Origin of the sequence: Jiangella mangrovi (genome assembly GCF_014204975.1) — a bacterium.
Taxonomy (GTDB): domain Bacteria; phylum Actinomycetota; class Actinomycetes; order Jiangellales; family Jiangellaceae; genus Jiangella; species Jiangella mangrovi.
Genome location: NZ_JACHMM010000001.1, coordinates 1262829 through 1374725, shown reverse-complemented (window position 1 = coordinate 1374725; position 111897 = coordinate 1262829). Strand labels below are relative to the sequence as shown.

At 73.1% G+C, this 111897-nt stretch carries 112 protein-coding genes and 1 tRNA gene (2 of these 113 running past the window's edge); 73 read left to right on the top strand and 40 right to left on the bottom strand.

Features of this window, described 5'->3' with window-relative positions; all coding sequences use genetic code 11:
- Nucleotides 1–154: the beginning of a TetR/AcrR family transcriptional regulator gene (locus tag HD601_RS06375; RefSeq protein WP_184820312.1), read on the bottom strand. It extends 455 nt beyond the left edge of the window; only the first 154 of its 609 coding nucleotides appear in the window; its start codon is at nt 152–154; the stop codon falls past the left edge of the window.
- 84 nt (nt 155–238) lie between these two features.
- Here HD601_RS06375 and HD601_RS06370 point away from each other — a divergent pair, with 84 nt between their 5' ends.
- Together HD601_RS06370 and HD601_RS06365 are read left to right on the top strand one after the other, a co-directional pair.
- Nucleotides 239–2344: an MMPL family transporter gene (locus HD601_RS06370; protein WP_184820310.1), complete on the top strand. Its 2106-nt coding sequence runs from the start codon at nt 239–241 to the stop codon at nt 2342–2344.
- A 14-nt stretch (nt 2345–2358) separates the two neighbouring features.
- Nucleotides 2359–2943 carry a GNAT family N-acetyltransferase gene (locus HD601_RS06365; protein ID WP_184820307.1) on the top strand — a complete coding sequence of 195 codons (585 nt, stop codon included), beginning with the start codon at nt 2359–2361 and terminating at the stop codon, nt 2941–2943.
- On the opposite strand, the gene HD601_RS06360 is transcribed toward HD601_RS06365, so the two are convergent.
- Entirely contained in the window at nt 2923–3711 is a 789-nt protein-coding gene (locus tag HD601_RS06360) for a tyrosine-protein phosphatase (RefSeq protein WP_184820306.1), read from the bottom strand. The genes HD601_RS06365 and HD601_RS06360 overlap by 21 nt on opposite strands.
- 54 nt (nt 3712–3765) lie before the next feature.
- On the opposite strand from HD601_RS06360, the gene purD reads away from it, so the two are divergent.
- From purD to HD601_RS06335, 5 genes are all read left to right on the top strand, one after another.
- Nucleotides 3766–5007: a phosphoribosylamine--glycine ligase gene (purD, locus tag HD601_RS06355; RefSeq protein WP_184820304.1), complete on the top strand. Its 1242-nt coding sequence runs from the start codon at nt 3766–3768 to the stop codon at nt 5005–5007.
- Entirely contained in the window at nt 5004–5882 is an 879-nt protein-coding gene (gene folP / locus HD601_RS06350; RefSeq protein ID WP_221440612.1) for a dihydropteroate synthase, read from the top strand. The genes purD and folP overlap by 4 nt, the downstream gene beginning before the upstream one ends.
- Nucleotides 5883–5962: 80 nt before the next feature.
- A complete protein-coding gene (folB, locus tag HD601_RS06345) occupies nt 5963–6325 on the top strand; it encodes a dihydroneopterin aldolase (RefSeq protein ID WP_184820302.1) in 363 nt (120 codons plus the stop codon).
- Complete coding sequence (gene folK, locus HD601_RS06340) at nt 6322–6888, top strand: 2-amino-4-hydroxy-6-hydroxymethyldihydropteridine diphosphokinase (protein ID WP_184820300.1); 567 nt, start codon at nt 6322–6324, stop codon at nt 6886–6888. Before folB ends, folK begins: the two co-directional genes overlap by 4 nt.
- 18 nt (nt 6889–6906) lie before the next feature.
- The gene (locus HD601_RS06335; protein WP_184820298.1) at nt 6907–7383 is read left to right on the top strand and encodes a DUF3180 family protein; all 477 of its coding nucleotides are present in this window, start codon (nt 6907–6909) and stop codon (nt 7381–7383) included.
- Here HD601_RS06335 and HD601_RS06330 read toward each other — a convergent pair.
- Nucleotides 7371–8234: an alpha/beta fold hydrolase gene (locus HD601_RS06330; protein ID WP_184820296.1), complete on the bottom strand. Its 864-nt coding sequence runs from the start codon at nt 8232–8234 to the stop codon at nt 7371–7373. The genes HD601_RS06335 and HD601_RS06330 overlap by 13 nt on opposite strands.
- Nucleotides 8235–8371: 137 nt before the next feature.
- On the opposite strand from HD601_RS06330, the gene HD601_RS06325 reads away from it, so the two are divergent.
- The gene (locus HD601_RS06325) at nt 8372–8956 is read left to right on the top strand and encodes a hypothetical protein (protein ID WP_184820294.1); all 585 of its coding nucleotides are present in this window, start codon (nt 8372–8374) and stop codon (nt 8954–8956) included.
- A 30-nt stretch (nt 8957–8986) separates the two neighbouring features.
- Here the strand turns inward: HD601_RS06325 and HD601_RS06320 are convergent, their stop codons facing one another.
- Nucleotides 8987–10141, bottom strand: a complete 1155-nt coding sequence (locus tag HD601_RS06320; protein ID WP_184820292.1) for an ABC transporter ATP-binding protein — start codon at nt 10139–10141, stop codon at nt 8987–8989.
- Between the two features lie 24 nt (nt 10142–10165).
- Between HD601_RS06320 and HD601_RS06315 the strand changes: the two genes are divergently transcribed.
- From HD601_RS06315 to HD601_RS06260, 12 genes are all read left to right on the top strand, one after another.
- The gene (locus HD601_RS06315) at nt 10166–10870 is read left to right on the top strand and encodes an ABC transporter permease (protein ID WP_184820290.1); all 705 of its coding nucleotides are present in this window, start codon (nt 10166–10168) and stop codon (nt 10868–10870) included.
- A complete protein-coding gene (locus HD601_RS06310; protein WP_184820287.1) occupies nt 10867–11604 on the top strand; it encodes an ABC transporter permease in 738 nt (245 codons plus the stop codon). Before HD601_RS06315 ends, HD601_RS06310 begins: the two co-directional genes overlap by 4 nt.
- 104 nt (nt 11605–11708) lie before the next feature.
- The gene (locus tag HD601_RS06305; RefSeq protein WP_221440611.1) at nt 11709–12695 is read left to right on the top strand and encodes an ABC transporter substrate-binding protein; all 987 of its coding nucleotides are present in this window, start codon (nt 11709–11711) and stop codon (nt 12693–12695) included.
- Between the two features lie 62 nt (nt 12696–12757).
- Nucleotides 12758–13321 (top strand): DUF1684 domain-containing protein, encoded by a 564-nt coding sequence (locus tag HD601_RS06300; RefSeq protein WP_221440609.1) that lies wholly within the window; start codon nt 12758–12760, stop codon nt 13319–13321.
- 62 nt (nt 13322–13383) lie between these two features.
- Nucleotides 13384–14007, top strand: coding sequence for a hypothetical protein (locus HD601_RS06295; protein ID WP_184820285.1), 624 nt, complete (start codon nt 13384–13386; stop codon nt 14005–14007).
- A gap of 75 nt (nt 14008–14082) precedes the next feature.
- On the top strand, nt 14083–15126 hold the full coding sequence (locus HD601_RS06290) for a hypothetical protein (protein WP_184820283.1): 1044 nt from the start codon (nt 14083–14085) through the stop codon (nt 15124–15126).
- A 42-nt stretch (nt 15127–15168) separates the two neighbouring features.
- Nucleotides 15169–15663: a PH domain-containing protein gene (locus HD601_RS35465; protein ID WP_184820281.1), complete on the top strand. Its 495-nt coding sequence runs from the start codon at nt 15169–15171 to the stop codon at nt 15661–15663.
- The gene (locus HD601_RS06280) at nt 15660–17105 is read left to right on the top strand and encodes a PH domain-containing protein (RefSeq protein WP_184820278.1); all 1446 of its coding nucleotides are present in this window, start codon (nt 15660–15662) and stop codon (nt 17103–17105) included. Before HD601_RS35465 ends, HD601_RS06280 begins: the two co-directional genes overlap by 4 nt.
- Nucleotides 17106–17109: 4 nt before the next feature.
- Entirely contained in the window at nt 17110–17529 is a 420-nt protein-coding gene (panD, locus tag HD601_RS06275; RefSeq protein WP_184820276.1) for an aspartate 1-decarboxylase, read from the top strand.
- A 7-nt stretch (nt 17530–17536) separates the two neighbouring features.
- Nucleotides 17537–19222: a DUF885 family protein gene (locus tag HD601_RS06270; protein WP_184820274.1), complete on the top strand. Its 1686-nt coding sequence runs from the start codon at nt 17537–17539 to the stop codon at nt 19220–19222.
- Between the two features lie 11 nt (nt 19223–19233).
- The gene (locus HD601_RS06265; RefSeq protein WP_184820272.1) at nt 19234–19599 is read left to right on the top strand and encodes a hypothetical protein; all 366 of its coding nucleotides are present in this window, start codon (nt 19234–19236) and stop codon (nt 19597–19599) included.
- Nucleotides 19596–20015, top strand: coding sequence for a hypothetical protein (locus HD601_RS06260; protein WP_184820270.1), 420 nt, complete (start codon nt 19596–19598; stop codon nt 20013–20015). Before HD601_RS06265 ends, HD601_RS06260 begins: the two co-directional genes overlap by 4 nt.
- Here HD601_RS06260 and HD601_RS06255 read toward each other — a convergent pair.
- Nucleotides 19999–20679 carry an NADPH-dependent F420 reductase gene (locus HD601_RS06255; protein WP_184820268.1) on the bottom strand — a complete coding sequence of 227 codons (681 nt, stop codon included), beginning with the start codon at nt 20677–20679 and terminating at the stop codon, nt 19999–20001. The genes HD601_RS06260 and HD601_RS06255 overlap by 17 nt on opposite strands.
- Before the next feature lie 78 nt (nt 20680–20757).
- Here HD601_RS06255 and HD601_RS35460 point away from each other — a divergent pair, with 78 nt between their 5' ends.
- Genes HD601_RS35460 through HD601_RS06240 form a run of 3 tightly spaced genes read left to right on the top strand, consistent with a single transcriptional unit; the run spans nt 20758 to nt 23049 of the window.
- Nucleotides 20758–21939: a DUF7134 domain-containing protein gene (locus HD601_RS35460; RefSeq protein ID WP_221440607.1), complete on the top strand. Its 1182-nt coding sequence runs from the start codon at nt 20758–20760 to the stop codon at nt 21937–21939.
- Nucleotides 21940–21941: 2 nt separating this feature from the next.
- Nucleotides 21942–22610, top strand: coding sequence for a response regulator (locus HD601_RS06245; protein ID WP_184829520.1), 669 nt, complete (start codon nt 21942–21944; stop codon nt 22608–22610).
- A 31-nt stretch (nt 22611–22641) separates the two neighbouring features.
- On the top strand, nt 22642–23049 hold the full coding sequence (locus HD601_RS06240; protein ID WP_184820266.1) for a VOC family protein: 408 nt from the start codon (nt 22642–22644) through the stop codon (nt 23047–23049).
- On the opposite strand, the gene HD601_RS35455 is transcribed toward HD601_RS06240, so the two are convergent.
- A complete protein-coding gene (locus HD601_RS35455; protein WP_221440604.1) occupies nt 23039–24262 on the bottom strand; it encodes an MFS transporter in 1224 nt (407 codons plus the stop codon). The genes HD601_RS06240 and HD601_RS35455 overlap by 11 nt on opposite strands.
- A gap of 124 nt (nt 24263–24386) precedes the next feature.
- Here HD601_RS35455 and HD601_RS06230 point away from each other — a divergent pair, with 124 nt between their 5' ends.
- Nucleotides 24387–25442, top strand: coding sequence for a substrate-binding domain-containing protein (locus HD601_RS06230; RefSeq protein ID WP_184820264.1), 1056 nt, complete (start codon nt 24387–24389; stop codon nt 25440–25442).
- Here the strand turns inward: HD601_RS06230 and add are convergent.
- Nucleotides 25432–26412, bottom strand: a complete 981-nt coding sequence (gene add, locus HD601_RS06225; RefSeq protein WP_221440602.1) for an adenosine deaminase — start codon at nt 26410–26412, stop codon at nt 25432–25434. The genes HD601_RS06230 and add overlap by 11 nt on opposite strands.
- A gap of 103 nt (nt 26413–26515) precedes the next feature.
- Between add and HD601_RS06220 the strand changes: the two genes are divergently transcribed.
- The 3 genes from HD601_RS06220 to HD601_RS06210 are packed head-to-tail and all read left to right on the top strand — an operon-like array spanning nt 26516 to nt 30352.
- Complete coding sequence (locus tag HD601_RS06220) at nt 26516–27283, top strand: ATP-binding cassette domain-containing protein (RefSeq protein ID WP_184820262.1); 768 nt, start codon at nt 26516–26518, stop codon at nt 27281–27283.
- A gap of 3 nt (nt 27284–27286) precedes the next feature.
- On the top strand, nt 27287–29434 hold the full coding sequence (locus HD601_RS06215) for an FtsX-like permease family protein (protein ID WP_184820260.1): 2148 nt from the start codon (nt 27287–27289) through the stop codon (nt 29432–29434).
- Between the two features lie 27 nt (nt 29435–29461).
- Nucleotides 29462–30352 carry a DUF2520 domain-containing protein gene (locus tag HD601_RS06210; RefSeq protein ID WP_221440599.1) on the top strand — a complete coding sequence of 297 codons (891 nt, stop codon included), beginning with the start codon at nt 29462–29464 and terminating at the stop codon, nt 30350–30352.
- On the opposite strand, the gene HD601_RS06205 is transcribed toward HD601_RS06210, so the two are convergent.
- Nucleotides 30353–30868 (bottom strand): winged helix-turn-helix transcriptional regulator, encoded by a 516-nt coding sequence (locus HD601_RS06205; RefSeq protein WP_184820258.1) that lies wholly within the window; start codon nt 30866–30868, stop codon nt 30353–30355.
- Between the two features lie 88 nt (nt 30869–30956).
- Here HD601_RS06205 and HD601_RS06200 point away from each other — a divergent pair, with 88 nt between their 5' ends.
- Entirely contained in the window at nt 30957–32339 is a 1383-nt protein-coding gene (locus HD601_RS06200; RefSeq protein WP_184820256.1) for an MFS transporter, read from the top strand.
- Here HD601_RS06200 and HD601_RS06195 read toward each other — a convergent pair.
- The 3 genes from HD601_RS06195 to HD601_RS34620 are packed head-to-tail and all read right to left on the bottom strand — an operon-like array spanning nt 32308 to nt 34893.
- A complete protein-coding gene (locus HD601_RS06195; RefSeq protein WP_184820254.1) occupies nt 32308–33306 on the bottom strand; it encodes an ABC transporter ATP-binding protein in 999 nt (332 codons plus the stop codon). The genes HD601_RS06200 and HD601_RS06195 overlap by 32 nt on opposite strands.
- Nucleotides 33303–34106: an ABC-2 family transporter protein gene (locus HD601_RS06190; protein ID WP_221440597.1), complete on the bottom strand. Its 804-nt coding sequence runs from the start codon at nt 34104–34106 to the stop codon at nt 33303–33305. The genes HD601_RS06195 and HD601_RS06190 overlap by 4 nt, the downstream gene beginning before the upstream one ends.
- Nucleotides 34099–34893: an ABC-2 family transporter protein gene (locus tag HD601_RS34620; protein ID WP_221440596.1), complete on the bottom strand. Its 795-nt coding sequence runs from the start codon at nt 34891–34893 to the stop codon at nt 34099–34101. The genes HD601_RS06190 and HD601_RS34620 overlap by 8 nt, the downstream gene beginning before the upstream one ends.
- 75 nt (nt 34894–34968) lie before the next feature.
- Between HD601_RS34620 and panC the strand changes: the two genes are divergently transcribed.
- The 4 genes from panC to HD601_RS06170 all read left to right on the top strand — a co-directional run bounded on the left by panC (nt 34969) and on the right by HD601_RS06170 (nt 39234).
- Nucleotides 34969–35817: a pantoate--beta-alanine ligase gene (gene panC / locus HD601_RS06180; RefSeq protein ID WP_184820250.1), complete on the top strand. Its 849-nt coding sequence runs from the start codon at nt 34969–34971 to the stop codon at nt 35815–35817.
- A gap of 52 nt (nt 35818–35869) precedes the next feature.
- Nucleotides 35870–37492 (top strand): L-aspartate oxidase, encoded by a 1623-nt coding sequence (locus tag HD601_RS32995; RefSeq protein ID WP_246400716.1) that lies wholly within the window; start codon nt 35870–35872, stop codon nt 37490–37492.
- 9 nt (nt 37493–37501) lie between these two features.
- On the top strand, nt 37502–38392 hold the full coding sequence (gene nadC, locus HD601_RS32990; RefSeq protein WP_221440593.1) for a carboxylating nicotinate-nucleotide diphosphorylase: 891 nt from the start codon (nt 37502–37504) through the stop codon (nt 38390–38392).
- A 62-nt stretch (nt 38393–38454) separates the two neighbouring features.
- A complete protein-coding gene (locus tag HD601_RS06170) occupies nt 38455–39234 on the top strand; it encodes a type III pantothenate kinase (protein ID WP_184820248.1) in 780 nt (259 codons plus the stop codon).
- 45 nt (nt 39235–39279) lie between these two features.
- Here HD601_RS06170 and HD601_RS06165 read toward each other — a convergent pair whose 3' ends face one another.
- Nucleotides 39280–40194 carry an RNA polymerase sigma-70 factor gene (locus HD601_RS06165; RefSeq protein WP_221440591.1) on the bottom strand — a complete coding sequence of 305 codons (915 nt, stop codon included), beginning with the start codon at nt 40192–40194 and terminating at the stop codon, nt 39280–39282.
- Nucleotides 40195–40267: 73 nt separating this feature from the next.
- Here HD601_RS06165 and HD601_RS06160 point away from each other — a divergent pair, with 73 nt between their 5' ends.
- Both HD601_RS06160 and HD601_RS06155 read left to right on the top strand, forming a co-directional pair.
- A complete protein-coding gene (locus HD601_RS06160; protein ID WP_184820246.1) occupies nt 40268–41203 on the top strand; it encodes an NAD-dependent epimerase/dehydratase family protein in 936 nt (311 codons plus the stop codon).
- A gap of 2 nt (nt 41204–41205) precedes the next feature.
- Nucleotides 41206–42120 carry an acetylxylan esterase gene (locus HD601_RS06155; RefSeq protein WP_221440590.1) on the top strand — a complete coding sequence of 305 codons (915 nt, stop codon included), beginning with the start codon at nt 41206–41208 and terminating at the stop codon, nt 42118–42120.
- A gap of 3 nt (nt 42121–42123) precedes the next feature.
- On the opposite strand, the gene HD601_RS06150 is transcribed toward HD601_RS06155, so the two are convergent.
- Nucleotides 42124–42459: an STAS domain-containing protein gene (locus HD601_RS06150; RefSeq protein ID WP_184820244.1), complete on the bottom strand. Its 336-nt coding sequence runs from the start codon at nt 42457–42459 to the stop codon at nt 42124–42126.
- 105 nt (nt 42460–42564) lie between these two features.
- Between HD601_RS06150 and lysS the strand changes: the two genes are divergently transcribed.
- The 3 genes from lysS (at nt 42565) to HD601_RS06135 (ending at nt 45057) form a co-directional block, all read left to right on the top strand.
- Nucleotides 42565–44061, top strand: coding sequence for a lysine--tRNA ligase (gene lysS / locus HD601_RS06145; protein ID WP_221440589.1), 1497 nt, complete (start codon nt 42565–42567; stop codon nt 44059–44061).
- Complete coding sequence (locus HD601_RS06140; RefSeq protein WP_184820242.1) at nt 44058–44645, top strand: amino-acid N-acetyltransferase; 588 nt, start codon at nt 44058–44060, stop codon at nt 44643–44645. The genes lysS and HD601_RS06140 overlap by 4 nt, the downstream gene beginning before the upstream one ends.
- Before the next feature lie 76 nt (nt 44646–44721).
- Nucleotides 44722–45057 (top strand): histone-like nucleoid-structuring protein Lsr2, encoded by a 336-nt coding sequence (locus tag HD601_RS06135; RefSeq protein WP_111253699.1) that lies wholly within the window; start codon nt 44722–44724, stop codon nt 45055–45057.
- A 122-nt stretch (nt 45058–45179) separates the two neighbouring features.
- Here the strand turns inward: HD601_RS06135 and HD601_RS33495 are convergent, their stop codons facing one another.
- Together HD601_RS33495 and HD601_RS06125 are read right to left on the bottom strand one after the other, a co-directional pair.
- Complete coding sequence (locus tag HD601_RS33495) at nt 45180–46034, bottom strand: fumarylacetoacetate hydrolase family protein (protein WP_184820240.1); 855 nt, start codon at nt 46032–46034, stop codon at nt 45180–45182.
- A 30-nt stretch (nt 46035–46064) separates the two neighbouring features.
- The gene (locus tag HD601_RS06125; RefSeq protein ID WP_184820238.1) at nt 46065–47276 is read right to left on the bottom strand and encodes an alpha-hydroxy acid oxidase; all 1212 of its coding nucleotides are present in this window, start codon (nt 47274–47276) and stop codon (nt 46065–46067) included.
- A gap of 72 nt (nt 47277–47348) precedes the next feature.
- Here HD601_RS06125 and HD601_RS06120 point away from each other — a divergent pair, with 72 nt between their 5' ends.
- A complete protein-coding gene (locus tag HD601_RS06120) occupies nt 47349–48038 on the top strand; it encodes an FCD domain-containing protein (protein ID WP_184820236.1) in 690 nt (229 codons plus the stop codon).
- Nucleotides 48039–48042: 4 nt separating this feature from the next.
- Here the strand turns inward: HD601_RS06120 and HD601_RS06115 are convergent, their stop codons facing one another.
- On the bottom strand, nt 48043–48414 hold the full coding sequence (locus tag HD601_RS06115) for a hypothetical protein (RefSeq protein ID WP_184820234.1): 372 nt from the start codon (nt 48412–48414) through the stop codon (nt 48043–48045).
- A 223-nt stretch (nt 48415–48637) separates the two neighbouring features.
- Between HD601_RS06115 and HD601_RS06110 the strand changes: the two genes are divergently transcribed.
- Nucleotides 48638–49927, top strand: coding sequence for an apurinic/apyrimidinic endonuclease family protein (locus tag HD601_RS06110; protein WP_184820233.1), 1290 nt, complete (start codon nt 48638–48640; stop codon nt 49925–49927).
- Between the two features lie 219 nt (nt 49928–50146).
- Here HD601_RS06110 and HD601_RS06105 read toward each other — a convergent pair whose 3' ends face one another.
- Entirely contained in the window at nt 50147–53884 is a 3738-nt protein-coding gene (locus HD601_RS06105; protein WP_184820231.1) for an ABC transporter transmembrane domain-containing protein, read from the bottom strand.
- Between the two features lie 84 nt (nt 53885–53968).
- Entirely contained in the window at nt 53969–54550 is a 582-nt protein-coding gene (locus HD601_RS06100; protein WP_184820229.1) for a Uma2 family endonuclease, read from the bottom strand.
- 200 nt (nt 54551–54750) lie between these two features.
- Here HD601_RS06100 and HD601_RS06095 point away from each other — a divergent pair, with 200 nt between their 5' ends.
- A complete protein-coding gene (locus HD601_RS06095; RefSeq protein WP_184820227.1) occupies nt 54751–56340 on the top strand; it encodes a molybdopterin-dependent oxidoreductase in 1590 nt (529 codons plus the stop codon).
- 62 nt (nt 56341–56402) lie between these two features.
- Entirely contained in the window at nt 56403–57104 is a 702-nt protein-coding gene (locus HD601_RS06090; RefSeq protein WP_184820225.1) for a fasciclin domain-containing protein, read from the top strand.
- Here HD601_RS06090 and HD601_RS06085 read toward each other — a convergent pair.
- The gene (locus tag HD601_RS06085) at nt 57073–57453 is read right to left on the bottom strand and encodes a hypothetical protein (protein WP_184820223.1); all 381 of its coding nucleotides are present in this window, start codon (nt 57451–57453) and stop codon (nt 57073–57075) included. The two genes, HD601_RS06090 and HD601_RS06085, sit on opposite strands and share 32 nt — an antisense overlap.
- Before the next feature lie 63 nt (nt 57454–57516).
- Here HD601_RS06085 and HD601_RS06080 point away from each other — a divergent pair, with 63 nt between their 5' ends.
- Both HD601_RS06080 and HD601_RS06075 read left to right on the top strand, forming a co-directional pair.
- The gene (locus tag HD601_RS06080) at nt 57517–58017 is read left to right on the top strand and encodes a MarR family transcriptional regulator (RefSeq protein ID WP_184820221.1); all 501 of its coding nucleotides are present in this window, start codon (nt 57517–57519) and stop codon (nt 58015–58017) included.
- A 46-nt stretch (nt 58018–58063) separates the two neighbouring features.
- The gene (locus HD601_RS06075) at nt 58064–60124 is read left to right on the top strand and encodes an MMPL family transporter (protein ID WP_184820219.1); all 2061 of its coding nucleotides are present in this window, start codon (nt 58064–58066) and stop codon (nt 60122–60124) included.
- Between the two features lie 113 nt (nt 60125–60237).
- Here HD601_RS06075 and HD601_RS06070 read toward each other — a convergent pair whose 3' ends face one another.
- Nucleotides 60238–61686 (bottom strand): SDR family oxidoreductase, encoded by a 1449-nt coding sequence (locus HD601_RS06070; RefSeq protein ID WP_184820217.1) that lies wholly within the window; start codon nt 61684–61686, stop codon nt 60238–60240.
- Between the two features lie 41 nt (nt 61687–61727).
- On the opposite strand from HD601_RS06070, the gene HD601_RS06065 reads away from it, so the two are divergent.
- A complete protein-coding gene (locus HD601_RS06065) occupies nt 61728–63065 on the top strand; it encodes an FAD-binding domain-containing protein (RefSeq protein WP_184820216.1) in 1338 nt (445 codons plus the stop codon).
- Here HD601_RS06065 and HD601_RS06060 read toward each other — a convergent pair.
- Genes HD601_RS06060 through HD601_RS06040 form a run of 5 tightly spaced genes read right to left on the bottom strand, consistent with a single transcriptional unit; the run spans nt 63038 to nt 68352 of the window.
- Nucleotides 63038–63859, bottom strand: coding sequence for a DUF1295 domain-containing protein (locus HD601_RS06060; RefSeq protein WP_184820214.1), 822 nt, complete (start codon nt 63857–63859; stop codon nt 63038–63040). The two genes, HD601_RS06065 and HD601_RS06060, sit on opposite strands and share 28 nt — an antisense overlap.
- Nucleotides 63859–65076, bottom strand: coding sequence for an SAM-dependent methyltransferase (locus tag HD601_RS06055; protein WP_184820212.1), 1218 nt, complete (start codon nt 65074–65076; stop codon nt 63859–63861). The genes HD601_RS06060 and HD601_RS06055 overlap by 1 nt, the downstream gene beginning before the upstream one ends.
- A complete protein-coding gene (locus HD601_RS06050; RefSeq protein ID WP_184820210.1) occupies nt 65073–66320 on the bottom strand; it encodes an SAM-dependent methyltransferase in 1248 nt (415 codons plus the stop codon). Before HD601_RS06050 ends, HD601_RS06055 begins: the two co-directional genes overlap by 4 nt.
- On the bottom strand, nt 66317–67045 hold the full coding sequence (locus HD601_RS06045; RefSeq protein ID WP_221440586.1) for a DUF1365 domain-containing protein: 729 nt from the start codon (nt 67043–67045) through the stop codon (nt 66317–66319). The genes HD601_RS06050 and HD601_RS06045 overlap by 4 nt, the downstream gene beginning before the upstream one ends.
- Nucleotides 67042–68352, bottom strand: a complete 1311-nt coding sequence (locus HD601_RS06040) for an NAD(P)/FAD-dependent oxidoreductase (RefSeq protein ID WP_184820206.1) — start codon at nt 68350–68352, stop codon at nt 67042–67044. Before HD601_RS06040 ends, HD601_RS06045 begins: the two co-directional genes overlap by 4 nt.
- Nucleotides 68353–68468: 116 nt before the next feature.
- On the opposite strand from HD601_RS06040, the gene sigK reads away from it, so the two are divergent.
- The 5 genes from sigK to HD601_RS06015 all read left to right on the top strand — a co-directional run bounded on the left by sigK (nt 68469) and on the right by HD601_RS06015 (nt 73413).
- The gene (gene sigK / locus HD601_RS06035; protein ID WP_184820204.1) at nt 68469–69062 is read left to right on the top strand and encodes an ECF RNA polymerase sigma factor SigK; all 594 of its coding nucleotides are present in this window, start codon (nt 68469–68471) and stop codon (nt 69060–69062) included.
- The gene (locus HD601_RS06030; protein WP_184820202.1) at nt 69059–69799 is read left to right on the top strand and encodes an anti-sigma factor; all 741 of its coding nucleotides are present in this window, start codon (nt 69059–69061) and stop codon (nt 69797–69799) included. The genes sigK and HD601_RS06030 overlap by 4 nt, the downstream gene beginning before the upstream one ends.
- A 208-nt stretch (nt 69800–70007) precedes the next feature.
- Entirely contained in the window at nt 70008–71960 is a 1953-nt protein-coding gene (locus HD601_RS06025; RefSeq protein ID WP_184820200.1) for a hypothetical protein, read from the top strand.
- Nucleotides 71957–72790, top strand: a complete 834-nt coding sequence (locus tag HD601_RS06020) for a DUF4397 domain-containing protein (RefSeq protein ID WP_184820198.1) — start codon at nt 71957–71959, stop codon at nt 72788–72790. Before HD601_RS06025 ends, HD601_RS06020 begins: the two co-directional genes overlap by 4 nt.
- Complete coding sequence (locus HD601_RS06015) at nt 72787–73413, top strand: class F sortase (protein ID WP_184820196.1); 627 nt, start codon at nt 72787–72789, stop codon at nt 73411–73413. Before HD601_RS06020 ends, HD601_RS06015 begins: the two co-directional genes overlap by 4 nt.
- Here HD601_RS06015 and HD601_RS06010 read toward each other — a convergent pair.
- Nucleotides 73401–74543 (bottom strand): peptidoglycan-binding protein, encoded by a 1143-nt coding sequence (locus tag HD601_RS06010; protein WP_221440585.1) that lies wholly within the window; start codon nt 74541–74543, stop codon nt 73401–73403. The genes HD601_RS06015 and HD601_RS06010 overlap by 13 nt on opposite strands.
- 263 nt (nt 74544–74806) lie before the next feature.
- On the opposite strand from HD601_RS06010, the gene mshA reads away from it, so the two are divergent.
- From mshA to HD601_RS05975, 7 genes are all read left to right on the top strand, one after another.
- Nucleotides 74807–76045, top strand: coding sequence for a D-inositol-3-phosphate glycosyltransferase (gene mshA / locus HD601_RS06005; protein WP_246400711.1), 1239 nt, complete (start codon nt 74807–74809; stop codon nt 76043–76045).
- The gene (locus HD601_RS06000) at nt 76042–76536 is read left to right on the top strand and encodes a type III secretion system chaperone family protein (protein ID WP_184820192.1); all 495 of its coding nucleotides are present in this window, start codon (nt 76042–76044) and stop codon (nt 76534–76536) included. The genes mshA and HD601_RS06000 overlap by 4 nt, the downstream gene beginning before the upstream one ends.
- Before the next feature lie 10 nt (nt 76537–76546).
- Nucleotides 76547–77293 carry a phosphoglyceromutase gene (locus HD601_RS05995; RefSeq protein ID WP_184820190.1) on the top strand — a complete coding sequence of 249 codons (747 nt, stop codon included), beginning with the start codon at nt 76547–76549 and terminating at the stop codon, nt 77291–77293.
- A 210-nt stretch (nt 77294–77503) separates the two neighbouring features.
- Nucleotides 77504–78583, top strand: a complete 1080-nt coding sequence (locus HD601_RS05990) for a sugar ABC transporter substrate-binding protein (RefSeq protein ID WP_184820188.1) — start codon at nt 77504–77506, stop codon at nt 78581–78583.
- Nucleotides 78580–80085, top strand: coding sequence for a sugar ABC transporter ATP-binding protein (locus HD601_RS05985; RefSeq protein ID WP_184820186.1), 1506 nt, complete (start codon nt 78580–78582; stop codon nt 80083–80085). The genes HD601_RS05990 and HD601_RS05985 overlap by 4 nt, the downstream gene beginning before the upstream one ends.
- Nucleotides 80082–81110 carry an ABC transporter permease gene (locus HD601_RS05980; protein ID WP_221440582.1) on the top strand — a complete coding sequence of 343 codons (1029 nt, stop codon included), beginning with the start codon at nt 80082–80084 and terminating at the stop codon, nt 81108–81110. The genes HD601_RS05985 and HD601_RS05980 overlap by 4 nt, the downstream gene beginning before the upstream one ends.
- A gap of 49 nt (nt 81111–81159) precedes the next feature.
- Complete coding sequence (locus tag HD601_RS05975; RefSeq protein WP_184820184.1) at nt 81160–81837, top strand: FadR/GntR family transcriptional regulator; 678 nt, start codon at nt 81160–81162, stop codon at nt 81835–81837.
- A gap of 1 nt (nt 81838) precedes the next feature.
- On the opposite strand, the gene phoU is transcribed toward HD601_RS05975, so the two are convergent.
- On the bottom strand, nt 81839–82516 hold the full coding sequence (gene phoU, locus HD601_RS05970) for a phosphate signaling complex protein PhoU (protein ID WP_246400311.1): 678 nt from the start codon (nt 82514–82516) through the stop codon (nt 81839–81841).
- Between the two features lie 173 nt (nt 82517–82689).
- On the opposite strand from phoU, the gene HD601_RS35450 reads away from it, so the two are divergent.
- Nucleotides 82690–83871 carry an ATP-binding protein gene (locus HD601_RS35450; RefSeq protein ID WP_184820182.1) on the top strand — a complete coding sequence of 394 codons (1182 nt, stop codon included), beginning with the start codon at nt 82690–82692 and terminating at the stop codon, nt 83869–83871.
- Entirely contained in the window at nt 83868–84548 is a 681-nt protein-coding gene (locus HD601_RS35445) for a response regulator transcription factor (RefSeq protein WP_131987962.1), read from the top strand. Before HD601_RS35450 ends, HD601_RS35445 begins: the two co-directional genes overlap by 4 nt.
- A 7-nt stretch (nt 84549–84555) precedes the next feature.
- Here HD601_RS35445 and HD601_RS05955 read toward each other — a convergent pair whose 3' ends face one another.
- On the bottom strand, nt 84556–85113 hold the full coding sequence (locus HD601_RS05955) for a hypothetical protein (RefSeq protein WP_184820180.1): 558 nt from the start codon (nt 85111–85113) through the stop codon (nt 84556–84558).
- Between the two features lie 305 nt (nt 85114–85418).
- Between HD601_RS05955 and HD601_RS05950 the strand changes: the two genes are divergently transcribed.
- From HD601_RS05950 to ispF, 3 genes are read left to right on the top strand one after another with little or no spacing between them, the layout of a single operon-like run.
- Nucleotides 85419–85901 carry a CarD family transcriptional regulator gene (locus HD601_RS05950; RefSeq protein ID WP_026877634.1) on the top strand — a complete coding sequence of 161 codons (483 nt, stop codon included), beginning with the start codon at nt 85419–85421 and terminating at the stop codon, nt 85899–85901.
- A 32-nt stretch (nt 85902–85933) separates the two neighbouring features.
- Nucleotides 85934–86614: a 2-C-methyl-D-erythritol 4-phosphate cytidylyltransferase gene (gene ispD / locus HD601_RS05945; RefSeq protein ID WP_184820178.1), complete on the top strand. Its 681-nt coding sequence runs from the start codon at nt 85934–85936 to the stop codon at nt 86612–86614.
- Complete coding sequence (ispF, locus tag HD601_RS05940; RefSeq protein ID WP_184820176.1) at nt 86611–87099, top strand: 2-C-methyl-D-erythritol 2,4-cyclodiphosphate synthase; 489 nt, start codon at nt 86611–86613, stop codon at nt 87097–87099. Before ispD ends, ispF begins: the two co-directional genes overlap by 4 nt.
- Here ispF and HD601_RS05935 read toward each other — a convergent pair.
- A complete protein-coding gene (locus HD601_RS05935) occupies nt 87035–88264 on the bottom strand; it encodes a cation:proton antiporter domain-containing protein (RefSeq protein ID WP_221440579.1) in 1230 nt (409 codons plus the stop codon). The two genes, ispF and HD601_RS05935, sit on opposite strands and share 65 nt — an antisense overlap.
- A gap of 72 nt (nt 88265–88336) precedes the next feature.
- On the bottom strand, nt 88337–89083 hold the full coding sequence (locus HD601_RS05930; RefSeq protein ID WP_184829494.1) for an SDR family oxidoreductase: 747 nt from the start codon (nt 89081–89083) through the stop codon (nt 88337–88339).
- A 145-nt stretch (nt 89084–89228) separates the two neighbouring features.
- Between HD601_RS05930 and HD601_RS05925 the strand changes: the two genes are divergently transcribed.
- Nucleotides 89229–90524, top strand: coding sequence for an L-fuconate dehydratase (locus HD601_RS05925; RefSeq protein WP_184820175.1), 1296 nt, complete (start codon nt 89229–89231; stop codon nt 90522–90524).
- Complete coding sequence (locus tag HD601_RS05920; protein ID WP_184820173.1) at nt 90515–91507, top strand: aldo/keto reductase; 993 nt, start codon at nt 90515–90517, stop codon at nt 91505–91507. Before HD601_RS05925 ends, HD601_RS05920 begins: the two co-directional genes overlap by 10 nt.
- Here the strand turns inward: HD601_RS05920 and HD601_RS05915 are convergent.
- Complete coding sequence (locus HD601_RS05915) at nt 91446–92153, bottom strand: phosphatase PAP2 family protein (protein WP_184820171.1); 708 nt, start codon at nt 92151–92153, stop codon at nt 91446–91448. The genes HD601_RS05920 and HD601_RS05915 overlap by 62 nt on opposite strands.
- Before the next feature lie 97 nt (nt 92154–92250).
- Here HD601_RS05915 and cysS point away from each other — a divergent pair, with 97 nt between their 5' ends.
- The 4 genes from cysS to HD601_RS05895 all read left to right on the top strand — a co-directional run bounded on the left by cysS (nt 92251) and on the right by HD601_RS05895 (nt 96726).
- Nucleotides 92251–93699 carry a cysteine--tRNA ligase gene (cysS, locus tag HD601_RS05910; protein ID WP_184820169.1) on the top strand — a complete coding sequence of 483 codons (1449 nt, stop codon included), beginning with the start codon at nt 92251–92253 and terminating at the stop codon, nt 93697–93699.
- Nucleotides 93699–94679: a 23S rRNA (guanosine(2251)-2'-O)-methyltransferase RlmB gene (gene rlmB / locus HD601_RS05905; protein ID WP_184820167.1), complete on the top strand. Its 981-nt coding sequence runs from the start codon at nt 93699–93701 to the stop codon at nt 94677–94679. Before cysS ends, rlmB begins: the two co-directional genes overlap by 1 nt.
- A 72-nt stretch (nt 94680–94751) precedes the next feature.
- Complete coding sequence (locus tag HD601_RS05900) at nt 94752–95906, top strand: acyl-CoA dehydrogenase family protein (RefSeq protein ID WP_184820165.1); 1155 nt, start codon at nt 94752–94754, stop codon at nt 95904–95906.
- A 4-nt stretch (nt 95907–95910) separates the two neighbouring features.
- Complete coding sequence (locus tag HD601_RS05895) at nt 95911–96726, top strand: TrmH family RNA methyltransferase (protein ID WP_184820163.1); 816 nt, start codon at nt 95911–95913, stop codon at nt 96724–96726.
- Here HD601_RS05895 and HD601_RS05890 read toward each other — a convergent pair.
- Nucleotides 96708–97463, bottom strand: a complete 756-nt coding sequence (locus tag HD601_RS05890; protein WP_184820161.1) for a hypothetical protein — start codon at nt 97461–97463, stop codon at nt 96708–96710. The genes HD601_RS05895 and HD601_RS05890 overlap by 19 nt on opposite strands.
- Before the next feature lie 62 nt (nt 97464–97525).
- Between HD601_RS05890 and HD601_RS05885 the strand changes: the two genes are divergently transcribed.
- Together HD601_RS05885 and HD601_RS32985 are read left to right on the top strand one after the other, a co-directional pair.
- Nucleotides 97526–97915, top strand: coding sequence for a Fic family protein (locus HD601_RS05885; protein WP_221440576.1), 390 nt, complete (start codon nt 97526–97528; stop codon nt 97913–97915).
- Entirely contained in the window at nt 97912–98070 is a 159-nt protein-coding gene (locus HD601_RS32985) for a hypothetical protein (RefSeq protein ID WP_221440575.1), read from the top strand. Before HD601_RS05885 ends, HD601_RS32985 begins: the two co-directional genes overlap by 4 nt.
- A gap of 61 nt (nt 98071–98131) precedes the next feature.
- Here HD601_RS32985 and HD601_RS05880 read toward each other — a convergent pair whose 3' ends face one another.
- Entirely contained in the window at nt 98132–99730 is a 1599-nt protein-coding gene (locus HD601_RS05880; protein ID WP_221440573.1) for an MFS transporter, read from the bottom strand.
- Nucleotides 99731–99872: 142 nt separating this feature from the next.
- On the opposite strand from HD601_RS05880, the gene HD601_RS05875 reads away from it, so the two are divergent.
- On the top strand, nt 99873–100244 hold the full coding sequence (locus tag HD601_RS05875) for a YciI family protein (protein ID WP_184829490.1): 372 nt from the start codon (nt 99873–99875) through the stop codon (nt 100242–100244).
- 69 nt (nt 100245–100313) lie between these two features.
- Here the strand turns inward: HD601_RS05875 and HD601_RS05870 are convergent, their stop codons facing one another.
- The 3 genes from HD601_RS05870 to HD601_RS05860 all read right to left on the bottom strand — a co-directional run bounded on the left by HD601_RS05870 (nt 100314) and on the right by HD601_RS05860 (nt 104207).
- A complete protein-coding gene (locus HD601_RS05870; protein WP_184820159.1) occupies nt 100314–101666 on the bottom strand; it encodes an LPXTG cell wall anchor domain-containing protein in 1353 nt (450 codons plus the stop codon).
- Between the two features lie 80 nt (nt 101667–101746).
- Nucleotides 101747–103015 carry a DUF4032 domain-containing protein gene (locus HD601_RS05865; protein ID WP_184820157.1) on the bottom strand — a complete coding sequence of 423 codons (1269 nt, stop codon included), beginning with the start codon at nt 103013–103015 and terminating at the stop codon, nt 101747–101749.
- A 70-nt stretch (nt 103016–103085) separates the two neighbouring features.
- Nucleotides 103086–104207: an ABC transporter ATP-binding protein gene (locus HD601_RS05860; RefSeq protein WP_184820155.1), complete on the bottom strand. Its 1122-nt coding sequence runs from the start codon at nt 104205–104207 to the stop codon at nt 103086–103088.
- A gap of 180 nt (nt 104208–104387) precedes the next feature.
- On the opposite strand from HD601_RS05860, the gene HD601_RS05855 reads away from it, so the two are divergent.
- From HD601_RS05855 to HD601_RS05845, 3 genes are all read left to right on the top strand, one after another.
- Nucleotides 104388–105425 carry a LacI family DNA-binding transcriptional regulator gene (locus tag HD601_RS05855; RefSeq protein ID WP_184820153.1) on the top strand — a complete coding sequence of 346 codons (1038 nt, stop codon included), beginning with the start codon at nt 104388–104390 and terminating at the stop codon, nt 105423–105425.
- A 96-nt stretch (nt 105426–105521) separates the two neighbouring features.
- Nucleotides 105522–105962, top strand: coding sequence for a CBS domain-containing protein (locus HD601_RS05850; RefSeq protein WP_184820151.1), 441 nt, complete (start codon nt 105522–105524; stop codon nt 105960–105962).
- Between the two features lie 354 nt (nt 105963–106316).
- Nucleotides 106317–107630, top strand: a complete 1314-nt coding sequence (locus HD601_RS05845) for an MFS transporter (RefSeq protein ID WP_184820149.1) — start codon at nt 106317–106319, stop codon at nt 107628–107630.
- Here the strand turns inward: HD601_RS05845 and HD601_RS35440 are convergent.
- The 4 genes from HD601_RS35440 to secD form a co-directional block, all read right to left on the bottom strand.
- The gene (locus HD601_RS35440; protein WP_221440569.1) at nt 107590–108261 is read right to left on the bottom strand and encodes a phosphotransferase; all 672 of its coding nucleotides are present in this window, start codon (nt 108259–108261) and stop codon (nt 107590–107592) included. The genes HD601_RS05845 and HD601_RS35440 overlap by 41 nt on opposite strands.
- 32 nt (nt 108262–108293) lie before the next feature.
- Complete coding sequence (locus HD601_RS05835; RefSeq protein WP_184820145.1) at nt 108294–109097, bottom strand: class I SAM-dependent methyltransferase; 804 nt, start codon at nt 109095–109097, stop codon at nt 108294–108296.
- Nucleotides 109098–109348: 251 nt separating this feature from the next.
- Nucleotides 109349–109422: transfer RNA gene (locus tag HD601_RS05830), tRNA-Thr, on the bottom strand.
- Nucleotides 109423–109483: 61 nt separating this feature from the next.
- A protein-coding gene (secD, locus tag HD601_RS05825) for a protein translocase subunit SecD (protein WP_184820143.1) crosses the window boundary here: on the bottom strand, nt 109484–111897 show its 3' portion. Its footprint extends 196 nt past the window's final position; only the last 2414 of its 2610 coding nucleotides appear in the window; the start codon falls outside the window, past its right edge — the gene reads right to left on this strand; it ends in the stop codon at nt 109484–109486.

Sequence of the window (111897 nt, the reverse complement as noted above, 5' to 3'; positions counted from 1 at the left end):
AGGCCGCGGTGGGACTGACCCCGACGATGCGCGACGCCGCCCGGACCCCGACGGCGTCGGGCCCGCCCTCCTCGGCCAGCTGGGCGCCGGCCGTCAGGAGCGCGTTGCGGAGGTCGCCGTGGTGGTAGGACGACCGCGCCGTCGGCTCAGGCATCAGCAGATGTTGACACCCACCCACATGCGATGGCAAGTTGACACCCGTCAAGTTTACGCCTGTCCACATCAGTGAGGAACGCGCATGCTGGACCATCTCGCCGCCTTCGTCGTGCGTCATGCCCGGGCCGTCCTGGCCGTCGCCGTCGTCGTGCTCGTCGGCGCCGGCGTCGTCGGGGCCGGCGCGTTCGGGCAGCTGCAGTCCGAGGGCTTCACCGACCCCGGCGCCGAGTCCGTCGCGGCGGCCGAACTGATCGAGGCGGCCGGTGGCCAGGCCGACCTGGTGCTGCTGGCGACGGCGGCCGGCGGCGGCTCCGTCGACGACGCCGCGGCCGGCGGCACCGCGTTGACCGAGCGGATCGCCGCCGACCCCGCGGTCACCGGCGCGCGGTCGTACTGGACCACGGACGCGCCGTCGTTGCGCTCCGCGGACGGCAGCCGGGCGCTGATCCTGGTGACGCTGGCCGACCCGGACTCCGAGGACGGAGCCGCGGTCGCCGAACGGTTCCGCGGCGAACAGGACGGCCTGAGGGTGGTCGCGGGTGGTCCGGCGGTGGTCCAGGACGAGGTCGTGGAGCAGGTGGCCGCCGACCTGCTGGTGGCCGAGGCGATCGCCGTCCCGCTCATCCTCGTGCTGCTGGTGTTCGCGTTCGGCAGCCTCGTGGCGGCGCTGCTGCCGCTGGCCATCGGCCTGGTCGCGATCGTCGGCACGTTCGCCGAGCTGGCGGTGCTGGCCGCGAACACCGACGTCTCGGTCTTCTCGATCAACCTGACGACGGCGCTCGGCCTGGGCCTGGCCATCGACTACGCGCTGCTGGTGGTGGGCCGGTTCCGGGAGGAGCTGGCGCGCGACGCGGACGGTGACGTGCCGGCCGCTGTCGTGCGTACCATCCGCACGGCGGGGCGGGCGGTCGTGTTCAGCGGCCTGGCGGTCGCGGCGGCACTGGCCGCGCTGCTCGTCTTCCCGCTGTACTTCCTCCGCTCGTTCGCCTACGCGGGCATCGGCGTCGTCGTCATCTCCGTGGTCGCCGTGCTGACGGTGCTCCCGGCCCTGCTCACCGTGCTCGGCCACCGGGTCGACGCCGGGCGGGTGCCGTGGACGCGGGCGGCCCGCAGTGTCGAGGCGCCGTTCTGGGGCCGGCTCGCCCGGTGGGTCATGCGCCGGCCCGCGCTCGCGGTGCTGCCCGTGGTCGGAGTGCTGCTGGCGCTGGCCGCGCCGGTCCTCGGCATCACGTTCGGCATGCCCGACGATCGGGTCCTGCCGACGTCGGCCGAGAGCCGCCAGGTCGGCGACGCGCTGCGCGACGACTTCCCGGCCGGCGAGGCCAACGCGCTGGACGTCGTCACGACGGGGCCGGTCGACCAGGCCGCGTTGGCCGACTACGCGACCCGGCTGTCCGAGCTGCCCGGCGTCGAGCGGGTCGACACCGGCCTGGCGGCGCCGGAGGCCGGAGCCGAGCTGCTCGCCGTCGTGACTGCGGCCGACCCGACCTCCGGAGCCGCCCGCGACCTCGTCCGCGACGTCCGCGCGGTGCCGCCGCCGGACGGGGCGGACGCGCTGGTCGGCGGCTCGAGCGCCCAGCTCGTCGACACCCTGGACGCCGTCGGCGCCGGATTGCCGGTGGCGGCCGGGATGATCGCCCTGACGACCTTCGTGATCCTGTTCCTCTTCACCGGCAGCGTCGTGCAGCCGCTGCGGGCGCTGCTGTCGAACGTGCTGGTGCTCGCCGCGACGTTCGGTGTGCTGGTGATGGTCTTCCAGGACGGCGCGCTGTCGGGTGTGCTCGGCTTCACGCCGGCTCCGTTGAACACCGCGATGATCCTGCTGCTGTTCTGCATCGTGTTCGGGCTCTCGATGGACTACGAGGTGTTCGTCATGAGCCGCATCCGCGAGCAGGTCGACGCCGGCGCGAGCATCCACGACGCGACCGTCACCGGGCTGGCCCGCACCGGCCGCATCGTCACGACGGCGGCGGCGCTGCTCGCGGTCTCGTTCTTCGCCTTCCTCACCGGTCAGGTCAGCTTCCTGCAGCTGTTCGGCCTCGGCTGCGGGCTGGCGATCCTCCTCGACGCGACGGTGGTCCGCGGCGTCCTCGTGCCGGCGTCGATGCGACTGCTCGGCCGGCATGCCTGGTACGCCCCGCGCGTGCTGCGCCGGCTGCACGCCCGGGTCGGCCTCAGCGAGGCATAGGACAAGATGGACGAGTGATTGCCGCTGTCCCGCTGGTGAACCCCTGGATCGAGCTGGAGCCGCTGACGGCTGCGCATATCGGCGACCTCGAGGCCGCCGTCTCCGCGCCCGAAGAGCTGTTCCGCTGGGTGTTCACCTGGCGCCCGGACCCGGACGGCGGGCTGGCGGGTGCGCTGCGGCAATCCTTGGACAAGGCCGGGCGCGGTGAGGTCGCTGCCTGGGCGATCCGCCGCCGGGCCGACGGCCGCGTCGTCGGGTCGACGTCCTACCTGGACATCGACGCGGCGAACCGGCGGGTCGAGGTGGGCTCGACCTGGATCGGCCCGGCGTGGTGGCGCACCGAGGTCAACACCGCGACGAAGCTGCTGGTCATCGGGCACGCGTTCGAGACGCTGGGGCTCGAGCGGGTCGCGCTGAAGACCGATCACCGCAACGAGCGGTCGCAGCGGGCCATCGAGCGGCTCGGGGCGCAGCGCGAGGGCGTGCTGCGCCACCACATGCGCCGCCCCGACGGCAGCTGGCGCGACACCGTCTACTACTCGATCCTCAGCGCCGAGTGGCCGGCCGTGCGGGACCGCCTACGCGGGGCGCTCGGCTGAGTCGACCAGGTGGGTGCGCAGGGCGGCGGAGTCGTCGGCCGTCCAGCCGTGCAGCCCCAGCCAGCCCTCGGCACCGCCGAACTGGGTCTCGACGAAGTCGAGGAACGTGTGCATCGACTCCGCCCGCGGCAGATTCTCCTCGTTCGGACGGCCCTCGAGGTCGGCGGCGTAGGTGGGCGTCGCCTTGAGCCGGCTCATGATGGCGTCGATGCGCTCGCCGGTCTGGACGTAGTCGTCGACGACGGCCTGGCGCTCGACGCCGGCCACCGTCAGCGCCAGCGCGCACACGACGCCCGTGCGGTCCTTGCCGGCCGCGCAGTGCACCAGCGTGGCCCCGTCGGACGCCGTCATGGTGCGCAGTGCCGCCACCACGTTGCCGGGCCGGTTGCGCAGGTAGTTGGTGTAGTAGACGCCGGTGTCCACCCAGATGGCGTCGTTGCCGCCGGTCCACGGCAGCACGCCGTCGGCCTCGACGTCGGTGGTCCGGCCGACCTCGGGATAGAGCGACAGGTGGTGGACGGTGACCTCGGGGACCCGGTGCAGCGGACCGGGGCCCTCGGACGTGACCTCGAAGGTCGTACGCAGGTCGACGACGTCGCGCAGTCCGTGCTCGCCGGTGAGCACACGGATGTCGTCGTCGAGGAGGTCCTGCAGGTTGTCGGAGCGCAGGACCCGGCCGAACCGGGTGGCGCCGCCGTCGGTGGTGGGCAGCCCGCCGAGGTCGCGGACGTTGACCGCGCCGACGAGGTCGATCCATCGTTCGCTCATCACCGTCCAGCGTAATGATGGTGTCGCCCGGCCCGCCCGATAGGGTCGGCGTCCGTGAAGGTACTCGTCATCGGCTCCGGCGCGCGCGAGCACGCCCTGGTCCGCTGCCTGCTGCGCGACCCCGAGGTCTCCGAGCTGCACGCCGCCCCGGGCAACGCGGGCATCGCCGCCGACGTCCCGGTGCACTCCGTCGTGGCCGACCAGCCCGAGGCGGTCGCCGACCTCGCCGCCCGGCTCGGCGCCGACCTCGTCGTCGTCGGGCCCGAGGGCCCGCTGGTCGCGGGCGTCACCGACGCCGTCAAGGCGCGCGGCATCGCCTGCTTCGGGCCGACGGCGCGCGCGGCGAAGCTCGAGGGGTCGAAGGCCTTCGCGAAGGAGATCATGGCCGCGGCCGGGGTGCCGACGGCCATGGCGGTGGTCTGCGAGACCCGCGCCGAGGTCGAGGCCGCTCTGGACCGCTTCGGCGCCCCGTACGTCGTGAAGGACGACGGGCTGGCCGCGGGCAAGGGCGTCGTCGTCACCGACGACCGCGACGCCGCCGTCGCGCACGCCGAGGCCTGTGGCCGCGTGGTCATCGAGGAGTACCTCGACGGCCCCGAGGTCTCGCTGTTCTGCGTCACCGACGGCCGCGTGGCGGTGCCGCTCACGCCGGCCCAGGACTTCAAGCGCGCCTACGACGGCGACGACGGCCCCAACACCGGCGGCATGGGCGCCTACACGCCGCTGCCGTGGGCGCCCGAGGACCTCGTCGCCGACGTCATGGAGCGCGTCGTCCAGCCGACCATCGACGAGATGCTGCGTCGCGGCACCCCGTTCGCCGGCCTGCTGTACGTGGGCCTGGCGCTGACGTCGCGGGGCACGCGCGTCGTCGAGTTCAACGCCCGGTTCGGCGACCCCGAGACGCAGGCCGTGCTGATGCGGCTGCGGTCCGGGCTCGCCGGGCTGCTGCGCGCCGCCGCGACCGGGACGCTCGCCCAGCACCCGGAGCCGGTGTGGCAGGACGGCGCCGCCGTCACCGTCGTCGTCGCCGCCCACGGCTACCCGGCGGCGCCGCGCACCGGCGACCGCATCGAGGGCCTGGCCGAGGCGGCCGCCGTCAAGGGCGTCGAGGTGCTGCACGCCGGCACCCGGCTCGACGCCGACGGCGTCGTGGTGTCCAGCGGCGGCCGCGTGCTCTCGGTCACCGGGGTGGGCGAGGACATCGACGAGGCCCGGGCCCGCGCGTACGAGGCCGTAGGGCACATCGCGCTCGACGGCAGCCACCACCGCACCGACATCGCGCTGCGGCACGGATGAACGCTGCGGCGCCGATGACCGCCGGCCGGCCGGTGCGCTACGTCGCGGGGCTCCCGCAGCCGCCGCGCGCGCTCGTCATGGGCGTGGTGAACGTGACGCCGGACTCCTTCTCCGACGGCGGGTTCTGGTACGAGCCGGGCGACGCGATCGAGCACGGGCTGCAGCTGGTTGCGCAGGGGGCGGATCTCGTCGACGTGGGGGGCGAGTCCACCCGCCCCGGCGCCGAGCGGCCGTCGCCCGACGAGGAACGACGGCGGGTGCTGCCGGTCATCCGCGAACTGGCCGCGGCCGGCGCCGTCGTCTCCGTCGACACCATGCGGGCCGAGGTCGCCGCACCCGCGCTCGAGGCCGGTGCCCGGCTGGTCAACGACGTCTCCGGCGGGCTGGCCGACCCGGACATGCTGCGCGTCGTGGCCGAGGCCGGCGTGCCCATCGTGCTGATGCACTGGCGCGGGCACTCCGACCACATGCAGGAGCAGGCGGTCTACGGTGACGTCGTCGCCGACGTGTTGGCCGAGCTGCGCCCGCGGGTCGACGCCGCGCTGGCCGCCGGCATCCGGCCCGACCACATCGCCGTCGACCCCGGGCTCGGGTTCGCCAAGACCTGGGACCACAACTGGACGCTGCTGGCCCGGCTCGGTGAGCTGCACGCGCTCGACCTGCCGCTGCTGATGGCGGCGTCGCGGAAGACCTTCCTGGGCGAGCTGCTCGCCGACCCGGACACCGGCGAGCGGCGGTCCCCGGCCGGTCGCGACGCCGCCACCGACGCGCTGTCGACGACGATCGCGCTGGCCGGGGCGTGGTGCGTCCGGGTGCACACCGTCCCCGCGACGCTCGACGCCGTCCGGGTCGCGGCCCGCCTGGCGCAGGGCTGACACCGTCGTGGATCCGGTCGTGGGGAATCCCACCCTGGACGGGGGCGCGGCGACCGGCGCCGGGCGACTAGGGTCGTGGCGTGCCTGACCGCATCGAACTGCGTGGCCTGACCGCCCGCGGACGCCATGGCTGGTTCGACCACGAACGGGAGAACGGCCAGACCTTCATCGTCGACGTCGCACTCGACGTCGACGTCCGTACGGCGGCTGAAAGCGACGACCTGACCGACACCGTGGACTATGGCACTCTTGCTGAGCGGGTGGTCGGCCTCGTCTCGGGGGAGCCGGTCCGACTGGTCGAGACGCTCGCCCAGCGCATCGCTGACCTCTGCCTGGACGATCCCAGGGTCGAGGCTGCGGAAGTGACCGTGCACAAGCCGGAGGCGCCGATGACGGTGCCGTTCGGCGACGTGACCGTGACGATTCGAAGGGCCAGAACGTGACCAATGTCCCCAACCCCAACGTCGTCGACGCCGACACCCTGACCGGTGATCTGCGTCCCCTGCGGCGTACGGCGTTCGCCCTGGGCAGCAACCTGGGCGACCGCATCGAGTTCCTGCAGGCGGCCGTCGACACGCTGACCGACTCCTCGGAGATCGTGCCCGTGGCGGTGTCGCCCGTGTACGAGTCCGACCCGGTGGACACCCCTGAGGGTTCGCCGAAGTTCCTCAACGCCGTCCTGGTCGTCGACACCACCCTGTCGCCGCGGTCGCTGCTCGAGCGGGCCCAGTCCACCGAGGTCGCCTACGGCCGTACGCGCGACGTCCCGAACGGCCCGCGCACCCTCGACATCGACGTGCTCGCCGTCGGCGACGTGACCTCCGACGACGACGACCTGCGCGTGCCGCACCCGCGGCTGGCCGAGCGCGCGTTCGTGCTCATCCCCTGGGCCGACATCGACCCCGAGTTCAGCGTTCCCGGCCTCGGCCGCGTCGTCGAGCTCAGCTCCGCCGTCGACGCCACCGGCGTGCGCCGGCTCGAGGACGCCCTCGAGATCCCGGCCTGACGCCCAGGCCGCGACCCCGTGCAAAGGACGAAGATCGGCTCGCTGATCTGGGTCGCCCTCGTGGCGGTCCCGATCGGCTGGTCGATCGGCCGGGTGGTCGACGCCATGTCCGGCGCGCTCCCGCCCGTGCCCTGGGTGCTGCCACTGCTGCTGATCTTCCTCGCGATCGCGATGTTCGCCGGCGCGCGTGCGGTGCGCGGCTGGATCACCGAGCGCCGCTTCGACCGGCGCATCGACGCCCTTCGGGTGGCCCGCTCGGTCGCCCTCGCCAAGGCGTCGGAGTACTTCGGAGCCGTCCTCGTGGGCATCTACACCGGGCTCGGGCTGCTGGCCCTCGACGCCCTCGACTCCCCGATGGGCCGCAACCGCGCCGTCCTGTCCGCCACCGTCGTGGTGGCCGCCGTGGTCCTGACGGTGGCAGCGGTGCGGCTGGAACGGGCCGGCGAGGTCCCGCCGCCGTCGGACGAGGAGAACGGCGGCGCTCACCCGGCCTGAGATGGCCCTGCCAGGAAGCCCGTCAGCAGGGCCGTCACCTCGACCGGCCGCTCGATCGACGGCAGGTGGCCGGTGTCGTCCAGGTCGACCCGCTTCGCGCCCGGGATGCCCGCGCTGAGCAGGCCGGACACGTCCTGGATGTACGACAGGTCGGCCCGCCCGTTGATCACCAGCGTGGGTGCGGCGACCTCGTGCAGACGGCCCTTCGCCGGTGACCGCGGGCCCAGCTCGGTGCTCGCCGGCCCGCTCCACTCGCGGTCGAACACGAGCCGGCACATCGTCATGGCGTGCTCCCACACCTCCGGGCCGAGGTCCCCCGGTTCCCGGCCGGGTCCCACGGCCATGAGCCGCAACTGCGCCTCGGCCATCGCGGCGACGTCGGCCGGGTCGACGTGTGTGGCGGTGCGGTCGCGGTAGGCCTGCAGGCGCTCGGCCGGGACGGCGGCGAGGATCCGCTCGCGGGCGAGTTGCAGCATCTCCGGCGGCCACTCGTGCCCGGACAGCCCGGAGGCGACGAGCACCAGCGCCGTTACCCGCTCCGGCGCCGCCAGCGCGACGTCGAGGGAGTGGGCGCCGCCGTAGGAGTTGCCGGCCAGCGCTGCCCGCTCGATGCCCAGGGCGTCCATCAGCCCCAGCAGGTCGGCGTGGTGGGCGAACTCCCCGGCGGCGTCGCCGGACTCGCCGTGGCCGCGCCAGTCGTAGCGGACGACGCGGTGGCGGTCGGCTAGGGCGGCGAACTGGTGGTCCCACATGCGGCGGTCGCCGAGCGCCCCGTGCACGAGGATCACCGCCGGGCCGGACCCGGCATCGTCGTAGGCGAGATCGACTCCGTTGACATGAGTGCTCGGCATGGCGAGCACCGTAGCCGGGCCGCCTTCCGAGCACCGGCGCCGGCGCCGGAACGGTGGTGAAAGCGGGACGGAAGTTCCCGGTGTGGCGCGGCGTGTGAAGTCCGATTCGCGCCTTCCCAGAAGGTACGGTGACGCCCATGGCCTCCGTCCGTCACCGCCGCCGCCTCACTGCTGTCCGTCTGCTCGCCGTCGCCGCTCCGGTGACAGCCATCGGGCTGACGGCCGCCGCCCTGGTCCTCGAGGGGCCCTGGCCTCGCATCGCGGCCGCCGCGGGCGCCGTCGCGGCGGCGGTCCTGGGCGCGTTCGTGCTGCGCCTCGAGCGCAAGCTGCGCGTCGAGGTCGCGTCGGTCCGCGCCGAGCAGGCCGCCGAGTACTCCGAGGCGCACGCCCGCTACTCCGAGGAGCACCGCGAGTTCACCGACCACATGGTCGGCCTGCTCGACGTCGCCTCTGAGCGCATCGACGTCATGCGGGGCAAGCTCGACCTGCTCGAGGCCGAGATCGCGGCCGCCCGCAGCGCCCGTCCCGGCGCCTCGACGCCCAGTGTCGAGCTGGCCCGGCTGGCCGAGGGCGCGGAGTGGAACGACCTCTGGCCCGACCTCTCCGAGGCGCCGACCGTGGTCGACCTCATCAAGTGGGAGGACAAGAACACCGAGCTGCTCCCCGAGGTGGACCGCAAGAAGAAGTCCGCTCCGGTCGAGCGCCAGGAGCGCAGCGCCTGACGGTCGCAGCATCCGCCTGACGGAGGCCCCTCAGGCGTTCTGCACCGACTCGAGCACGACCTCGGCCCGTGCGACGTCGTTCGCCTCGGCCTCGACCGACCGGCGCAGCGCCGCATGCAGTGTCGACGGCGTCAGCACCCCCACGTAGCGGTCGTCGTCGTCCAGAACGGCGATCCAGCCGGCGTTCCACTGCAGCATCTCGGCGAACGCCACCTTGAGGGTGTCGTCGAGCTGCACCCAGGCCTCCATGCGCCGGGCCCGCTCGCGCACCGACCCGGTGCCGGTGAGCATGTCGTGGCCCACCCAGCCGGCCAGGCCGCCGGCAGTGTCGAGGACCACCGCCCACCGCTCGGTGCCCAGCGTGGCGCCGGCCGTCCGGACGTCGTCGGTCTCGTGGACGACCGGCGGGTGCTCGAGGTCGGCGGGGGTGATGGACGTGACGGAGAGCCGCTTGAGTCCGCGGTCGGCGCCCACGAAGTCGGCCACGAACTCCGTGGCCGGCGCGCCGAGGATGGCCGCCGGGGTGTCGAACTGCTCGAGCCGGCCGCCCTGCTTGAACACCGCGATGCGATCGCCCAGCCGGACCGCCTCTTCGATGTCGTGCGTGACGAAGAGGATGGTCTTGCGGACGTCGTCCTGCAGGCGCAGGAACTCGTCCTGCAGCTGCGACCGGACGACGGGGTCGACGGCGCTGAACGGCTCGTCCATGAGCAGCACGGGCGGGTCGACGGCGAGCGCGCGGGCCACGCCGACGCGCTGGCGCTGGCCGCCGGAGAGCTCGTGCGGGTACCGCTTGCCGTGCACCGCGGGGTCGAGGCCGACCAGCTCCATGAGCTCGCGGGCCCGCTCGGCGCGGCGCGCCTTGGGCCAGCCGGTCAGCTCCGGGACGACGGCGATGTTCTGTTCGATGGTCCGGTGCGGGAAGAGCCCGACGTTCTGGATGACGTAGCCGATGCCGCGGCGCAGGGCGACGGGGTCGGCGTCGGTGACGTCGGTGCCGTCGACGATGATGCGCCCGCCCGTCGGCTCGACCAGGCGGTTGACCATCTTCATGGTGGTGGTCTTGCCACAGCCCGAGGGCCCGACCAGGACGACCAGCTCGCCGCGGCGTACTTCGAGGGTGAGTTCCTGCACCGCGACGGTGCCGTCGGGGTACCTCTTGGAGACGCCGTCGAGACGAATCATCGGTTGTTCGGTAGCGTCACTGGAATGGCGCTCTTCGGGCCCGCTCATGACGCAACCCTCGCCGACAACTGCCTCGTGCGCAACGACTGGGTGTGCGGCGAGTACATCCGCACCCGCCGCGAGGACATCACCGAGGCCCTCGGCCAGCACGTCACCATCACCGTGATCTCGATCGTCATCGGCTTCGCGGTGGCGCTGGTGCTGGCCGTCGTCGCGCGGCGCGTCGGCTGGCTGCGCGGCGCGATCCTCGGCACGTCGACGGCGCTCTACACGCTGCCGTCGCTGGCGATGTTCTCGATCCTGCTGCCGTTCACCGGCATCACGGCCACCACGGTCGTCGTCGGCCTGGTGCTGTACTCGCTGACCATCCTGGTCCGCGGCATCCTGGCCGGACTCGACGCCGTCCCCGACGACGTGCGCGAGGCCGCGGTCGGCATGGGCTACGACGGCTTCCGGCTGCTGCGCAAGGTCGAACTGCCGCTGGCCATGCCGACGATCTTCGCGGCGTTGCGGGTCGCGACCGTGTCGACCGTGGCGCTGACGACGGTCGGCATGATCGTCAACCACGGCGGCCTGGGCAACCTCATCAACCGCGGGCTGAGCAGCAACTTCCACGCCGAGGTGCTGACGGCGTCGGTGCTCTGCGTGGTGCTGGCGCTGATCGCCGACGCGCTGCTGCTCGGCCTGCAACGATGGCTCACGCCCTGGCGACGGACGGTGAGCGCATGAACGGGCTGCTCGACGGCCTCGGCTGGCTGTTCGACCCGGCGAACTGGTCCGGCCCCACGGGCGTGGCCACCCGGCTGGTCGAGCACGTGTGGATCAGCGGCGTGGCCGTCCTGCTGGCCTGTGCGGTCGCGCTGCCCATCGGCCTGTGGCTCGGGCACCTGGGCCGGGGCGGCACGCTGGCCATCAACATCAGCAACGTCGGCCGGGCGGTGCCCACGTTCGCGATCCTGGCCCTGCTGTACATGACCGTGCTGGGGCTGTCGAACTGGACGACCATCATCGCGCTGGTGCTGTTCGGCATCCCGCCCATCCTCACCAACACCTATGTGGGCATGCGCGAGGTCGACCGCGACGCCGTCGAGGCCGCCCGCGGCATGGGGATGAGCGGGACCCAGCTGCTGCGCCGCGTCGAGCTGCCGCTGGCCACGCCGCTGATCATGGGTGGCATCCGGCTGGCGACGGTGCAGATCGTGGCCACGGCGACGCTGGCGGCGGTCATCTCCGGGCCCGGCCTGGGTCGCATCATCACCAGCGGCTTCGGCCGCCAGGACGTGCCGCAGATCATCGGCGGCGCGATCATCGTCTGCCTGCTCGCGCTCGTGGTCGAGGGCCTGATGGCCTGGCTGCAGCGAGCCGTCGACCCCATGCGCGGGGCCCGGCGCCGCCGCCGTTCGAGATCCGATCGTGACCAAGGAATGCCGCTGATGGCCGACGAGGTTGTCAGTGCCGGGTAGTTGACTATCCAACGCGGGCGCTGTCCAGGTGCTCGCCGGACACGCGTGCGGGGCAAGGCGCCCGGCACGGGACACAGAAGGTGACACCGGTGAATGTCATGACCATGAGCAGACGAGCGGCCGTGCTGGCGGCCGCGGCCGGCCTGGCGCTGTCGCTGACGGCGTGCGGCGGCGACGACGACCCGTTCGAGGAGGGTGACGGCGACGCCACCGCCACCGGGGGCAGCGAGACCACCGGCAGCGGTGGCGGCGGCGAGCTCACCGTCGGCGGCGCCAACTTCACCGAGATGGTGATCATGCAGGAGATGTACGCGGCGCTGCTCCAGAACGCCGGGTACACCGTCGACATCCAGTCCGTCGACGCGCGCGAGATCTACGAGCCGGCCCTCGAGAGCGGCGAGATCGACGTCGTCCCCGAGTACCTCGCCACGTTCGCCGAGTTCCTCAACGGCGCCATCAACGGCCCCGACGCGCCGTCCAGCGCGCCCATCGCCACCTCCGACGCGCAGGAGACGGTCGACGCCGCCCGTCCGCTGGCCGAGGAGCGCGGGCTCACCATCCTCGACCCCGCCGAGGCGGCCAGCCAGAACGCGTTCGCCGTCACCCAGCAGTTCGCCGACGAGAACGGCCTCACCACGCTGTCCGACCTCGCGGCGCTGGGCCAGCCCATCACGCTGGCCGCGGTCGAGGAGTGCCCCGACCGCCCGTTCTGCGAGCCGGGCCTCGAGTCGGTCTACGGCCTCGACATCGTCGACCCGCCGCTGGCCACGGGGTTCAGCACCAGCGAGACCAAGCAGGCGGTCCAGCGCGGCGACGCGCAGCTCGGCCTGGTCGGCACCACCGACGGCACGCTCGGCCAGTTCGACCTCGTGACCCTCGAGGACGACAAGGGCCTGCAGGCCGCCGACAACCTCGTGCCGGTCGTCAACACCGAGAGCGCGGGCGACCCCGCCATCGCCGACGTGCTGAACCAGCTCGCCGAGGTGCTCACCACTGAGGACCTCGCGACCATGAACGCCCAGGTCGACGCCGAGCGGCAGCAGGCCGCCGACGTCGCGCAGGCGTACCTCGAGGAGAAGGGCCTGCTCTGACCTCGATCAGCGCACTCGACGTCCTCGACTGGCGGCGCCGGGTCCACGAGCTCTACGCCCAGGTGCGGGCCGAGAGCGCGACGGACCCGGCGCAAGCCCACCAGGGGTGGGTCGCCGGCCGCGACGAGCTGGTCCGCAGCCATCCCGCCTCACCCGTCCCGCCCGAGCGGCGCGACGGGTGGGCGGGGCTGCGACACGCGCCCTACGACCCCGGCCTGCGGTTCGAGCTGCCGGTCGACCCCGACGTCGAGCCGCAGCGGCTCGAGGTCCCCACGGCCACCGACGGCATCGTCCCGTTCGAGCTGGCCGGGCGGCTGCACCTGCCGCTGGGCGACCTCGACGTGTGGTGGCTCGACTCCTACGGCGGGGGGGTCTTCGTGCCGATCAAGGACGCCTCCGCCGGCCGGGCCACGTACGGCGGCGGGCGTTACCTGCTCGACACCGTCAAGGGCGCCGACCTCGGCGGCTCGGTGCACGACGCCCTGGTCGTCGACCTCAACTTCTCCTACAACCCGTCCTGCGCCTACGACCCCGCCTGGACCTGCCCACTCGCGCCGCCCGGCAACACGCTGGGCCTCGAGGTGGTGGCCGGCGAGTTCGTGCCGCCCGGGTATTCCGGGGACTGACCGGGACCGGCCCGGTACGCTCGCCGTCGCGGGCGCAAGGGTTCGTTGGCGAGGTGGGCGGAATGCGGGTGCGAGCACTCGCCGCCGGTGTGGCGGTGACGGTCGTGGTGCTGTCGGGTTGCGAGGCGGGCGGCGGCGACGAGCCCGCCGGACTCGACGACCCGGCGGACTCGTCCACGGACACCTCGACCGGCACGGCGCCGGCCGACGATGCCTCCGGCACGCCGGAGCCGTCCGACTTGCCGGCCGGCGAGGACTGGTCCGTCGAGGTCGGCGGCGAGCCGCCCGAGGCCCCGGCCGACCTCGACGTCTACGAGGCCTACCTCGGCTACTGGCGGGCCGACCTCGAGGCGCTGAGCATCCCCGACCCCGCCCACCAGCCGTTCCTCGACGCCGCCGTCGACCCGCAGCGCGAGCGCGTGGTGTCGGTGGCCGAGCAGCTGCTCGCTCAGGACCACCGCACCATCGGCACCCTGCGGGTCGAGCCGTTCGTGGTCTCGGTCAGCGGCCCCACCGCCGCCGTCCAGGACTGCATGGACGGCCGCGACACCTATGACGTCGACGCCGCGGGCGCCGAGGTGCCCGACAGCCGTGGCGACCTGATCCCGGTGCTGGTGCAACTGGCACAGGCCGGTGACCGGTGGGTGGTTGCCGACGTCCAGCGGGCCGACCACGACTGTGGTTGACAGGGGCGCTTCGACCGGTCACGGTAGACTCGACTCAGCAACGGGCACACGAGCGATTCACCTCAGGAGACGACGGTGCGACGCGTACGTATGCCCCTGCTCACCGGCCTGGCCGCCGGTTCCCTGACCGTTCTGGTCACCCTTCCCGCGCACGCCGGTGTCGGCGACGACCAGGTGGGTGGCGACGCCGGCGACGGCCAGCTGACCGCGGTGGCGGTCTCCCTCAGCGGCAACGGCCTGGGCGGCGGCGACGGCTCCGACGGCGGCGGGGGCGGCGTCTCGGTCAGTGTCCAGGTGCCGTCGCCCTGTTACTGGGACGTGCACGAGAACATCACCGGCGAGTGGGCCTACGAGAACTGGGCGCTGAACTACGACGACCTCGACGACCCGGTCGGGCCGGGCTACGACCAGACCTTCGTGTATCCGCCGCTGGAAGAGATCGAGGCGCACCGCGACGAGCCAGGCGCCTGGGCGTTCGGCACGCTGCTCAACGTCGACGGCGGCTTCGACGCCGCCAGCGCCTGCTTCGACCAACTGGTCGCGGCCAACGGTGGTGCCCACACCATCTGGGTGGCCGAGGGCACCACGCCGCCGCAGCCGCCGCCCCCGCCGGTGCCGCCGGAGATGCTGGCCGAGGTCGCCTACGAGCACCTCGACATCCCGGCGCCCGACACCGCCCGCAGCCCGGTCGCCGACTCCTACGTCAATCTGCCCACCTGGTTCTGGGTGGCGCCGGGCGACGGCCCCCGCGACGGCTTCGTCCGGCTCGAGGTCACGGCCACGGCGGGCGAGAACTCCGCCACCGTCGTCGCCGACCCGGACCGCCTGTCGGTGCGCTCGTCCGGCGGCCCGTCGGTGGGCTGCTCGGCCGAGCAGGCGCGCACGTCCTACGCCTCCGGGACGCCCGAGTCCGCCGGCTGCAGCCTCACGCACCCGCGCTCGTCGGCCCGGGCGCCGGGACTCGCCTACACCGTCACGGCTACCGGCGCGTACGTCGCGTCCTGGTCCGGCCAGGAGGGCGGCACCCCGGTCCCCGGCGGCGGCCTGGGCACCGTCGTCTCGCCGGCGACGTCCGTCGACCTGCCGGTCGCCGAGGTCCAGACCGTCGTCATCCGCTGAGCCTCGCGGCCGGGCGACCGGCCGCGGGGTAGCCTCGACGCCGTGGACCAGGACCAGCTCTTCGCGCCGCCCGGCGAGGCCTGGCAGCAGGTGTCGCACAAGCTCGTCGACCTGCGCCGGCTGGTGCTGCTGGTCTCGGTGGTGCTGTGCACCGCGGCGGTCGCCGTCGTGCTCGGGCTGGTCGCCGGTCCGGTGGCGGTGTTCATCACCGTCGGCGCCGGGCTGGTCGTGCTGGTGTGGGGACTCTGGCTCATCCCGCGCAACTGGCGGGCCTGGGGTTACGCCGAGCGGCTCGACGACCTCCTGGTCACCCACGGCGTCATGTACCGGCGGCTGACGGTGGTGCCGTACGGCCGCATGCAGTTCGTTGACGTCGCCTCCGGGCCGCTCGAGCGGCGGTACGGGCTGGCGACCGTCCAGCTGCACACGGCCTCGCCGGCCACCGACGCGAAGATCCCCGGCCTGCCGGCCGCCGAGGCCGCGCGGCTGCGCGACCGCCTGTCGGCGCTGGGTGAGGCTCAGGCGGCCGGTCTGTGACCAGCGCGCCCGGCAGCGAGGCGGGTGACGCCAAGGCCACCCGGGTCGATCCCACCCCGGAGCACTTCCGCCGGCTGCATCCGCTGACTCCGCTGCTGCGGGGCTGGACGGTGCTGGCCGCGCTCATCGCCTTCGGCGGCCAGGACGCGCTGCGTTCCGGCGAGATGGGCCGGCTCGGGATCACCGTGCTGGTGGTTGCGGTCATCGGCATGCTCGCCGGGCTGCTGTCGTGGTGGACCACCCGCTACGGCTTCGACGGCGACGCCCTGCGCATCGACTCCGGCCTGCTGAACCGGCGGTCCCGGCGGGTCCGGCTGGACCGCCTGCAGGCCGTCGACATCAACCGCCCGCTGGCCGGCCGGCTGCTCGGCCTCTCGGAGCTGCGGCTCGAGGTGGCCGGCGGGGGCAAGGCCGAGGCGCCGTTGCAGTACCTTGCCGTCGACGACGCGGTCCGGCTGCGGGCCGAGCTGCTGGCCCGCGCCGCCGGCATCGACGCCGACACACCCGAGGCGCCGGAGCGGCTGGTCCACGAGGTGCCGCTGGACCGGCTGGTGTGGTCGACGGTGCTGTCCGGCACGTTCATCGTCGGCCTGGTCTTCATCGTCGGCATCGGCATCGCGTTCGCCTTCTTCCGCGACAGCGACGTCACCATCGGGGTGCTGTCGTCGATGGTGCCCGGCATCATCGCCATCGGCGCCGCGCTCTGGGCCCAGCTCGGCCGCAACTTCGCCTTCGTCCTGGCGGAGTCGCCCGACGGCTACCGCATCCGCAAGGGCCTGCTCGAGACCCAGCACCAGACCGTCCCGCCCGGCCGCGTGCAGGGAGTAGCCATGCGCCAGCCGTTGTTGTGGAGGGGGAAGGGCTGGGTGCGACTGGACGTGGACGTGGCAGGCTACAGCGGCGAGTCGGGCGACGACAGCCAGCGCACGTCGACGCTGCTGCCGGTGGCGACGTACGACGAGGCGGCCGAGGTGCTGCGGCAGGTGCTGCCGGGCTCCGACCCGCTGTCGGTGCCGCTGAGCTACGCCCCGCGGCCGGCCCGCTGGCTGCGTCCGTTCGGCTGGAAGCGGCTGGCGTACGGCACCGACGAGCATGTGGTCGTCGTGCGCGAGGGGGTGCTGAGCCGCGCCGTCACCACCGTCCCGCACGCGAAGACCCAGAGTGTGCGGGTGGTGCAGGGACCGCTGCAGCGCCGGCTCGGGCTGGCCTCGGTGCATGTCGACACCACGCCCGGCCCGGTCGACGCCGTCATCCGGCACCGGTTCGCCGCCGAGGCCCGCACCATCGTCGAAGAGCAGGCCGAACGGGCTCGACTGGCACGCAAGGCCGATGTTCCAGAACAATGGATGGCGAGGTACCGGCAGCAGTCGGCACCCCCACCCGCAGGCGACGCCGACGGTGACGGCCCACCGGCCGCATCGAGCGAGCGAGACCAGGAGTAGACGCGTGTTCCGCACCATGATGAAGGGCAAGATCCACCGCGCCACCGTGACGCAGGCCGACCTGCACTACGTGGGATCGGTCACGGTCGACGAGGACCTCCTCGACGCCGCCGACCTCCTCCCCGGCGAGCAGGTCGACATCGTCGACATCACCAACGGCGCCCGGCTCACCACCTACGCCATCGCCGGCCCGCGCGGGTCCGGCGTCATCGGCATCAACGGCGCCGCCGCCCGGCTGGTCCAGCCCGGCGACCTCGTCATCCTCATCAGCTACGCGCTGGTCGGCGACGCCGAGGCGCGTGACCTGAAGCCGCGGGTGGTGCACGTCGACGCCGCCAACCGCATCGTCGGCGCCGGCCACGACGCCGCCGAGCCGGTGCCCGGCGACACCGCCCTGCTGCGTGGGGACACCGTCAGGGCATGATGGGCCGGTGCCCGACAACGACGCCGCCACCCCTCGTGCCATCGCCGACCGCTACGTCGAGACCATCGCCGACCTGAACCCGCTCGTCGGCACGGCGCTGGGCATCAGACCCGGCGTCGACGCGATGCCCGACCTGTCGCCCGAGGGCCAGGAGGCCGAGGCGGCGGCCGCCCGCGCCACGCTGGCCGAGCTCGACGCCGCCGAGGCGGCCGCCGCGGGCAACGGCGGGCTGCCGGACCAGGAGCGGCGCGCGGCCCGGCTGCTGCGCGAGCGGCTGACGGCGTCGCTCGCGGTGCACGACGCCGGCGAGGGGCTGCGCGAGATCAGCAACCTGTTCTCGCCGGTGCAGTCGCTGCGCTCGGTGTTCCTCATCATGCCGTCGGAGTCCGACGACGACTGGGCCGTCATCGGCCGGCGGCTGCGCAACATCCCCGGCGCCGCCCGCGGGTTCCGGGCCTCGCTCGAAGAGGGCGACCGCCGCGGCCTGTACGCCGCGCCGCGCCAGGTCGACACCGTCGTCGAGCAGCTCGACACCTGGCTGGAGTCGGACTGGTACACGACCTTCGTCGGCAAGGGCCCCGAGGCGCAGCGCGCCGAGCTGACCGCCGCGGCCGCCGAGGCCGGCGCCGGCCTGGCCGAGCTGCGCGACTACCTCGCCACCACCTACCGCCCGGCCAGCGAGGGCACGCCGGACGGCGTCGGGCGCGACCGGTACACCATCTGGGCCCGCCGCTGGACCGGCGCCGACCTCGACCTCGAGGACGCCTACGCCTACGGGTGGTCGGAGTTCCACCGCATCGGCGCGGAGATGAAGGAGGCCGCCGACGCCGTCCTGCCCGGCCACACGCCGCTGGCCGTCATGCGCCACCTCGACGAGCACGGCGCCGCCATCGAGGGCGTCGACGCGATCCGCGACTGGCTGCAGAACCTCATGAACGAGGCGATGTCCGACCTCGACGGCACCCATGTCGACCTCGCCGAGCCGATCAGGCACGTCGAGGCGATGATCGCGCCGCCGGGCAGCGCCGCCGCGCCGTACTACACCCGCCCGTCGCTCGACTTCAGCCGCCCGGGCCGCACCTGGCTGCCGACGCTGGGCGAGACCCGGTTCCCGTTGTGGGGCCTGGTCAGCACCTGGTACCACGAAGGCGTCCCGGGCCACCACCTGCAGCTCGCGCAGTGGGTGCACGTGGCCGACCAGCTCTCGCGCTACCAGGTCAGCCTCGGCTCGGTCAGCGCCATGACCGAGGGCTGGGCGCTCTACGCCGAGCGGCTCATGGACGAGCTCGGCTACCTCACCGACCCGGCCTACCGCCTCGGCTACCTGGACGCGCAGATCATGCGGGCCATCCGGGTCATCGTCGACATCGGCATGCACCTGCGGCTGCGCATCCCCGGCGACGAGACGTTCCACCCCGGCGAGGTGTGGACGCCGGAACTGGCGCGCGAGTTCTTCGGTGCCTTCAACGGCCGCGACCCCGCCTTCCTCGACTCCGAGATCGTCCGCTACCTCGGCATGCCGGCGCAGGCCATCGGCTACAAGCTGGGCGAGCGGGCCTGGCTGGCCGGCCGCGACGCCGCGCAGGCGGCGCAGGGCGCGGACTTCGACCTCAAGGCCTGGCACATGGCCGCGCTCTCGATGGGGTCGCTCGGTCTCGACGACCTCGCCGCCGAGCTCGCCCGGCTGCCGTGACGGGCTGACGCATGGTTGCCGTCGTCGACTGGGCCGTCATCGTCGCCTCGCTGGCCTACGCCGCGTGGGCGCTGGTGGCGGTCGTCCGCAACCAGGCGCCGCGCGAGCCGTACGTCATCGGCGCCGGCGTGGTCGAGCTGCTGATCCTCATCCAGGTGGTCGTCGCGATCGTCCTGATGATCGTCGACGGCACGCCCGACGAGACCGCGACCTTCATCGGCTACCTGCTGATGAACCTGCTCATCGTGCCGCTCGGGCTGTTCTGGGCGCTGGCCGAGAAGTCGCGCTGGGGCACGTCGGTGCTCGTGGTCGCGGCGCTGGTGGTGCCGGTGCTGGTGGTGCGCATGCAGCAGATCTGGGACGCGGGCGCGGCATGAGCGACACGCCCCGCCGGTCCAGCGGGCCGGGCCGGCTGCTCATCGCGGTCTACGCGGTGTTCGCGCTCTCGGCGTCGGCCCGGGCCGGCGTGCAGATCGCGACCAGCTTCGACGAGGCGCCGCTGGCGTACCTGCTGTCGGCGTTCGCCGCCCTGGTGTACGTGGTCGCGACGGTCGCGCTGGCCCGGCCCGGCCCCAAGGCGCGCCGGGTCGCACTGACCGCCGTCACCGTCGAGCTGATCGGCGTGCTGACCGTCGGCACCATCACGGCGTTCGACCCGGGCGACTTCCCCGACGACACCGTGTGGTCGCTGTACGGCCGCGGCTACGGGTTCGTGCCGCTGGTGCTCCCGGTGCTCGGCCTGCTCTGGCTGCGCCGGACCCGCGACACCGAGGGCGCTAGCGGACGACCTTGATGCTGAACCTGGACGTGCCCAGCGCGCCCATGAGCCGCAGCCAGACCGGCAGGTACATCTCGACCCCGCGCGAGGCGCCGATATCGCCGAGGTCGATGACGTCGGTGTGACCGAAGCTGGTCAGGACCTCGGTGACCTGCGCCTTCGCCGCCGCGTCGTCGCCGCACACGAAGATCGAGTGGTCGCCGCCGGCCAGCAGGGCGGGGTGCGCCATGAGCGTGGCGTTGACGGTGTTCAGGGCCTTGACCACGCGGGCGCCCGGGAACGCGCGCTGGATCTGCTCGCCGAGGGAGTCGTCGTCCTTGACGAACAGCGTGGGCGGGCCGCCGGGCGTGAAGACCAGCGGGTTGGAGATGTCCATCAGCACCTTGCCGTCGAGGTGCTCCGCGCCGGCGGCCTCGAGCACCTGCAGGGACACCGCACCGGGCGTGGCGTTGACCACGAGCTCGGCGGCGGCCGCGGCGTCGGCGTACGTGGCGAGCCGCGCCTCGGGGTGCTGCTCGTGCCAGGCCGGGAAGGGCGGGTTGCCGAGGTGGTCGGGCTCGGTGCGGATCATCGTGGCGACGGGGTCCCTGGTGCCGACGTACACCTGGTGGCCCAGCTCGTCGAACCGGCCCGCGATCGCCTGGCCGACCATGCCGGTGCCGAGTACCGCGACAAGCATCGTGGAACGTCCTCTCTTCGGGTCTCTCCCTGCTCGACGACGCAACGCGGTCCCGGGTTCCGGGCTAGCCTGCTCACCGTGAGGCGCAGGGACCGGCTGTACGCGTGGGTGCGCCGGCATCCCGTCGTGCCGGACGCCGTCATCGCGCTCGGACTGCTGCTCACCGTCGTGGTGTTCAGCGCGGCGGCCTACGACCCGACCTGGGCACACCTGACCCTGGGCGCCGTCATGTGCCTGGCGCTGGTCCTCCGGCGCCTGCGGCCGGTCGAGTCGTTCGCGGTGCTGGTGGCCTGCGGACTCGTGCAGTGGGCGACCGGCCTGCCGCTGACCCCGGCCGACGTGATCCTGCTGATCGGGTTGTACGCCGTCAGCGCCTACGGCTCGCGCTGGGCCAGCCGGGCCGGGCTCGCGGCCGGCCTGCTGGGCGTCGTCCTGGCCGTCACGCGCGAGTTCTCGCCCGCCACCGACGGGACGCAGGCGTTCATCGCCAGCCTGCTGTCGCTGTCCGCCGTGGTGGTCGGCGCGTGGGCCATGGGCGACGTGCGCCGCGTTCGGCAGGCCTACGTGGCCGAGCTTGTCGAGCGGGCGCACCAGGCCGAGCGCGAGCGCGACCAGCGGGCCCAGCTGGCCGCCGCCGAGGAGCGCGCCCGTATCGCCCGCGAGATGCACGACGTCGTGGCGCACAACCTCTCGGTCATCGTCGTGCAGGCCGACGGCGGCCGCTACGCCGGCGACCAGGACCCGCAGGCGGCGCTCGACGCGCTGAAGACCATCGGCGACACCGGCAGGGGAGCGCTGTCCGAGATGCGCCGGCTGCTCGGGGTGCTGCGCGCCACGGACGACGGCGACGGCGGCACCATCCGCCCGCAGCCGGGTCTGGGCAGCCTGCCGGAGCTGGTCACGTCGGTGCGCCAGGCCGGGCTGCCGGTCGAGCTCGACGTCACCGGGCCGCCGCGGCCGCTGCAGCCGGGGCCGTCGCTGGCGGTGTACCGGGTGATCCAGGAGGCGCTGACCAACGCGCTCAAGCACGCCGGGCCGGCCGCCCGGGCGCGCGTGGCGCTGGTGTTCGCCACCGACCGGCTCATGGCGCGGGTGAGCGACGACGGCAGGGGAGCCGGCGCCGTCGACGACGGCCTGGGACAGGGACTGGCGGGCATGCGGGAGCGGATGACGATGTACGGCGGCACGGTGACGGCGGGACCGGCGGCCGGTGGTGGCTGGCGGGTCGAGCTCGACCTGCCGTACGGCGAAGGGGCGTGAGGGTGCAGCCGGTCAAGGTCTTCCTGGTGGACGACCAGCAGCTGGTCCGGGCCGGGTTCCGGATGGTCATCGACTCCCAGCCCGACCTCGAGGTGGTCGGCGAGGCGGGTGACGGCGACGCCGCGCTGCAGGCCCTGACGGTCACCGCGGCCGACGTCGTGCTCATGGACGTCCGGATGCCGGTGCTCGACGGCGTCGAGGCCACCCGGCGGCTGCGCTCCCGCGAGGACGCGCCGAAGGTGATCGTGCTGACCACGTTCGACCTCGACGAGTACGCCTTCGCCGCCATCAAGGCCGGCGCCAGCGGGTTCCTGCTCAAGGACGCCCCGCCGCCGACGCTGCTCGACGCCGTCCGCTCCGTGCACTCCGGGGACGCGGTGGTCGCTCCGAGCACGACGAAGCGGCTGCTCGATCGGTTCGCCGGGCACCTGCCCGAGGACGCGACCCCGCCCGGCGCCGTCTGGACCGGGCTGACCCAGCGCGAGCACGAGATCGTCCGCGAGGTGGTCCGCGGCCGCTCGAACGCCGAGATCGCCGCGGCCCTCTTCGTCACCGAGGCGACGGTGAAGACGCACATCGGCCGCGTGCTGGCCAAGGTCGGCCTGCGCGACCGTGTGCAACTGGTCGTGCTCGCCTACGAGACCGGGCTGGTGCGGCCGGGCGCGTCCTGAGCCGGTGCCGCCGGCCGCTAGCCTGCCGGGCATGCGCATGCTCCACCTCGGCCTGCGGGTCACCGACCTGGACCGTTCGCTCGCCTTCTACACCGCCGTCGGCTACACGGTGGCCGGCCGGGTGCCGGAGACCGGGTTCGGCAGCCTCACCATGCTCCAGCTGCCCGGCGACCCGTTCATCAGCCTCGAGCTCGTCCACGACCCGGATCGCCCGGTCACCGACACCGGCGCCGTCAACCACCTCGTCGTGCAGACCGACGACCTGGCCGCGACGGTCGCGGACCTCGCGGCCCGGGGCATTGCGGCCGAGCCGCCGCACGACCACGGCGAGGGCATGTGGACGTCCTGGCTGACCGACCCCGACGGCTACCGGATCGAGCTGGTGCAGTGGCCGCCCGGCCACCCCGCGGGCATGACGGCCGCCGACTTCATCGCGTGACGGAGGTCTCGGCCGGCTTCTGCTCGCGGGCCGCGGGCGAGACCAGGCCGAGCACGACGGCGGCCGCGGCGACGACGAGCAGGGCGTTGAGGACGCCCTCGTGGTCGCCGAGGTAGCCGAGGATGGGCGGGCCGGCGAGGAACGCGGTGTAGCCGATGGAGGCGACCACGCTGACCCGGGCGGCGGCCCGGCGTGGGTCGTCGGAGGCGGCGCTCATGCCGAGCGGGAAGCCCAGCGCCGCGCCGAGGCCCCAGATGACGGTGCCCACCAGTGCGACCGCCAGCGACCCGCCGAACACCACCAGCAGCACGCCCGCCGCGGCAAGGACGGCGCTGGTGCGCAGCACCGGGAGCCGGCCGAACCGGTCGACCAGCTGCGTGCCGGCGGTCCGCCCGGCGGTCATGGCGGCCAGGAAGATCGCGAAGCCGACGGCGCCGGTGGCGTTGCCGACCTCGTAGCCGTCGACCAGGCCGAGCGCCAGCCAGTCGTTGGCGATGCCCTCGATGAGCGCGGCGCACATGACCATGAGGCCGATGATCAGCGTGCGCGGCTCGCGCCAGGCGGTCCAGACCGAGATGCGCTGCGCGGGCTCGCCGTCGTCGCCGACCTCGACGGTGCGCGGCAGGAAGCTGCGGGTGGCCGTGATGGTGACGACGACCGCGACGACGCTGATGACCCCGAGGTGGACGACCACCGGGACGCCGGCCGCCGTGGCGCCGGCGCCGATGCCCGCGCCGGCCACGGTGCCGAGGCTGAACGCCGCGTGAAAGCGCGGCATGATCGTGCGACCGAGCAGCCGCTCGACCGCCGCGCCCTCGACGTTCATGGCGACGTCCCACGACCCGGACCCGTAGCCGACGAACGCCAGGCCGAGGGCGGCGACGGCCACGACGGAGAGCGTGTCGCTGCCCAGGCCCGCGAGCGCGAGCCCGACGGCGACGAGCACCGAGCCGCCGGCCACCGTCCGGGCCGCCCCGAGCCTGCTCACCACCAGGCCCGACGTCGGCAGCGCGATGAGCGAGCCGGCCGCGAGGGCCAGCAGCACGCGGCCGATCTCGCTGGGGGTCAGGCCGAGCAGGTCGCGGACCTCGGGGATCCGCGCCATCCAGCTCGCGACGGCCAGCCCGTTCAGCGCGAACACCGTGGCGACGGCGTTGCGCGCGCGAACGACCCGGGCGAGGTCGGGCGACTGGACCGGTGCGGAGTGGCTCACGGGGTTCCTCGGGTGCTAGGAAAGTGTCACGATCTGAGCGGTCGAATCGATTCGATCGAATCGATTCGATATTCTGCTACGACCGGAGAACGGACGCAAGTGCGATATCGACGAGGGGCGTGACGTGGGCGAGCATCGGGCGACGCTGGCGGCTGTGGCCGCGCGGGCCGGGGTGTCGCCGTCCACGGCGTCCCTGGCGTTCAGCGGCTCCGGGCCGGTGGCCGAGGCCACCCGCGAGCGAGTGCTGGCCGCCGCCCAGGAGCTCGGGTACGCCGGGCCCGACCCGCTGGCCCGGTCGCTGCGCCGCGGCCGGTCCGGCATCGTCGGCGCCGTCATCGGCGAGCGGCTGCTCTACGCGTTCCGCGACCCCGTCGCCGTCGCGCTGCTCGACGGCATCGCCGAGGCGCTCAGCCCGTCGGGCACCGGCCTGCTGCTGCTCTCGGGCGACGCCCAGCACGGCAGCCCGACCACCGAGCAGGTCGGCCGGATGCCGGTCGACGCCGTCGTCTTCGCCACCTGCGGCCGCGACGACGACCCCCTGCTCGACCTGTTCCTCCGCCGGGGCGTGCCGGTGGTCGCCGTCGACGGGCCGGACCGCCCAGACGTCACGCTGGTCGACATCGACGACTACGGAGGCGCCGCCGAGCTGGCCCGGCACGTCGCGTCGCTCGGCCACCACCGGGTCGCCGTCGTCGCGCTGCCGCTGCGCCTCGACGGCGGGCGCGGGCTGGTCGACGACGCACGCCGCGCCGACATCGGCTTCGTCGACTGCCGGGCCCGGCTCAGCGGCACCGAGGACGTCTTCGGTCCGGTCCCGGTGGCCGAGGCGCCCAGCAACGTCATCGAGGAGGGCGAGCTGGCCGCCCGGCTGCTGCTGTCCGGCCCGGACCGCCCGACGGCCATCGTCGCTCAGAGCGACCTGCTCGCCGTCGGTGTCATCCGGGCCGCCGAGGCGCTGGGCCTGCGCGTCCCCGAGGACCTCACCGTCGTCGGCTTCGACGGCATCGACACCCCGTGGCTGGGTGCGCGGACGCTGACCACCGTGGTGCAGCCCATCACCGAGAAGGGCCGGGTCACCGGGCGCATGGTCACCGAGCTGCTCGCGGGGGAGCGCCCGGCCGACGTGCACCTGCCGGTGCGGCTGCGGGTGGGGACGACGTCGGCTCCGCCTAGCCGCTGAGCCAGGCGTCGACGCCGGCCAGGAGCCGCGCGCGCAGCGGAGGCGGTGCGGCCGACGACGTGATCGAGCCGCGGGCGAGCGCGGCCAGCTCCTCGTCGGTCAGCCCGAGGGTGTGCCGGCAGATCGCGTACTGGCCGCCCAGCCCGACGGCGAACAGCAGCGGGTCGTCGCTGCCGATCGCCACCGCCACACCGGCCTCGAGCGCCGTCCGCACCGGGATCTCGTCGAGCCGGTGCACCCCGAACGGCGGATACGAGGTGGGGCAGATCTCCAGCGCCACGCCCCGTTCGGCCAGCAGCTCCAGCACGACGGGGTCGGTGGCGGCTGCCGTGCCGTGCCCGACCCGGGTCGCGCCCAGCAGCTCCACGCAGGCCCGCACGTGCGCCGCGCCGGTGAAGAAGCCGCCGTGCGGGACGCGCAGCAGGCCGGCGTCGGCGGCGACCCGGAACGCGGGCGCGAAGTCCTCGGCCCGTCCCCGCCGCACGTCGTTGGAGAGCCCGAAGCCGGCCACGCCGTCGCCGGCGTAGCGCGCGGCCAGCCGGGCCAGCGTCGTCGCGTGCTCACCGGACCGGGCCCAACTCGACGCCACGACCACACCCATGGGCAGCGGCGCGGCGGCGGCCGCCGTCAGCACCGCCTCGACCGCCGCCTCCAGCCCGCCGAGCACCGGCGCGTACGACGTCGGGTCGACCTGCAGCTCCGACCAGCCGCAGCCGTCGGCGGCGTCGTCCTCGGCGGCCTCGCGGACCACGCGGGCGACATCCTCGGCCGTGCGGATGGCGGCCCGGGCGGCGTCGTAGCGGCCCTGGAAGACCGCCCACTCGTGCGGCCCGCCGGCGAGCCCGGCCAGCGGCGGCACCGCCACGCCGTGCCGGGCGGCCAGCTCGTCCAGCGTGGCCGGACGCATCGCGCCGGTGAGATGCAGGTGCGACTGCGCCTTCGGCAGCGTCGCGAGCGGGCGGGGCGGCACGAGCACCGACCCTAGCGGCCCTGCGGCGTCCGACCTTGGTCGTACGCCTGATCCACTCCGAGGTCCGACGCTTTTGCGGCCCGGTTCTCGCGAGGCTGGGACCGTGAGCCTTCAGACCGACTTCCCCGGCGCCTCGAGCGCCGTTCTCGCGCCGGCGGTCCGTGCCGTCGGCCTGACCAAGCTGCACGGCAGCGGCGACACCGCCGTCCGTGCCCTCGACGCCGTCGACGTCGCGTTCGCGGCCGGCCGGTTCACCGCGATCATGGGCCCGTCCGGGTCCGGCAAGTCGACGCTCGTGCACTGCCTCGCCGGCCTGGACACGGCGACGTCGGGCCGCGTGCTGCTGGGCGACACCGACCTCACGGCGCTGTCGGACACCCAGCTGACGCTGCTGCGCCGCGAGCGCCTCGGCTTCGTCTTCCAGGCGTTCAACCTGCTGCCGACGCTCGACGCGGAGGCGAACGTGCTGCTGCCGCTGAAGCTGGCCGGCAGGCGCCCGGACCGGCGCTGGTTCGCCGAGATCGTCGACGTGCTGGGCATCGGCGACCGCCTGCGGCACCGGCCGAGCGAGCTCTCCGGCGGCCAGCAGCAGCGGGTCGCCGTCGCCCGTGCCCTGATCAACCGGCCCGAGGTGATCTTCGCCGACGAGCCGACCGGCAACCTGGACTCGCGCTCCGGCGGCGAGGTGCTGGCGATCCTGCGCACCAGCGTGCGCGAGCTGGGCCGGACCGTCGTCATGGTGACGCACGACCCGGTCGCGGCCTCGTCGGCGGACCGGGTCGTCATGCTCGCCGACGGCCACGTCGCGGGCGAGATCGCCCGGCCCACGCCCGACGCCGTCATCGACGGCCTGCGCCGGCTGGGAGGCTGAGCGATGCGGTCCGTGGTGCTGGCGGGGCTGCGCGCCCACCTGCTCCGGCTGGTCCTGACCGGCCTGGTCGTCGTGTTGTCGGTGGGGTTCACCGCCGCGACGCTGATCCTCACCGACTCGCTGGACGCGGGGTCCCGGCGTGAGCTGGCCGCCGGCGCCGACGGGGTCGACCTCGCGGTGCTGGCGCCGTCGGACGGGGCGCTGCCGCAGAACGAGGTCGCGGCCATCGGTGCCGTCGACGGGGTGACGGCGGCCGCGCCCCGGCGGGAGGCGACGGTGCACACCGTCGACGCCGACGGCCGGATCGACCCGTTCGGCTACGCCCGGGTACTGGCGCCCCCGCTGGACTCGGCGGTCGACGGCGACGGGGTCCAGCTGGACCGGCGGTCGGCCGAGCGGCTCGGGCTGGGCGTGGGCGACGAGATCACCGTCGCCGCCGAGGGCTCGGCCGAGCTGGTGGCGCTGCCCATCGCCGCGCTGGCCGAGCCGACGTCCGATGCCGGCGACGACCCCGAGATCGTGGCCGGCTGGGACGTGGTGCGGCGCTTCGCCGACCCGGCCGGAGCGACGCGGGTGGACCTGCGGCTGGCCGGCGGCGCCGACGCCGGTGCGGTCGTCGCGGCCCTGACCGCCGCGGCCCCGGACGGCGCCGAGGTGCTGACCGGCGACCAGCTCGCGCAGCGGCTGGTGGACGGGTCGTCGCAGCGGGAGGCGCTGCGGATCCCGCTGCTCGTGCTCGGTGCGGTGTCGCTGATCGTGGCCGCGTTCGTCATCGCCAACACGTTCCGCATCCTCGTCGCCCAGCGCACCCGCGAGCTGGCGCTGCTGCGCACCGTCGGCGCGACCCGGCGGCAGGTGCTGCGCGGGGTGCTGGCGGAGTCGGCCGCCGTCGGGCTGGCCGGCAGCCTCGCCGGGGTCGCGGCGGGCGCTCTGACCGCGCTGGCGGTCGGGTCGGTGCTGGACGCCTCGCTGGTGCTGACGATCACGGGGACGACGGTGGCGTGGTCGGTGGTGATCGGCGTGCTGATGACCGTGGGGTCGGCGCTGCTGCCCGCACGGTCGGCGACCCGGGTGTCGCCGCTGGCCGCGCTGCAGGCCGTGCCCGACGGCGCCGACGGCCGGACCGCGGGGCGGGCCCGGCTGGTCCTCGGCGTGCTGGCGATGGTGGCCGGCGCGCTGCTGCAGGCCGGCGGTGCCGCGGCCGGGACGTCGGGCGGTGGCATCGGGCTGGTGATCGTCGTGTTCGGGGCGGCGGTCTGCTTCCTCGGACTGCTGATCCTCGGCTCGAAGGTGGTGCCGCCGCTGGTGCGGGTCCTGGGCGCGATCGCGGCGCGGCTGAGCGGCGGCTCGCGGTCGACGGCGGAGCTCGCCACCGCGAACGCCGTCCGCAACCCGCGCCGGGTGGCCGCGACGACCGCGGCGCTGCTCATCGGGGTCACGACGGTGGCCGGGTTCCTCACCGTCGTGGAGTCGTCGCGGTCCAGCGTCAGCGTCGTCGTCGACGGTCGGGTTCCGGCCGACTTCGCCGTCCACACCGCGACCTCCGAGCCGATCCCGGACGCCGTCGCGCGAGCCATCGAGGAGCTGCCCGAGATCGGCTCCGTCGTGATCGACGGCGGCGACGTCCTGGCGGTGAACGCGGCCGACGGCGTCGACGGCGACGACGCGCGGGCGGCCATCGTCGCGGCCACGGCCGACCACCCGGAGCTGTCCGTGCAGAGCTTCGCCCAGCGCCGCGCCGACTTCGAGCGCGACCTCAACGAGGCCGTGAACGTGATCCTGGCGATCCTGGCGCTGGCTCTGGTCATCGCGTTCATCGGGATCGCGAACACGCTCTCGCTCTCGGTGCACGAGCGGACCCGCGAGATCGGGCTGCTGCGGGCGCTCGGCCTGACCCGCCGCCAGACCCGCGTCATGCTCGGCGTCGAGGCGGCGCTCATGGGCGCCGTGGCGGCCGTCGTCGGGTCGGCGGCCGGGGCGCTGTTCGCCTGGGCCGCGGTCACCAGCGTCGCGGAGCTCGAGTTCGTCGTGCCGTGGGAGCAGCTCGCGATCAGCGCGGCGGTCGCGACGGTTCTCGGTGTGGTCGCCTCGATCGCGCCCGGACACCGCGCCGCGCGCACGTCTCCCGTGGTGGCGCTCGCGGCCGACTGAGCGGGCCGATGATCTAGCCTGGTGCGCGTGACGGAGGAACGGCCGGCGCGACTCGATGTCGGCGTCGTCGGCACCGGGCGGGTGGGCGCGGTGCTCGGTGCGGCGCTGGCGCGCGCCGGGCACCACGTGGTCGCCGGCTATGGCGTCTCGCTCACCAGCCGCACCCGCGCGGGCGCGCTGCTGCCCGATGTGCCGCTGGTCGACGTGCCGCAGGTGTTCGCCCGCGCGGGGCTGGTGCTGCTCGCCGTCCCCGACGACGCGCTGCCCGCCCTGGTCGAGGGGCTGGCCGCCACGAACACCGTCCGGCCCGGACAGCTCGTCGTGCACACCAGCGGCCGCTACGGCGTGGGCGTGCTCGACCCCGCCACGCACGCCGGGGCGCTGCCGCTGGCCCTGCACCCGGCCATGACGTTCACCGGCACCACGGTCGACCTGCAGCGGCTCGCCGGCGCCACCTTCGGGGTGACGGCGCCCGAGCCGCTCTGGCCGGTGGCCGAGGCGCTGGTCGTCGAGATGGGGTCCGAGCCGATCCGCATCGCCGAGCAGCACCGCGCGCTCTACCACGCCGCCCTGACCCACGGCGCGAACCACCTGGTCACGCTGGTCAACGACGCCATGGACCTGCTGCGTGCCACCGGCGTCGAAGAGCCGGACAAGGTGCTGGCGCCGCTGCTCTCCGCCGCCCTCGACAACGGGCTGGGCCAGGGCGATGACGCCCTGACCGGGCCGGTGTCCCGGGGTGACGCGGGCACCGTCGGCAGCCACCTCACCGAGATCGCGGCGGCCATGCCCGAGGCGGTGAGCACCTACGTGGCGCTGGCTCGGCGCACGGCGGGGCGGGCGCTGGCGGCCGGTCGGCTCAAGGCGAGTGACGCCGAGGCGCTGATCGACGTGCTGGCGGAGCCGCCGGCCCCGTGATCAGACCCGCAGCGGCTCGAGCAGCCGGTGCGGTTCGCGCAGCGCGACGCTGACGGGGTCGGTGCGGGACGTTCCGGCGCCCGGGCCGGGCCGGACCTCGACGTCCTCGAGGCGGATCGCGCCGCAGGCCGGGCAGCTGCCGGCGACCAGCTGCGACCCGCAGAGCAGGTGCGTGTAGACGCGGCGCGGACCGGCGTCGCTGAGGTGCCGCTCGCCCCACTGGCCGAGCAGGTGCAGCGCCGGCCAGAGCTCGCGGCCCTTGGCGGTGAGCACGTACTCGTCGCGCGGCGGGGCGTCCTGGTAGCGCTCCTTGGCCATCACGCCGGCGTCGACCAGCGCCTGCAGCCGGGCCGCCAGGACGGCGCGCGGGATGTCGAGGTGGTCGAGGAAGTCGCGGTAGCGGCGCACGCCGAGGAAGGCGTCGCGCAGGATGAGCGGGGTCCACCGCTCGCCGACCAGTTCCAGCGCCCTGGCCAGCGAGCAGTCCTGACCGCCGTAGTCGGTTCCGAGCGCCATGCGTCCAGTCTACGACACGTCGGTTCGTTCATTGAACTGACGAGGCGTATGCTCATCGTCGGTTCATTCACCGAACTCACGGAGTGTCATGACCCTCTCGGCGACCCTCAGCGGTCACGGGGCGACGGCGACCGGCCGACCGCCCCGCACCACCCTGCTCGTGGCCAGCGCAGCGACGCTGCTGGTGCTGATGAACTACACCGCTCCGCTCGCGACGCTCTGGGACATCACGGCCAGCCTGAGCCTCGGCCACGCGGCTCAGACGTGGACGCTCAACGGCGTGCCGCTCGGGCTGGCCGCGCTGAGCCTGGCCGCCGGGAGCGTCGCCGACGACTTCGGCCGCAAGCGTGTCTTCGTCGCCGGGCTCGGCGTGCTGGCCGCGGCGATGGTGGCGGGTGCCTTCGCCCCGACGGCGACGGTGTTCGTGCTCGCCCGTGTGGTTCAGGGTGCGGCCAGCGCGGCGCTCCTGGCCAGCAGCCTCGGCCTGATCGCGCACGCCTACCCCGACGGCCACGCCCGGCTGCGCGCGACCAGCGTCTGGGGCGCGATGGTCAGCGGCGGCATCGCGATCGGCCCGATCGTGGCCGCGGCGCCGGCTCCGTGGGGCTGGCGGACGGCCTATGGGGTGTTCGCGCTGGTGACCGGCGTCATCGCCGTCGTCGGCGCGGTGGTGCTGGACGAGTCGAAGGCCGCGGTCCGGCGGCGGTTCGACGGCCTCGGCGTCGCCACGCTGGGGCTCGGGCTGGCGGCGCTGTTCACCGCGCTGATCCAGGTGCGTGACGGTGTGACGGCGACCGGCGTGGGCTTCGCGGTGGTGGCCGTGGCCCTGCTCGGCGCGTTCGTCGCGGTCGAGCGCCGGGGCCGCGAGCCGATGCTCGACCTCGCCCTGTTCGCCCGGCGCGAGTTCGTGGCGGCGACCGTCGCGGCGCTGTTCACCGGCATCGCCGTCATCGGCTTCTTCAGCTACCTCCCGACGCTGATCCAGCAGGGCCTCGGGCTGTCGCCGCTGTCGACGGCGCTGCTCTCGGGCCTGTGGGCGACGACGGCGTTCGTGGTCGCGCTCGAGGTGCGCCGGCTGGCCCGGCGCTGGCCGGGCTGGGCGATCGTCGCCGTGGGCATGGGGCTCTCGGCCATCGGCACCGCCGCGCTGATCGGGTTCCTCGACGCCGGGTCGTGGCAGCGGCTGCTGCCCGGGCTGGTCGTCGCCGGGGTCGGCAGCGGGCTGGTGAACGGCATCCTGCCCAAGCTCGCGGTCGACGGCGTCCCGGTGCGCAGCGCGGCCATGGGCTCCGGCGCCAACAGCGCGGCCCGCTACGTGGGCGCGGCGGTCGGCGTCGCCGTGGCGGTCGCCGTCGTCGATGCGGCCGGGCCGGACCTGGCCCGCGCCACCGACGTCATGCTGGCCGTCGGCGCGGGGCTGGCCGTGGTCGGCGCCCTGGTCATGGTGCTGCTGCGGGACCGCCGCCGCTGACCTGGGCGAGGTAGAGGCGGCGCACGACGTCCTCGATGTCGGGCTCCTCGATGGCGAGGTCGCGTACCTGACCCCGTCGTCCCACGGCCTCGAGGATGGCGCCCGCCGTCGTGCGCTCGGGGGTGAACGCGAGCCGGTGCCGCAGTCCGCCGGACTCGACGGCGACACCGTGGACGCCGTCGACGGTCCCGAGGTCGGGCACCGGCTCGACCAGGTCGACGACCATGACCCGCTCGGCGCCGACCCTCCCGGCGAGGCCGGGCAGCGTCCCGTCGTAGACCAGCCGGCCGTGGTCGACGACGAGCACGCGGTCGGTGAGGCGCTGCACGTCGTCCATGTCGTGCGTGGTCAGCAGCAGGGTCGTGCCGTGCAGGGCGCGCTGCTCGGTGAGGAACACCCGCAGCCGCTCCTTGCTCAGCACGTCCAGCCCGATGGTCGGCTCGTCGAGGACCAGCAGCCGCGGCGAGTGCAGCAGCGCCGCCGCGATCTCGCCGCGGATGCGCTGGCCGAGCGAGAGCTGGCGCACCGGCGTGGCCAGGAACGCGCCGAGGTCGAGCCGGTCGACCAGCTCGTCGCGGCGGGCCGGCCAGCTCGCGTCCGGCAGCCGGTGGATGGCGGCGAGCGCACGGAACGACTCGTGCAGCGGCAGGTCCCACCAGAGCTGGCTGCGCTGGCCGAAGACGACGCCGATCTGCCGGGCCAGCTCGCGGCGGCTCCGGATCGGGTCGAGGCTGCAGGTGCGCACCGTTCCCGCCGTCGGCACCAGGATCCCGGTCAGCATCTTGATGGTGGTCGACTTGCCGGCCCCGTTCGCGCCGATGTACCCGACGGCCGCGCCCTCGTCGATGCCGAAGCTCAGGCCGTCGACGGCGGCGACGACGGTGCGCGTGCGGCGCAGCCGCCCTACTGGTGACCGGACGACGAACTCGCGGCGCAGGTCGCGGACCTCGATGATCGGGTCGGTCATGATCCCGTCCCGGTGTAGTGGCGGAGGCCGGCCCGCCAGCCGGCCAGGGCGACGGCCCAGATGGCGAGCGCGGCCAGCGGGGTGCACCAGCCCAGCCACTGCGGCAGCCCGGCCGGGCCGGGCAGGTCCAGCAGGACGAGGACCGGCAGGTAGGCGGTGAACGCGGCCGGCACGACGAACGTGAACAGCAGCCGCATGGGCAGGCTGAAGATGCTCGCCGGATAGCCGGCCGCGTACGCGCCGCCGTAGGTGAACGCGCTGGCGAACTCCGCGCCCTCGACCAGCCAGAACTGCACGGCCGCGGCACAGACGAACAGCCCGGCGAAGATCGCGGCCGCCGCCAGGGGCGCGACGACGGCCAGGGCGACCCGGCCCGGCGTCCAGTCGATGTCGTTGAGCGGCAGTGCCACCGCGAACACGGCGACGGCGACGGCGCACCGGCCGAGCCGGCGCAGCGAGACGTCGCTGGTGATCAGCTGCGCCAGCACCGGCAGCGGGCGCAGCAGGAACGCGTCCAGCGTCCCCTCGCGCAGGTACACCGGGAGCCGGTCAGCGTGCCCGGCCACCATGTCGGCGAGGCTGAAGCCCAGGTTGGCCAGTGCGAACAGCAGCGCCGCGGCGGCGAAGTCCAGCCCGCCGAGCACGTCGACGTTGGCGAAGACGATGTAGACCTCGGCGAACTCCATCAGCCCGATGCCCACACTGCCCAGCACGTCGGACACGAACGAGCGCCGGTACGCCGTCTGCGACCGCATCCGCGAACCGACCAGCACCCGGTACGGCCGAAGCCGCTCACCCACCCTGCACCACCAGCTTCCGGGTGCCGCGGGCGAAGACCAGCCGGCCCAGCAGCAGGACGCCGGCGAGCCAGGCCGCCTGCACCCCCAGCACGCCCAGCGCCGCCGTGCCCTCGACCCGTGCGGTCAGCACGTCGACCGGCGCCTGCAGGAGCGACGGGAACGGCGTCAGCGCCGCCAGGGTGGCCAGCCACGGCGGGAACCAGTGCACCGGGATGATCAGGCCCGAGAGCACACTCAGCGAGACGACGTAGAGGGTGGCGATGCCGCGCATCTCGATGACCCAGAACGCGACGAGGTTCACCAGCCACCAGCAGCCGAACGACACCGCGACGGCCAGCACCATGCTGACGGCGCCCAGCAGGTACGGCAGCGGGGTGGCCGGCAGCGCCAGGCCGGTGACCAACGCGCCGGTGAGCAGCGGCGGCGCACCGCGCGGGATGAACTGGAACGCGGCCCGGCCGAGGAAGCCGGCGAGGTACATCAGCTGCGGGTCGGCCGGCCGGGCGAGGTCGACCGCGACGTCGCCGTCGCGGACGCGGTACGCCAGCTCGCTCCACTGGAACACGTTGACCGGTGCCACGAGGGCCTGCACCAGCCAGGCGTACGTCGCCCCGGTGACGGCGTCGTAGCCGGCCAGCTCGCCGCCGGCCGCGCCGATGGCGCCCACCGTGATGGACGCCTTGATCAGGCCGAAGACGGTGTTCGTGAACGCGCCCGCCACGGTCGCCAGCCGGTACGTCGACCACCGGCGGAAGCCCAGGACGACGAAGGTGGCGAAGAGACGCACAGTCGCCGTACCGTAGTCGGCCCCTGCGGCGGTGTCATCGGAATTTCGCCGTCGCCGTCCCGGTACGGTGACGGCGTGACCGACCCCATCGTGGCCCGCACCCGGGACGAGCTCGCCGAGGCGCTGGCGCAGAGCGAAGACGAAAGCGCCGTCGTCATGACGCTCGGCGCCCTGCACGAGGGCCATCGCGCACTGATCCGGGCCGCCCGCGAGCTGGTCGGCAGTGGCGGCACCGTCCTGGTGACGGTGTTCGTGAACCCGCTGCAGTTCGGCCCGGGTGAGGACTTCGAGCGCTACCCGCGCACCTTCGAGGCCGACCTCGCCATGTGTGCCGACGAGGGCGTCGACGTCGTGTTCGCGCCCGCCGCCGACGAGCTGTACCCGCACGGCGACCCGCAGGTGGGCATCGTGCCCGGTCCGCTGGGTGCGGAGCTGGAGGGCGCGGTGCGGCCCACCCACTTCGCCGGGGTGCTGACGGTCGTCGCGAAGCTGCTCAACCTCACGGTGCCCAGCTACGCCGTCTTCGGCGAGAAGGACTACCAGCAGCTCACCCTGGTCCGCCGCATGGTGGCCGACCTCGAGATGCCGTACGAGATCGTCGGCGTGCCGACCGTCCGCGAGGACGGCGGGCTGGCGCTCTCCAGCCGCAACCGGTATCTGTCGGCGGACGAGCGGACGGCGGCGCTGGCACTCTCGCGGGCGCTGCGGGCGGGCGCCGCGGCGGCCGGAACCGGGCCGGACGCCGTCGTCGCCGCGGCCCGGGCCGAGCTGGCGGCCGAGGCGGACGCCGTCGCCGTCGACTATCTGGAGCTGCGCTCCGCGGAGCTGGCGCCCCGGCCGGAGCACGGCCCGGCCCGGCTGCTCGTGGCCGCCCGCGTCGGCACCACGCGCCTCATCGACAACATCGCCGTCGATCTGCCCTGAGGCCCCAGGCGTAGGCTTGTGGCGCGTGACCGGAGTACGCATCCCCCGCCGCATGCGCACCGAGGACCCCGGCTGGACCGTGTCCGCCGACGTCGTCGTGGTCGGCAGCGGCATCGCGGGGCTCACCACGGCTCTCGAGGCGCGCAAGGCCGGCCGGGTCCTGCTCGTGACGAAGACCCGGCTCTCCGACAGCGCCACCGCGTGGGCGCAGGGCGGCATCGCCGCGGCGCTCGGACCCGAGGACAGCCCCGAGCAGCACCTGCGCGACACCCTCGTCGCGGGCGTCGGCCTGTGCGACGAGGACGCCGTCCGCACGCTGGTCACCGAGGGTCCACGGCGGGTCCGCGAGCTGGTCGAGCTGGGTGCGGAGTTCGAGCTCACCCCCAACGGCGACATCGCGCTGACCCGCGAGGGCGGTCACCACCGCGACCGCATCGCGCACTCCGGCGGCGACCAGACCGGCAAGGAGATCTCGCGCGCCCTGCTCGAGGCGCTGGCCGCCGTCCGCGAGGATCCGCAGATCGAGGTCGTCGAGCACGCCCTCGTCACCGACATCCTCACCGACGCCGCGGGCCGCGCCTGCGGCGTCGTGCTGCACGTCATCGGGGCCGGGCGGCAGAGCGGCGTCGGCGCGGCGCTCGGCCGGGCCGTCGTGCTGGCCACCGGCGGGCTCGGGCAGGTCTACGCGTCGACCACCAACCCGCCCGTCTCCACCGGCGACGGCGTCGCGGCCGCGCTGCGGGCCGGCGCCGAGGTGGCCGACCTCGAGTTCGTCCAGTTCCACCCGACGGTGCTCTGGCTCGGCCGCTCGGCCAAGGGGCAGCAGCCACTGATCTCCGAGGCCGTCCGTGGCGAGGGCGCGGTGCTGCGCGACGTCGAGGGCCGCCGGTTCATGAAGGGCCGGCACGAGCTGGCCGAGCTGGCACCGCGCGACGTCGTCGCCAAGGGCGTCGTCACGGCCATGGCCGAGACCGGCGCCGAGCACGTCTGGCTCGACGCCCGGCACCTCGGCAGGACGTTCCTCGAGGAGCGGTTCCCGACCATCGTCGCGCGCTGCCGCTCCTACGGCATCGACCCCGCCACGGACCTCGTCCCCGTCGCGCCGGCCCAGCACTACGCCAGCGGCGGCGTGCGCACCGACCGCCGCGGCCGCACCAGCGTCCCCGGCCTGTACGCATGCGGCGAGGTGTCGTGCACCGGCGTCCACGGCGCCAACCGGCTGGCCTCGAACTCGCTGCTCGAAGGGCTGGTCTGGGGGCACCGCATCGCCGAGGACCTCGCGTCGTCGCTGGGCGACGCCCACCCGGGCGACCCCGTCGAGCGCGACGGGCCGGTCGGCCTGCTCGACGCCGACGCACGCCCGTTCGTGCAGTCGGCCATGACGGCCGGCGCCGGCGTCGTGCGGTCGGAGTCGTCGCTGACGACGCTCGCGGCCCGGCTGGCGAGCCTCGCCACCGACCCGGCCGCCGACGGAATGACCCCGGATTCCTGGGAGACGACAAATCTCCACACGGTGGCCGTTACGCTCGGTCGGCATGCCGCCATGCGCGAAGAGACGCGTGGCGGCCATTGGCGTGAGGACTTCCCGGACCGGGACGACGCCCGCTGGCGCGGCCATCTGGTCAGCGTCGTGGACCCGGACGGCGTGCTCACGACGACATATGAGCCCATGTAAGGAGTACCGATGAGTCTGCCCGAGCCCGTGACACTCGCACTGCGCGAGGCGGGTCTCGATCCCCGCTACGTCGAGGACCTCGTGCGCGCCACGCTCGAGGAGGACCTCGGCGGCGGAGAGGACGTCACCACCACGGCGACCGTGCCGGCCGACCAGTACGCCGTCGCCGTGCTCGGCTCCCGCGAGACCGGCGTCATCGCCGGCCTGCCGGTGGCCGAGGCGGTGTTCGCGGCCACCGACGCCGAGGTCGAGGTCGAGCGGCACGTCGCCGACGGCGCCGAGATCCGTGCCGGGTCCAAGGTGCTGACGGTGCACGGCCGCACCCGCCGGCTGCTGCTGGCCGAGCGGACCGCGCTGAACCTCGTCTGCCGGCTCTCCGGCATCGCGACCGCCACCCGCTCCTGGGTCGACGCGCTGGCCGGCACCCACGCCGCCGTCCGCGACACCCGCAAGACCACGCCGCTGCTGCGCCCGCTCGAGAAGTACGCCGTGCGCCTGGGCGGCGGGGTCAACCACCGGTCCACGCTGGCGGAGTCGGCGCTGATCAAGGACAACCACATCGCGGCGGCCGGCGGCATCACCGCGGCCTTCCAGGCGGTGAGGCAGGCCTACCCGGACATCGCGGTCGAGGTCGAGGTCGACGACCTCGACGGCACCGCCGAGGCGGTCGAGGCCGGCGCCGACCTGGTGCTGCTCGACAACTTCAGCGTCGACGACGTGCTCGAGGCGGTGAAGCTGGTCGACGGCCGGGCCCGCCTCGAGGTCAGCGGCGGGCTGACGCTGGCCCAGGCCGGCGCCTACGCCGCCACCGGCGTCGACTACCTGTCCACCGGCGCCCTGACCCACTCGGTCCGAGCCCTGGACCTCGGGCTCGACATGGTGGCCGTCGAGGCACACTGACTCGGCTGAGATCGACCGCAAGGTCCCTGGAGAGAGCGAGTCCCACGAGGGAAAGGGAACCAGTGTTGCTGGCGATCGACGTGGGGAACACCGAGACCGTCATCGGGCTGCTCGACGGCCTCGAGGTGCGCCACCACTGGCGGGTCGCCACCGTGGCCACGCGCACCACCGACGAGCTGATGGCGCTGCTGCGAGGGCTGTTCGCGGGGACCGACGAGCCGATCGACGGCGTCGCCATCTGCTCGACGGTGCCCGTGGTGCAGCGCGAGATGCGCTGGCTCGCGCAGCGCTACTTCGCCGACGTGCCGGCGCTGCTGGTCGAGCCCGGTGTCAAGACCGGCGTGCCGATCCTCATGGACAACCCCCGCGAGGTCGGCACCGACCGCATCGTCAACGCGCTGGCCGCCATGCACCAGTACGGCACCGGCCGGCCGTGCATCATCGTCGACTTCGGCACCGCCACCACGTTCGACGTCGTGTCGGCGCGCGGCGAGTACATCGGCGGCGCCATCGCCCCGGGCATCGACGTGTCGCTCGAGGCGCTGCGCAACGCCGCGGCCCAGCTGCGCCGGGTCGAGCTGGTCCGGCCCCGGTCCGTCATCGCCAAGAACACCGTCGAGGCGTTGCAGTCCGGCGCGCTGTACGGCTTCAGCGCCCAGGTGGACGGCGTGGTCACCCGCATGGCGACGGAGCTGGGGGTAGGGCTCGACGGTGTCACGGTGATCGCGACGGGCGGGCTGGCGCCGTTGGTGCTGGACGAGTCGGCGACCATCCAGCACCACGAGCCCTGGCTCACGCTCATGGGCCTGCGGCTGGTGTTCGACCGCAACCATCCGGCCTAGAAGGGCCGGGCAAGACCGGCGGTCGCGGGCACTCGCCGGCCGCGCTCAGTCGCGCTCGGCCGCCAGGTGCGCGTTGAGGTCGCCCACCGGGCCCAGGTGGTGCAGCTTGTCCGGGTTGATCTGGTTGTGCACTCCCGCGATACGGCCGTCGTCGGCGATGGTCAGTGAGAGCACGCCCAGGACGCCGTCGTCGCCGGAGACCCGCAGGCCGGGCTGGCCGTTCACCGCCACCGGCTCGAGCAGCAGGCCCATGGCGACGCCGGTGCGGCCGAGGTTGGCCAGGAACCGGGCCACCTGAAGCGCGCCGACCAGGGGCTGGCGCACGGCCGCGGTCTTGCCGCCGCCGTCGCCGTGGAACACGACGTCCTCGGCGAGCAGTCGCTCCAGCGCCCCGACGTCGCCGTCGTTCAGGGCGGCGAAGAACGTGCGGGCGAGCTCGTCGCGGCGCTCGTGCGACGGCTCGAACCGCGGCCGCCGTTCGTCGATGTGCTTGCGGGCGCGGGCCATGAGCTGGCGGCAGTTCGCCTCGCTCTTCTCGACCACGGCGGCGATCTCGTCGTAGCCGTAGCCGAACACCTCGCGCAGCAGGAACACCGCCCGCTCGACCGGCGACAGCGTCTCGAGCACCACGAGGAACGCCGTGGACAGCGTCTCGCTCTCCTCGACGTGACGGGCGGGGTCGTCGTCGACGGCGAGTAGCGGCTCGGGCAGCCAGGACCCGACGTAGCGCTCGCGCCGGAGGCGAGCCGAGCCCAATGCGTCGATGGCCAGCCGCGTGGTGACGGTGGTGGCGTAGGCCTCGGGGTTGTCCGCGACGGTGCCCGACTCCGACGCGCGGTGCATGCGCAGGAACGCGTCCTGCACGACGTCCTCGGCCTCGCTGACGCTGCCGAGCATGCGGTAGGCCACCGAGAACATCAGCGGCCGGAGGTCGTCGTGGGCGATCGTGACGTCGGTCACCTCTCGATCGTGTCACAGGATCGCGAACCGCCTCGTCGGAGGGGGCGAGACACGAGAAGAAGAGGAGAAGGACATGCGAGTCTTCCTGGCCGGCGCCACCGGCGCCGTAGGACGGTCACTCACTCCGCTGCTGGTCCAGGCCGGGCACGAGGTGACCGGCACCACTCGTTCCGAGTCCAAGCTCGCCGAGCTGCGCGCCGCCGGTGCCGAGGGCGTCGTGATGAACGGGCTGGACGCCGAGAGCGTCATGGCCGCGGTTCGCGCCGCCCGGCCCGACGTCATCGTGCACCAGCAGAGCGCGCTGAGGGACCAGACCGGCAACTTCAAGCGGTTCGACCGTGACTTCGCCACCACCAACCGGCTGCGCACCGCGGGCACCGACCACCTGCTGGCGGCTGCCCGGGAGACGGGCGTGACCCGGCTCGTGGCCCAGAGCTTCACCGGCTGGCCGAATGCTCGCAGCGGCGGCCCGGTCAAGACGGAGGACGACCCGCTGGAGCCGAACCCGGAGTCCGCCTGCAGCGAGTCGCTGCGCGGCATCCAGTACGTCGAGCGGGTCGCGACCAGCACGCCCGGCATCGACGGACTCGCGCTGCGCTACGGCAGCTTCTATGGCAACGGCACCGGGCTGACCAGCGACACGTTCGCCGATCTGGTGCGCAGGCGACGGCTCCCGATCGTCGGCGGCGGGACGGCGGTGTGGTCGGTCGTCCACATCGACGACGCCGCGCGGGCCACGCTCGCGGCGATCGAGGGCGGGACGCCCGGTGTCTACAACATCGTCGACGACGACCCGGCACCGGTCGCGGAGATGCTGGCCACGCTCGCGGCGGCGTTCGGCGCGAAGCCGCCCCGGCGGCTGCCGGCCTGGCTCGCCAGGCCGCTGATCGGCGACTTCGGCGTGGCGTTCATGACCACGCTCCGCGGCTCGTCCAACGCCAAGGCCCGGCGTGAGCTGGGTTGGAAGCCGGAGCACCCGAGCTGGCGGCAGGGCTTCTACGATCGGTGACCGTGACGGCGACCCACGGCTACGACGAGGCGGCGCTGCTGCGGGTCGGCGCGCCGCCCGAGCCGCCGGGCTTCGCGGCGTTCTGGTCCGGGCTGCAGGCCCGGGCGCGCGCGGTCGACCCGGCGCCGGTGGTGCTCGGCTCCGGCCCGGGCGGGGTGATGGACATCGAGTTCACGTCGCTCGACGGCGTCCGCCTGGGCGGGTGGCTGGTGCGGCCCGACGGCCCGGTCGAGCTGGCGCTCGTGGTCGGGCACGGCTACGGCGGCCGCGACGGGCCCGAGCTCGACCTGGTCCCGGACGGCGCCGCGGCGCTGTTCACGGCGTTCCGCGGGCTGCCGGACCGCGGGCTGGTCCCGGGCATCCCGGCGGTCGCGGCCGAGCACGTGCTGCACGGCATCGGCTCCGTGGAGACCTACGTGCACGGCGGGTGCGCCTCCGACCTGTGGTGCGCGGCGTCGGCGCTGCTCGCCCTGCTGCCGTCGCCGCCCGCGCGGCTGGCCTACGTGGGCTCGAGCTTCGGTGGCGGCATCGGCGCACTGGCGCTGCCGTGGGACGACCGCTTCGCCGCCGCCGTGCTGCACGTGCCCAGCTTCGGCAACCACGACGTACGGCTGGCCATCCCGTGCGAGGGCAGCGGCGAGGCCGTGCGCCGGCACGTCGCCGCCCACCCGCGGGCCCGCGAGGTGCTGCGGTTCTTCGACGCCGCGACGGCGGCCGCCCGGCTTCGCATCCCCACGCTGGTGGCGCCCGCACTGGCCGACGCCGTCGTCCCGCCGCCGGGCCAGTTCGCCGTCCACAACGCGCTGCCCGGCCCGAAGGAGCTGGTCGTGCTGTCGTCCGGGCACGCCGACGGGCCCGCCGCCGAGGCGGGCCACGACCGCTACGTCACCGCGGCCCGGGCGTTCCTGACCCGGTGAGCCTCAGGCGCGCTCAGTGTCGGGGCTGTGCTCGACGAACGACCAGCCGTTCGCCTCGACGGCCCGGTGGGCCGGGCCGCTGAGCGCCGCGAACGACACCTCGAACCCGGACCGGCGGCCGCGGGACGACAGCTCGCGCAGGAAGCCGATGGCGGCGTCGGTCATGCCGGTGACGCGATGCATGTCGACGACCACGTGGTCCAGGGCGTTGAGCTGCTCGAGCCGGTCGACCTCTTCGACGGCCGCGCCGAACTCGTCGGCGGGATCGCTGCCGACGTCACCGGAGAGGAACACGACGATCTCGCGGGCACCGCGGTCGACGACCTGCACTGTGCTCATCGACCTCACCTCCTCCTATGAGTGTGATCGTCCTCGTACCCACCGGCAACCAATTGCCGCCCGCCATGACAAGTCGCGAACCATCACGGCCTAGGCTTGACCCCCATGAGTGGACTGCCGCCGACCGACGATCAGGATTTGCCCGAGCAGATGCGCATCCGGCGCGAGAAGCGCGCGGAGTTGCTGGCCTCCGGGGAGCCCCCGTATCGCCTCGGATTCCCGCGCAGCCACACGTTCGAGGCGTTGCGGGCGGCTTATCCCGACTTGGCCCCAGGCACCGAAACCGGTGACCGCGCGTCGGTCGCCGGCCGGGTGATCTTCCTGCGCAACACCGGCAAACTCTGTTTTGCCCGGCTGCGCGAAGGCGACGGCGCCGAACTCCAGGTGATGTTGTCGCTCGATCGCGTGGGCGAGGAGAGTCTGGCGTCCTGGAAGCACCTGGTCGACATCGGCGATCACGTCGGCGTCGAGGGCGAGGTCATCGTCAGTAAGCGCGGCGAGCTGTCCGTCTCCGCCGATCGCTGGACCATGGTTTCCAAGGCGCTGCGGCCGTTGCCGGTGGCGCACAAGGATTTGAATGAGGAAACCCGGGTCCGGCAGCGTTACGTCGACCTCGTCGTCAATCCGTCGGCGCGCTCCATGGTGCGAACTCGTGCCATCGTCACGCGGTCGCTGCGGGAAACGCTGCACCGGCACGGCTACATCGAGGTCGAGACGCCGGTGCTGCAGCTCGTGCACGGCGGTGCCTCGGCGCGGCCTTTCCACACGCACCTGAATGCGTTCGACATTCCGATGACTTTGCGTATCGCGATCGAGCTGTACCTCAAGCGCGCGATCGTCGGAGGCGTCGACAAGGTGTACGAGATCGGGCGCATCTTCCGGAACGAGGGCGTCGATTCCACGCACAGTCCCGAGTTCACCATGCTCGAGTCCTATGAGGCCTACGGCGACTACGACACCCAGGCCGCGCTCACCCGCGACCTCGTGCTCGACGCGGCGCGCGCCATCGGCGCCACTGTCGTGCCCGACGGCCGGGGCGGCGAGATCGACCTCGAGGCGCCGTGGCAGTACGTGACCCTGCACGAGGCCGTCTCGCACGCCGTCGGCGAAGAGGTCACCATCGACACCCCGGTCGAGCGGCTGCGCGAGCTGGCCGAGAAGCACGAGGTCGGGCTGGACCCGACGTGGGGTCACGGCGAGGTCGTGCTCGAGCTGTTCGAGAAGCTGGCCGAGCACACCTACATGGCGCCCACGTTCATCCGCGACTATCCGGAGGAGGTCCGGCCGCTGGCCCGGCCGCACCGCGACGAGCCCCGGCTCACCGAGGCGTGGGACCTCATCATCCGCGGGGTCGAGCTCGGCGTGGCCTACTCCGAGCTGGTCGACCCCGTCGTCCAGCGTGAGCGGCTGACGGCGCAGTCGCTGCGGGCCGCGGCGGGCGACCCCGAGGCCATGCAACTCGACGAGGACTTCCTGCGCGCACTCGAATACGGCATGCCTCCCACCGGTGGCATGGGCCTGGGAATCGACCGGCTGATGATGCTGCTCACCGATGCGGGGATTCGCGAGACGATCTTGTTCCCGCTGGTGAAGCCGGAATGACGGCCCCGGCCGAAATCGAGCCGGATCAGCGCTTTCGGGTGAGGCGGGCCCGCACGGCCGATGTGCGGTACATCCGCCCCCTGCTCGACGGATACGCATCGCAGCGCATCCTGCTATCCAAAGAGACGGTCACCCTATATGAGGACATCCAGGAGTTCTGGGTGGTGGAAACCGCCGGCGATCACGGTGCGGGCACCGTCATCGGCTGTGGCGCGTTACACGTCATGTGGGAAGATCTGGCCGAGGTGCGTACCCTTGCCGTCGACCCTGAATGGCGCGGGCACGGTGTCGGCCACGTCCTGCTGTCCCGATTGCTGGAAGTGGCCGAAGAACTCGGCGTCGCGCGGGTGTTCTGCCTCACCTTCGAGGTCGACTTCTTCGAGCGGCACGGATTCGAGCGAGTGGAAGGCACGCCGGTCGACACCGACGTGTACGCGCAGTTGTTGCGCTCGGCCGACGAAGGTGTCGCCGAGTTCCTCGACCTGGACCGGGTGAAGCCGAATACTCTGGGTAACGTCCGGATGCTCAGGCTAATGGGTAGGACGCCACAAATCGGCCGCGACGACTCGCGGCAGATGAATTGAAAATTCCCGTTCCAGAGCGTAACAATAGAGTAGTCAAGACCAAATCTTCGAGTGCACCCCGCAGGAAGGATCAACGATGGCACAAAAGGTTCAGGTGATTCTGCTCGACGATCTCGACGGTGGTGAAGCCACCGAGACCGTGAGCTTCGCCCTGGACGGCGCCTCGTACGAGATCGATCTGTCGGCGAAGAATGCCGGCAAACTCCGCGACGCCCTGGCTCCGTACGTCGCCTCGGCGCGTCGTGCCTCGGCTCGGCGGGGACGCGGGCGCGCAGCAGCCACCGGCGGACGAGCCAGCCGCACCGACACCACCGCGATCCGTGAGTGGGCCCGCGACCAGGGCCTCAAGGTGTCCGACCGGGGACGCATTCCGTCGGACATCCTGGCGAAGTACGAGACCGCTCACGGGTGATGACGCAGTCGTCAACGCATCACCGGGGAGATGCACGGGGGATTTGACGCGGAAGGGGCCGGCGCCCAGTCGATGGGCGGCCGGCCCCTCGCGTGTGTCCGGAGCTCTGTGACGGACGCCGGTCAGGCGTCCTGGAGGGTCTGGCGTTGGTGGCCGAGGCCGTCGATCTCGAGGTCGATGGTGTCGCCGGCGCGCAGGTAGGGCTGGCCGGGCATGCCCATGGCGACGCCGGCGGGGGTGCCGGTGTTGATGAGGTCGCCGGGTTCGAGGACCATGAACTGCGACAGGTACCAGATGACGTGGTCGATGCCGAAGATGAGGTCGGCGGTGGTGCCGTCCTGGCGTGGCTCGCCGTTCACCCACAACCGCAGTCCGAGTTTGGCGGGGTCGGTGATCTCGTCGGCGGGGACCAGCCAGGGGCCGAGCGGGTTGAACGTCTCGCACGACTTGCCCTTGTCCCACTGCCCGCCGCGTTCGAGCTGGAACTCCCGCTCGGACACGTCGTGGCTGATGGCGTAGCCGGCGATCACGCCGGCGGCGTCGTCGGGGCTGTCGAGGTAGCGGGCCTGCGCGCCGATGATCACGCCGAGCTCGACCTCCCAGTCGGTCTTCACGCTGCCGCGGGGGACGAGGACGGTGTCGTTCGGGCCGATGACGGTGTTCGGGGCCTTCATGAACACGATCGGCTCGGCCGGGATGGCCGCGCCGGTCTCGGCGGCGTGGTCGCGGTAGTTCAGGCCGATGCACACGACCTTCCCGGGCCGCGCGATCGGCGCACCCACCCGCACGCCGTCGCCGTCGGGCAGGGCCGGAAGCTCGCCGGCCGCCAGCGCCGCCCGCGCCCGGTTCACGCCGTCGCCGGCCAGGAACGCCCCGTCGATGTCGCTCGTGACCGGGGACAGGTCGTAGAGCACGCCGTCGTCCCCGCGGACGGCCGGGCGCTCCGCACCTCGCTCACCGATGCGCATCAGTTGCATGTCGTGTCTCCTCGAAGGTGTTTGTGCTGGTCAGGGGAGCCGGACGTGATCCGGGTTCAGGTCGTCGACGGTGCGGGCGCCGAGCAACGCCATGGTGCGGCGCACCTCGGTGGTGAGGATCTCGGCGGCCCGCGCGACGCCGCGCTCGCCGCCGGCCATCAGCCCGTACAGGTAGGCGCGCCCGACCAGGCAGGCGTCGGCGCCCAGCGCCTTGGCCGCCACGATGTCGGCGCCGCTCATGATGCCGGTGTCGAGGTAGATCTCGGTCTGCCCGCCGACCGCGGCCGCGACCTCGGGCAGGATGCGCAGGGGCACCGGCGCGCGGTCGAGCTGGCGGCCACCGTGGTTGGACAGCACGATGGCGTCGGCGCCGGCGTCGACCACCCGCTTGGCGTCGTCGACGGTCTGGATGCCCTTGACGATGAGCGGGCCGGACCAGATGGAGCGCAGCCAGGCGAGGTCGTCGATGGTCATGGTCGGGTCGAAGAGCAGGTTCAGCAGCTCCGCGATGGTGCCCTTCCACGACGTCAGCGAGGCGAACTGCAGCGGCTTCGTCGTCAGCAGGTTCATCCACCAGGCCGGGTGCGCCGCGGCGTCGAGCACGGTCTTCGCGGTCAGCGACGGCGGGATGGTGAACCCGTTGCGGACGTCGCGCAGCCGGGCGCCGGCCACCGGGACGTCGACGGTGAGCATGAGCCCCTCGAACCCGGCGTTCGCGGCCCGCTTCACCAGGTCCTCGCCGGCCGAGCGGTCCTTCCACACGTAGAGCTGGAACCACTTGCGCGCCCGCGGCGCCGCGGCGGCGACGTCCTCGATGGACGTGGTGCCCATGGTCGACAGCGAGTAGGGGATGCCGATCCGCTCGGCGACCCGGGCCACGGCGGTCTCGCCCTCGTGGTTCATCATCCGGGTGAAGCCGGTGGGGGCGAACGCGAAGGGCTGCGCGGCCGGCTGCCCGAGCATGGTCGTCGTGGTGTCGACCTCGGACACGTCGTGCAGGATCGACGGCCGGAACTCCAGCTGCCTGAACAGCGACCGGGCCCGGCGCAGGCTGATCTCGGCCTCGGCCGCGCCGTCGGTGTAGTCGAAGACCGACCGCGGCGTGCGCAGCCGGGCGATGCGGCGCAGGTCGGCGATGGTCAGCGCCTTCGCCAGCCGCCGGTCCGTCGGGTTGAGCACCGGCGGCTTCGCGCGCAGCAGCGGCTTGAGCTCGGACCAGCGGGGGAGTTGCCGTTCGGTCATGCGAGGCTCCGGGGACGTCGATCCTGTGGTCAGACCACACACTATCAGCTAGGTTCGGCCTGTGGAGGAGTGGTGAGAACTCACGAGCTCGTGCTGCGCCAGGTCGAGGCCGACCTCGCCGCGGGGAAGCTGCGGCTGGGCGACCGGCTGCCCGGCGAACGTGCCCTGGCCGGGCAGCTCGGCGTCAGCCGCCCCTCGGTCCGCGAGGCGATCCGCGTGCTCGAGGCCATGGGGGTGGTCCGGACGGCGGTCGGCTCCGGCCCCGACGCGGGTGCGGTCATCGTCGCCGACCCCGCCTCCCCGCTGACGGCGACGCTGCGGCTGCACCTGGCGACCAGCCATCTGCCCATGGGCGACATCGTCCAGACCCGGGTGCTGCTCGAGTCGTGGGCGGTGCGCGAGGCGGCCGGCCGGGCCGAGCCGGACCAGCTGGCCGCGGCCGGGGCGCTGCTCGATGCCATGGACGACCCCGAGCTGCCGCGCGAGCGCTTCCACCTGCTCGACGCGGAGTTCCACGTCGCGCTGGCGACGCTCGCCGGCAACGTGCTGGTGTCGACGATCATGGCGTCGCTGCGCGAGGCGATCCACGGCTACGTCATGGCGGCCGCCCCGAACCTCCCCGACTGGCCGTCGGCCGCGGCCGGGCTGCGCGCCCAGCACCGGGCCGTGCTCGCGGCGGTCACCGGCGGCGACGGCGACACCGCGGCCCAGCTGGTGGCCGAGCACATCGAGGGCTTCTACCGCGCGTCGCGCCTGGCCTGAGCCCTCAGGCGCCGGGGAACGGGTCCTCGGGGAGCAGACCGTCGAGCTCGGCGTCGGCGGCGTGGACGGCGGCCACGTACTCGTCGTCGATCTCGTAGGAGCGGCTGCCCAGGTCGAACGTGGGCACCGGGCGGAAGTCGACCGGGCCGAGCCGCGTGGCGCGCGGGTACTGCAGCGTCACCTCGGTGGGCCCGCCCCGGCGCCACTGGCTGCCGATGAGCACGGCGATGCGCCGGTCGGTGACGGCGATGTGGCACTCGACCTCGGCCGGGAGCGCGCCGATCCACGCGAGCACCACCGGGACGAGGTAGTCGATCCGCTCGCCCGGCTCGAGGAGCTCCTGACACCGACGGCGGACGGGCCCGGGTACCGGCATGCCTCACTCTGGCACAGCGGCGGCCGCGTCATGCTGCCGACATGGCACAAACCGGACAATCTCGATCTAGCTGGGTCGAGTTACGGCGGGATGGCGTTAGTGTTTCCCCAACATCGGGGCGGCTTTCCACACCTCTCGTAGAAAGTCCTGGCCGCAGCCGGCTCCGGTGGGCGATGCGATCTCGAGCAAACGGTCCCGCACTTCCACGGAGCGAGGAGACGACATGGCTCAGGACCACAGGTTGAGCCGGCGCCGGCTGATCACGATCAGCGCCGGCACGCTGGCCGCGGCGGCCATCGCGCCGGCCGTGCCGACACTGGCCGGAGCGGCGGTGCAGAACGTGCCGAACCCGCTGCTGCCCCCGGGCAAGCGCGGCACCATCCTGTACACCCAGCGCGACGCCACCGCGCGGCGCGGCATCTGGAACAACCCGGCGCCCACCATGGGCCAGCTCGGCGGCCCCAACTTCCCCACCGACCCGAACGACCTCGGCCCCACAGTGCCGCTGCCCGGCGGCTTCCGCGAGGTCTTCCTGTTCCTCGCCGACGCCGGCTTCAAGCAGGTGGAGTTCGCCGGCTACAGCCAGCACGCCGAGAACCAGGGCGGCAACGTCCCGCCGCTCACCCAGGGCAGCACGCTGCTGCGGCAGAACTTCCCCGCCTACCTGAACTACGCGCGGACGCTGCGTGGCTTCCTCGACGAGGCCGGCCTCGAGGCCATCGGCAACCACGGCTTCATCCCGAACAGCTGGCCCGGCGGCCCCAACGGCGGCATGACCGCCGACGACTACGACCGCTTCCAGGTCGAGCTCGAGTTCGCCTCGATCCTCGGCATGCCGTTCATGGGCACCGGCGGCGACCCCACCGGCGGCGGCGCCAAGGAGGCGTGGGACCTCGCGGGCCAGAAGTGGGAGGCGATCAACGACCTCTCCTGGAACGGCCACCGCATCCGCATGTACCCGCACAACCACGCCGACGCCTACGGCTTCCTGCAGGACGGCCCCATGGTCCAGGTGACGGTCGACCGCGTCACCGGCGCGCCGCTGCCGCAGCCGCAGATGGTGCGCGGCGAGTCCGGCATCCGCCGGATGCAGTACTACCTGGACATCACCCCCAGCACCAAGTGCCTCTGCGAGATCGACATCTACTGGGCGCACTCGGCCCAGCACCGGTTCCGCTGGTACTACGACTGGGAGGGCCAGCGCCGCGAGAGCATCTTCAGCCCGATCGACCAGATCGCGGCGCAGCCGCTGCGCTACCCGCTCTACCACGCCAAGGACGGCGAGCGCCGCGAGGAGCAGCCGCCCGGCACCGGCGAGGGCTACCGGATGATCCCGTTCGGCGACCCGCGCAGCGACATCGACTACGACGCGATCTTCCGCCGGCACCGTCCGCGCGGCTACCACAACCCGAACTACGAGGACGACACCGCTCCCGGCGGCGCGGGTGACCCCGGCCGCTCGCTGCGCCACGCCGTCATCAGCGGCACCAACATGAGCAACATGCAGCGCTGACCCTCGGCGGTCAGTAAGGCTCCCCGGCCGGCCGAGCGATCCTCGGCCGGCCGGGTGAACGCGACGGAAACCCGACGTCGGGTGGGGGCGGTGCAGGCGGAGCCGGCGTCAAGAGCGCACGCGGCATGCTTCACCGCCGCGAAGCGGAGCCGGCGTAGCCTCCACCGCCCCCCACCACGCAACGTCACCACAAGCGGCCGAGCCTCACCCGGCCGCCACTCAGCTCGCTCGGGTGAGGACCCGGGCGACATATCTCGGTGCCGGCTCGTCCGTGGCGATGCGACCGTCCGCTACTTCGATGACGCGGTCGACCCAGTGCAGGGACTGCGGCCGGTGCGTGACGACGATCGTGGTGCGGCCGGCCGACGCCACGCGCATGGCCTGGTTGACCTTGCGCTCGCTGGCGAGGTCGAGGTTGGACGTGGCCTCGTCGAGGATGAGGATCGACGGGTCGCCGAGCAGTGCCCGGGCCAGGCAGACCAGCTGGCGCTGGCCGGCCGAGAGGGAGCGGCCCCGTTCGGCCACGACGTGGTGGTACCCACCGGGCAGCCGGGTGATGAACTCGTGCGCCCCCACGGCCCGGGCGGCCGCCTCGACCTCGGCGTCGCTGGCGTCCGGACGGGCGTAGGCGATGTTGTCGCGGATGGTGCGCGAGAACAGGAACGGCTCCTGCGGCACGTAGCCCAGATGCCCCCGGTAACTGGTGACGTCGAGACCGTCGAGCGGTCGGTCGTCGACCAGGACCGTCCCCTCGGTCGGGTCGTAGAACCGTGCCACCAGCTTCGACAGCGTCGACTTGCCCGCGCCGGTGCGCCCGACGAACGCCACGCGCTGGCCGGCCGGCACGTGCAGGTCGACGTCTCGCAGGGCATCGGTGGCGGCGCTGGCATAGCGCAGCCGCACCTGCTCGAAGCGCAGGTCACCGGCGACGGCGTCGACCTGCGCGGCGTCCGGGCGGACCGGCGTCGACGTCTCCAGCGCCAGGAGCGCGCGCACCCGGACCAGCCCGGTGCGGGCCCGCTGGTACACGTCGAACACCGCCGACAGCTGCTGCACCGGCGCGAACACCTGGGCGAGGTACAGCAGGAACGCGATCAGCGTGCCGAGGGCCAGCGTGCCGGCCTCGATGCGCTGCGCGCCCACCCAGAGCACCGCCGCGATGGCCAGCACCGAGAGCAGCTCGATGGCGGCCACGTACACCGACGTCGCGTACAGCCCGCGCAGGCTGGCTCCGACGTACTGGCGGCCGAGCCCGGCGAACCGCCCGAGGTTGACGGCCTCGCGCCGGAACGCGTGCGTGACCCGGATGCCGGCCATGCTCTCCTGCACGTCGGCGTTGAGCGAGGAGAGCAGCTCACGGGCGTCGTCGTAGGCCACCGAGGCGCGCCGCCGGTACCACCAGGTGACGGCGCCCGCGAACGGCACGACACCCAGCACCACCAGGGCCAGCATCGGGTCCAGGGCGACGACCACCAGCGTCATGCCGGCGAACGTCGCCACGCTGACGACGGCGTTGATCAGCCCGACCTGGAACAGCTGGGCGATCGAGTCGACGTCGGACGTCATGCGGGTCATGACGCGCCCCGCCTGGGTGCGGTCGTAGAAGTCGATGCCCAGCCGCTGCAGCTGCCCGAAGATCCGCACCCGCATGGCCAGCAACAGTCGCTCGGTGCTGCGCGTCGTCCACAGGTAGCCGGTGCGCTGGTCGAGCCAGAGCAGCGCCACCAGCACCGCCGCCGCGGCGCAGATCCAGAGCAGCACGGACTCCGAGCCGGCCCGCATGCCGTCGTCGACCGCCCGCTGCACCAGCATGGGGTTGACCAGCGTGATGGCCGCCTCGAGCACCACCAGCGCCAGCCCGACCAGCAGGCCGCCGATGTACGGCCGCAGGAACGACGGCAGCCGCAGCGGGCCGCGGGCGTCGTTCTCGCGCTCGAGGTCGACGCCGGGCGGGTCGGCCGGCGGCGGCAGCGCGGCGATCCGGGCCGCCACCGCGGGCGGGACCGCCAGTTGCAGCCCCGGCAGCGAGCCGGTGGCGTCCTGCCGCGACTCCCACGCCGACGCCGTCGCCTCGAAGCGGCCGGACCGCGCGTGCGACATGAGGTCGGCGGGCCGGTCCGCGGCGGCGTCCGTGCCGGGACCGTCGCCGAACAGGTCGCGGTACAGGGCGTTGCGCTCGAGCAGCTCGGCGTGCCCGCCCTCGTCCACCACGCGGCCGTCGTCGACCAGCACGACGCGGTCGGCCAGCCGCAGCGTGGACTCGCGGTAGGCGACCAGCAGCACCGTCCGCGCGGCCAGGAACGGCTCGAGGTTGGCGTGGATGCGCTCCTCGACCTTGACGTCGACCGAGGAGGTGGCGTCGTCGAGCAGCAGGATGTCCGGCTCGGACAGCAGCGCCCGGGCCAGCGCGACCCGCTGGCGCTGCCCGCCGGAGAGCGTGATGCCCTGCTCGCCGACGACGGTGTCGTAGCCGTCGGGCAGCGCCTCGACGAACTCGTCGGCCGCGGCGGCCCGGGCGGCCGCCCGGATCTCGTCGAGGCTCGCGTCCGGCTTCCCGTAGGCGATGTTCGCGGCGATGGTGTCGGAGAAGAGGAAGCTGTTCTCGAACACGACGCCGATGCGACGGCGCAGCTCCGGCAGCGACCAGCGGCGCGTGTCGATGCCGTCGACGGTGATGGTGCCGGCGTCGGCGTCGAAGAACCGCGGCAGCATGGACAGCGCGGTCGACTTCCCGCACCCGGACGGCCCGACCAGCGCGACCGTCTCGCCCGGCCGGACGTCGAGGGTGAAGCCGCGCAGCACCTGGTGGCCGTCGCCGTCGGCGTAGGCGAAGCGCACCCGGTGGAACGAGACCGCGCCGCCGCGCTCGTGCACGTCGACCGGCCGGAGCGGCTCGGTGATCTCGGCCCGCAGGTCCAGCAGCTCGCCGACCCGCTCCGTGGCCGCCCGGCACAGCGGCGCGTTGGTGAGCACCATGCCGGCCACGCGCGCGGCGCCGATGAGCTCGGCGAGGTAGCCGGTGCAGGCCAGGAACACGCCAATGGTCAGGTGGCCCTCGATGACCAGCAGCCCGCCGGCCAGCAGCACCAGCACCTGGCCGAAGAGCGGCGCGCCCTGCAGCGACGCCATGAACGGGGCGCGCAGCCGCACGGCCCGGACCCGCGCGTCGAACATGTCGAGCAGCGAGCGGTGCAGCCGCGCGGTCTCGGCCGGCTGCTGGCCGAACGCCCGCACCACGCGGACGCCGGTGACGGCCTCCTCGACGCGGGAGGTCATCTCCGCCTCGCGGTCCTGGGCGTCCCAGCCCGCCGCATACACCTGGCGGCGCTGCCGGTTGGTGACCACGAACACGACGACGATGACCGCGACGACGAGGGCCGCGACCAGTGGGGACAGGGTGAACATCACGACCACTGCGAGCAGCGACGACACCAGCGTGGCCGCCACCTGCGGGATCCAGGTCAGCAGCATGAGCACGTAGCGCAGGTCGCCGCTGATGCGCGACACCAGCTGGCCGCTCTGCAGCTGTGCGTGGCCGGTGAAGTCGAGGCGCTGCAGCGTGTCGTACACGTCGCGGCGCAGGTCGTCCTGGATGCTGAAGGCGGTCTTGCCGCCGGTGTAGCGCCACCAGCTCGACAGCACGAAGCGGGCGACGGCCAGGCCGATGAGCAGCACGATCATCGGCATGAGCGGGGCGGAACGCTCGGTGATCGCGTCGTCGACGACGCGGCCCTGCGTGACGGGAACGGCGGCGACGGCGACCGCCCAGGCCAGCGCGACGACGACCGAGACGATCAGCGTGCCGCGGTGGCGGAGGAGGTAGGGAGCGAGCCGGCGGAAGGTGCCGGGTGGCTGTGAGGGTTCGGCTGACGCGACGGTCAGCGACGGCGTTGAAGGCGGTGACGGCCGGGTGGAGGACTGATCTGAGGGACGCGCGGACGCGGTGCGGCTGGGCACAGGGATCTCCCGAGGCAGCGGGTCGGATTGGCGGACACCCCGAATGGGGCCGTCGAGAAGCCTACGCCCGGGTGGTTGCGCGGATCAACGGTCCGGAGCGAGTTCCGCGATCTCGATGTCGACCTCGAACGGCGCCCGGATGGGTGCCGTCTGTCCGGCCGTCCAGGTGCCCACCTCGGTGTAGGCGGAAGTGCCCTCGGGCAGCGCGTACGCCGTGAGGCTGAGCTCGGGCTGGAACTCGACCCGCCAGAAGTGCGGGATGCCCGCCTCGGCGTACTTGGCCGGCTTGAGGATGCGGTCGATGGAGACCGACCCCGGCGAGACGATCTCGATGACGAGGAGCGCCTCGGCGGCCATGGCCTTCGCACCGCCGCGGCGAACGACATCGTGGGGCAGCACCATGAGATCGGGGATCAGGAAGGTCGGGTCGATGTCGACCGTGACCGGGCCGAGGATGCGTAAGCCGGGCGGCAGCGCAGCGCGGAGCCGTGCCCGCAGGAAGTCCGACACGGACTCGTGCCAGAGGCCCGGCCCCGGGGTCATGAGCAGACCGCCGTCGACGATCTCGAACCGCCAGTCGGATTCGGGCAGCTCGAGGAGATCGTCGAACGTCCACCATCGCGGACCGGTCGGGAGTTCGACCGCGGGCATGTCGACCACCACCATCTGGCTTCTCCTGTTCTCGAGAGTTTCGCACTGCTGTTCGGCATGCCGCCACTCTTGCTGGCAGCGGCGCCGCGTTCCACCGGCGAACCGCGAAATGTGGACAACCCCGCGAACCCGCCGCACCTGTGGACGGCGTGGGCCGAACGGTTGATTCCAAGACCCGCACCAATCCGGGTCACGGGCCGCGCCGAACACGGGGCATGACCGCGACGACGCACCGCTGGCGCACCCGAGGCCTGGCCGCCCTGGCCGGGATCGCGGCGGGCGGGCTGACGCTGGGCGTCGGCGAGCTGGTCGCGGCCCTGGTCGTCGAACCGGCCGCCGCGCCGTTCCTGGCCGTCGGCAACACGTTCGTCGATCTCACGCCGGAGTGGCTGAAGAGCTTCGCGATCCGCACGTTCGGCGAGAACGACAAGCAGGTCCTGCTGGCCGGCATGGCCGTCGTCCTGCTGGTCGTGTCGGCGGCGGGCGGGCTGCTGGAGCTCTGGCGCCGCTGGGCCGGCGTGACGGTGCTGGCCGTTCTCGGTGCGGTGGCCGCCGCTGCTGCCCTGAACCGCCCGACGGCAGACGCGGCCTGGGCGCTCCCTACCGCCGCGGGAGCCGTCGCCGGTGCCGCCGCGCTCACCCTCCTCGTGGGCCGGCTGCGGACCCGTGCGGCGGATGCGGATCCGAGGGTCTCGGGGGAGTCCGTATCCGCCGCACGGCCGCCGCAGCGGCCGCAGCCGCCGCGCCGCCAGGTCCTGCTGTTGACGGCGGCCGTGGCGGGACTGGCCGTGGTGATGGCGCTCGGCGGGCGGCGGTTCGGGCAGACGCTGGCCGAGGTCCGCGATGCCCGTGACGCGCTGCGGCTGCCGGCACCGGCCGACCCGGCGCCGGCGGTCCCGGCCGGTACCGCCGTCGACGTCGAGGGGGCGACGCCGTTCACCACCTCGAACCGCGACTTCTACCGCGTCGACACCGCCCTGGACGTCCCCAAGGTCGTCCCCGACGAGTGGCGGCTGCGCATCCACGGGCTGGTCGAGCGCGAGCTGGAGCTGGACTTCGACGACGTCCTCGAGCTGGACCTGGTCGAGCGGATGATCACGCTGACCTGCGTCTCGAACGAGGTCGGCGGTGAGCTGGCCGGCAACGCCGTCTGGCTCGGGTACCCGCTGGCCGACCTGCTGGCCCGCGCGCGTCCGGCCGACGACGCGGACATGCTCCTCTCGACCAGCGTCGACGGCTTCACGGCGAGCACGCCCTTGGACGTCATCACCGACGGGCGCGACGCGATGCTGGCCATCGGCATGAACGGCGAGCCGCTGCCGGTGGAGCACGGCTTCCCGGCCCGCCTCGTGGTGCCCGGCCTGTACGGCTACGTGTCGGCGACGAAGTGGGTCACCGACCTCGAGCTGACCCGGTTCGACCGCGCCACCGCCTACTGGACCGACCGCGGCTGGGCCGCGAAGGCGCCGATCAAGACCGCGTCGCGCATCGACGTCCCCGGCTCGTTCGCGGACGTGACCGCCGGGCGCACCGTCGTCGCCGGGACCGCCTGGGCGCAGCACCGCGGCGTGCGAGCCGTCGAGGTGCGGGTCGACGACGGCGACTGGCAGGCCGCCGAGCTGGCCGCCGAGGCCTCGGTCGACACCTGGCGCCAGTGGTTCTGGGAGTGGGACGCCGAGCCGGGCAACCACACCCTGCGGGTCCGTGCGACCGACGGCGCGGGCGAGGTCCAGACCGACGAGCAGGCGCCGCCGTTCCCGGACGGATCGAGCGGCTGGCATTCGGTGGTGGTGCGCGTGAGCTGAGACAGAGCACCACCGAGCACGAACGAGCACCTTCCGACCACACGATCCGAGAGGAACCCCTCATGAAGCTCCTGACCAGGCGAGTCCCCGTCCTCCTCGCGACGGCGGCCGCCCTGACCCTGACCCTGTCCGCCTGTGGCGACGACGGCGGCGACGACTCGACCGCCGGCGGCAACGGCGACAGCTCCGCCGCTCCCGAGGACGACTCCGCGATGGAGACGCCCGAGGACGAGGAGAGCACCCCGGCCGACGAGATGACCGAGGAGCCGATGGCCGGTCCGGTCGGCCCGGGCTGCGCCGACTACGCCGCCCAGGTCCCCGACGGCGAGGGCTCGGTCGAGGGCATGTCCGACGACCCGGTCGCCGTGGCCGCGTCGAACAACCCGATCCTCACCACGCTGGTCTCGGCGGTGTCCGGGGAGCTCAACCCGGAGGTGAACCTCGTCGACACCCTCAACGGCGGCGAGTTCACCGTGTTCGCGCCGGTCGACGACGCGTTCGCCGCGGTCGACCCGGCCACGCTGCAGACGCTGGGCACCGACGCCGACCTGCTGACGACGGTGCTGACGTACCACGTGGTGCCCGGTCAGCTGACGCCCGACCAGGTGATCGGTGAGCAGACCACCGTCCAGGGTGCGACCGTGACCGTGGCCGGCACGCCGGACGCGATGACCGTCAACGACGCCAACGTCGTCTGCGGCGGTGTCACGACGGCCAACGCCACCGTCTACCTCATCGACGGCGTCCTGATGCCGCCGATCTGAGACCCGCCGCGGCGGTGAGCAGAGCCCAGCCGCCGGCCACGAGCGCGGCATTGCGCCGCGCCCGGGCCGACGGCAGGGTCAGCCCGAAGCCGACGGCGTCGGCCGTGTCGGCCGCTACTCGCACGGTCGTCGCCCAGGTCAGGGCGGCGCCGGCGGGCGCGGTCAGCATTGCGGTGCCGGAGGCGGCGTCGCGCAGGCCGATGGCACGGCACAGGATCCGCGTCGACGGCGTCAGCGAGCCGTCGGGCTCCACCAGCTCGCAGGGCCGGGCGAGGACCTCGGGGCGGACGGCGACGGCGACGCCGTAGCCGGCGGTCAGCCCTCCCAGCACTCGAACGGGCCAGGTCATCGGGGACCCCTCCCTTCACCTCGGTGCCCGTGCCGTACCCCGTCGTCTGGGAGCATGAACCCCATGGCGACGGAGATGCCGGGCGAGGCGGGGGCGAGGGACGCGCGCACCGACGCCGTCATCCGGCAGCTCCAGACGCTCGGCGCCGAGATGGCCGACCTCGCTCGCCGCTTCGGCGCCGCCCACGACATCGACCACTCCGCCGCCCGCGCGCTGCTGGTCCTGGTGGCGGCGGCTCGCGAGGGCCGCGACGTCACGGCCGGGAGCATCGGCCGCGAGCTGGGGCTGTCGTCGGCGTCGGTGACGGCGCTGATCGACCGGCTGGTCGCGTCGGGCCACCTGCGCCGCGAGCCCGACCCGCGCGACCGGCGCCGGGTGCTGGTCCGGCTCGAGCCGTCGGCCGCCGCGCTGGGGCCGGCGTACTTCGGGCCGCTCGCCACCGACATGGCGGACCGGCTCACGGCCTACGACGAGCACGACCTCGACGTCGTGCAGCGGTTCCTGGCGACGGCGCTCGAGGCGCTCGTCGCTCACCGGGAGCGTGACGCGGCCGCTCGCGGGTAATATCTCGACGATCGAGATTTTCGACCATCGAACGAAAGGTCGTTCCATGGCCACCCGGTTGCGCTGGCTGCTACCCGTCCTCCTGCTGCTCGGCTGGCTGGCCGTCGGCGCCGTCGGCGGACCGTACGCCGGCCGGCTCGGCGAGGTCGCCGAGAACGACAACGCCGCATTCCTGCCCTCCGACGCCGAGTCCACCGAGGTCGCCGACGCGCGGGCGGACTTCCAGGACGCCGACGTCCTGCCCGCGGTCGTGGTCTGGGAGGACCCGGACGGACTGGCCCCCGACGCCGCCGACGAGGCCGCGGCCCAGCTCGAGCGGGTGGCCGGGCTCGACGGCGTCACCCCGCCGGTCAGCCCGCCCATCCCGTCCGAGGACGGCAGCGCGCTCACCGCCGTCGTCCAGATCGACACGTCCGGCTCGGCCGAGGTCGACGCCGTCGTCGAGGACATCCGGGCCGAGCTCGGCGAGGCCGCGGGCGCCGCCGTGCACCTGACCGGGCCGGCCGGGTTCGCCGCGGACCTCGGTGCGGCGTTCGCCGGCATCGACGGCGTGCTCCTGGTGGTGGCGCTGGCGGTCGTGCTGGTGATCCTGCTGGTGGTCTACCGCAGCCCGATCCTGCCGCTCGCCGTGCTGGTGTCGTCGGTGCTCGGGCTGGGGCTGGCGTCCTGGCTGGTGTACCTGCTGGCCGACGCCGGCACGCTGACGCTGAACGGGCAGAGCCAGGGCATCATGTCGATCCTCGTCGTCGGCGCCGCGACCGACTACGCGCTGCTGCTGGTCGCCCGCTACCGCGAGGAGCTGCGCGAGCACCGCGGCCGGTTCGAGGCGATGGCCACGGCGCTGCGCCGGGCGGCCGGGCCCATCGTGGCGTCCGGCGGCACCGTCATCGCCGGCGTGCTCTGCCTGCTGCTGTCGAACCTGAACTCCAACCGCAGCCTGGGCCCGGTGGCCGCCATCGGCATCGCCGCCTCGCTGCTGGTGGCGCTGACGTTCCTGCCCGCCGTGCTGGTGCTGCTCGGCCGGGCGGCGTTCTGGCCGTTCCGGCCGCGGTACGGCTCGACGGCCCCGGAGCACGCCGGCGTGTGGGATCGCGTCGCCCGGCTGGTGGGACGGCGTCCGCGGGCGCTGTGGGCCGGGGTCGGCGCGGTGCTGCTGGCGCTGGCGGCGCTCGTGCCCACCTTCCGTGCCGACGGCGTCAGCGAGAGCGAGCTGTTCCTCGACCGGGTCGAGGCGGTCGCGGGCCAGGAGGCGCTGGGCCGGCACTTCCCGGGCGGCTCCGGCTCGCCGGTACTCGTGCTGAGCGGCGCGGACGACGCGGCTGACGTCGCCCGGGTGGCCGCGGCCGTCGACGGCGTGAGCCCGGCGGCCAACGCCCCCGACCCGCAGATCGCCGGCGACCGCGCGCTGCTCGAGCTGACCCTCGCCGAGCCCGCCGACAGCGACGCCGCGGTGAGCACCGTCCGCGAGCTGCGTACCTCCCTCGACGACGTCGGCCCGGACGTGCTGGTGGGCGGCCGGACGGCGGAGCTGCTGGACACCAACGACATCTCCGCCCGCGACCGCACGCTGATCATCCCGGTGGTGCTGGGGGTGATCCTGCTGGTGCTGATCGGGCTGCTGCGCTCCGTGCTCGCGCCGGTGCTGCTGGTGCTCACCGTCGTCCTGAGCTTCGCCGCGACCCTCGGGGTGGCAGGGGTGGTCTTCGACCACGTCCTCGGCTGGCCCGGCGCCGACCCCGGCGTGCCGCTGTTCGCATTCGTGTTCCTGGTGGCGCTGGGGATCGACTACAACATCTTCCTCATGAGCCGGGTCCGCGAGGAGTCCGTGCGCATCGGCACGCGGCCCGGCGTCCTGCGCGGGCTGGCCGTCACCGGCGGCGTCATCACGTCGGCCGGGCTGGTGCTCGCCGCCACGTTCTCGGCGCTCGCGGTGATCCCGATCTTGTTCCTGGCCCAGATCGCCTTCCTCGTGGCCTTCGGCGTCCTGCTCGACACCTTCGTCGTCCGCTCACTCCTCGTCCCCGCCCTCGCCTACGACCTCGGCGACAAGGTCTGGTGGCCCAACCACCGCAACCGCAGCCGTTCGGCGGCACGCAAGCCGAGCTGACCGAGCGGAGAGGCGGAGGTTGCGGAGCCGGCGTCAAGAGCGCCCGCGGCATGCTTCACCGCCGCGTAGCGGAGCCGGCGCAGCAACCTCCGCCTCGCAGCGAGACCACACGCCTACCGGGCCGCCGTGCGGATGATGTTGCGAGCCATGCCGCCGAAGATGACGCCGTGGAACGGCCACAGCATCCACCAGTACACCTGCCCGGTCAGGCCGCGCGGCACGAAGACCGCGCGCTGGCCGTAGACGGAGCCGTCGCCGTCGGGGGTGACGGAGAGCTCGAGCCAGGCGCTCCCCGGGACCTTCATCTCCGCGCGCAGCCGCAGCAGCCGGCCGGGCTCGATCGCCTCGACGCGCCACCAGTCCAGGGCCTCGCCGAGGTGCAGGCGGGCGGGATCGCGGCGGCCGCGGCGCAGGCCGACGCCGCCGGCGAGCCGGTCGGCCCAGCCGCGCACCGCCCAGGCCAGCGGGAACGAGTACCAGCCGTTCTGGCCTCCGATGCCCTCGACCACGCGCCAGAGCCGCTCCGGCGGCACGTCGCACCGGACCGAGCGCTCGTCCACCCGCACCGAGCCGCCGGACCAGGACGGGTCGCTGGGCAGCGGATCCGACGGCGCGCCGGCGGGCGAGGCGGCGGACCAGTGGCTCTCGACCTCGCCGTCGCGCATGCGGGCCAGCGCGAGCTCGACGGCCCGCTCGTACGGTGTCGGGTCGACCGGTCCGGGCAGCAGGTCGCGCAGGTCGTCCTCGGTGCAGACGGCCTCGTGCTCCAGCGACTCGATCAGCGGGACGGCGATGGACCGCGGTACCGGCGTCACCAGGTTGACCCACTGCGCGGACAGCCACGGCGTCAGGAGCGGCACCGGCGCGATCACTCGCCGGGGCAGCCCGGCGACCCGTGCGTAGCCGCGCATCATGTCCGCATACGTCAGCACCTCCGGCCCGCCGATGTCGAAGGTCCGGTTCGGCTCGTCCGGCAGCGTGGTGGCCGCGACCAGGTAGGCCAGCACGTCGCGGATCGCGATCGGCTGGGTGCGGGTGTGCACCCAGCGCGGCGTGACGCTGACGGGCAGCCGCTCGGTGAGGTAGCGCAGCATCTCGAAGCTGGCCGAGCCGGACCCGATGACGACCCCGGCTTGCAGCACGACCGCCGGCACCGGCCCGTCGAGGAAGATCCGGCCCACCTCGGTGCGCGACGCCAGGTGGTCCGAGAGCCCGGCGGTGGCCGGCGGATGCAGGCCGCCCAGATAGACCAGCCGGCGCACCCCCGCGTCGGCGGCCGCCGCTGCCACCGTCGCCGCCGCCCGCCGGTCCGTCGCCGCGAACCCGCGCGATGCCAGCGAGTGCACCAGATAGTGCACGACGTCGACGCCGGCCATGGCAGGGTCGAGGCTCGCGCGGTCCAGCACGTCGCCGCGCACGACCTCGACGTCGCCGGCCCACGGCTGGTCGCGCAGCTTGCCGGGGTCGCGGGCGAGGCAGCGGACGGTGTGCCCGGCGTCGACCAGCCGCGGGACCAGACGGCTGCCGATGTAGCCGGTCGCGCCGGCGACGAGAACCCTCATGTCGGGGATTCGTACCCCATCCGGGGGCGGATGGGCCTCGAATGACGGGTATGAGTCCGACGATGGAGAAGACGGCAGTGGTGCTGTTCACCCGCGACCTGCGGGTGCGCGACCACCCGGCGCTGGCCGCGGCCTGCGAGCACGCCGACCGGGTGGTGCCGTTGTTCGTGCTGGACGACGCGATCCTGGGCGGCCGGTTCGCCGCGCCCAACCGGGCCGCGTTCCTCGCCCGGGCGCTGGCCGACCTGCGCGAGCAATTGCGGCAGCGCGGCGGCGACCTGGTGCTGCGCCGCGGCGACGTGGTCGAGGAGACCATCGCGGTGGTCGCCGAGGCCGGGGCGACGGCGCTCGTGTGCAGCGCCGATGTCAGCGGCTACGCCCAGCGCCGCGAGCGCCGGCTGGCCGGCGCGTGCGCGCAGCAGGGCGTACGGTTCACGACCTACCCCGGTGTGACGGTGGTGCCGCCCGGCGCGCTCCTCCCGGCCGGCGGCGACCACTACCGTGTCTTCACCCCGTACTGGCGGGCCTGGGACGCCGTCGACTGGCGCCGGCAGCTCGCGGCCCCCCGGACGATTCCCGGTGGTCAGGCCGTCGATCGCATCGGCCGGCTCCCGTTCGCCGGCGAGCTGGCCGACGGCGACACGTCGCCCGACCTGCCCGACGGTGGCGAGACCGCCGGGCGCGCCGTCCTCGACGCGGCCGTCAGACGGGCCGGCGACGGCGAACCGGACCTCGACGACCTCGCCGGCGACCGGACCTCGCGGCTCAGCCCGTACCTGCACTTCGGCTGCGTCTCGCCGCTCGAGGCGGCGAACCGGCTGGTCGACCGCGCCCCGGAGCAGGTCCGGCAGCTGGCCTGGCGCGACTTCCACCACCAGGTGACGGCGGCGGTCCCGTCCGTCGCCACGAAGGACTACCGGCGCCGTGACGTCGAATGGCGCGACGACGCCGACGCGCTGCGGGCCTGGCAGGAGGGCCGCACGGGCGTGCCGATCGTCGACGCCGGCATGCGCCAACTGCTGCGCGAGGGCTGGATGCACAACCGCGCGCGGCTGGTCACGGCCTCGTTCCTCACCAAGAACCTGCGCATCGACTGGCGCGACGGCGCCGCGCACTTCTTCCGCTGGCTGGTCGACGGCGACGTCGCGAACAACGCTGGCAACTGGCAGTGGGTGGCGGGCACCGGCAACGACACCCGGCCCAACCGCGTCCTCAACCCGCTGCGTCAGGCCAAGCGGTTCGACTCCGACGGCGCCTACGTCCGCCGCTACGTCCCCGAGCTGCGCGACGTCGACGGCGCCGCCGTCCACACGCCGTGGACGCTCCCGGATGACGAGCGCAAGGAGCTGGACTACCCGGACCCCCTGCTCGACCTCTGACGGGGTGGCAGCGGGACGAAGCCGCTGGTCCGCTGGACGTACTCGGCGTAGCCGGGCCGCTCGGCCATGCGCTTCTCGGTCAGCGGCTTGCCCGTCCCGCGCGCCAGCACGAACGTCATGAGCAGCGGCGACGCGACGGTGGCGGCGCCCGGCCAGGTGACGCACGCGCACAGCCACAGGCCCCACCAGACGCAGGCGTCGCCGAAGTAGTTGGGGTGCCGCGTGTAGCGCCAGAGCCCGCGGTCCATGATCCGCCCGCGGTTCGACGGGTCGGCCTTGAACCGGGCCAGTTGCCAGTCGCCGACGGCCTCGAGGACCAGCCCGGCCGCCCACACCACGACGCCCAGCCCGACCAGCCACCACGCCGGCTCCAGCGTCATGTACTGCGCCACCTGCACCGGCAGCGAGACGAACCAGAGGATCACCGCCTGCGGAAGGCAGACCCAGAGCGCCGTCACGCGCACCCGGCCCCCGTCGTGCCGGGCGAACAGGTCCTCGTAGCGCGGGTCCTCGCCCTTGCCGTGGTTGCGCCGGTGCAGGTGGACGGCGAGGCGGACGCCCCAGGCGACGGTGAGGACGGTGACCACCGCCCGCAGCACGTCGTCGCCGTCGCCGGCCGACGCCACCCAGCCGACCACGGCCACGAGCGCGAACCCGGCGCCCCAGACGGTGTCGATGACGACGGCGGCGCCGCCACGGGCCACCCACAGGACGACGCCGGCCATGAGCACGACGACGGCCGCGGCGGTGAGCCCGAGGTTCGGCCCGAGCCCGGCCCAGGCGACGCCGCCCATCAGCGCCGCTCCGCCAGGATCTGGTCGACGCCCATGCGGCCCTCGTCGAACGCGGCCGCGCCGCCGGCGAGGTAGAGCCGCCAGACCCGCGCGGTCCGCTCGCCGGCCAGCGCGACGACATCGTCCCAGTGCGACTCCAGGCGGCCGGCCCAGAACCGGATCGTGCGCACGTAGTGCTCGCGCAGCGCCTCGACGTGGCGCAGCTCGAACCCGGCGGCGGCGACCATGCGCAGCGTCTCGGGCAGCGGGCGCATGTGCATGTCCGGCGCGATGTAGGACTCGATGAACGCCCCGCCGCCGGCCGCCTGCGGCCCTCGCGACATCTGCTGCAGCAGCAGCCGTCCGTCGGGACGGACGATCCGGTGAAGCACCGCCGCGTACTCCGGGTAGCGCTCCTGGCCGACGTGCTCGCCCATCTCGATCGACGCGACGGCGTCGGCCGCGGTGTCGCCGATGTCGCGGTAGTCGCGCAGCTCGACGGTCGCCCGGTCGCCGAGTCCGGCCCGCGCGATCCGCTCGCGCACGTACTCCGCCTGCGACCGCGAGATCGTGTAGCCCGTGACCCGGGCGCCGTACTCGGCGGCCGCGTGCAGCACCAGCGAGCCCCACCCGCAGCCGACGTCGACCAGGTGGTCGCCGGGGTGCAGCTCCAGCTTGCGGCAGACGAGGTCGAGCTTGGCCCGCGACGCCGCCGCGCCGTCGCCGTCGCCCATCTCGGGCGTCCAGAGGCCGCACGAGTACGCCATGGTCTCGTCCAGCAGCAGCTCGTAGAAGTCGTTGCCGAGGTCGTAGTGGTGGCTGATGGCCGCGCGGTCGCGGCGCTGGGTATGCCGCCGTCCGCGCAGCCGGGCCTCCTCGGGCGGGGCCGGCGGCGGTGCGCCGATGAGCCGCCAGTCGCGCGCCGCCCGCCACGCCGACCGGACGGCGGCCGGCCGCGGTCTCGTCTGCCGCGCCGCGAACGCGGACCGGGTGTGCGAGAACGCCGCGCCGAGATCGCCCTCGACGTCCAGGTCGCCGGCGACGTACGCACGGGCCAGGCCCAGCTCGCCGGGCCGCCACAGCAGCCGGCGCAGCGCCATGGGCGAGCGCAGCACCACGACGGGCGCATCGGCGGGGCCGGCCAGGCTGCCGTCCCAGGCCCGGATCCGCACCGGCGGCTCCGCGCCGAGGACGTCCCCGAGCAGCCCGTGCAACCGATCCGCGGTCGCCGTCGTCATCGCACCCCTCCTGCCCCGAGCGTGTACTGCTCGACGTCCAGCCGGCCGGTGCGGAAGCCGGCCTCGCAGTAGGCGAGGTAGAACTCCCACATCCGCCGGAACACCGGGTCGAAGCCGAGCGCGCTGACGGCGTCCGCGGCGGCCAGGAACCGCTCGCGCCACTGCCGCAGCGTCTCGGCGTAGTGCGCGCCGAACGAGCGGCGCTGCAGCACGGCCAGCCCGCCGTCGCGCAGCGCGTGCGCCCGGATCGCGACCTCCGACGGGATCAGCCCGCCGGGGAAGACGTACTTGTGGATCCAGGTCCACGAGTGCCGGGTGGCCAGCAGGTGGTCGTGCGGCATGGTGATGGCCTGCAGCCCGACCCGTCCGCCCGGCGCCAGCGCCCGGCCCAGCGCGGCGAAGTAGTCCGGCCAGTGCCGCTCGCTGACCGCCTCGATCATCTCGACGCTGACGACGGCGTCGTAGCGGCCCTCGACGTCGCGGTAGTCGCGCACCTGGATGTCCACCAGATCCGCCACCCCTGCCGCCTCGACGCGTGAACGGGCCAGCCGCGCCTGCTCCTCCGACAGCGTGACGGTGGTGACGCGCGCCCCGCGCTCGGTGGCGGCGCGGACCGCCAGCGCGCCCCAGCCGGTGCCGATTTCGAGCACCCGCGAGCCCGGCCGGACGGAGGCGGCGTCGAGGACGGCGTCGATCTTGCGCAGCTGGGCCCGCTCGAGGTCGTCGCCGGGCTCGAACAGCGCCGACGAGTAGGTCATGGTCGGGTCGAGGAACAGCGCGAACAGCTCGTTGGAGAGGTCGTAGTGGCGGCTGACGTTGCGCCGGGCGCCCGCGCGGTCGGCCAGCTCCGCGGCCGGCATCGATGGCTGGAACGCCCGGCGCAGCTTCTGCAGCGGCGGCGGCACCAGGCTGGTGAGCCGGGCGGCGAACGCCGTCAGCAGTCCCGCGAGGTCCGGCGCGGTCCAGGCGCCGCTCATGTAGCCCTCGCCGAAGCCGATGAGCCCGTCACGGCCGAGGCGCGCGTAGAACTCGTGCGGCCGCAGCACCTCGAGCACGGGCCGCCGGTCGCCGGGCGGCCGGTCACCGGGCGCGTCGGCGCCGCCCGCCTCGCGCAGCCGGACTCCGGCCACGCGCGTGGCGTGGGCGATCGCCGTCCGGGCCGCGCGGAGCCGGGCCGCACCCGCCGCCGGCACGCGGGCGACGTCGGGCCAGAGACCGGCGTCGATCTCGGTGAGCGTGGTCATCTCGGCTCCCCCTGAGGCCGGGGCACGACGGGCACGCGGCGCAGCCAGAGCCGGATGCCCTGCCAGCGGATCAGCGCGGTGACCCGCAGCGGTGCCCAGGGGTGGCGCAGCAGCAGCCGGAACAGGTGGGGGACGGTGGCGGGGCGGCGCCGGCCGGTCAGCGACGCGGCGAACGCGAGCCGGTCGCCGTCGGGACCGGGACGCGTGAGCGTGACCGACAGCCGCAGCCGCCGGCCGGGGCGGGGGACCGTCATGGCATAGCTGCCGTCGACGGGGAAGAACGGCGACACGTACAGCTCCTTCGCGGTCGTCGCCCGGTCCTGCTCGTCAGGTCGCAGGACGTAGGCGTGCCGGCCCCCGTAGGTGTTGTGCACCTCGGTGACGACGCAGACCGTCTCGCCGCCGGCGCCGAGGCACCAGAACACCGTGATCGGGTTGAACACGTAGCCCAGCACGGCAGCGTTGGCCAGCATGAGCACGCGACCGCCGTCCAGAGTCATACCCCGGGTGGCCAGCCACGATTCCAGCCCGGCCCGGATCGTGGGAGCGGAACCGGCGAAATGGTCGCGGGCCCGGAACGCCGCGAGGGCACGCAGCGGCCGCGGCAGCCTCGGCAGGTCGTCGACGTCGACCAGCCACAGGTAGGTGCGGTAGCCGAACGTGCGGCGCACCCGCTCGTACCGGGTGTGCCTGACGCGCGCCGCGTAGAGCGCCGGCGCCGTCACCACGCGACCCCCAGGTGGGCGGCCGCCCGCACCCCCGACGCGCAGCCGTCCTCGTGGAAGCCCCACCCGTGCCAGGCGCCGGCGTACACCGTCCGGCCGGTGGCGAGATCCGGCAGCCGCCGCTGCGCCGCCACGGTCTCGACCGTGTGGATCGGGTGCGCATAGACCATGCGGGCGACGACGGCGTCAGCGGCCACCTGGTCCGTGGCTCCGAGCGTGACGACGTACTCCCGCCCACCCGCCGCCCCCAGTCGGTGCAGCCGGTTCAGGTGGTACGAGATCGCGACCGGCGCCTGGGCCCCGGCCGCCCCGGCGCCGTCCCCGCACGACGGCACCACGTGGTTCCACGACGCCCACGCCCGCCGCTCGCGGGGCAGCAGCGTCGCGTCGGTGTGCAGGACGGTCTCGTTGACCGAGAACCCGAACGTCCCGAGCACGTCGCGCTCGGCCGGCGTCGGGTCCTCGAGCAGCCGCAGCGCCTGGTCGGCGTGTGTCGCCACGACGGCGTGGTCGAACCGGTGCACCGTGTCCGACGCCTCCCGCAGCCACACGCCGTCGGCGCCGCGGCGCAGGCCACGCACCGGCGTGGCCGTGCGCACCGAGGTGAGGTTCTTGGCCGCCCGTTCCACGTAACTGCGCGACCCGCCGGTGACGGTGCGCCAGCGTGGCGACCCGCCGACGGCGAGCATGCCGTGGTTGTCGAGGAACCGGAACAGGAAGCGCGCGGGGTAGGCCAGCGCGTCGTCGCGGCCGGCGGACCAGACCGCCGACACCAGCGGCACGACGAAGTGGTCGGTGAAGTAGGGCGTGTGCCGGTGCCGGGCCAGGAACGCGCCGAGCGTGAGCCCGTCGTCCCCCGCATCGGCGCCGGCCAGAAGGGCCCGCGCCCGCCGGTGGAACGCCGTGATCTCGCCCAGCATCCACAGGAACCGGGGCCGGGCCACGGACCGGCGCTGGGCGAACACGCCGTTCGGGCCCAGCGCGCCGGCGTACTCCAGCCCGCAGGACCGGCAGCTCACGCTCATCGACATGTCGGTCTCGGTGGTCGCGATCCCCAGTTCGCCGAACAGCCGGACCAGCTGCGGATAGGTGCGCTCGTTGTGCACCAGGAACCCGCTGTCCACCGCGATCGGCGCGCCGCCGTCCGGTCCCGGGACGTCGTGGGTGTGCGCGTGGCCGCCGAGCCGGTCGTCGGCCTCGAACAGGTGCACGTCGTAGCGGCGCTGCAGCAGGTGGGCGGCGGTGAGTCCGGCGACGCCGGACCCGATCACCGCGACCGACGGGCGCGAGGCGGACCGATGCTCCATGACCGGGGTTCGCGGCCGCGACCGGCGCGGATTGGTCGCCGCCCGGACCAATCCAGGGCGGCCTCGGCCCCGAACATCTCTCAGCCAGGTGGGACGATGACGGCGGAGGACGCTGGATGGTGACGTTGCGATCGGTGCCGGCCGGAGAGCCGGACCCGGAGTCCGGCGACCGGCTCGGCCGGCTGCTCGGGCGCTGCGCGCGGGGCGACCACGCCGCGTTCGAGCAGGTCTACGACGCGATGGCCGGACCCGTGCTGGGCATCGCGACCACGGTGGTGCGCAACCGCGCGCTCGCCGAAGAGGTCGCGCAGGACGTCCTGGTCGAGGTGTGGCGCACGTCGTCGCGCTACCAGGCCGGCCGCGGCAGCGCCCGCGGCTGGATCATGACCATCGCGCACCGCCGCGCCGTCGACCGCGTCCGCCGCGAGCAGGCCGACAGCGACCGCGACGACCGGGTGGGCCGGCGCGACGACGAGCGGCCCTACGACCACGTGGCCGACGACGTGGAGATGACGCTGGAGCGCGAGCAGGTGCGCCGCTGCCTCGATTCCCTCACGGACCTGCAGCGCGAGTCGGTCGCGCTGGCCTACTACGACGGTTACACCTATCGCGAGGTCGCGCAGCTGCTGCAGGCGCCCCTCGGAACCGTCAAGACGCGGCTGCGCGACGGGCTGGTCCGGCTGCGCGACTGCATGGGGGTGGGGCGATGACCAAGCCCGCGGATGCCGGCATCCACACGCTCGCGGCGCCGTACGCGCTGCACGCGCTGCCGGACGACGAGGCGCGCCGGTTCGAGGCGCACCTGGAGCGGTGTGCCGACTGCCGGGTCGAGGTCGACGAGCTGCGCGAGACCGCAGCCCGGCTGGGCGCGGCCACCGCCGTCACCCCGCCGCCACGCATGCGCGAGGACGTCCTGGCCCGGGTCGCCGAGGTGCGCCCGCTGCCGCCGCGGGTCGCGACCGGCCCGGCGCCGGTGCTGCGCCGCTGGTGGCCGCGGGTCGCGACCGGCCTGGTGGCGGCGCTGGTGGCCGGCATCGTCGTGCTCGGGATCCGGCTGAACGACGTGCAGGATCGGCTGGACCAGTCACAGGCCGTCGGCGCGCAGATGCGCCAGCTGGTCGAGGCCGACGACATGCAGATGATCCGGGTCGGCGAGGGCGAGAGCCGGGGGACCGTGCTGGTGGCGCGGTCGCTGGACGTCGCGGTGTTCATCGGCGACGGCATGGCACCGGCACCCGCCGGGCACACCTACCAGCTGTGGCTCATGCACGAGGACGGGCCGGTGGTGTCCGCCGGCGTGCTGGGCAGCCCGCCCGACGGCCACGTCGGCCCGGTGACGGCGCGCGGCCTGACCGGTGTCGACCGTCTGGGCATCACCGTCGAGCCCGACGGCGGGTCGCCGCAGCCCACCACCGACCCCGTCATGATGATCGACTTGCCAGCCTGATCATGCCGCTTGTCACAAGTGGATCATGACAATACGGGTCAAACGGTCACGTTCCGGTATACACTCCCCGCGAAGACGTACCAGGCACTGTTTTCGCCTGATGGTCAGGAAACCGCGAGCCTGACCTGCCTGGCGATCATGGCTCGGCCTCGCCGTGCCATGGGCCGGCGCGCAGGTCTGTGCGACACCTCGGGGGGAGGCGTCGGCGTTGCGCGACACTGTGTCCACACTGCCCGCGTTGCCGCGGGACCTCAACGAGCTGCAGCTGCCCATCCCGGTGCAGCCGCGGCCGCCGCGACCTCGTCCCCTGCGCACCTGGTTCCGCCGGCACGGGCCCGATTTCGCCTGGCTGGCTCCGCTGCTGACGCTGGCCGGCTTCGTGCACGCCGCCGGCATGACCCGCTCGCCCGGGTTCACCGAGGTCGAGGGGCGGACGGTGGCACGGGTCACCGACGGTGCGTGGTCCCTGCCGGGAGACCTCGGCCTCGCGCAGCTGGCGGCCTGGATCGAGCCGGCCGGTGCGCTGGAGCGCGCGGAGCACACCGTCGCCGCCGGTCGCGAGGCGATGCTGGTCGTCCTGCTGCTCGGCGTCGTCCTGCTGTGGGTCCTGGCCCGGCGGCTGGGGGTGGCCCGGCCCGCCGCCGCGGTCGCCGTCGTCCTCTTCGCCGTGTCGCCGCTTGCCCTGCATGTCCACCGCATGGTGCACGTCGAGAACGTCGCGGTGCTCTGGACGCTGCTGGCGTTCGCGCTCGCGACGGCGCGCCGGCGCCAGTTCGTCGCGTTCCCGGCCGCGGGCGTGGCCGCGCTGCTGGCGGTGGCGACCGAGGCGACGTTCCTGCTGTTCGCCCCGTTCGTCGTCTGGACCATGTGGCAGCAGGTGCGGACGCGGGCGCGGCGGCTGGCGCTGACCGGGCTGGGCGCCGCGGCGGCCGTCGGAGGCTACGCGTACGTGCTGGTCACGCTCATCGGCCGGGAGCCGCTGCCGGGCGAGGAGTCGCTCGGCGACCTGTGGGCGCTGGATCCGGTGCTGCTGGCGCTGACGCCGGTGGCCGCGATCGGCGCGCTGCTGTTCCGGCCGCTGCGACCGCTCGGCGCCGCACTGCTCACCCTCGTGCTGCTGATCGTGCTGCCGGCCGGGTCGGCACCCGTCGCTCTGACGGTCGCCGCGGTGCCGCTGGCGGCGCTGCTGCTCCCGGCGGGCGCGCACCGGCTGGCGGTCCGGCTGATCGCCGTGCGCGGCCGGCCCGAGGCGACCCCGCTGGGCATCATGGCGACGACGGCGGCGGCCGTGCTGGTCGTGGCCGTCGCGGCGACCTGGCCGGGTGAGCTGCGCCCGCTGCTGCGCGACAACCCGATCGCGCCGGTCGAGCAGGCCGAGCGCTGGCTCGAGGCGAACGTGCCCCGCGACGGCCGGCTGGTCGTCGACCACACCATGCGGGCGGACCTGCTGCGGTCCGGGTTCGGCGCGGGCGGGGTGCTGCCGTTCACGAGCTTCCGCACGGCCGAGCTCCCGGCGGAGGCGCGGCCGCTCGGTGCCGCCGTTCCGGTGGCGCAGCGGTTCGAGCCGCGGCCGCCGGGCTGGACGCACTACGACTACGTGGTGTCGACGGCCGCGCTGCGTGCCGACGACACCGACCGGCCCGACGTCCGGGCGGCGCTGGCCGAGTCGACGCCGGTCGCCGAGTTCGGCACCGGCGACGACCGCGTCGAGATCCGCGCGATCCACCCGTTCGGCCGCGAGGTCGCCGAGGCCGTGGCCGCCGACGAGAGACGCCGGGTCCAGTACGCCGCCGGCCAGCTGATGCGCAACGACGCCCTGACCTTCGACGCCGCCGCCCGGGAGATCGCGGCCGCGGGCCGGATCGACCCGCGGCTCGTGATCGTCCTCGGCAAGCTCTCGGGCACGCACGAGCTGGACATCGCACTGCCGGCACTGCCCGGCGAGGACGCGGGCACCCGGCGGCAGCTGGTGCTGAGCGGGCTGCCGACCGACGACGAGGCCGCCCGGCTGGCGCTGTGGCTGCTCGGGCAGCCCGCGCCGTTCACGCCGGCGAACGTCGACACCGACGGGACGACCGTCGTCGCCACCTACTCGCTGGCCGCTCCCGGCGGCCTGCTCCCCGCAGCACCTGACATCACCACTGAGGAGTCATCGTCATGAAGCGTCTCGTCACATCGCTGGCCACGGCCGTCGGAGTCGCCGCCCTGGTCGCCGGCACCGCCACCGGCGCCCAGGGGACCGAGGAGCCGGCGGCCGAGGGCTGGGCCCGCCTCGCCCACCTCTCGCCCGACACCCCCGAGGTCGACGTCAGCCTGACCGGCCTCGACGGAGAGTCGGTCCTGCAGCTCGAGGACGTCGGCTACGGCGACGTGTCCAACTACGCGCGGCTGCCCGCGGGCACCTACACCGCGGCGATGCGCCCGGCCGGTGCGCCCGCGGACTCCGACCCGGTGATCACCGCGGCCGTCGAGATCCAGGACGGCGTCGCGATCACCGTGGCCGCGGTCGGCATGAACGCCGACCTGTCCGGCCGGATCCTCGTCGACGACCTCACCCCGCCCGCCGCGGGGAACGCCCGGGTGCGGCTCATCTCGGCGGCCGTCTCGTCGCCGTCGGTCGACGTCAGCACCGACACCGGCGAGGTCCTGGCCGACGACGCCGCGTTCGGCACGGCGACGGACTACAGCGAGGTGGCCGGCGGGCGCTGGACGCTGGAGATCAGCAGCGACGCGGGCACCGGCAGCACCGAGGTCGACCTCGCGGCCGGCAGCGTCAACACGCTGTTCGTGCTCGACGTCGACGGCGAGCTGAACGTCATCGGCGTCGTCGACAGCACCGGCACGCCCGAGTCGCCGGCCGGCGGCGTGCAGACCGGCGGCCGCGGGCAGGCCGAGAGCTCCGGGTGGTCGACGCCGCTCGGCGCGGTCGCGCTGGTGGCCGGGCTGACCGCCGTCACCGGGGTGCTGGCGCGCCGGCGACGCGTGGCATGAGACGAGCCGCGACGGCGCTGGCGGTCGCGGTCGTCCTGGCCGCGTCCGCCGGCGCCTGCGCGCGAGACGACGCGACAGTGCCGGCGGCGGGGGCCGGCCCGGTGACGACGGCGACCGCTGCGGCACCGCCGAGCCACGCCGAGGCGACCACCGGTCCCCGGCCGATTCCCGTCGACGACACCGTGCCCGTCCGGGTGCGGATCCCGGCCATCGGCGTCGACAGCGCGCTCGAGACCCTGACCCGCGAGGACGACGGCCGGCTGGCGGCGCCGCAGGACTGGCAGTCCGCCGGCTGGTTCGCCGGCGGACCCGTGCCCGGCGCGCCCGGCCCGGCCGTCATCGCCGGGCACGTGGACTCACCGAGCGGACCGGCGGTGTTCGCCCGGCTGGCCCGGCTCCGTCCCGGCGACCGGGTCGAGGTCGAGCTCAGCGACGGGCGCACCGCCGGCTTCGAGGTCGACGGCAGTCACACCGTCCCGCAGGCCGACTTCCCGACCGACGAGGTCTACGGGCCGGTGCCGGACCGCCAGTTGCGCCTCATCACGTGTCACACGTTCGACGAGGCCGCCGGTCACTACGTCGACAACCTGGTGGTGTTCGCCACCCTGGCTCAGGACCAGTAGACGATGACCTTGTCGCCGACGTGCACCTGGTCGAACAGCGACTCGATGGCGTCGCGGTCGCGGACGTTCACGCAGCCGTGCGAGCCGCCGTTGTAGCCGTTGGCCGCGAAGTCGGGCGAGTAGTGCACCGCCTGGCCGCCGCTGAAGAACATCGCGAACGGCATCGGGGTGTCGTAGAGCGAGGACACGTGGTCGCGCGACTTCGAGTTGACCTGGAACGCGCCCTCGCGGGTCGGCGTGAGCTCGGTGCCGAACCGGACGTCGAGCGTCATGCGCACCTCGCCGTCGACCACCCAGCGCAGCGAGTTGGTGGACTTGTCGACGCACAGCGCGCGGCCGGTGAGGCAGCGGTCGTCGAGGCCGGCCGTCTCGCCGCCGTTGTTCTCGGGCGCGCGGTTGTTCAGCTCGTCGTCGGTGGGCGTGCGGGTCATCGAGACCAGCTTGTCCCAGGTGCGCTGGTCGACCTCGCCGGTGGCGGGGAACTCGCGCTTCTCCTGGAAGCCCTTGACCGAGGCCGCCGTGGTGTCGCCGTAGGTGTCGGTGACATCGCCGCTGTACCAGTCGATCTGCTTGAGCCGGGCCTGCAGCTCGCGGACCTGGTCGCCGGTGTCGCCGGGTCCGAGGATGGCCGGGCCGGGCGTCAGGACGTTGTTCAGCTCGTCCTCGGTAGGCGTCTGCGTCATCCCGACCAGGGTGTCCCAGGTGGCCTGGTCGACCTCGCCGGTGGCCGGCAGCTCGCGCTTGCCCTGGAACCCGGAGACCGCGGCGACGGTGACGTCGTCGAACTCGCCGGTGATCTTGGGCTCGTACCACTGCAGCTGCTTGAGCCGGGCCTGCAGCTCGCGGACCTGGTCGCCGCTGGCGCCGGCGGCCATGAGGGCCTCGGGCGTGGGAGTGCTGGTGGGAGTCGGCGTCGAGGTGGCCGTCGGGGTGGGGGTCGGGGTTGCCGTCGGGGTCGGGGTGTCCGTCGGCGGCTGCTCTGCCGGCAGCGTCGCGGCGCGGCCGGAACCGCCCGGGCTGGCCGACGCCGGCTCGTCCCCGCCGAACTGGTTCAGGCCGATGAGCACGGCCGAGACCACGGCGACGGCGAGCACGGCGATGAGCAGGCCGAGTTTCCTGCCTCGCGTCACGATTGTTCCTTCCCCTCCCGACGACGTCCCCTCGACGCCGCTCCCACCCTGAAAGACTCGTCAAGCCTCGACCAGGTTGCCGTCGAAACACGACAATGTGTATTACGACTCGGTCTCGAAGTCACGGAACTCTCGGGCTTTCACGATCTATGTCGCGAATCGGTCGTTATCGAATGCGCCCAGGTACTGTGCCAGGGAATCGGGCGGCGCCGCAGCCGGTTGAGCGAACTGTGATGTCGGGCACGCGCGGACCGCGCAGGGTGATGATGCTGAGCGTCCACACCTCCCCGCTCGACCAGCCCGGCGGCGGCAACGCCGGCGGCATGAACGTCTACGTCGTCGAGCTGGCCCGCCGGCTGGCCCGCCTCGGCATCGAGGTCGAGGTGTTCACCCGGGCCACGTCCTCGGACCAGCCGCCGGTGGTCGAGACGTCGCCGGGCGTCCTGGTGCGCCACGTCGCGGCCGGCCCCTACGAGCTGCTGCCCGTCGCCGAGGTGCCGGCCCAGCTGTGCGCTTTCACGTCCGGCGTGCTGCGCGCCGAGGCGCGGCGCCCGCCCGGCTGGTACGACCTCGTCCACTCGCACTACTGGCTCTCCGGCCACGTCGGCTGGCTCGCGACCAGCCGCTGGGGAGTGCCGCTGGTGCACTCGATGCACACCATGTCGAAGGTGAAGAACCTGGCGCTGGCCGACGGCGACCGTCCCGAGCCGCGCGAGCGCGAGCTCGGCGAGGAGCAGGTGGTCGAGGCCGCCGACCTCCTGGTCGCCAGCACCGCCGACGAGGCCGCCCAGCTGGCCGAGCTGTACGGCGCTGATCCCGATCGTGTCGCCACCGTCCCGCCGGGCGTCGACCTCGACGTCTTCTCGCCCGGCCCGGCGGCCGCGGCCCGGGCCCGCCTCGGACTGCCCGCCGACGCCGTCGTGCTGCTGTTCGCCGGGCGCATCCAGCCGCTCAAGGCGCCCGACGTGCTGGTGCGCGCCGCGTCCCTGCTGCTCGCCCGCGACCCCGAGCTGCGCGAGCGGCTGGTCGTCGCCGTCGTGGGCGGGCCGTCGGGGTCCGGCCTGGCCGAGCCCCATGCGCTGACCCGGCTGGCCGACTGCCTCGACGTCGCCGACGTCGTCCGGTTCGAGCCGCCGGTGGGGCAGCGGGCACTGGCCGACTGGTACCGCGCCGCCGACCTCACCGCCGTCCCGTCCTACAGCGAGTCGTTCGGCCTGGTCGCGCTCGAGTCGCAGGCCTGCGGCACGCCGGTCGTCGCGGCCGCCGTGGGAGGGCTGCGCACCGCCGTCGCCGACGACGTCTCCGGCGTGCTGGTCGACGGCCACGACCCCGCCGACTGGGCGGACGCCGTCGCCGGCATCATCGGCGACCCCGGGCGGCTGCGCCGGCTCGGCGCCGGTGCGGTGGCGCACGCCGCGGAGTTCGGCTGGGACGCCACGGCGGCTCGTATGCTCGACGTCTACACGACAGCGTTGCAGCGCCGGCAGGTGATGACAGCATGACGACCGACGACGGTCCCGCCGCCGTCGTCCGCGCCTACCTGGACGAGTCCGGGCAGCCGTGGGACGAGGCCGCGCCCGGCGAGTTCGCCGTCGAGCTGCCCGGCGAGCGCAAGCTGAAGACAGCCTGCAGCCTCGCCGTCCGCGACCACAGCCTGGTGGTCAGCGCGTTCGTGGCCCGCAGGCCCGACGAGAACCACGAGGCCGTCTACCGGTGGTTGCTCGAGCGCAACACCCGGCTGTCGGGCATCGCGTTCGCCGTCGACCCCGCCGGCGACGTCTACCTCGTCGGCCGGCTGCCGCTGCACGCCGTCACCACCGCCGAGGTCGACCGTCTGCTCGGCATCGTGCTCGACACCGCCGACTCCTCGTTCAACACCATTCTCGAGCTCGGGTTCGCCACGTCCATCCGGCGGGAGTGGGAGTGGCGGCTGTCCCGCGGCGAGTCCACCCGCAACCTGGCCGCCTTCGAGCACCTGCGCCCCGCGCCCTAAACTGACCGCCATGACCTACCGCCTGGTGCTGCTCCGTCACGGCGAGAGCGAGTGGAACGCGAAGAACCTCTTCACCGGGTGGGTCGACGTCGACCTCACCGCGGCCGGCGAGGCCGAGGCACGGCGTGGCGGCGAGCTGCTGAAGTCGCGCGACGTGCTCCCCGACGTCCTGCACACGAGCGTGCTGCGCAGGGCCATCCGCACCGCCAACATCACCCTCGACGTCGCCGACCGGCACTGGGTCCCGGTGCGCCGGCACTGGCGGCTCAACGAGCGCCACTACGGCGCGCTGCAGGGCAAGGACAAGAAGCAGACGCTGGCGGAGTTCGGCGAGGAGCAGTTCATGCTCTGGCGCCGTTCGTACGACACCCCGCCGCCGCCCATCGACCCCGGCGACGAGTACGCCCAGACCGGCGACGCCCGCTACGCCGACCTGCCGCCGGAGCTGCTGCCGGCCACCGAGTGCCTCAAGGACGTGCTCGAGCGGTTCCTGCCGTACTGGTACGACGCCATCGTGCCCGACCTGCGCCTCGGCCGCACCGTCGCCGTCGTCGCGCACGGCAACTCGCTGCGGGCGCTGGTCAAGCACCTCGACGACGTCTCCGACGACGCCATCGCGGGCCTGAACATCCCCACCGGCGTACCGCTGCTCTACGAGCTCGACGAGTCGCTGCGCCCGGTGAACCCCGGCGGCGAGTATCTCGACCCCGAGGCCGCCGCGGCCGCCATCGAGGCGGTCAAGAACCAGGGCCGCTAGTTCCTCGTCCACCGTCGGCAAGGGCGTCACCAGGCAGATCCTGGTGGCGCCCTTTCGCGTCAGACGTATGACGAGTTCTCCGTCGCACAGCTGATCCGTGGCGGCCCTCTGGACACGCGCGCGCGATGACTGGTACAACCCTGGCTAGACATCGGATGTTTCGCCGATGTCACCGGGAGCGCCAGGCACGATCTCATGGAGGACTCGACGATGAGGACCACGACGACCGGCCGGGTCGTGCTCGCGCTGGCGGCGGCGAGCCTGCTGCTCGCCGCGTGCAGCGACGACGGCGGCACCGCGAGCACGGGCGGCGACGGCGGATCCGGCGGCGACGGCGGCGGTGACGGCGCGGTGGGCCCGATCGCCCTCGACCTGCCCCGCTCCGACTCCGACTTCTGGAACTCCTACGCCAGCTACGTCCCGCAGTTCGCCGACGAGCTGGGCATCGACCTCATGGAACCCACCAACTCGCAGAACGACGTCGCCGCGCTGGTGGCGAACGTGCAGGCGCTGACCAGCCAGGGCGCCGAGGCCGTGGTCATGGCCCCGCAGGACACCGGCGCCATCGCGTCGACCATCGAGCAGCTGAACGACGACGGCGTCCCCGTCGTCACCGTCGACACCCGCCCCGACGAGGGCGACGTGTTCATGGTGGTCCGGGCCGACAACCGCGCCTACGGCGAGCAGGCCTGCCAGTTCCTGGGCGAGCAGCTCGGCGGCACCGGCAAGGTGGTCGAGTTCCAGGGTGCCCTGTCGTCGGTCAACGGCCGCGACCGGTCCGAGGCGTTCGCCGAGTGCATGGCGGCGAACTTCCCCGACATCGAGGTGTTCGAGGAGCCGACGGAGTGGGAGGGCGCTGCCGCCGCCGCGGCGCTGCAGACCCGGCTCACCCAGCACCCGGACATCAACGGCATCTACATGCAGGCCGGCGGCGTGTTCCTGGCGCCGACGCTGCAGGTGCTGCGCGACCAGGGCAAGCTGCTGCCACCCGACGACCCGAACCACATCACCATCGTGTCCAACGACGGCATCCCGCAGGAGTTCGAGGCGATCCGCGAGGGCCACATCGACGCGACGGTGTCGCAGCCGGCCGACCTCTACGCGCAGTACGCGCTGTTCTACGCGAAGGCCGCCGTCGAGGGCGAGACGTTCGAGCCCGGCCCGACCGACCACGACAGCACCATCATCGAGGTGCGGCCCGGGGTGCTCGAGGACCAGCTGCCCGCCCCGCTGGTGACCATCGAGAACGTCGACGACCCCGAGCTCTGGGGCAACCAGATCACGCAATGACGACCACCACCACTCCCGTCGTCGCGGCGCGCGGCCTGGTCAAGCGGTACGGGCCGACCACCGCGCTGGACGGCGCCGGCATCGTCGTGGCGCCCGGCGAGATCCACGGTCTCGTCGGGCGCAACGGCGCGGGCAAGTCGACGCTGGTCTCGATCCTCACCGGGCTGCAGGCGCCGGACGAGGGCGAGCTGGCGTTCGGCGGACGCCCGGCGCCGTCGCTGTCCGACCGCGATGCCTGGCGCGAGGCCGTCGCCTGCGTCTACCAGAAGTCGACGATCATCCTCGACCTCAGCGTGGCCGAGAACCTCTTCCTCGACCGGCAGAGCGAGCGGGGCCGGCCGATCCGCTGGCCGGCGCTGCGCCGTCGCGCCGCCGAGGTGCTGGAGCGCTGGGACGTCGGCGTCGACCCGGCGGCGCACGCCCGCGACCTGTCCGTCGAGGCGCGGCAGATGGTCGAGATCGCGCGGTCGCTGTCGTTCGGCGCCCGATTCGTCATCCTCGACGAGCCGACGGCGCAGCTCGACGGCCCGGCTGTGGAGCGGCTGTTCGACCGCATCCGCGCGCTGCAGGCGCAGGGCGTGACGTTCCTGATGATCTCGCACCACCTCGAGGAGGTCTTCGGCCTCTGCCACACGGTGACGGTGTACCGCGACGCGCAGCACGTGCTCACCACGCCGGTCGCCGACATCACCCACCGCGGGCTGGTCGACGCGATGACGGGCGAGGCGGCGGCCGGGTCGACGGCGCGCGAGGCCCGGCCCGGGCTCCCGTCGTCCGCCGGCGAGAGCCTGGTGGTCCGCGGCCTCACCGTCGACGGGCACTGCCAGGACGTCGACCTGACCGTGCGGGCCGGCGAGGTCGTCGGCCTGACCGGCATCGGCGGCAGCGGCAAGACGCCGGTCGCCGAGGTCGTGGCCGGCCTGCGCGCGCCGTCGGCCGGCACCGTCGAGGTGGCCGGGCGGAAGCCGAAGCCGGGTAGCGTCCCGGCGGCGCTGCGGGCCGGCGTCGGCTACGTGCCGCAGGACCGTCACCGCGAGGGGCTGGTGCCGCTGCTGTCGGTGGCCGAGAACGCCAGCCTCACCATCGGCGACCGGCTCGGCCGGTTCGGCTGGATCGACGCCCGCCGGCGGCGCCGGTTCGCCGAGCGCATGATCGGCGAGCTGGACATCAAGACCGACGGCCCGGAGCAGCCGGTCGCCGGGCTCTCCGGCGGCAACGCTCAGAAGGTGGTCATGGCCCGCGCCCTGGCCACCGACCCACGCGTGCTGGTGCTGGTCAACCCGACCGCCGGCGTCGACGTGCGGGCCAAGGAGTCGCTGCTGGCCACCGTCGACGCCGCCGCCCGCGCCGGGACGGCCGTGCTGCTGGTGTCCGACGAGCTCGAGGACCTGCGCGTCTGCGACCGGGTCGTCGTCATGTTCCGCGGCCGCGTCAGCACCGAGCTGCCGCGCGGCTGGACCGACCACGAGATGGTCGCCGCTACGGAAGGGGTCGCACCGTGACCGAGACCACCGTCGCCACCGAGCTGCCCGGCGGCCCGGGCGGGCGAACGCCGCGGCGCCCGTCGCTGCGCTTCGCCCGGCTCCGCGACCTCGCCCTGGTGCCGGCCATCGTGGTGCTGCTGGTCATCGGGACGCTCGTCGACCCGGTCTTCCTGACCAGCGGCAACCTCATCAACGTGCTGCAGCAGCAGACCGAGCTGTCGCTGCTGGTGCTCGCCGAGGTGCTCATCCTCATCGCCGGCCGGCTGGACCTCTCGCTGGAGTCGACCGTCGGCCTGGCTCCGGCCATCGCGATCGCGCTGGTCATCCCGGCGGCCAGCAACGGCCTGGGCACCGAGCTGCCGGCCTGGACGGCGCTGCCGCTCTGCCTGCTGGCCGGCGTGCTCATCGGTTGCTTCAACGGCCTGCTGGTGGTGCGGTTCGGGCTGTCGGCGTTCATCGTCACGCTCGGCATGCTGATCGTGCTGCGCGGCCTGCAGATCGGCATCACCGAGGGGCAGAACCTCTTCGACATCCCGGAGTCGTTCACCTACCTCGGCTCGACCCGCTGGCTCGGCCTGCCGGCGTCGGTGTGGATCTGCGCGGCCGCGTTCGCCATCGGCATGGTCGTCCTCGGCTCGTTCCGCTCCGGCCGCGCGTTGTACGCCGTCGGCGGCAACGAGGACGCCGCCCGGGCCGGCGGAATCCGCGTCGGCCGGGTGGTGTGGGGCGCGCTCATCGCGGCCAGCACGCTGGCGGCGCTGGCGGGCGTGCTGATGACCGGCCGGCTCGGCTCCGTCGCCGCCGCACAGGGCGAGGGCATGATCTTCACCGTGTTCGCCGCCGCGGTCATCGGCGGGGTGGCGCTGTCCGGCGGCAAGGGGACGGTGTTCGGCGCGCTCTGCGGCGTGCTCGTCCTGGGCCTGGTGACCAACATCCTGACCCTCGGCGGCGTGTCGGCCCAGTGGATCCAGGCCATCTACGGAGGCATCATCCTGGCCGCCCTGGTGCTGGCCCGGCTCACTACCGGCAGGGCCCAGGATTGACCGGGCCGCGCGCGTATAGTCCGGTCAGGGCCGCAAGGGGGAACGACGCATGGCAGTGACCGACGTCGCGATCGAGAAGATCAAGCAGATGATCGTCAGCGGGGAGCTGAGCCCGGGCGACCGGCTGCCGCGCGAGGCCGACCTCGCCGAACGGCTGGGGCTCTCGCGCAGCTCACTGCGCGAGGCGGTCCGCGCGCTGTCGCTGATCCACGTGCTCGACGTGCGGCAGGGCGACGGCACCTACGTCACCAGCCTGTCGCCCAACCTGCTGCTCGACGCCATGGCGTTCGTCGTCGACTTCCACCGCGACGACACCGTCCTGCACTTCCTCGAGGTGCGCCGCATCATCGAGCCGGCCGCCGCGGCCATGGCGGCCGTGCAGATGACCGACGACGCCATCCAGAAGCTCGAGCAGATCATGGCGCCCCTTGGCCCCGACACCGGCGTCGAGGAGCTGGTCACCAGCGACCTCGAGTTCCACCGGCTCATCGCCGAGGGCTCCGGCAACCCGGTGCTCTGCTCGCTGGTCGAGAGCCTGTCCGGGCCGACGCACCGGGCCCGGGTCTGGCGCGGCCTGACCCAGGAGGCGGCGGTGGCGCGCACCCTGGCCGAGCACCGCGCCATCGTCGAGGCGATCCGGGCCCGCCAGCCCGACGTGGCCCGGTCCTGGGCGACGGTGCACGTCGCCGGGGTCGAGCAGTGGCTGCGCGAGGCGCTGACGGCCTAGCTCAGTGGCCGGCGGTGCTGTCGGCCCACTCGATCTCGCCGGTGACGAGGTAGCGGACGTTGATGGCGATGTGCACGGCGTGGTCGGCGAAGCGCTCGTAGTAGCGGCCCAGCAGCGCGATGTCGACGGCCGCCTCGACGCCGCGGTCCCACTGGTCGTCGAGGAGCCTGGCGAACAGCGACCGGTGCAGGTGGTCCATCTCGTTGTCGTCCTGGGCGAGTTCGGCGGCGGCGTCGAGGTCGCGGGTGCGCAGCACCTCGACGGCCTTGCCGGACATCTCGCAGGCCGCCTTGCCCATGGCGGCGAAGGTGTCGCGCAGCTCGTCGGGCACGGCGTGGTCGGGGTAGCGCATGCGCGCGACCTTGGCGACGTGGACGGCGAGGTCGCCCATGCGCTCGGCGTCGGACGTGGTGCGCATGGCGGAGGTGACGATGCGCAGCTCGGAGGCCACCGGCCCCTGGGTGGCCATGAGCTCGAGCACCTGCTCGTCGATCTCGAGCTGGTCGCGGTTGATGCTGGAGTCGGAGGCCATGGCCTGCTCGGCCGCGTCGAGGTCGGCCTCGAGCAGCGCCTTGGTGGCAAGACCCATCAGCTCACCGGTCTTGCGGATCATGCCGATCAGCCGGCCGTTGACCTCGTCCAGCTGCTCGTGGTAGGCCTCACGCATTGGCGTCGTCATCCTGTTCACTGGGGGGCGGGCAGGTTGCTCCCGTCTGATCAGCGTAGGTGCATTTGGTGGACGAGCATCGCCACAAGGTGAACGCCCCCCGAAGTCTGGGTGAACAAGCTGCCGAAACCGCGGCGTGAAGTGTCTTGAAGTGGAGATGAACTCCGCTGTGGCACATACCATCGGTGGATGTGGATGCCGTGACAGCCGGAGCGCTGGCCGCGTGTGTCGGCGCAGCGGTCGGCCTCGCGGCGGGCCTGGCGTTCAAAGCCAGTGAGCGCGCCCAGCACCCGCCCGAACCCCCGCGGACGTCCCGTGTGCCCGAAGGCGTCGACGAGGTGCTGTCGGTGCTGCGCTCCAGCGCCATCGTCCTCGACAGCGCGCTCGACGTCGTCAAGGCCAGCCCGTCGGCGTACGCCTTCGGCCTGGTCCGCCACGACCGCGTCGCCGTCCCCGAGCTGGTCGAGCTGACCGAGCGGGTGCGCCGCGACGGCCAGATCCGCGAGGTCCAGCTCGAGATCCCGCGCTCGCGCGACACCACCCAGACGCTGTACGTGTCGGCCCGGGTGGCCCCGCTCAACAGCAAGCTGCTGCTGGCACTGGTCGAGGACCGCACGCACGAGATCCGCGTCGACGAGGTCCGCCGCGACTTCGTCGCCAACGTCTCGCACGAGCTGAAGACCCCCGTCGGCGCGCTGCTGCTGCTCGCCGAGGCGGTCGAGGACGCCAAGGACGACCCCGAGGCGGTCCAGCGCTTCGCCGAGCGCATGCAGCGCGAGGGGGCCCGGCTCACGCGGCTGGTGCAGGAGATCATCGACCTCTCGCGGCTGCAGTACGACGACCCCGTCGCCTCGCCCGAGTCCGTCGACGTCGACAGCGTGGTCGAGGCCGCCCTCGACCGCAGCCGGGTCGAGGCCGAGAAGCACAAGATCCGGCTCACCTCCGGCGGCACGCCGGGACTGCAGGTCCTGGGCAACATCGAGCAGCTGGTCATCGCACTGGGCAACCTCGTCGAGAACGCGGTGAACTACAGCCCTCCCAATACCCGCGTGGCCGTCGGAGTACGCCGTCGCGACGACCTCGTCGAGGTCAGCGTCACCGACCAGGGGTTCGGCATCGCCGAGAGCGAGCTGGACCGCATCTTCGAGCGGTTCTACCGCGTCGATCCCGCGCGTTCCCGGGCCACCGGGGGCACCGGCCTGGGACTGTCCATCGTCAAGCACATCGCCGCCAGCCACGGCGGCGAGGTAGGCGTGTGGAGCGTGCAGGGAGCAGGGTCCACCTTCACCCTGCGACTGCCGCTGCACCCGCAGCGAACCGGGCAACCGTCCGCGTTCGAGACGCCAGTTGGTAAGGAGACGCCGTGACCCGCGTGCTCGTCGTCGAGGATGAGGATTCGTTCAGCGACGCTCTGTCGTACATGCTCCGGAAGGAGGGCTTCGAGGTCGCCGTCTCCGTCACCGGCGACGACGCCCTCGACGAGTTCGACAGGGGCGGAGCCGACCTCGTTCTGCTCGACCTCATGCTGCCGGGCCTGTCCGGGACGGAGGTCTGCCGCCAGCTGCGGCAGCGCTCCAACGTCCCGGTCATCATGCTGACCGCCAAGGACTCCGAGGTCGACAAGGTCGTCGGCCTCGAGCTGGGCGCCGACGACTACGTCACCAAGCCGTTCTCCTCACGCGAACTGGTCGCCCGCATCCGTGCCGTCCTGCGCCGCGGCACGGAGCCGACCGAGGCCAGCCAGGCCGTCCTGGGCGCCGGCCCGGTGCGCATGGACGTCGACCGCCACGTGGTCACCGTCAACGGCGACACCGTCCGGCTGCCGCTCAAGGAGTTCGAGCTGCTCGAGCTGCTGCTGCGCAACGCCGGCCGGGTCCTGACCCGGGCGCAGCTGATCGACCGCATCTGGGGCGCCGACTACGTGGGCGACACCAAGACGCTCGACGTCCACGTGAAGCGCCTGCGCGCGAAGATCGAGCCCGACCCCGCGGCGCCGACCTACCTGCTGACGGTCCGCGGGCTCGGCTACAAGCTCGAGGCCTGAGCCCGCCTCACTCGGTGGGCTCGTCCGTGGGCTCGTCGCCCTGCTGGCCCTCGTCGCCCTGCTGGTCCTCGTCAGGGGTCTCGGCGGGGCGGCGCGGCTCGGCCGGCAGCGCCTCGGCGTACTGACCTTCGGCGGGCCGCACGAGCGCGTGGACGGTGGTGCGTGGCGCCGCGCCGAAGCGGAACTCGACCGTCACGGTGTGCCCGGGGTCGGCCTCGACGTCGAAGCCGTCGACGCGGTCGGCCTCGGGACCGATGTCGGCGATGCCGCTGACCGGGATCTCGACCGGGCCGTCGGCGAGGTCGGCGGTGACGTCGCCGATGCGCACCTCGACGAGCTCGTCCTCGGAGGTGCCGCGGTTGGTGAGCGTGGCGACGACGGTGGCCGTGCCCTCGCCGTCGGAGATCACCTGGACGTTGCGCAGGCCGATGTCACCGGCCTCGGTGTTGACGCCGTTGTCGGCCGGGTACCACCGCTGCGTCTGCTCGTGGATGCTGCAGCCGGCCGCGCCCAGCAGCAGGACGGGGACGACGGCGACAAGTAGACGCCGGACAGCAACCTTCACCACGTGCTCCTCGAAAGCGGGGCCCAGTGCGGACGGAGTGCGGACAGACCGCGGACAAGGCTACCCACGTCGTCCGGGCGACCGGTCACCGGCACCCGCTCCTACCTGGCGGTACATCAAGATCGTCGACCTTGGAAAAGGGCGAAACGGACAGTACGGAACGGCCGCCCGCGGCGTATGACGTCCGACCGCAGCACGGCGAATGGCGATTTGTCAACCCCCACCACTGGCGCTGACCAGCACAAACGCTCATCGGAGTCGAGAAATTCGTGCTACCATAGGTGAGGGAAAGGGGACAGGAACACATGACTTTCAAGGTCGGCGAAACGGTTGTCTACCCCCATCACGGGGCCGCGCTCATCGAGGCCATCGAGTCCCGCGTCATCAAAGGAGAGGAACGTCAGTACCTCGTCCTGAAGGTCACGCAAGGTGACCTGACCGTTCGCGTCCCGGCTGACAACGTCGACCTCGTCGGCGTACGCGATGTCGTCAACCAGGAAGGGCTCGACCGCGTCTTCGAGGTGCTGCGCATGCCGCACACCGAGGAGCCCACCAACTGGTCGCGCCGCTACAAGGCGAACCTCGAGAAGCTGGCGTCGGGCGACGTCATCAAGGTGGCCGAGGTCGTGCGCGATCTCTGGCGCCGCGAGCGTGACCGCGGTCTCTCCGCGGGCGAGAAGCGCATGCTGGCCAAGGCTCGTCAGGTGCTCGTCTCCGAGCTGGCGCTGGCCGAGAACACGAACGAGGACAAGGCCGAGACTCTGCTCGACGAGGTCCTCGCGGGCTGACACGCGCGCGTCGTTCGGGGCATGATCCCGTCGTGAGCGTCGCGTGCATCGTGGTCGCCGCCGGACGTGGCGAGCGGCTGGGCCAAGAGCGCCCCAAGGCGTTCGTCGAAGTCGGCGGACGTCCCCTGATCTGGCATGCCCTGCAGGCCGCGTCCCGGTCCGCCCGGGTCGCGCACGTCGTCGTGGTGGCGCCCGACGGGTACGAGGGTGACCCGGCCCTCAGCGGAGCGGACACCGTCGTGCCCGGCGGCGCCACGCGGCAGCACTCGGTCGCCAACGGCCTGGCCGTGCTGCCGCCCGACGCCGACGTCGTCCTGATCCACGACGCGGCCCGCTGCCTGGCGCCGCCGTCGCTCTACGACGACGTGGCCGCCGACGTCCTGGCCGGGCACGACGCCGTCGTTCCCGGGGTCGCCGTCGTCGACACCCTCAAGGTGGTCGACGGCGCCGGCCTGGTCACCGCCACTCCGGACCGCACCGAGCTGCGTGCCGTCCAGACCCCGCAGGGCTTCGCCCGCACCGTCATCGAGCGCGCGCACGCCGCCGCCGTCGAGCGCGGCGACACCGATGCCCCCGACGACGCCGCCCTGGTCGAGCGGCTCGGCCTGCCCGTCCACGTCGTCGCCGGCCATGCCGACGCCTTCAAGGTCACGCGGCCGCAGGACCTCCTGCTCGCCTCGACGGTGCTCGCCCGGCGGGCGGCCGCCGTATGACGCCGCCGATCCCGCGCACCGGCCTGGGCGTCGACGTCCACCGGCTCGAGCCCGGCCGGCCCTGCTGGGTGGCCGGGCTGCACTGGGCCGACGAGCCGGCCGGCCCGGTCGGCCACTCCGACGGCGACGTCGCCGCCCACGCGCTCTGCGACGCCCTGCTCTCCGCCGCCGGCCTCGGCGACCTGGGCGCCGTCTTCGGCACCGACCGGCCCGAGTGGGCCGGCGCGTCCGGCGTCGCCCTGCTGACCGAGACCGCCCGGCTGGTCCGCGCGGCCTCGCTCGAGATCGGCAACGCCGCCGTCCAGGTCGTCGGCAACCGCCCGCGCATCGGCATCCGCCGCGACGAGGCCGCGGCGGTGCTCTCCGAGGCCGTCGGCGCGCCCGTCAGCGTCAGCGGCACCACTACCGACGGGCTGGGGCTCACGGGCCGGGGTGAGGGTCTGGCCGCGCTGGCGACCGCGCTGGTGTACCCCGCTCCGGGCTGATCCCGCCCGCGCCGAGCAGCCGCAGCGCCACCGCCGGGAAGATCAGGACCGACAGCATCCCGGCGCCGACCAGCGCGCTGGCGAGGTCCGACGACAGGACGCCCTCGTCCTGCGCGATCCGGGTGATGACCACGAGCAGTGGCAGTGCCGTCGCCGCCAGCAGCCCCATCGCCACCGCGGGCCGGGTGCCGAGCGCGGGGCGCTGCAGCAGCGCCGTCGGCGCTCCGCGCACCGCGAGGAAGAGCACGAGGAACACCGGGAGCAGCGCCAGCGTCGCCGGCTCGCCCAGGGCGCCGACGTCGAAGCGCACGCCGCTCATGATGAAGAAGATCGGGATGAAGAAGCCGAACCCGAGGGCCTCGAGCCGCTTCAGCACCTCGTCGGACTCGCGCGGGACGCCGGTGTCGAGGAACAGGTGGATCACGACGCCGGAGGCGAACGCGCCCATCACCGGGTCGAGGTCCAGGCTCTCGGCGAGCGCCACCATCGCGACCGAGATCAGCACGCAGAACCGGACCGCCACCTGGGCGCTGGTCCCCAGTGTCACGGTGACCAGGCGGGCGACGGCCGGGTGCCGCGGGCGCCGGGCCAGCGCCGCGGCCGTGGTCGCCACCGCGCCGAACAGCACCAGGACGAGGGTCGTGTGCGAAGGCCGCTCACCGCTGAGCGCGAAGGCGACGGCGACAATCGGCAGGAACTCGCCCATGGCCCCGACGGCGAGGAACCGGGTCCCGAACTCGGTCTTCACCAGGTTGCGGTCGCGGAGCATGGGCAGGATCGCGCCGAGGGTCGTCGTGGTCAGGGCCAGGCCGACGACCAGCCCGGCGGTCACCCCGGCGATCAGCAGGCCGGCCGCGACACCCAGCGCAAGCGACGCGAACCACGCCCAGATCGCGGCCCGCAGCGGTGCGCCGCGGATGCGTTTGAACTCCAGCTCGTAGCCGGCCAGCAGCATGAGGAAGGCCAGCCCGAGATCCGACAGCGCGTCGACGACCCCGGTCGCGCGCACCCAGTCGAGGACGGCCGGCCCGATCAGGATGCCCAACCCGATCTGCAGCACGACCGACGGCACCGTGACGAACCGCGAGAGCCGGTCGGCGAGGATCGGGGCCAGCACGGCGACCGCCAGGACCACGGTCAGCATCACCGACGACTCGCTGGTCACGGCCCACCCCCTGTGCCCCGTATGTGCCCAATCTAGGGGCGGGGCGGGCGTTCTGGCCGGGCCGTGAGCGGCCTATTTGCGCAGGCGCAGGCCTTGCATGCCGCCGTCGACGGCGAGGGTGGTGCCGGTGACGGAGCCGGAGTGGGGGCCGGCGAGGTAGGCGATGGCGTGGGCGATGTCGGCCGGCGGGACGAGGCGGCCGGTGGGTTGGCGGGCTTCGAGGGCGGCGCGTTCTGCGGCGGGGTCGGGGGCGGCGTCGAGGAGGCGGCCGACCCAGGGGGTGTCGGCGGTGCCGGGGTTGACGGCGTTGACGCGGATGCCCTCGCCGATGTGGTCGGCGGCCATGGCCTGGGTGAGGGAGAGGACGGCGCCTTTGGTGGCGGAGTAGAGGGCGCGTTGGGGGAGGCCTGCGGTGGCGGCGATGGAGCAGACGTTGACGATGGCGGCGTGTTCGGAGCGGCGCAGGTGGGGGAGGGCGGCGCGCGCCACTCGGACCATGCCGAGGACGTTGACGTCGAAGACGTGGTGCCATTCGGTGTCGGGGTTGTCGGCGATGGTGCCGGCGGCGCCGATGCCGGCGTTGTTGACGACGATGTCGAGGCCGCCGAAGTGCTCGGCGACGGCGTTCACGGCGGTGGTGACGGCGTCGGAGTCGGTGACGTCGCAGTCGAGTGCGTAGAGGCCGGATGGTGCGTCGTCGACCTTGCGGTCGAGGATGGCCACGTTCGCGCCGGATGCGGCCAGCAGTTGCGCCGTGGCCAGTCCGATGCCCGACGCGCCGCCGGTCACCACCGCCGTCAGGCCGTCGAAGTCGCCCATCGCCCGCTCCCGCTCACTCGTCGTCCGATCGCGAGACATCCTATGTCACCCTGGTCAGACCACAACCCCTTGCGTGCCTTCTGGCACACTGTGGGTACAGACATCCGATGTTCTGTGCGTCGTGCCGTGGACCAGAAGGGTTGCCATGAGCCAGATCACCGCTCTCGAGACGTTCGACCTGCGCTTCCCGACGTCGCGCTTCCTGGACGGGTCCGATGCCATGAACCCGGATCCGGACTACTCGGCGGCGTACGTGGTCGTGCGGACCGACGACGGTGACGGCCCGGCCGGGCACGGGTTCGTGTTCACCATCGGCCGGGGCAACGACGTGCAGGTCGCGGCCATCGACGCGCTGCGGCCGATGCTGGTGGGCTGCCAGCTGGAGCCGCTGCTGGACGACTTCGGCAGCACCTGGCGCCGGCTCGTGCACGACTCGCAGCTGCGCTGGCTGGGGCCGGAGAAGGGCGTCATGCACATGGCGATCGGCGCGGTCGTGAACGCGCTGTGGGACCTGAAGGCGAAGCGGGTCGGCGTGCCGCTGTGGCGCCTCCTGTCCGACCTCTCGCCCGAGCAGATCGTCGACCTGGTCGACTTCCGCTACCTCACCGACGTGCTCGATCCCATCGAGGCGCTGCACCTGCTGCAGGCCGCGGAGCCGGGGAAGGCCGAGCGGGCGGCCCGGCTGGTCGCCGAGGGCTACCCCGCGTACACGACGACGCCGGGCTGGCTGGGCTACGACGACGCCAAGCTCGCCCGGCTCACGCGTGAGGCGCTGGCGGCCGGGTTCACGCAGATCAAGCTGAAGGTCGGCGGTGACCTCGACGACGACGTCCGCCGGCTGGGGATCGCCCGCGACATCTGCGGGCCGGACGTCCGCATCGCGATCGACGCCAACCAGCGCTGGGGCGTGGACGAGGCGGTGCGGTGGGTGAAGGAGCTGGCGCCGTTCGATCCGTGGTGGGTCGAGGAGCCGACCAGCCCCGACGACGTGCTCGGGCACGCGGCGATCGCGCAGCGGATCGCGCCGGTGCGGGTGGCGACGGGTGAGCACGTGGCGAACCGGGTGGTGTTCAAGCAGTTGCTGCAGGCCGGGGCGGCGCAGTTCGTGCAGATCGACGCGACCCGGGTCGGCGGGGTGAACGAGAACCTGGCGATTCTGCTGCTCGCGGCCAAGTTCGGCGTGCCGGTCTGCCCGCACGCTGGCGGGGTCGGGCTGTGTGAGGTGGTGCAGCATCTCGCGATGGCCGACTACGTCGCGGTGAGCGGGTCGCTCGACGACCGGGTCATCGAGTACGTCGACCACCTGCACGAACACTTCGCCGACCCCGTCCGCATCGAGAACGGCCGCTACCTCGCGCCGGAGAAGCCCGGAGCGGGCACGGAGATCCTGGTCCCCTCCATCGAGGCGCACCGGTTCCCGGACGGTGCCGTGTGGCGCTGACGCTCAGCCGCTTGGGCTTCGGCGCCGCACCGATCGCCGGCCTCTACACGCCGGTCGACGACGACACCGCGGCCGCGACCGTCGATGCGGCCTGGGATGCGGGGGTGCGCTACTTCGACACCGCACCCCACTACGGCCTCGGCCTCTCCGAACGGCGTCTCGGCCGTGCGCTCGCCGGCCGGCCGCGCCACGAGTACCTGGTGTCGACCAAGGCCGGGCGGCTGCTCGTCCCCGACGACTCGGGCCGGACCGACGTCGACGACGGGTTCGCCAACCCGGCCACACACCGCCGCGTCTGGGACTACACCCGCGACGGCATCCGGCGCAGCCTCGACGACTCCCTCACCCGCCTCGGCCTGGACCGGGTCGACCTGCTCTACCTGCACGACCCCGAGGACCGCATGCCCGACGCCCTGGCTACCGCGATCCCCGCGCTGATCGAGCTGCGCGACGAGGGCGCCATCACCGCCGTCGGGGTCGGCTCGAAGGACGCGGCAGCCCTCACCACCCTCGTCGACAACGGTGGCCTGGACGCCGTCATGGTCGCCGGCCGTTTCACCCTCCTCGAGCAGCCTGCGCTCGACGAGCTCTTCCCCGCCTGCGAGACCGCAGCTGTCGCCGTCGTCGCCGCCGGCATCTACAACTCCGGCCTGCTGGCCACCGACGTCCCGGACCCGGGCGGCACGTACGAGTACGGACCAGTCCCGCCGCGCATCCTCGACCGGGCCCGCGAGCTGGCCGCCGTCTGCGCGCACCACGGCGTCACCCTCCCGCAGGCCGCGCTGCACTACCCGCTGCGCCACCCGCTCGTCGCCTCCGCCGTCGTCGGCATGCGCAGCCCCGCCGAGGCCGCGCAGAACGCGGTCCGGCTCGACACCGCCGTCCCCGAGCGGCTGTGGGCCGACCTCGAGGAGCGCGGGCTCATCCCCGCCGGCGGGGCCAGCGCACGGCCGGCGCCCTCAGCACCGTCACCGACACCATGAGCGCCAGCAGCCCCAGCGCGAAGCCGCCGGGGATGTCGCTGAGCCAGTGGTAGTCGAGGGCGGTCATGAGGAACCCGGTGACCAGCACCCCGGCCGCGGCCACCCAGAGGTAGCGGCGGAAGCGGACGCGGTCGGGCTTCAGCCCCCGCGCGCCGAACAGCACCACGACCAGCAGGAACCAGGTGAGCGTGGCGTTGGCGGTGTGCCCGGACGGGAACGCCTGGCCGACGCCGTGCAGGACGTCCTGGCCGCTGGCCGGCGGTGTGCGCCCCAGCCCGAACTTGATCCAGTAGCCGATGAACAGGACGGTGGCCAGCCCGGCCACGATGGCGACCAGGACGCGGACCCGGCGCTGCTGGTACGCGACGTACAGGCCGACGGCGGCGATGATGGGCAGGGTGTAGAGGCGCTGCCCGCCGAGGCTGGCCAGGGCGTCGAGCAGGGTCTTGGTGATGCCGTCGGGCTGGCGGACGTCGACGTGGGCGTGGAAACTCCAGTCCCAGGCGATGAACCAGCCGCGTTCGAGGACCTGCCAGGTCATGAGGCCGAGCAGGGCGGCGCTGACCAGGCCGGCCGACACCGACGGAGCCCACCACGGCCATTCACGCCGGGTGGACACTCGGGTCGGAACGTCGTCGGTCACCATGGTCTGCGTTCATTGTTCCCCATCAGGGCACCGATCGGGGAACGGCGACGTCGTCCGGGCGGCCGTGGAGGGGCCGCGGAGTGGCTACCCTTGTCCGGTGAGTCTTCGCCTGTACGACACCGCCAGCAGTGAGATCCGCGACTTCGTGCCCGTCACACCGGGCAAGGTCGGGATCTACCACTGTGGGCTGACCGTGCAGGGACCCCCGCACATTGGCCACATCCGCAAGGAAGTGGTATTCGACGTGCTGCGGCGCTGGTTCGAGCACAACGGCCACGAGGTCACCATCGTCGCCAACGTCACCGACATCGACGACAAGATCCTCACGAAGTCCGCCGAGTCGGGCCGGCCGTGGTGGGCGTGGGCGTATGAGAACGAGCGCGCGCTCGACGCCGCCTATGAGGTGCTGGGCTGCCTGCCGGCCACCTACCAGCCGCGGGCCACCGGGCACATCCCCGAGATGATCGAGCTCATGGAGCTGCTCATCGAGCGCGGGCACGCCTACGCGGCCGAGGACGGCTCCGGCGACGTCTACTTCGACGTGCGGTCGTGGCCCTCCTACGGCGAGCTGTCCGGCCAGAAGATCGACGAGATGGAGCCGGCCACCGACGCCGACCCCCGCGGCAAGCGCGACCCCCGCGACTTCGCGCTCTGGAAGGGGCACAAGCCGGGCGAGCCCGAGACCGCCTCCTGGCCGGCGCCGTTCGGCCGCGGCCGCCCCGGCTGGCACCTCGAATGCTCGGCCATGGCCGGCAAGTACCTGGGCGAGGAGTTCGACATCCACGGCGGCGGCATCGACCTGCGCTTCCCGCACCACGAGAACGAGCTCGCCCAGTCGCGTGCGGCCGGGCATCCGTTCGTCCGGTACTGGATGCACAACGGCTGGGTCACCACGGCCGGCGAGAAGATGAGCAAGTCGCTGGGCAATTCCCTGCTCGTCGCCGACGTCGTCCAGCGCATCCGCCCCATCGAGCTGCGCTACTACCTCGCCGCGCCGCACTACCGCAGCCACGTCGAGTTCTCCGAGGACGCCCTGGCCGAGGCGGCCGCCGCGTTCCGGCGCATCGAGGGCTACGTGGTGCGCGCCACCGAGGTGACCACCGACGTCAAGCCCGCGGCCGACGTGCCCGCGGCGTTCCGGGCGGCCATGGACGACGACCTCTCCGTGCCGCAGGCGCTGGCCGTCCTGTTCGACACCGTCCGCGAGGGCAACACGCTGCTCACGTCGGGCGAGCGGGTCGAGCTGCGGTCCAACCTCGCGTCCGTGCGGGCCATGCTGGGCGTGCTGGGGCTGGACCCCCTCGCCGAGCCCTGGCTGGGCCTCGGGACGGTCGGCAGTGGCGGCGACCGCCTGCGCGGCGCCGTCGACGTCCTCGTCCAGACGGTGCTCGAGCAGCGCCAGCAGGCGCGCGAGAACCGCGACTTCGCCACGGCCGACGCCCTGCGCGACCGCCTCAAGGCCGCCGGCATCGTCGTCGAGGACAACCCTGACGGCACCCGCTGGCAGCTGGCGGACGAACCCGGAGACCTCGGAGGCACCCCCTGATGGCCGGCAACTCCCAGCGCCGCGGCGCCATGCGCAAGACGGGCACGAAGAAGGGCATGGTCGTCGGCTCCGGCGGCCAGCGGCGCAAGGCGCTCAAGGGCAAGGGCCCCACGCCGAAGGCCGAGGACCGCCCCGCGCACCCGGCCGCCCGCAAGGCGGCCGCGGAACGCAGGGCGGCCGAGCGGTCCGGCGGGGGCCGTGGCGGCTCCGGCACCGGCAGGCCCGGCGCCGCTGAGACCGTCGCCGGGCGCAACGCCGTCGTCGAGGCGCTGCGGGCCGCCGTGCCGGTCAAGGCGCTGTACGTGGCCGAGCGCATCGACAGCGACGACCGCGTCCGCGAGATCCTGAAGATCTCCGCCGAGCGCGGGCTGCCGCTGCTCGAGGCGCCGCGCTCCGAGCTCGACCGCGTCACCGGCGGCGCCGTCCACCAGGGCGTGGCGCTGACGCTGCCGCCGTACGAGTACGCCGATCCCGCCGACCTCGTCGCGGCCGCGTTCGACGCCGGCGAGGTACCGCTGATCGTCGCGCTCGACGGCGTCACCGACCCTCGCAACCTCGGCGCCGTCGTCCGCTCGGCGGCCGCGTTCGGTGCGCACGGCGTCGTGGTGCCCGAACGGCGCAGCGCCGGCATGACGGCGGGCGCCTGGAAGACGTCGGCCGGCGCGGCCGCGCGCACTCCCGTCGCCAAGGCCACCAACCTGGCCCGGGCACTGCGCGCGTACCAGGACGCCGGGCTGTTCGTCATCGGCCTCGACGGTGCCGGCGAGACCGACATCGCCGAGGCCCGCGCGCTGGACCAGCCGGTCTGCCTGGTGGTCGGGTCCGAGGGCGCCGGCATGTCGCGCATCGTCACCGAGACCTGCGACCTGGTGGTCCGCATCCCCATCGTGAGCAGCGTCGAGTCGCTGAACGCCGGGGTGGCGGCCGGGGTGGCGCTCTACGAGATCACCCGGGCCCGGTCCGCAGGCGGGCCACGGTAGGCTACGGCCGTCCACTGACGCCGTCGCCCGGGCGATCCCCGGACACGGCGCCGAGCGCGGAGGTATCCGGACGTGTCCGTGGAGCGCATGCTGCCCACGCCCGAGGCCGAAGACCTGATCGGCCTGGTTCGCGACATCGCCGAGCGCGAGCTGCGGCCCAGAGCCGCGGCCGCCGAGGAGGCGGGTGAGTACCCGCGCGAACTGGTCCGCACGCTCGGCCGGGTCGGCCTGCTCGGTCTTCCGTACGAAGAGGTCTACGGCGGCGGGGGTCAGCCCTACGAGGTCTATCTGCAGGTCCTCGAGGAGCTGGCCGAGCGCTGGGCCACCGTCGCCCTCACCGTCAGCGTGCACTCGCTGTCGTGCTGGCCGCTCGCCAGCCACGGCACGCTCGAGCAGCGCAAGCGATGGCTGCCCGACCTCATCGGCGGCGACCTGCTCGGCGCGTACTGCCTGTCCGAGCCGCAGGCGGGGTCCGACGCGGCGGCCATCAGCACCCGGGCGGTGCGCGACGGCGACGGCTACGTGCTCACCGGCACCAAGGCCTGGATCACCCACGGCGGCGTCGCCGACTTCTACACCGTCTTCGCCCGGACGTCCGACGACGGCTCGCACGGCATCTCGTGCTTCCTGATCCCGGCCGACACTCCGGGGCTGTCGTTCGGCGCGCCGGAGCGGAAGATGGGGCTCACCGGCTCGCCGACGACCATCCTCAACCTCGACGGCGTCCGGGTGCCGGCCGAGCGGCGCATCGGCCGCGAGGGCGACGGCTTCGGCATGGCGCTCGAGGCGCTGAACTCCGGCCGGCTCGGCATCGCCGCCATCGCGACCGGCCTGGGCCAGGCGGCGCTGGAGACGGCGGTCGTCTACGCCCGCGAGCGCGAGCAGTTCGGCAAGCCGATCATCGACCACCAGGGCCTGGGCTTCCTGCTGGCCGACATGGCCGCGGCGGTCGAGAGCGCCCGCGCGCTGTACATCGTGGCCGCCCGCCGCCGCGACGCCGCCCTGCCGTTCCGCCACCAGGCGTCGGTGGCGAAGCTGGTGGCCACCGACAACGCCATGCGGGTCACCACCGACGCCGTCCAGGTGCTCGGCGGCGCCGGGTACACCCGCGACCACCCGGCCGAGCGGTACTTCCGCGAGGCGAAGGTCATGCAGATCTTCGAGGGCACCAACCAGATCCAGCGGCTGGTCATCGCGCGCATGCTCCGCCCGCCGGGCGGCCGGTAGCCACGTGCGGGCCGTCGAACGCCGCAACGCCACGTTCCAGCAGTGGCAGGCGCTGCTCACCAACCGTGCGAAGCGGCAGTCCAGCGGCGAGCTGATCGTGCAGGGCGTCCGGCCCATCTCCATGGCGGTCGCGGCCGGGGTGCCGTTCGTGTCGCTGCTGTTCGACGGCCGGCCGCGGCCCTCGTCGTGGGCGGCGGAGCTCATGGCGTCCGGCCTGGCGCCGGTGACCCGGGTGGCGCCGGACCTGCTGGCCGAGCTGGGGGAGCGCTCCGACGGCGCGCCGGAGCTGCTCGCCGTCGTCCGCCATCCCGGTTCCGACGACGTGGCCGCGCTTCCGGAGGTGCCGGACGCGCTGGTCGTGGCGTTCGACCGGCCGTCGTCGCCCGGCAACATCGGGTCGCTCGTGCGCTCGGCCGACGCGCTGGGCGCTCACGCCGTCGTGGTGACGGGGCACGCGGCGGACCCGTGGGACCCGCAGTCCGTGCGGGCCAGCACCGGGTCGATCTTCTCGCTGCCGGTGCTGCGGCTCAGCGGCCCGGCGCCGCTGCTGGACTGGGCCACGGGGCGCGCGACGGTCATCGGCACCGACGAGTCCGGCGACGTCGAGCTGCCCGCCGCCCCGCTGACCGCTGCCGCCGTCGTCGTCATCGGCAACGAGACCACCGGCATGAGCCGAGCGTGGCGCGACGGCTGCGACGTGACGGTCCGGATCCCCATGACCGGCGGCGCCAGCTCGCTCAACGCGGCCGCCGCTGGCGCCGTCGTCCTCTACGAGGCGCTGCGCCAGCGCAGCCGGGATCCTCAGCGGCCGGCGTCGTAGGCCAGAGCCACTCCGCGGTCGGTCCCGCTCACCCGCACGGTGGTCAGCACCCCGAGCAGGGCGATCACGACGCCGGCCATCTCGGCCGCCTCTTCGATCGCCATGACCAGGTGCCGCCACAGGTACCGCGCCCCGGCGTCGACCAGCAGGACGTTCACGACCTCCATGCCCAGGGCGCCCGCGATCGACGTGGCCAGCCCCGCGACGATGATGCTGCGCGAGCGCGACGGGATGGCCCGGAAGGCCGGCACCAGCGCCGCGAGCGAGACGACGATGATCGCGGCGGCCGGGAGCGTCCAGCCGAGCCGCGCCAGCACCGAGCCGGAGTCGAAGACTGCGCCGGCCCACTCGGCGCCGCGCTCGTGCAGGGAGACGGCCTCGTCCAGCGACAGCAGGGCGAAGACGACGGCCAGCACCACCCAGGCCCGCCCGGCGCGGGGGTCGCCGTCGCCGCGAGCGAGCCGGGCGGCGAGGAGAGCGGCCACGCTGCAGGTCACCAGCAGCGCCGCGGTCCACCAGCTCGCCAGCGAGCGCTCGTGGCCGCCGTTCAGCAACGCCAGGACGTCGGCCAGGGCGCCGGCCTCGGGCCGGGTCCGGATCCGTACCACGACGGAGACGGCGTGCAGGGCCATGATGGCTGCGCTGACCAGCAGCAGGGCCCGGCCGATGACGTAGCGGGCGTCGTCCAGAGGCGCCGGTGGAGTGATGAACCGGAGTCGGCCGGCCGGGTCTTTCATGAACGCACCGTAACAGCCAGGTGTACGGATCCTTGCAAGGCTGTCGTGCATCGTCGGCATCCTTGCGTCGTTCCCGCGGCGACCTCTCCCGGCAGGTCACCAGGGTCGAGCGAGGCATCCGCGTGCTCAACGGCTCCGACGCGGACGGGCTTGCGGGCATCTCCCGGTTCCTGTTGCGTTCCGAGGCGATCGCCAGCTCTCGTATCGAGAGCATCGCGTCCGCTCCGCAGCAGGTGGCGCTCGCGGAGTTGGGACAGTCGGAATCGGTCAGGGGCGTGAGCGAGCAGGCTCGTCTCGTCGCCAACAACCTGACCGTCGTACGCCGCTCGACGACAGAGCTGGTCGAAGCTGAGTTGCTGACCGTCGAGGGCATCGTCGACCTGCACGCCTCGCTGCTGCCCGAGCAGCCGTCGCGCGTCTTCTGGCGCAGTTCCCGGAAGCGCCGGTCGTGACCGCGACCACGCTGAGGCGGATCCTCGACGTCTCGTTCCCTGCGGCGACTGCAGCGTTGGAAGAGCTGCGTCGGGCCGGCATCCTGCACACCAAGGTCATCGAGCGAGGAGCGACGGCCTACATTGCGCGCGAGGTCTTGGACCTCATTGGATGACACGAGAGCTGGGGCCGGTCGAGAATCGACCGGACCCAGCTCTGCGCGAGTGGTGAAGGGATCAGGCGGCGACGGGCTCCGGCTCGTGGTCGGCGTCCGCGACCGGCTCGTCGGTGGCGGGCTCCTCGGCCACGGGTGCGGCCGGCTGGAAGCGGCGGAAGAGCACCACGCCGACCACCGCGAAGGCGATCATCGCGACCGAGCCGATGCTCGCCACCGTGTTCAGGCCGGTCATGAAGGCCTCGCGAGCGGCCTCCAGCAGCGGCGCCGCCACGTCGCCGGGCAGCTGGGCGGCGGCCACGGAGGCGCCGGCCAGCGAGTCCTGTGCGGCGGTGGCCAGCTCGGCCGGGGTGCCGTCAGGGATGGCCAGCTCGGAGCGGTAGACCGCGGTGCCCAGGCTGCCCAGGGCGGCGATGCCGAACGCGATGCCGAACTCGCCGCTGGTCTCGGAGACCGAGGCCGCGGAGCCGGCCTTCTCCGGCGGGGCGGAGCTGACGACGATGTCGGCGGTCAGAGCGGCGCCCGGGCCCAGGCCCACGGTGGCGACGATCAGGCCGCTGACGATCAGGCCGAGGCCGCCGGTGGCGCCCGCCTGGGTCATGACGAGCAGGCCGATCCCCGCGAGGGCCATGCCGCCGCCGATCACCCAGCCGGTGCCGATGCGCTGGCTCAGCGCCGGGCCGAACATCGTCCCGCCGATCATCGCCACCGACGGCGGCACCAGCCACAGCCCGGCCTGCAGGGGCGAGAGGCCCTCGACCAGCTGCAGGTACTGGCTGACGAAGAGGAAGATGCCGCCCATCGCGAACCCGCCGACGGAGAAGATGCCCAGGGCCGAGGTGAAGCGCTTGTTCTGGAACAGCCGCAGGTCCAGCAGCGGGTCGGTCAGACGCAGCTGCCGGCGGACGAACGCCACACCCACGGCGACACCGAAGACGATCGCGGCGACGGCGGTGGCGCTGACGCCGTCCTTCGCCAGCTCCTTGAGGCCGTAGATGGCCGGGAGGATGGTGCCCAGCGACAGGCCCACGCTGACGAGGTCGAGCCGGCCGGCGTCGGGGTTGCGGTGCTCGGGCAGCAGGATCGGGCCGGTGACCAGCAGCAGGACCATGACCGGAACGCCCAGCAGGAACACCGAGCCCCACCAGAACGCCTCGAGCAGCACGCCGCCGACGGCCGGGCCGAGCGCCGTCCCGCCCATGAAGCAGCTCATCCACACCGCGATCGCGACGCCGCGCTGCTTCGGGTCCTTGAACATGTTGGTGATGAGGCCCAGCGTCGACGGCATGAGTGTCGCCCCGGCGATGCCCAGCGCCGTGCGGGTGGCGATCAGCATCTCCGCGCTCGAGGCCCAGGCCGCAGCCACCGAGGCGGCGGCGAAGAAGACCGCGCCGATCATCAGGAGCTTGCGCCGGCCGATCCGGTCGCCCAGGGTGCCCATGGTGATGAGGAAGCCGGCCACCATGAAGCCGTAGATGTCGGTGATCCAGAGCAGCTGGGTGCTGGTCGGCTGCAGGTCGGCCGCCAGGTGCGGCAGGGCCAGGTAGAGCACGCTCATGTCGAGCGCGAGGAGCAGGGTGGGCAGGGCCAGGACGGCCAGGCCGATCCACTCGCGCTTGCCGGCCCGCTCGATGGGGGCTGCGGTGTCGATGGTCGTCACGATGATCCCTCTCTCAGATCCTTCTCGATCGCGCTGTCACCCGGTACGTCGCGGTGGCCGCGGCGATTTCGACACCGGCTGGCGACGACTTCATGTGACCTGGGTCACACAGCTGCCGTGAGAGGGTGGACCCGTGAAGTACATGCTGCTCATCTACAACACCGCCACCGGCCCCGACCTCGACGCCGAGGCGCGCCTGCAGGGGCACATGACGCTGTTCAAGGAGCTCGACGCGTCGGGGACGGTGCTCAGCTCGGCCGCGCTGCGCGAGAACGACGGCGTGCGGACGGTCCGGTTGTCGTCGCGGGGCGAGGCGCCCGCCGTCACCGACGGGCCGTTCATCGAGGCCAAGGAGCTGCTGGCCGGCTACTACCTGGTCGAGTGCGAGACGCCCGAGGAGGCGGCGGCCATCGCGGCGCGCATTCCGTGCGGCGCCGGCGGGGCGGTCGAGATCCGGCCCGTGAACGAAGAGGTCACCGACCTCGTCCGAGGCGAGGCGCCCTACCGCATCTGACGGCGAGGGGCGGGCCACCGTGTGGTGACCCGCCCCTCGTGCGTGCTCGTGCTGTCGTGCGTCCTCGCGTCAGGCGACCGTGCCGCGGCGGTAGCGGTACAGCAGCGCCGCCCCGGCCACGAGGGCCGCGCCGAGCGTCACCAGCAGGCCGGTGCCGCCGGCGCCGGTGTCGGGCAGGTCGTCGTCATCGGTGGGCGACGGCGACGGGGTCGGGTCCTCGGTCGGCTCCTGCGTGGGCGTGGGGCTCTCGGACGGCTCGTCCGTGGGCTCCTGGGTCGGCTCCTCGGTGGGCTCGTCCGTGGGCTCGTCGGTCGGGTCCTCGGTCGGCTCGTCCGTCGGGTCCTCGGTGGGGGTCGGCGTCGGCGTCTCGCAGTCGATCGGAGCGACGAGGTCGATGCCCTTGTGCACGAGGTCCTGCGGCGGGACGCCGTCGGCCCGGCTGGAGTGGATGACGTCGACCGGCACCCGCCCGCACTCCTCGGCGCCGTCGTCGACGGCGTGCTTGTCCGGCAGCGACACGACGCCCGGCCCCTCGACCCAGACGCCCTCGATGTTCACCGGGGCGTACGGGTGCTCGGCGAGGTTCTCGGTGCCCAGGAACGTCAGCGTGGTGCGGCCGGCGTCGTTGTTGTGGGCGATGATGAACGACTCGAGCTCGTCGGAGTACTGCCAGTCGGCCGAGAAGGCGTTGGCGACGGAGAAGCTCCGGTTGTTCTCCGGCGTGCTCGCCTGCCAGCCCTCGGCCGTGAACACCTCGGTGCCGGTGGCGAACGTCGGGTCGGACGAGCGCCACGCGAACTGGCCGGCGCCGTTGCTGGCCAGCGCGCCCGCACCGGTGGTGTCGGTGAAGATCAGGTAGAACTGCCCGTCGAGGTAGACCGCGCTGGGCTGGCCGGCGCCGTAGTCGTTGCCGGTGTCCTGCTGGTTCGCCGGCGCGATGATGGGCGCGGTGACCATGCGCTCCCAGCTCAGGCCGTCGGAGCTGCGGGCGACGCCGATGGTGGTGGCGCCGTCGTTCACCGCCGCGCCGTAGTACATGTAGTAGGTGCCGTCGGCCTTGACGATCGACGGGTCGCAGGTGTGCTGCCCGTCGAAGCTGCCGTCGCCGCGGCCCTCGAAGACGATGAGCGGGTCGCCCCCGCCGGGAGCGGTGAACGGCCCGTTCAGGTTCGAGGACTCCGCGTACAGGATGTCGTCGCCGGGCACGGCGCCCTGCGGGTCCTGCGCGCAGTACCACATGCGGTACACGCCGTTCTCGGCGATGATCGTCGGAGCGTATTCATAGGCCGCGTCGCCGCCGGTCAGTGGGGCGGAGTTGGGCCGAGGGTTCTCAGTGGTGAGCGGCACGTCCTGGGCGCTCGCCGAGCCCGCCGCGGCGAGAACGAGAACGGCGCCCGAAGCGGCGGCCGCGAGAGCGAACACACTGCGGGTACGTATGGTGTGGTGCCTCATCCAGTCTTCCCATGTTCATGTGCCCGCGCGCAGCACCCTAACAGGTGGGATTACTGGAGGTCGTTCCAGGTGATGCGGAACGGCTGGGTGGTGTCGGGCTCGGCGCTGGTGCCGCCCAGGATGGCCAGCTCGTCCGGCTTGTGCCGCAGCACGTTCTCGGCGTAGTCGCGCGCGGCCTCCTCGAGGCCCACGTCGCGGCCGTGCTGCTCGGAGAGGTACCAGCGGTGCTCGAGCACCTCGTGGAAGATCTCAGGGCCCTCGAGCTTGCCGCGCAACTCGCGCGGGATGGCCCGCAGCACCGGCTCGTAGCCGTCCATGACCCAGGCGTTGGCGACGATCTCTTCGTCCTCGCCCTGCTGGTCGGTGACCGCGGCGTAGGTGTCGAGGTCGTTGAGCAGCCGGCGGGCCTGGTTCTCCTGAGCGTCGATGCCGGTGAGCCGGAGCAGCCGGCGCGAGTGGTGCCCGGGGTCGACGACCTTCGGCTGCACCCGGATGGTGCGCCCGCCGATGTCGGTGACGATGTCGAGCTCGTCGACGTCGAAGCCCAGCTCGTTGAGGCGGTCGACCCGCCGCGCGATGCGCCAGCGCTCGTTGACGTCGAACGCCTCCCACTCCGTCAGCTCGGTCCACAGCGCCTCGTACCGCTCGACCACCTGGTCGCTGACGGCGATGGGGTCGACGGTCTTGTCGAGCTGGCCGGCGGCGAGGAGGTCCATCATCTCGCCGGCGATGTTCGTGCGCGCGGTGTCGAGGTCGTGGGCCCGCTGACCGTCGCTGAGGGAGTTGTGCAGCTCGCCGGTCTCGGCGTCGACGAGGTACGCGGCGAACGCCCCGGCGTCGCGGCGGAACAGCGTGTTCGAGAGCGAGCAGTCGCCCCAGTAGAAGCCGGTGAGGTGCAGCCGGGCGATGAGGACGACGAGGGCGTCGATGAGGCGGTCGACGGTGTCGCGGCGCATCATGCGGGCGAACAGCGCCCGGTAGGGCAGGGAGAACTGCAGGTGCCGGGTGACGAGGACGGAGTCGAGCGACGAGCCGTCAGGGGCCTCGCGGCCGCTGACGACGCCGACGGCCTGCACCGCGGGGACGTCGAGCCGGGCGAGGTCGCGCAGCATCTGGTACTCGCGGTCGGCGAACGGCTTGACGATCTCTTTGAGCGCGTAGACGTTGCCGCCGAGCCGGGTGAAGCGGACGACGTGCCGAGAGATGCCGCGGGGGAGCGCGACCAGGTACCACTCGGGCCACTGCTCGAGCGGCATGTCCCACGGCAGGTCGAGGAGCGCCTGCTGCTCGCGTGGTGCGGCGAGGATCCGAAGCTCCATGGGGACATTGTCCCGTACGGAGCCGCGGACCCTCGCCGTCAGTCGATCAGGTGGTGCTCAGAGGCGTGGATCAGGGCTCGAGGCGCTCGCCCGTCTTGACCGAGAAGAAGTGCTCGCTGCCCTGGCGGACGGTGAAGTTGATCTTCTCGCCCTTCTGCGGCGCGTTGCGGGGCTCGACCCGCGCGATGATCTGGTCGCTGCGCAGGCGGTCGGCCTGCACGTCGGCGGCCGGGCCGGCCGGGCGGCCGTAGACGTAGGCGTCGGAGCCGAGCTCCTCGACGACGTCGACGAGCACCGGGATGCCGCCGATCTCCTCGGCCGAGGCCGGCGTGAGGGACTCGGGCCGGAAGCCCAGGGTGACGGTGTTGGAGCCCTCTTCGGCGACCTTGGCGGAGATGGACGCCGGGATCGGGACGTTGGCGTCGCCCAGCACGGCGCGGCCGTCCTTGACGTCGAAGGTCGCGATGTTCATGGCCGGCGAGCCGATGAAGCCGGCGACGAACACGTTGGACGGCTTGTCGTACAGGCCCAGCGGGCTGTCGACCTGCTGCAGCAGGCCCGCGTTGAGCACCGCCACGCGGTCGCCCATGGTCATGGCCTCGACCTGGTCGTGCGTGACGTAGACGGTGGTGATGCCGAGCCGGCGCTGCAGCGAGGCGATCTGCGTACGGGTCGAGACACGCAGCTTCGCGTCGAGGTTCGACAGCGGCTCGTCCATGAGGAACACCTGCGGCTCACGCACGATGGCGCGGCCCATGGCGACACGCTGGCGCTGACCACCGGAGAGGGCCTTCGGCTTGCGGTCGAGGTACTCGGTGAGGTCGAGCAGCTTCGCGGCGTCGCCGACGCGGCGGCGGATCTCGTCCTTCGGGGTGCCGGCGATCTTGAGCGCGAAGCCCATGTTGTCGGCCACCGTCATGTGCGGGTACAGCGCGTAGTTCTGGAAGACCATCGCGATGTCGCGGTCCTTGGGCGGCATGTGGGTGACGTCGCGGTCGCCGATGCGGATGGCGCCGCCGTCGACCTCTTCGAGGCCGGCCAGCATGCGGAGGCTGGTGGACTTGCCGCAACCGGAGGGGCCGACGAGAACGAGGAACTCCCCGTCCTCGATGGCGAGATCGAGAGCGTCGACCGCCGGCTTGTCGGTGCCCGGGTAGATCCGGGTTGCCTTGTCGAACGTGACCGTAGCCATCGTTGATTTCCCTTCACCGGCAGGTACGTGCCGGACGATCCGTTGTGAAGTGGACGAGGTATGAAGTTGTCCCGCAGGTTTCCGAGAGGTTGCGGGTGTTACGAGACACTATAGGTCGACGTGCGCTGCGTCACCCGGGCGTGACGTAGGTCACGACCAGCTGCACGGTACCGTCCGTTCATGACGGTGCGGCTCAGCGACGTCGCCCAGCACGCCGGCGTCAGCGAGGCGACGGTCAGCCGGGTGCTCAACGCCAAGCCCGGCGTGGCCGCGCAGACGCGGCAGGCGGTGCTGGCGGCGCTCGACGTGCTGGGCTACGAGCGGCCGAGCCGGCTGCGCTCGACCAGCGCCGGGCTCATCGGGCTGATCGTGCCGGAGCTCGAGAACCCCGTCTTCCCGGCGTTCGTGCAGGTCATCGAGACGATCCTGGCGCAGCGCGAGTACACGCCGCTGCTGTGCACGCAGACGCCCGGCGGAGTCACCGAGGACGAGTACGTCGAGATGCTCCTCGACCGCGGCGTCGCCGGCATCCTGTTCGTCTCCGGGCTGCACGCCGACAGCACCGCGAGCCCCGCCCGCTATCACCGGCTGCGCGAGCTGGGGCTGCCCATCGCTCTGGTCAACGGGTTCGTGGCCGGGCTCGACGCGCCCTTCGTCTCCACCGACGACGTCGCGGCGGCCGAGCTCGCCGTGCAGCACCTGGTCTCGCTCGGGCACCGGAGCATCGGCCTGGCCATCGGGCCGCGCCGGTTCGTCCCGGCTGCGCGGAAGATCGAGGGGTTCACGCGGGCGTTGCGCGGGGTCGCCGGGGCGCCGTCGCCCGAGGGACTGGTCGCGACCTCGTTCTTCACGGTCGAGGGCGGACGGGCCTGCGCCTCGCAGCTGCTCGACGCCGGCTGCACGGGCATCGTGTGCGGGTCGGACCTCATGGCGCTCGGCGCGGTGCGGGCGGTCCGCCAGCGCGGGCTGTCGGTGCCGGGCGACGTCTCCGTCATCGGCTACGACGACTCCCCGCTCATCCCGTTCACCGACCCGCCGCTGACCACCGTCCGGCAGGCGGTGCCGGCCATGGCGGCCGCGGCCGTCCAGGTGCTGATGGAGCAGATCGCGGGCGTGCCCGCCGACCGGTCGGAACTGCTGTTCACACCGGAGCTGGTGGTGCGCGGCTCGACGGGGGCCGCGCCGGCGGGCGCTCATGGGGTGGAGGTTCCGGGGTAAATCACCCTCACCCGTTCAGAAGCCTTTCCGGATCGGCGCGAACACCGTACGGTTCAAAGGCACCAGGAGTACTCCGAGCCGGCGAGGAGGCCCCCGATGCGCATCTCCGACATCATCCGGACCAAAGGCAGGTCCGTCGTGACGGTGCCGCCCGATACCGACGTCCGCACCCTTCTCACCGTCCTGGCCGAGAACCGGATCGGCGCCGTCGTGGTGTCGGCCGACGGCACCACCATCGACGGCATCGCCTCCGAGCGCGACATCGTGCGCGCGCTGGCCGAGCGCGGCGCCACCGTCCTCTCCGAGCCGGTCTCGGCCATCATGACCGCCGAGGTCCAGACCTGTGCGTCCGGTGCGCACATCGACGAGCTCGCCGCCGCCATGACGCTGGGCCGATTCCGGCACATGCCGGTGGTCGCCGACGACGGCCGGCTCGACGGCATCGTCAGCATCGGCGACGTCGTGAAGATCCGCATCACCGAGCTCGAGGTGGAACGCGATTCGCTCTCGTCGTACATTCGCACGGCGGCCACCTGAATTGTCTGATTCCTCTATCCACCGATCGGCCGATCTTTCCCGACGTTAAGCGGCAAATCGGTCAGCGTGTTCCCAGGTCCGGGCGCGTCGACATGCACGACAAGTCGATTTCTGGAAGTCTTTGCCCGTTCTAAATTTGCGCGAGATTGTCATGCGTTGTGAGCAGCCGCGCATTTCTCGGACGTGGTGGTTTTCGAGCCGCCACATCCGGTTGTGGGGACCGCCTGAAATCAAACCCGCAGTCGGAATGGTCACATGCCCTCGTGACCGGAGCCGGAGGGCCCGGCGCCCCATCCTGGGGTGCCGGGTCCTTCGCGTTCACCACGGCGGGCGACGGTGGACAATGGAACCCTGATGCCGACTCCCCGCCGCGCCTGGATGATCTGGGCCGTCGGCATATCCGCGTACATCGTCGCGGTCATGCACCGCACCACGTTCGGGGTGGCGGGGCTCGACGCCGCCGACCGGTTCGACGTGTCGGCCAGCGTGCTCGCGTCGTTCGTCGTACTGCAGCTGGTGGTCTACGCGGGGCTGCAGATCCCCATCGGCCTGCTGCTCGACCGCGTCGGCGGCCGCCGGCTGGTCATCGCCGGCGCACTGCTCATGGCGGCGGGACAGCTGCTGCTGGCGGTGGCGGAGTCGGTCCCCATGGCCGCGGCGGGCCGCGTCCTCGTCGGCATGGGCGACGCACTGACGTTCGTGAGCGTGCTGCGCATCGTGTCGGCCTGGTTCCCGCCCGGCCGGGTGCCGGTGATGACGCAGCTCACCGGCCTGGTCGGGCAGTCCGGTCAGATCCTGTCCGCCGTCCCCTTCGTCCTCGTCCTGCACTCCTACGGGTGGAGCGCGGCGTTCGGCTCCGCGGCCGCGACCGGCGTCCTGGTGTGCGTCCTCGCCGCTGCCGCGCTGCGCGACACCCCGTCGGCGCGCGCCCAGCCGGTGCAGGACCGCTCGATGCGCCACCTCGGTGCGGATCTCGTCAAGGCCTGGCGGCACCCGGGCACGCGACTGGGGCTGTGGACCCACTTCACGACGCAGTTCTCCGGCACGGTGTTCGCGCTGATGTGGGGCTTCCCGTTCCTGGTGTCCGGCGAGGGGCTGTCCGAGACCGCCGCCGGCGCCCTGCTGACGCTGACGGTGCTCGCCGGCGTCGTCGCGGGGCCGGTCATCGGTGTCATGGTGCAACGGCATCCGCTGCGCCGCTCGTGGCTGGTGCTCGGGATCGTGGTCGCGAACGCGGCCGCCTGGACCGCCGTCCTGCTGCTGTCCGGCCGCGCGCCGGGCTGGCTGCTGGTCCTGCTGGTGCTGTCGATGGCGCTCAGCGGCCCCGGTTCGATGATCGGCTTCGACTTCGCCCGCACCTTCAACCCGCCGAACCGGCTCGGCACCGCCACGGGCATCGTCAACGTGGGAGGCTTCCTGGCCTCGCTGCTGACGATCCTGGCGATCGGCCTCGTGCTCGATGCCCGCTCGGGCGGCTCGACGTCCTACGACCTGGGCGACTTCCGGGTCGCGATGTGCGTGCAGTACGTCATGTGGGCGATCGGGCTGATCGGGATCCTGCGCTCACGCCGGCTGGCCCGCCGCCGCATGGCCGAGAGCGGCGTCGTCGTCCCGCCGATCCGCGACGTCATCGCCGCCCGCCGCCGTCGACGCCGAGACCAGCCGTGAACCTCTCGCGGTGGGCGCGGGTGAAGGCGTGCTCGCGCCACGACCACGCCGCGCGCTCCGGCGCCGCGGGCTCGGTGCAGGCGGCCCACCACCGCGCGTTGCGTTCCTGGCGCTCGAGCATGGCGTCGACCAGCCCCTGCCGCTGCTCGCGGTCGAGGCCGTATCCGTCGGCCGCGATCCACAGCTGATGGGCCTGCACATCAGGGCTCGGTGCGGAATCCTTTGACGAGACGCACCAGGTCCACGCCAGGTAGCCGACGTCCTCGAGCGGCTCGCCCGGCGCGGCGAGGTCGAAGTCGATGAGCGCGACCGGCAGCTCGGCACGGAAGACGGTGTTGTTGGGGCCGGGGTCGTGATGGCAGACGACGGGATCCGGGCCGGTCAGCCGGCTTCCGCGAGTCGCGTCGTGGAAGCGGCGCAGCAGCGCCGCGGCGGCGTGCACCTGGTCGTCGGCCCACGGGCGGAATCGGGCCGGGACCTCGCCGTCCAGAAAGCTCAGGATGTCGCGGCCGGCGGCATCGGTGCCCAGGTGGCGGGGTGCGCCGTCGAAGCCACGTTCTTCGAGCAGGCGGAGCAGCGCCGCGGTGAACTCGGAATGCGAACCGATGGGCCTGCGGACCGTGTCTCCCACGCGGACGACTCCCGGCGTGAGGCGGCCGCCGGTCAGTGGCTCTTCGACGGCCACGTGCGGGTGACCCTGAGCTCGTAGAGGTAGGCCTTGGTGATGTGGCCGCCGTACCTCCCGTCGATCAGGCCGCCGATGCAGTCGAACAGCCCGCGGCGCAGGTCGGGCCGGAGAGCGCGGTGCCCGGAGTACGTCGACAGCAGGTCGAGGTAGCCCTGCCGGTCGTAGGTGACGTCGGCGCGGTAGCGGCGGCGGACGGCCGGCTGGAACAGCGGCGAGTCGTCGACCTCATCGGTGATGGGCGCGATGTCGTCGGCCGGGGTGAGCCGCAGACCGGGCGGGGTGGCCGGGTCCCAGCGCTCGTAGCAGTCCTGCACGTGGGCGAAGAAGTCCGCCGTGCCGCCGAGCACGTGCTCGGTCGTCACCGTGGCCAGCGCGCCGCCGGGCCGCAGTACTCGCGCCACGCGTTCGCCTCGAATGCCGGGGTCCAGCCAGTGCCAGGCCGTGAACGACGCGACCAGGTCGGCCGAGGCCACCGGCGCACCCGCCGACCAGTGCTCGAACGCCGCTTCCACCACCTCGACCGGCTGCCCCGCGGTCCGTTCGCGCAGCACCGCCGCGAGGTTCGCCCCCAGCTCGACGGCGACCACCTCGGTGCCGTGCGCCACCAGCCGGCGGGTCGCCTGCCCGGTCCCCGGCCCGATCTCGACCACGCGGCGTCCGGGCGCCAAACCGGCCAGCTCGGCGAGGTCGTCGAAGATCGTCTCCGGATAGCCCGGCCGGCAGCGGTCGTAGAGCTCGGCGTCCTCGTCGAAGATCGTGCGCAGCTCCCGGTCCGCCATGGCGAGGATCGTGCCATGGCGGCCCCGGCGCGGCATCCGAGTTTCCCGCGACCACCCACGATGGTCATCCAGGATCGGTGTGGCGATGCTGTCGCCCCGACCACAGTTCCTTCACACACTCGGCGCAGCGATCTCACACCGTTGTGTGAAGGGGCAGGCGTTGCACTCGTCCGGCGCAGAACTTCGCGGATCGGTGAGATTCCTGGACGATTGAACGCGGAGAACCTCTGGAGATTGGTCGATTCTTGCGGAGCCCGAAGTCGGATTCGAACCGACGACCTACCGCTTACAAGGCGGTTGCTCTGACCAGCTGAGCTATTCGGGCAGGAGAGGAAACGGTACCCGAGCGGGCACCGTCCCCTCCACTGCGTCGGGCGGGGGCGCCGTCAGACGACGGCGCCGTAGTTCGGGTCTTCGCGGCTGCGCTTGTCGACCTTCTTCGGGGCCGGCGGCGGAGCCGGCTGCTTGTCCTCGAGCAGGATCGTGAGCGGCACGGCCGTGAAGTTCGACGAGTACGTACCGATCACGATGCCCAGGACGAGAGCCAGAGCGAAGTCGGACAGCGAGTCGCCGCCCAGGATGAGCAGGGCGATGAGGATGAACAAGGTGCTGGCGCCGGTGTTCACCGACCGCGGCAGGGTGTTGAGGATGGCCGTGTTGGAGACGTCGCTGAACTTCTCGCCGTCCTTGCGGGTCCACGTCTCGCGGATGCGGTCGAACACGACGACGGCGTCGTTGACGCTGTAACCGATGATCGTCAGCAGGGCCGCGAGGAAGATGCCGTCGAGCGGCTTGCCGATCCACGCGAAGATGCCGACGGTGACCACGACGTTCTGGAACAGCGCCACGACGGCGCCGGTGCCGAACGTCCAGCGGAACCGGATGGCGAGGTACGCCAGCTGTGCCGCCAGCGCCACCCCCAGCGCGATGAGCGCGTTGCGCTGCAGCTCGTCGCCGAGGCTGGGTCCGATCAGCTCGTCGCGGACCAGTTCGGAGCCGCCGCCGAGCTCGCCGATCGCCTCGATGACGGCGGCCGCCTGGTCGTCGGACATGTCACTGGCCCGGACGGTGATGTCGTCGTCGCCGGACTCCTGGACGATGGCGGTCGGGAACCCGGCGTCGGCCACGGCGGCGCGGGCGTCGTCGACGTCGATCGGCTCGGTCGTGGACACCTCGACCAGCCGGCCGCCGGTGAACTCGATGCCGAACTCGAGACCGCGGACGACGATGCCGCCGACGGCGAGCACGACCGCGACCGCGGAGATCAGAAGCCAGCGGAGCGGCCGGGTCATGAGCTGCGGGTTGCGCTCGCGCAGCCACAGCCGGACCCGGCCGTGGTGGGCCAGGCCACTGGCATGCGGGTGCTCGCGCAGCCAGCGGCGGTCGGCCACCCACTCGCACAGCACCCGGCTCAGAACCAGCGCCGACAGCAGCGATGCCAGCACACCGATGGTCAGCGTCACGCCGAAGCCACGGACCGGGCCGGAGGCCAGGAAGAACAGCAGCCCGGCGGCCAGCAGCGTGGTGACGTTGGAGTCGGCGATGGCGGACAGCGCGTTCTTGAAGCCGTTCTGGACCGCGCCCCGCAGGCTCTTCGTCGTGCCGTCGACGTATTCCTCTCGGGCGCGTTCGAAGATCAGGACGTTCGCGTCGACGGCCATGCCGATGGCCAGGACGAAGCCGGCGAGGCCGGGCAGCGTCAACGTCGCCCCCAGCACGCTCAGTGCCGCGTAGGCGATGCCGGCGTATCCGACGAGCGCCAGGATGGCCATGAGGCCGACCATGCGGTACGCGATGCCGATGAAGATGGCGGTGGCGGCCATGCCGATGATCGCCGCCCAGGCGCTGGCCTCGATGGCCTCGTCACCGAGCGTCGGGCCGACGACGCGCTGCTCGACGGTGGTGACGTCGACGGGGAGCGCGCCGCCCTCGACCAGGGCGGCGAGGTCCTTCGCCTCCTCTTCGGAGAAGTCGCCGGTGATCTCGGTCTGGCCGCCGCGGATGCCGACGCCGCACTGGACGCTGGTGGTGACGTTGGGCGAGGAGATGACGGTCTCGTCGAGGACGATCGCGATGCGCCGGCGGGGGTCGCCGTCGGGCTGGCAGGCGGCCTCGCTGGTCAGGTTGGCCCAGGTGTCGCCGCCGTTGCCGGTGAAGTCGAGGGTGACGAGCCAGCCGCCGCGCTGGACGTCGAAGATGGCGTCGGCGCCGTCGATCTCCTCGCCGGTCATGGCCGTCGGGGCGAGCAGCAGCGGCTGGCCGGACTCGTCCGGCAGCACCAGCTGGTCCTCGCCGCCGGGCGCCGGGGTCTCGCCGGGTGCGGGCGTCTCGGCCGGGGCGGCCGGGTCGGTGGGTGCCGGGGTGGTGCCGGCGAGCACGTCGGTGCCGGTGTCGCCGGTGGAGGTCGAAGGCTCGATGGCGCCGCCGACGCTGCCCTCGGTGGCGGGCGGCGTGGCGGGTGGCGTGGCCGGCGGCGTCTCGGCCGGCGGGGTCGCGGGCGGCGTCTCACCCGGAGCAGGTGTCTCCACCGGAGGCAGGCCGGAGGTGTCGTAGCCGGTGACGGCGTGCACCGTCAGCTGGGCGGTCTGGCCCAGGGCGTCGGCGGCCTCGCGCGGGTCGGAGACCCCGGGCAGCTCGACGATGATGCGCCGGTCGCCGGACCGGCTGAGCGACGGTTCGGAGACGCCGAGGGCGTCGACCCGGCGCCGCAGCACCTCGAGGGCGCGGTCGGTGGACTCGGCGTTGGCCTCGACGGTGTCGGTGCTCTGCGTCTCGAGGACGATCTGCGCACCGCCCTCGA

Bases quoted from the DNA above. Each gene is read 5' to 3' on its own strand.
- HD601_RS06295 (WP_184820285.1), top strand. From the start codon at position 13,384: ATGCGGGTGCGAGCACTCGCCGCCGGTGTGGCGGTGACGGTCGTGGTG.
- HD601_RS06055 (WP_184820212.1), bottom strand. From the start codon at position 65,076: ATGACGACGGCGACCGCGGATCGGTTGCACGGGCTGCTCGGGGACGTC.
- HD601_RS06160 (WP_184820246.1), top strand. From the start codon at position 40,268: ATGCGAGTCTTCCTGGCCGGCGCCACCGGCGCCGTAGGACGGTCACTC.
- HD601_RS06015 (WP_184820196.1), top strand. From the start codon at position 72,787: ATGAGACGAGCCGCGACGGCGCTGGCGGTCGCGGTCGTCCTGGCCGCG.
- HD601_RS33495 (WP_184820240.1), bottom strand. From the start codon at position 46,034: ATGCAACTGATGCGCATCGGTGAGCGAGGTGCGGAGCGCCCGGCCGTC.
- rlmB (WP_184820167.1), top strand. From the start codon at position 93,699: ATGGCCGGCAACTCCCAGCGCCGCGGCGCCATGCGCAAGACGGGCACG.
- HD601_RS05985 (WP_184820186.1), top strand. From the start codon at position 78,580: ATGACGACCACCACCACTCCCGTCGTCGCGGCGCGCGGCCTGGTCAAG.
- HD601_RS05850 (WP_184820151.1), top strand. From the start codon at position 105,522: ATGCGCATCTCCGACATCATCCGGACCAAAGGCAGGTCCGTCGTGACG.
- HD601_RS06150 (WP_184820244.1), bottom strand. From the start codon at position 42,459: ATGAGCACAGTGCAGGTCGTCGACCGCGGTGCCCGCGAGATCGTCGTG.
- HD601_RS06020 (WP_184820198.1), top strand. From the start codon at position 71,957: ATGAAGCGTCTCGTCACATCGCTGGCCACGGCCGTCGGAGTCGCCGCC.
- HD601_RS06260 (WP_184820270.1), top strand. From the start codon at position 19,596: ATGAGCGACACGCCCCGCCGGTCCAGCGGGCCGGGCCGGCTGCTCATC.
- HD601_RS06325 (WP_184820294.1), top strand. From the start codon at position 8,372: ATGGCCTCCGTCCGTCACCGCCGCCGCCTCACTGCTGTCCGTCTGCTC.
- HD601_RS06095 (WP_184820227.1), top strand. From the start codon at position 54,751: ATGACCGCGACGACGCACCGCTGGCGCACCCGAGGCCTGGCCGCCCTG.
- HD601_RS06195 (WP_184820254.1), bottom strand. From the start codon at position 33,306: ATGACCGACCCGATCATCGAGGTCCGCGACCTGCGCCGCGAGTTCGTC.
- HD601_RS05875 (WP_184829490.1), top strand. From the start codon at position 99,873: ATGCTGCTCATCTACAACACCGCCACCGGCCCCGACCTCGACGCCGAG.
- HD601_RS06050 (WP_184820210.1), bottom strand. From the start codon at position 66,320: ATGACCACGCTCACCGAGATCGACGCCGGTCTCTGGCCCGACGTCGCC.
- folP (WP_221440612.1), top strand. From the start codon at position 5,004: ATGAACGCTGCGGCGCCGATGACCGCCGGCCGGCCGGTGCGCTACGTC.
- HD601_RS05950 (WP_026877634.1), top strand. From the start codon at position 85,419: ATGACTTTCAAGGTCGGCGAAACGGTTGTCTACCCCCATCACGGGGCC.
- HD601_RS06115 (WP_184820234.1), bottom strand. From the start codon at position 48,414: ATGCCGGTACCCGGGCCCGTCCGCCGTCGGTGTCAGGAGCTCCTCGAG.
- lysS (WP_221440589.1), top strand. From the start codon at position 42,565: ATGAGTGGACTGCCGCCGACCGACGATCAGGATTTGCCCGAGCAGATG.
- HD601_RS06320 (WP_184820292.1), bottom strand. From the start codon at position 10,141: ATGATTCGTCTCGACGGCGTCTCCAAGAGGTACCCCGACGGCACCGTC.
- HD601_RS05995 (WP_184820190.1), top strand. From the start codon at position 76,547: ATGACCTACCGCCTGGTGCTGCTCCGTCACGGCGAGAGCGAGTGGAAC.
- HD601_RS06135 (WP_111253699.1), top strand. From the start codon at position 44,722: ATGGCACAAAAGGTTCAGGTGATTCTGCTCGACGATCTCGACGGTGGT.
- HD601_RS06030 (WP_184820202.1), top strand. From the start codon at position 69,059: ATGACCAAGCCCGCGGATGCCGGCATCCACACGCTCGCGGCGCCGTAC.
- HD601_RS05845 (WP_184820149.1), top strand. From the start codon at position 106,317: ATGCCGACTCCCCGCCGCGCCTGGATGATCTGGGCCGTCGGCATATCC.
- HD601_RS06070 (WP_184820217.1), bottom strand. From the start codon at position 61,686: ATGAGGGTTCTCGTCGCCGGCGCGACCGGCTACATCGGCAGCCGTCTG.
- HD601_RS06315 (WP_184820290.1), top strand. From the start codon at position 10,166: ATGGCGCTCTTCGGGCCCGCTCATGACGCAACCCTCGCCGACAACTGC.
- HD601_RS06040 (WP_184820206.1), bottom strand. From the start codon at position 68,352: ATGGAGCATCGGTCCGCCTCGCGCCCGTCGGTCGCGGTGATCGGGTCC.
- HD601_RS06060 (WP_184820214.1), bottom strand. From the start codon at position 63,859: ATGGGCGGCGTCGCCTGGGCCGGGCTCGGGCCGAACCTCGGGCTCACC.
- HD601_RS06305 (WP_221440611.1), top strand. From the start codon at position 11,709: ATGAGCAGACGAGCGGCCGTGCTGGCGGCCGCGGCCGGCCTGGCGCTG.
- HD601_RS06370 (WP_184820310.1), top strand. From the start codon at position 239: ATGCTGGACCATCTCGCCGCCTTCGTCGTGCGTCATGCCCGGGCCGTC.
- HD601_RS05925 (WP_184820175.1), top strand. From the start codon at position 89,229: ATGAGCCAGATCACCGCTCTCGAGACGTTCGACCTGCGCTTCCCGACG.
- HD601_RS06310 (WP_184820287.1), top strand. From the start codon at position 10,867: ATGAACGGGCTGCTCGACGGCCTCGGCTGGCTGTTCGACCCGGCGAAC.
- HD601_RS06100 (WP_184820229.1), bottom strand. From the start codon at position 54,550: ATGGTGGTGGTCGACATGCCCGCGGTCGAACTCCCGACCGGTCCGCGA.
- HD601_RS05860 (WP_184820155.1), bottom strand. From the start codon at position 104,207: ATGGCTACGGTCACGTTCGACAAGGCAACCCGGATCTACCCGGGCACC.
- HD601_RS06080 (WP_184820221.1), top strand. From the start codon at position 57,517: ATGGCGACGGAGATGCCGGGCGAGGCGGGGGCGAGGGACGCGCGCACC.
- HD601_RS05930 (WP_184829494.1), bottom strand. From the start codon at position 89,083: ATGGGCGACTTCGACGGCCTGACGGCGGTGGTGACCGGCGGCGCGTCG.
- HD601_RS05975 (WP_184820184.1), top strand. From the start codon at position 81,160: ATGGCAGTGACCGACGTCGCGATCGAGAAGATCAAGCAGATGATCGTC.
- HD601_RS06090 (WP_184820225.1), top strand. From the start codon at position 56,403: ATGAAGCTCCTGACCAGGCGAGTCCCCGTCCTCCTCGCGACGGCGGCC.
- HD601_RS06000 (WP_184820192.1), top strand. From the start codon at position 76,042: ATGACGACCGACGACGGTCCCGCCGCCGTCGTCCGCGCCTACCTGGAC.
- HD601_RS06200 (WP_184820256.1), top strand. From the start codon at position 30,957: ATGACCCTCTCGGCGACCCTCAGCGGTCACGGGGCGACGGCGACCGGC.
- HD601_RS05890 (WP_184820161.1), bottom strand. From the start codon at position 97,463: ATGAAAGACCCGGCCGGCCGACTCCGGTTCATCACTCCACCGGCGCCT.
- ispF (WP_184820176.1), top strand. From the start codon at position 86,611: ATGACGCCGCCGATCCCGCGCACCGGCCTGGGCGTCGACGTCCACCGG.
- mshA (WP_246400711.1), top strand. From the start codon at position 74,807: ATGATGCTGAGCGTCCACACCTCCCCGCTCGACCAGCCCGGCGGCGGC.
- HD601_RS06360 (WP_184820306.1), bottom strand. From the start codon at position 3,711: ATGAGCGAACGATGGATCGACCTCGTCGGCGCGGTCAACGTCCGCGAC.
- HD601_RS06215 (WP_184820260.1), top strand. From the start codon at position 27,287: ATGCGGTCCGTGGTGCTGGCGGGGCTGCGCGCCCACCTGCTCCGGCTG.
- HD601_RS06065 (WP_184820216.1), top strand. From the start codon at position 61,728: ATGACGGGTATGAGTCCGACGATGGAGAAGACGGCAGTGGTGCTGTTC.
- HD601_RS05990 (WP_184820188.1), top strand. From the start codon at position 77,504: ATGAGGACCACGACGACCGGCCGGGTCGTGCTCGCGCTGGCGGCGGCG.
- sigK (WP_184820204.1), top strand. From the start codon at position 68,469: ATGGTGACGTTGCGATCGGTGCCGGCCGGAGAGCCGGACCCGGAGTCC.
- HD601_RS06140 (WP_184820242.1), top strand. From the start codon at position 44,058: ATGACGGCCCCGGCCGAAATCGAGCCGGATCAGCGCTTTCGGGTGAGG.
- HD601_RS05865 (WP_184820157.1), bottom strand. From the start codon at position 103,015: ATGGAGCTTCGGATCCTCGCCGCACCACGCGAGCAGCAGGCGCTCCTC.
- nadC (WP_221440593.1), top strand. From the start codon at position 37,502: ATGAGTCTGCCCGAGCCCGTGACACTCGCACTGCGCGAGGCGGGTCTC.
- HD601_RS06085 (WP_184820223.1), bottom strand. From the start codon at position 57,453: ATGACCTGGCCCGTTCGAGTGCTGGGAGGGCTGACCGCCGGCTACGGC.
- HD601_RS06240 (WP_184820266.1), top strand. From the start codon at position 22,642: ATGCGCATGCTCCACCTCGGCCTGCGGGTCACCGACCTGGACCGTTCG.
- HD601_RS06205 (WP_184820258.1), bottom strand. From the start codon at position 30,868: ATGGCGCTCGGAACCGACTACGGCGGTCAGGACTGCTCGCTGGCCAGG.
- HD601_RS06255 (WP_184820268.1), bottom strand. From the start codon at position 20,679: ATGCTTGTCGCGGTACTCGGCACCGGCATGGTCGGCCAGGCGATCGCG.
- HD601_RS32995 (WP_246400716.1), top strand. From the start codon at position 35,870: ATGCGCACCGAGGACCCCGGCTGGACCGTGTCCGCCGACGTCGTCGTG.
- HD601_RS06075 (WP_184820219.1), top strand. From the start codon at position 58,064: ATGGCCACCCGGTTGCGCTGGCTGCTACCCGTCCTCCTGCTGCTCGGC.
- phoU (WP_246400311.1), bottom strand. From the start codon at position 82,516: ATGACGACGCCAATGCGTGAGGCCTACCACGAGCAGCTGGACGAGGTC.
- HD601_RS05855 (WP_184820153.1), top strand. From the start codon at position 104,388: ATGACGGTGCGGCTCAGCGACGTCGCCCAGCACGCCGGCGTCAGCGAG.
- HD601_RS06110 (WP_184820233.1), top strand. From the start codon at position 48,638: ATGGCTCAGGACCACAGGTTGAGCCGGCGCCGGCTGATCACGATCAGC.
- HD601_RS06330 (WP_184820296.1), bottom strand. From the start codon at position 8,234: ATGCCGAGCACTCATGTCAACGGAGTCGATCTCGCCTACGACGATGCC.
- HD601_RS06125 (WP_184820238.1), bottom strand. From the start codon at position 47,276: ATGACCGAACGGCAACTCCCCCGCTGGTCCGAGCTCAAGCCGCTGCTG.
- HD601_RS05835 (WP_184820145.1), bottom strand. From the start codon at position 109,097: ATGGCGGACCGGGAGCTGCGCACGATCTTCGACGAGGACGCCGAGCTC.
- HD601_RS05915 (WP_184820171.1), bottom strand. From the start codon at position 92,153: ATGGTGACCGACGACGTTCCGACCCGAGTGTCCACCCGGCGTGAATGG.
- HD601_RS06265 (WP_184820272.1), top strand. From the start codon at position 19,234: ATGGTTGCCGTCGTCGACTGGGCCGTCATCGTCGCCTCGCTGGCCTAC.